The organism is Candidatus Regiella endosymbiont of Tuberolachnus salignus, from assembly GCF_964020115.1.
Taxonomy (GTDB): domain Bacteria; phylum Pseudomonadota; class Gammaproteobacteria; order Enterobacterales; family Enterobacteriaceae; genus Regiella; species Regiella insecticola.
This window is the reverse complement of the sequence record NZ_OZ026542.1, coordinates 1,727,481-1,842,823: the sequence shown is the minus strand read 5'-3', so window position 1 is coordinate 1,842,823 and position 115,343 is coordinate 1,727,481. Positions and strand designations below refer to the sequence as shown.

General features: G+C 43.5%; 118 protein-coding genes, 2 tRNA genes and 7 pseudogenes (2 of these 127 cut by a window edge). 44 read left to right on the top strand and 83 right to left on the bottom strand.

The window, feature by feature from the left end; genetic code table 11:
* A protein-coding gene (locus tag AACL30_RS09435; RefSeq protein ID WP_339056467.1) for a hypothetical protein crosses the window boundary here: on the bottom strand, window positions 1–466 show its beginning. It extends 686 nt beyond the left edge of the window; the window shows 466 of its 1,152 coding nt (coding positions 1–466); its start codon is at window positions 464–466; the stop codon falls past the left edge of the window.
* 190 nt (window positions 467–656) lie between these two features.
* Window positions 657–902: a hypothetical protein gene (locus AACL30_RS09430; protein ID WP_339056466.1), complete on the bottom strand. Its 246-nt coding sequence runs from the start codon at window positions 900–902 to the stop codon at window positions 657–659.
* Between the two features lie 235 nt (window positions 903–1,137).
* Here AACL30_RS09430 and AACL30_RS09425 point away from each other — a divergent pair, with 235 nt between their 5' ends.
* Both AACL30_RS09425 and AACL30_RS09420 read left to right on the top strand, forming a co-directional pair.
* Complete coding sequence (locus tag AACL30_RS09425) at window positions 1,138–2,043, top strand: TIGR01777 family oxidoreductase (protein ID WP_339056465.1); 906 nt, start codon at window positions 1,138–1,140, stop codon at window positions 2,041–2,043.
* Between the two features lie 412 nt (window positions 2,044–2,455).
* Window positions 2,456–6,349, top strand: coding sequence for an FG-GAP-like repeat-containing protein (locus AACL30_RS09420; protein WP_339056464.1), 3,894 nt, complete (start codon window positions 2,456–2,458; stop codon window positions 6,347–6,349).
* A gap of 205 nt (window positions 6,350–6,554) precedes the next feature.
* On the opposite strand, the gene AACL30_RS09415 is transcribed toward AACL30_RS09420, so the two are convergent.
* Window positions 6,555–6,743 (bottom strand): hypothetical protein, encoded by a 189-nt coding sequence (locus AACL30_RS09415; RefSeq protein ID WP_339056463.1) that lies wholly within the window; start codon window positions 6,741–6,743, stop codon window positions 6,555–6,557.
* A 50-nt stretch (window positions 6,744–6,793) separates the two neighbouring features.
* Here AACL30_RS09415 and adk point away from each other — a divergent pair, with 50 nt between their 5' ends.
* The 3 genes and pseudogenes from adk to AACL30_RS09400 all read left to right on the top strand — a co-directional run.
* Window positions 6,794–7,438: an adenylate kinase gene (gene adk, locus AACL30_RS09410; protein WP_339056462.1), complete on the top strand. Its 645-nt coding sequence runs from the start codon at window positions 6,794–6,796 to the stop codon at window positions 7,436–7,438.
* A 506-nt stretch (window positions 7,439–7,944) separates the two neighbouring features.
* Window positions 7,945–8,030 (top strand) — tRNA-Leu (locus tag AACL30_RS09405).
* Between the two features lie 212 nt (window positions 8,031–8,242).
* Window positions 8,243–8,830: pseudogene (locus AACL30_RS09400) on the top strand (tyrosine-type recombinase/integrase); the annotation flags it as partial.
* Between the two features lie 43 nt (window positions 8,831–8,873).
* Here AACL30_RS09400 and istB (AACL30_RS09395) read toward each other — a convergent pair.
* Window positions 8,874–9,671 carry an IS21-like element helper ATPase IstB gene (gene istB, locus AACL30_RS09395; protein WP_339058365.1) on the bottom strand — a complete coding sequence of 266 codons (798 nt, stop codon included), beginning with the start codon at window positions 9,669–9,671 and terminating at the stop codon, window positions 8,874–8,876.
* Window positions 9,668–10,846, bottom strand: coding sequence for an IS21 family transposase (gene istA, locus AACL30_RS09390; protein ID WP_339056344.1), 1,179 nt, complete (start codon window positions 10,844–10,846; stop codon window positions 9,668–9,670). The genes istB (AACL30_RS09395) and istA (AACL30_RS09390) overlap by 4 nt, the downstream gene beginning before the upstream one ends.
* On the opposite strand from istA (AACL30_RS09390), the gene AACL30_RS09385 reads away from it, so the two are divergent.
* From AACL30_RS09385 to AACL30_RS09370, 4 genes and pseudogenes are all read left to right on the top strand, one after another.
* Window positions 10,845–10,994, top strand: a complete 150-nt coding sequence (locus AACL30_RS09385; protein ID WP_339056461.1) for a hypothetical protein — start codon at window positions 10,845–10,847, stop codon at window positions 10,992–10,994. The genes istA (AACL30_RS09390) and AACL30_RS09385 overlap by 2 nt on opposite strands.
* Window positions 10,952–11,707, top strand: a pseudogene (locus AACL30_RS09380) (tyrosine-type recombinase/integrase); the annotation flags it as partial. The gene AACL30_RS09385 and the pseudogene AACL30_RS09380, both read left to right, overlap by 43 nt.
* Window positions 11,708–11,800: 93 nt before the next feature.
* Complete coding sequence (locus tag AACL30_RS09375; RefSeq protein ID WP_339056460.1) at window positions 11,801–12,748, top strand: hypothetical protein; 948 nt, start codon at window positions 11,801–11,803, stop codon at window positions 12,746–12,748.
* A 124-nt stretch (window positions 12,749–12,872) separates the two neighbouring features.
* Window positions 12,873–13,070 (top strand): helix-turn-helix transcriptional regulator, encoded by a 198-nt coding sequence (locus AACL30_RS09370; protein ID WP_176487135.1) that lies wholly within the window; start codon window positions 12,873–12,875, stop codon window positions 13,068–13,070.
* 259 nt (window positions 13,071–13,329) lie between these two features.
* Here the strand turns inward: AACL30_RS09370 and AACL30_RS09365 are convergent, their stop codons facing one another.
* Window positions 13,330–13,503 (bottom strand): hypothetical protein, encoded by a 174-nt coding sequence (locus tag AACL30_RS09365; RefSeq protein ID WP_176603445.1) that lies wholly within the window; start codon window positions 13,501–13,503, stop codon window positions 13,330–13,332.
* Window positions 13,504–13,635: 132 nt separating this feature from the next.
* Between AACL30_RS09365 and AACL30_RS09360 the strand changes: the two genes are divergently transcribed.
* From AACL30_RS09360 to AACL30_RS09350, 3 genes are read left to right on the top strand one after another with little or no spacing between them, the layout of a single operon-like run.
* Window positions 13,636–13,824 (top strand): host cell division inhibitor Icd-like protein, encoded by a 189-nt coding sequence (locus tag AACL30_RS09360; protein WP_339056459.1) that lies wholly within the window; start codon window positions 13,636–13,638, stop codon window positions 13,822–13,824.
* The gene (locus tag AACL30_RS09355) at window positions 13,808–13,984 is read left to right on the top strand and encodes a hypothetical protein (protein ID WP_339056458.1); all 177 of its coding nucleotides are present in this window, start codon (window positions 13,808–13,810) and stop codon (window positions 13,982–13,984) included. Before AACL30_RS09360 ends, AACL30_RS09355 begins: the two co-directional genes overlap by 17 nt.
* Window positions 13,981–16,353, top strand: coding sequence for a primase-helicase zinc-binding domain-containing protein (locus AACL30_RS09350; RefSeq protein ID WP_339056457.1), 2,373 nt, complete (start codon window positions 13,981–13,983; stop codon window positions 16,351–16,353). Before AACL30_RS09355 ends, AACL30_RS09350 begins: the two co-directional genes overlap by 4 nt.
* Window positions 16,354–17,176: 823 nt before the next feature.
* On the opposite strand, the gene vapC is transcribed toward AACL30_RS09350, so the two are convergent.
* Together vapC and vapB are read right to left on the bottom strand one after the other, a co-directional pair.
* The gene (gene vapC, locus AACL30_RS09345; RefSeq protein ID WP_006706795.1) at window positions 17,177–17,575 is read right to left on the bottom strand and encodes a type II toxin-antitoxin system tRNA(fMet)-specific endonuclease VapC; all 399 of its coding nucleotides are present in this window, start codon (window positions 17,573–17,575) and stop codon (window positions 17,177–17,179) included.
* Window positions 17,575–17,808, bottom strand: a complete 234-nt coding sequence (vapB, locus tag AACL30_RS09340) for a type II toxin-antitoxin system VapB family antitoxin (RefSeq protein WP_339056456.1) — start codon at window positions 17,806–17,808, stop codon at window positions 17,575–17,577. The genes vapC and vapB overlap by 1 nt, the downstream gene beginning before the upstream one ends.
* 386 nt (window positions 17,809–18,194) lie before the next feature.
* On the opposite strand from vapB, the gene AACL30_RS16485 reads away from it, so the two are divergent.
* Window positions 18,195–18,317, top strand: a complete 123-nt coding sequence (locus AACL30_RS16485; protein WP_422389541.1) for a type II toxin-antitoxin system RelE/ParE family toxin — start codon at window positions 18,195–18,197, stop codon at window positions 18,315–18,317.
* Window positions 18,318–19,042: 725 nt separating this feature from the next.
* Here the strand turns inward: AACL30_RS16485 and glnQ are convergent.
* From glnQ to glnH, 3 genes are all read right to left on the bottom strand, one after another.
* Entirely contained in the window at window positions 19,043–19,765 is a 723-nt protein-coding gene (glnQ, locus tag AACL30_RS09330; RefSeq protein WP_339056455.1) for a glutamine ABC transporter ATP-binding protein GlnQ, read from the bottom strand.
* Window positions 19,762–20,418: a glutamine ABC transporter permease GlnP gene (gene glnP, locus AACL30_RS09325; protein ID WP_176487315.1), complete on the bottom strand. Its 657-nt coding sequence runs from the start codon at window positions 20,416–20,418 to the stop codon at window positions 19,762–19,764. Before glnP ends, glnQ begins: the two co-directional genes overlap by 4 nt.
* A 156-nt stretch (window positions 20,419–20,574) precedes the next feature.
* The gene (gene glnH / locus AACL30_RS09320) at window positions 20,575–21,315 is read right to left on the bottom strand and encodes a glutamine ABC transporter substrate-binding protein GlnH (protein ID WP_339056454.1); all 741 of its coding nucleotides are present in this window, start codon (window positions 21,313–21,315) and stop codon (window positions 20,575–20,577) included.
* 1,015 nt (window positions 21,316–22,330) lie between these two features.
* Here glnH and queE point away from each other — a divergent pair.
* Both queE and yfbV read left to right on the top strand, forming a co-directional pair.
* The gene (gene queE / locus AACL30_RS09315; RefSeq protein ID WP_339056453.1) at window positions 22,331–23,011 is read left to right on the top strand and encodes a 7-carboxy-7-deazaguanine synthase QueE; all 681 of its coding nucleotides are present in this window, start codon (window positions 22,331–22,333) and stop codon (window positions 23,009–23,011) included.
* Between the two features lie 153 nt (window positions 23,012–23,164).
* Complete coding sequence (gene yfbV, locus AACL30_RS09310) at window positions 23,165–23,620, top strand: terminus macrodomain insulation protein YfbV (RefSeq protein ID WP_339056452.1); 456 nt, start codon at window positions 23,165–23,167, stop codon at window positions 23,618–23,620.
* Between the two features lie 63 nt (window positions 23,621–23,683).
* Here yfbV and yfbR read toward each other — a convergent pair whose 3' ends face one another.
* From yfbR to AACL30_RS09295, 3 genes are read right to left on the bottom strand one after another with little or no spacing between them, the layout of a single operon-like run.
* Window positions 23,684–24,328, bottom strand: coding sequence for a 5'-deoxynucleotidase (gene yfbR, locus AACL30_RS09305; RefSeq protein WP_339056451.1), 645 nt, complete (start codon window positions 24,326–24,328; stop codon window positions 23,684–23,686).
* Window positions 24,325–24,453 (bottom strand): hypothetical protein, encoded by a 129-nt coding sequence (locus AACL30_RS09300; RefSeq protein WP_339056450.1) that lies wholly within the window; start codon window positions 24,451–24,453, stop codon window positions 24,325–24,327. The genes yfbR and AACL30_RS09300 overlap by 4 nt, the downstream gene beginning before the upstream one ends.
* A gap of 55 nt (window positions 24,454–24,508) precedes the next feature.
* Window positions 24,509–25,723, bottom strand: a complete 1,215-nt coding sequence (locus AACL30_RS09295) for a pyridoxal phosphate-dependent aminotransferase (protein ID WP_339056449.1) — start codon at window positions 25,721–25,723, stop codon at window positions 24,509–24,511.
* Window positions 25,724–25,922: 199 nt separating this feature from the next.
* On the opposite strand from AACL30_RS09295, the gene argR reads away from it, so the two are divergent.
* The 4 genes from argR (at window position 25,923) to AACL30_RS09275 (ending at window position 32,450) form a co-directional block, all read left to right on the top strand.
* Window positions 25,923–26,414: a transcriptional regulator ArgR gene (argR, locus tag AACL30_RS09290; RefSeq protein WP_339056448.1), complete on the top strand. Its 492-nt coding sequence runs from the start codon at window positions 25,923–25,925 to the stop codon at window positions 26,412–26,414.
* A gap of 161 nt (window positions 26,415–26,575) precedes the next feature.
* Window positions 26,576–28,312, top strand: coding sequence for an autotransporter assembly complex family protein (locus tag AACL30_RS09285; RefSeq protein WP_339056447.1), 1,737 nt, complete (start codon window positions 26,576–26,578; stop codon window positions 28,310–28,312).
* Entirely contained in the window at window positions 28,309–32,070 is a 3,762-nt protein-coding gene (locus AACL30_RS09280) for a translocation/assembly module TamB domain-containing protein (protein ID WP_339056446.1), read from the top strand. Before AACL30_RS09285 ends, AACL30_RS09280 begins: the two co-directional genes overlap by 4 nt.
* A gap of 2 nt (window positions 32,071–32,072) precedes the next feature.
* Window positions 32,073–32,450, top strand: coding sequence for a gamma-glutamylcyclotransferase (locus AACL30_RS09275; RefSeq protein WP_339056445.1), 378 nt, complete (start codon window positions 32,073–32,075; stop codon window positions 32,448–32,450).
* 77 nt (window positions 32,451–32,527) lie between these two features.
* Here AACL30_RS09275 and ppa read toward each other — a convergent pair whose 3' ends face one another.
* A complete protein-coding gene (ppa, locus tag AACL30_RS09270; RefSeq protein WP_339056444.1) occupies window positions 32,528–33,073 on the bottom strand; it encodes an inorganic diphosphatase in 546 nt (181 codons plus the stop codon).
* Window positions 33,074–33,120: 47 nt separating this feature from the next.
* Window positions 33,121–34,170: a class 1 fructose-bisphosphatase gene (fbp, locus tag AACL30_RS09265; RefSeq protein WP_339056443.1), complete on the bottom strand. Its 1,050-nt coding sequence runs from the start codon at window positions 34,168–34,170 to the stop codon at window positions 33,121–33,123.
* 178 nt (window positions 34,171–34,348) lie between these two features.
* Here fbp and AACL30_RS09260 point away from each other — a divergent pair, with 178 nt between their 5' ends.
* Window positions 34,349–34,537 (top strand): hypothetical protein, encoded by a 189-nt coding sequence (locus AACL30_RS09260; RefSeq protein ID WP_339056442.1) that lies wholly within the window; start codon window positions 34,349–34,351, stop codon window positions 34,535–34,537.
* A gap of 38 nt (window positions 34,538–34,575) precedes the next feature.
* Entirely contained in the window at window positions 34,576–35,913 is a 1,338-nt protein-coding gene (locus AACL30_RS09255; protein ID WP_339056441.1) for a hemolysin family protein, read from the top strand.
* Between the two features lie 67 nt (window positions 35,914–35,980).
* On the opposite strand, the gene AACL30_RS09250 is transcribed toward AACL30_RS09255, so the two are convergent.
* The gene (locus AACL30_RS09250; protein ID WP_176487302.1) at window positions 35,981–36,187 is read right to left on the bottom strand and encodes a DUF1107 domain-containing protein; all 207 of its coding nucleotides are present in this window, start codon (window positions 36,185–36,187) and stop codon (window positions 35,981–35,983) included.
* 217 nt (window positions 36,188–36,404) lie between these two features.
* On the opposite strand from AACL30_RS09250, the gene AACL30_RS09245 reads away from it, so the two are divergent.
* A tRNA-Ile gene (locus AACL30_RS09245) sits at window positions 36,405–36,481 on the top strand.
* Between the two features lie 235 nt (window positions 36,482–36,716).
* Here the strand turns inward: AACL30_RS09245 and AACL30_RS09240 are convergent.
* The 4 genes from AACL30_RS09240 to AACL30_RS09225 all read right to left on the bottom strand — a co-directional run bounded on the left by AACL30_RS09240 (window position 36,717) and on the right by AACL30_RS09225 (window position 41,671).
* Window positions 36,717–38,312, bottom strand: coding sequence for a hydantoinase/oxoprolinase family protein (locus AACL30_RS09240; RefSeq protein ID WP_339056440.1), 1,596 nt, complete (start codon window positions 38,310–38,312; stop codon window positions 36,717–36,719).
* A 2-nt stretch (window positions 38,313–38,314) separates the two neighbouring features.
* On the bottom strand, window positions 38,315–39,424 hold the full coding sequence (locus AACL30_RS09235; protein WP_339056439.1) for a DUF917 domain-containing protein: 1,110 nt from the start codon (window positions 39,422–39,424) through the stop codon (window positions 38,315–38,317).
* A gap of 3 nt (window positions 39,425–39,427) precedes the next feature.
* Window positions 39,428–40,735, bottom strand: a complete 1,308-nt coding sequence (locus AACL30_RS09230; RefSeq protein WP_339056438.1) for a cytosine permease — start codon at window positions 40,733–40,735, stop codon at window positions 39,428–39,430.
* Window positions 40,736–40,921: 186 nt separating this feature from the next.
* Window positions 40,922–41,671, bottom strand: coding sequence for a helix-turn-helix transcriptional regulator (locus AACL30_RS09225; RefSeq protein ID WP_339056437.1), 750 nt, complete (start codon window positions 41,669–41,671; stop codon window positions 40,922–40,924).
* A gap of 265 nt (window positions 41,672–41,936) precedes the next feature.
* Here AACL30_RS09225 and AACL30_RS09220 point away from each other — a divergent pair, with 265 nt between their 5' ends.
* The gene (locus tag AACL30_RS09220; protein ID WP_339056436.1) at window positions 41,937–43,238 is read left to right on the top strand and encodes a citrate synthase; all 1,302 of its coding nucleotides are present in this window, start codon (window positions 41,937–41,939) and stop codon (window positions 43,236–43,238) included.
* Between the two features lie 70 nt (window positions 43,239–43,308).
* Here the strand turns inward: AACL30_RS09220 and guaA are convergent, their stop codons facing one another.
* Window positions 43,309–44,904: a glutamine-hydrolyzing GMP synthase gene (guaA, locus tag AACL30_RS09215; protein WP_339056435.1), complete on the bottom strand. Its 1,596-nt coding sequence runs from the start codon at window positions 44,902–44,904 to the stop codon at window positions 43,309–43,311.
* A 262-nt stretch (window positions 44,905–45,166) separates the two neighbouring features.
* Window positions 45,167–46,630 carry an IMP dehydrogenase gene (gene guaB / locus AACL30_RS09210; protein ID WP_339056434.1) on the bottom strand — a complete coding sequence of 488 codons (1,464 nt, stop codon included), beginning with the start codon at window positions 46,628–46,630 and terminating at the stop codon, window positions 45,167–45,169.
* 332 nt (window positions 46,631–46,962) lie between these two features.
* Here guaB and AACL30_RS09205 point away from each other — a divergent pair, with 332 nt between their 5' ends.
* Window positions 46,963–51,816 carry a hypothetical protein gene (locus tag AACL30_RS09205; RefSeq protein ID WP_339056433.1) on the top strand — a complete coding sequence of 1,618 codons (4,854 nt, stop codon included), beginning with the start codon at window positions 46,963–46,965 and terminating at the stop codon, window positions 51,814–51,816.
* Here the strand turns inward: AACL30_RS09205 and AACL30_RS09200 are convergent.
* Window positions 51,803–52,566 (bottom strand): IS5 family transposase gene (locus tag AACL30_RS09200; protein ID WP_422389587.1). Its coding sequence is split into 2 segments (ribosomal slippage): window positions 51,803–52,206 and window positions 52,206–52,566, totalling 765 coding nucleotides; the frame shifts between segments, so codons are not numbered across the junction. The two genes, AACL30_RS09205 and AACL30_RS09200, sit on opposite strands and share 14 nt — an antisense overlap.
* A 248-nt stretch (window positions 52,567–52,814) precedes the next feature.
* Between AACL30_RS09200 and AACL30_RS09195 the strand changes: the two genes are divergently transcribed.
* The 3 genes from AACL30_RS09195 (at window position 52,815) to eno (ending at window position 57,596) form a co-directional block, all read left to right on the top strand.
* Window positions 52,815–54,362, top strand: a complete 1,548-nt coding sequence (locus tag AACL30_RS09195) for a hypothetical protein (protein ID WP_339056432.1) — start codon at window positions 52,815–52,817, stop codon at window positions 54,360–54,362.
* Window positions 54,363–54,524: 162 nt separating this feature from the next.
* Window positions 54,525–56,171, top strand: coding sequence for a CTP synthase (locus AACL30_RS09190; protein ID WP_339056431.1), 1,647 nt, complete (start codon window positions 54,525–54,527; stop codon window positions 56,169–56,171).
* A gap of 114 nt (window positions 56,172–56,285) precedes the next feature.
* On the top strand, window positions 56,286–57,596 hold the full coding sequence (gene eno / locus AACL30_RS09185) for a phosphopyruvate hydratase (protein WP_339056430.1): 1,311 nt from the start codon (window positions 56,286–56,288) through the stop codon (window positions 57,594–57,596).
* A 65-nt stretch (window positions 57,597–57,661) separates the two neighbouring features.
* On the opposite strand, the gene sodA is transcribed toward eno, so the two are convergent.
* Window positions 57,662–58,282 carry a superoxide dismutase [Mn] gene (gene sodA, locus AACL30_RS09180; RefSeq protein WP_339056429.1) on the bottom strand — a complete coding sequence of 207 codons (621 nt, stop codon included), beginning with the start codon at window positions 58,280–58,282 and terminating at the stop codon, window positions 57,662–57,664.
* A 95-nt stretch (window positions 58,283–58,377) separates the two neighbouring features.
* Between sodA and AACL30_RS09175 the strand changes: the two genes are divergently transcribed.
* From AACL30_RS09175 to crp, 3 genes and pseudogenes are all read left to right on the top strand, one after another.
* Window positions 58,378–58,647: a YheU family protein gene (locus tag AACL30_RS09175; RefSeq protein WP_339058439.1), complete on the top strand. Its 270-nt coding sequence runs from the start codon at window positions 58,378–58,380 to the stop codon at window positions 58,645–58,647.
* 72 nt (window positions 58,648–58,719) lie between these two features.
* Window positions 58,720–59,588: pseudogene (locus AACL30_RS09170) on the top strand (phosphoribulokinase).
* Window positions 59,589–59,685: 97 nt separating this feature from the next.
* Window positions 59,686–60,318, top strand: coding sequence for a cAMP-activated global transcriptional regulator CRP (gene crp, locus AACL30_RS09165; RefSeq protein ID WP_339056428.1), 633 nt, complete (start codon window positions 59,686–59,688; stop codon window positions 60,316–60,318).
* 222 nt (window positions 60,319–60,540) lie between these two features.
* On the opposite strand, the gene AACL30_RS09160 is transcribed toward crp, so the two are convergent.
* Window positions 60,541–61,116 carry an aminodeoxychorismate synthase component II gene (locus AACL30_RS09160; RefSeq protein WP_339056427.1) on the bottom strand — a complete coding sequence of 192 codons (576 nt, stop codon included), beginning with the start codon at window positions 61,114–61,116 and terminating at the stop codon, window positions 60,541–60,543.
* 126 nt (window positions 61,117–61,242) lie between these two features.
* Here AACL30_RS09160 and istA (AACL30_RS09155) point away from each other — a divergent pair, with 126 nt between their 5' ends.
* Window positions 61,243–62,421 (top strand): IS21 family transposase, encoded by a 1,179-nt coding sequence (istA, locus tag AACL30_RS09155; RefSeq protein WP_339056344.1) that lies wholly within the window; start codon window positions 61,243–61,245, stop codon window positions 62,419–62,421.
* Window positions 62,418–63,215 carry an IS21-like element helper ATPase IstB gene (gene istB, locus AACL30_RS09150; RefSeq protein WP_339058365.1) on the top strand — a complete coding sequence of 266 codons (798 nt, stop codon included), beginning with the start codon at window positions 62,418–62,420 and terminating at the stop codon, window positions 63,213–63,215. The genes istA (AACL30_RS09155) and istB (AACL30_RS09150) overlap by 4 nt, the downstream gene beginning before the upstream one ends.
* 34 nt (window positions 63,216–63,249) lie before the next feature.
* Here istB (AACL30_RS09150) and AACL30_RS09145 read toward each other — a convergent pair whose 3' ends face one another.
* Complete coding sequence (locus AACL30_RS09145; RefSeq protein ID WP_339058438.1) at window positions 63,250–65,235, bottom strand: TonB-dependent copper receptor; 1,986 nt, start codon at window positions 65,233–65,235, stop codon at window positions 63,250–63,252.
* A gap of 170 nt (window positions 65,236–65,405) precedes the next feature.
* Here AACL30_RS09145 and ftsB point away from each other — a divergent pair, with 170 nt between their 5' ends.
* The 5 genes from ftsB to mutM all read left to right on the top strand — a co-directional run bounded on the left by ftsB (window position 65,406) and on the right by mutM (window position 68,505).
* The gene (gene ftsB, locus AACL30_RS09140) at window positions 65,406–65,705 is read left to right on the top strand and encodes a cell division protein FtsB (protein ID WP_339056426.1); all 300 of its coding nucleotides are present in this window, start codon (window positions 65,406–65,408) and stop codon (window positions 65,703–65,705) included.
* 90 nt (window positions 65,706–65,795) lie between these two features.
* Entirely contained in the window at window positions 65,796–66,503 is a 708-nt protein-coding gene (gene ispD / locus AACL30_RS09135; RefSeq protein WP_339056425.1) for a 2-C-methyl-D-erythritol 4-phosphate cytidylyltransferase, read from the top strand.
* A gap of 11 nt (window positions 66,504–66,514) precedes the next feature.
* Window positions 66,515–67,000, top strand: a complete 486-nt coding sequence (gene ispF / locus AACL30_RS09130) for a 2-C-methyl-D-erythritol 2,4-cyclodiphosphate synthase (protein ID WP_339058437.1) — start codon at window positions 66,515–66,517, stop codon at window positions 66,998–67,000.
* Window positions 66,997–67,623 carry a protein-L-isoaspartate(D-aspartate) O-methyltransferase gene (locus tag AACL30_RS09125; protein WP_339056424.1) on the top strand — a complete coding sequence of 209 codons (627 nt, stop codon included), beginning with the start codon at window positions 66,997–66,999 and terminating at the stop codon, window positions 67,621–67,623. Before ispF ends, AACL30_RS09125 begins: the two co-directional genes overlap by 4 nt.
* Before the next feature lie 72 nt (window positions 67,624–67,695).
* A complete protein-coding gene (gene mutM, locus AACL30_RS09120; RefSeq protein WP_339056423.1) occupies window positions 67,696–68,505 on the top strand; it encodes a bifunctional DNA-formamidopyrimidine glycosylase/DNA-(apurinic or apyrimidinic site) lyase in 810 nt (269 codons plus the stop codon).
* Here the strand turns inward: mutM and coaD are convergent.
* From coaD to AACL30_RS08915, 41 genes and pseudogenes are all read right to left on the bottom strand, one after another.
* Window positions 68,502–68,978, bottom strand: a complete 477-nt coding sequence (coaD, locus tag AACL30_RS09115; protein WP_422389540.1) for a pantetheine-phosphate adenylyltransferase — start codon at window positions 68,976–68,978, stop codon at window positions 68,502–68,504. The genes mutM and coaD overlap by 4 nt on opposite strands.
* 106 nt (window positions 68,979–69,084) lie before the next feature.
* The gene (locus tag AACL30_RS09110; protein WP_339056422.1) at window positions 69,085–69,867 is read right to left on the bottom strand and encodes a glycosyltransferase family 2 protein; all 783 of its coding nucleotides are present in this window, start codon (window positions 69,865–69,867) and stop codon (window positions 69,085–69,087) included.
* Between the two features lie 9 nt (window positions 69,868–69,876).
* Complete coding sequence (waaA, locus tag AACL30_RS09105) at window positions 69,877–71,151, bottom strand: lipid IV(A) 3-deoxy-D-manno-octulosonic acid transferase (protein WP_339056421.1); 1,275 nt, start codon at window positions 71,149–71,151, stop codon at window positions 69,877–69,879.
* A 73-nt stretch (window positions 71,152–71,224) separates the two neighbouring features.
* Window positions 71,225–71,539 (bottom strand): BON domain-containing protein, encoded by a 315-nt coding sequence (locus AACL30_RS09100; protein WP_006706787.1) that lies wholly within the window; start codon window positions 71,537–71,539, stop codon window positions 71,225–71,227.
* A gap of 556 nt (window positions 71,540–72,095) precedes the next feature.
* Window positions 72,096–72,476 carry a 50S ribosomal protein L17 gene (gene rplQ, locus AACL30_RS09095; protein WP_339056420.1) on the bottom strand — a complete coding sequence of 127 codons (381 nt, stop codon included), beginning with the start codon at window positions 72,474–72,476 and terminating at the stop codon, window positions 72,096–72,098.
* A 29-nt stretch (window positions 72,477–72,505) separates the two neighbouring features.
* Entirely contained in the window at window positions 72,506–73,516 is a 1,011-nt protein-coding gene (locus AACL30_RS09090) for a DNA-directed RNA polymerase subunit alpha (RefSeq protein WP_339056419.1), read from the bottom strand.
* Between the two features lie 25 nt (window positions 73,517–73,541).
* Window positions 73,542–74,162, bottom strand: a complete 621-nt coding sequence (gene rpsD / locus AACL30_RS09085; RefSeq protein ID WP_339056418.1) for a 30S ribosomal protein S4 — start codon at window positions 74,160–74,162, stop codon at window positions 73,542–73,544.
* Window positions 74,163–74,192: 30 nt separating this feature from the next.
* A complete protein-coding gene (rpsK, locus tag AACL30_RS09080; RefSeq protein WP_339056417.1) occupies window positions 74,193–74,582 on the bottom strand; it encodes a 30S ribosomal protein S11 in 390 nt (129 codons plus the stop codon).
* A 17-nt stretch (window positions 74,583–74,599) separates the two neighbouring features.
* Window positions 74,600–74,956 (bottom strand): 30S ribosomal protein S13, encoded by a 357-nt coding sequence (gene rpsM, locus AACL30_RS09075; RefSeq protein ID WP_339056416.1) that lies wholly within the window; start codon window positions 74,954–74,956, stop codon window positions 74,600–74,602.
* Between the two features lie 143 nt (window positions 74,957–75,099).
* The gene (gene rpmJ, locus AACL30_RS09070; RefSeq protein ID WP_339056415.1) at window positions 75,100–75,216 is read right to left on the bottom strand and encodes a 50S ribosomal protein L36; all 117 of its coding nucleotides are present in this window, start codon (window positions 75,214–75,216) and stop codon (window positions 75,100–75,102) included.
* A gap of 304 nt (window positions 75,217–75,520) precedes the next feature.
* Entirely contained in the window at window positions 75,521–76,852 is a 1,332-nt protein-coding gene (gene secY / locus AACL30_RS09065) for a preprotein translocase subunit SecY (protein ID WP_339056414.1), read from the bottom strand.
* 7 nt (window positions 76,853–76,859) lie between these two features.
* A pseudogene (locus AACL30_RS09060) lies at window positions 76,860–77,084 on the bottom strand (uL15 family ribosomal protein); the annotation flags it as partial.
* A gap of 6 nt (window positions 77,085–77,090) precedes the next feature.
* A pseudogene (gene rplO / locus AACL30_RS09055) lies at window positions 77,091–77,564 on the bottom strand (50S ribosomal protein L15); the annotation flags it as partial.
* 3 nt (window positions 77,565–77,567) lie between these two features.
* Window positions 77,568–77,753: a 50S ribosomal protein L30 gene (gene rpmD / locus AACL30_RS09050; RefSeq protein ID WP_339056413.1), complete on the bottom strand. Its 186-nt coding sequence runs from the start codon at window positions 77,751–77,753 to the stop codon at window positions 77,568–77,570.
* Between the two features lie 8 nt (window positions 77,754–77,761).
* Complete coding sequence (gene rpsE, locus AACL30_RS09045; RefSeq protein ID WP_339056412.1) at window positions 77,762–78,262, bottom strand: 30S ribosomal protein S5; 501 nt, start codon at window positions 78,260–78,262, stop codon at window positions 77,762–77,764.
* Window positions 78,263–78,274: 12 nt separating this feature from the next.
* On the bottom strand, window positions 78,275–78,628 hold the full coding sequence (gene rplR, locus AACL30_RS09040; RefSeq protein ID WP_339056411.1) for a 50S ribosomal protein L18: 354 nt from the start codon (window positions 78,626–78,628) through the stop codon (window positions 78,275–78,277).
* 9 nt (window positions 78,629–78,637) lie between these two features.
* The gene (gene rplF, locus AACL30_RS09035) at window positions 78,638–79,171 is read right to left on the bottom strand and encodes a 50S ribosomal protein L6 (protein WP_339056410.1); all 534 of its coding nucleotides are present in this window, start codon (window positions 79,169–79,171) and stop codon (window positions 78,638–78,640) included.
* A gap of 14 nt (window positions 79,172–79,185) precedes the next feature.
* Complete coding sequence (rpsH, locus tag AACL30_RS09030) at window positions 79,186–79,578, bottom strand: 30S ribosomal protein S8 (RefSeq protein WP_176487031.1); 393 nt, start codon at window positions 79,576–79,578, stop codon at window positions 79,186–79,188.
* Between the two features lie 32 nt (window positions 79,579–79,610).
* Window positions 79,611–79,937, bottom strand: coding sequence for a 30S ribosomal protein S14 (gene rpsN, locus AACL30_RS09025; protein WP_339056409.1), 327 nt, complete (start codon window positions 79,935–79,937; stop codon window positions 79,611–79,613).
* An 8-nt stretch (window positions 79,938–79,945) separates the two neighbouring features.
* Complete coding sequence (rplE, locus tag AACL30_RS09020; protein WP_339056408.1) at window positions 79,946–80,485, bottom strand: 50S ribosomal protein L5; 540 nt, start codon at window positions 80,483–80,485, stop codon at window positions 79,946–79,948.
* 15 nt (window positions 80,486–80,500) lie between these two features.
* Window positions 80,501–80,815 (bottom strand): 50S ribosomal protein L24, encoded by a 315-nt coding sequence (gene rplX, locus AACL30_RS09015; protein ID WP_339056407.1) that lies wholly within the window; start codon window positions 80,813–80,815, stop codon window positions 80,501–80,503.
* A 10-nt stretch (window positions 80,816–80,825) separates the two neighbouring features.
* A complete protein-coding gene (gene rplN, locus AACL30_RS09010; protein WP_339056406.1) occupies window positions 80,826–81,197 on the bottom strand; it encodes a 50S ribosomal protein L14 in 372 nt (123 codons plus the stop codon).
* Between the two features lie 167 nt (window positions 81,198–81,364).
* Window positions 81,365–81,619, bottom strand: coding sequence for a 30S ribosomal protein S17 (gene rpsQ / locus AACL30_RS09005; RefSeq protein ID WP_339056405.1), 255 nt, complete (start codon window positions 81,617–81,619; stop codon window positions 81,365–81,367).
* Window positions 81,616–81,810 carry a 50S ribosomal protein L29 gene (gene rpmC, locus AACL30_RS09000; RefSeq protein ID WP_339056404.1) on the bottom strand — a complete coding sequence of 65 codons (195 nt, stop codon included), beginning with the start codon at window positions 81,808–81,810 and terminating at the stop codon, window positions 81,616–81,618. The genes rpsQ and rpmC overlap by 4 nt, the downstream gene beginning before the upstream one ends.
* Window positions 81,810–82,220, bottom strand: a complete 411-nt coding sequence (gene rplP / locus AACL30_RS08995; RefSeq protein ID WP_339056403.1) for a 50S ribosomal protein L16 — start codon at window positions 82,218–82,220, stop codon at window positions 81,810–81,812. The genes rpmC and rplP overlap by 1 nt, the downstream gene beginning before the upstream one ends.
* Window positions 82,220–82,960 (bottom strand): 30S ribosomal protein S3, encoded by a 741-nt coding sequence (gene rpsC, locus AACL30_RS08990; RefSeq protein WP_339056402.1) that lies wholly within the window; start codon window positions 82,958–82,960, stop codon window positions 82,220–82,222. The genes rplP and rpsC overlap by 1 nt, the downstream gene beginning before the upstream one ends.
* On the bottom strand, window positions 82,938–83,315 hold the full coding sequence (rplV, locus tag AACL30_RS08985; protein WP_339056401.1) for a 50S ribosomal protein L22: 378 nt from the start codon (window positions 83,313–83,315) through the stop codon (window positions 82,938–82,940). Before rplV ends, rpsC begins: the two co-directional genes overlap by 23 nt.
* Before the next feature lie 14 nt (window positions 83,316–83,329).
* Window positions 83,330–83,608, bottom strand: coding sequence for a 30S ribosomal protein S19 (gene rpsS, locus AACL30_RS08980; protein ID WP_339056400.1), 279 nt, complete (start codon window positions 83,606–83,608; stop codon window positions 83,330–83,332).
* A 21-nt stretch (window positions 83,609–83,629) separates the two neighbouring features.
* Window positions 83,630–84,457: a 50S ribosomal protein L2 gene (gene rplB, locus AACL30_RS08975; protein ID WP_339056399.1), complete on the bottom strand. Its 828-nt coding sequence runs from the start codon at window positions 84,455–84,457 to the stop codon at window positions 83,630–83,632.
* An 18-nt stretch (window positions 84,458–84,475) separates the two neighbouring features.
* On the bottom strand, window positions 84,476–84,778 hold the full coding sequence (rplW, locus tag AACL30_RS08970) for a 50S ribosomal protein L23 (protein ID WP_339056398.1): 303 nt from the start codon (window positions 84,776–84,778) through the stop codon (window positions 84,476–84,478).
* Entirely contained in the window at window positions 84,775–85,380 is a 606-nt protein-coding gene (rplD, locus tag AACL30_RS08965; RefSeq protein WP_339056397.1) for a 50S ribosomal protein L4, read from the bottom strand. The genes rplW and rplD overlap by 4 nt, the downstream gene beginning before the upstream one ends.
* Before the next feature lie 15 nt (window positions 85,381–85,395).
* Window positions 85,396–86,181, bottom strand: coding sequence for a 50S ribosomal protein L3 (gene rplC, locus AACL30_RS08960; protein ID WP_422389539.1), 786 nt, complete (start codon window positions 86,179–86,181; stop codon window positions 85,396–85,398).
* A 31-nt stretch (window positions 86,182–86,212) separates the two neighbouring features.
* On the bottom strand, window positions 86,213–86,524 hold the full coding sequence (gene rpsJ, locus AACL30_RS08955) for a 30S ribosomal protein S10 (protein WP_339058434.1): 312 nt from the start codon (window positions 86,522–86,524) through the stop codon (window positions 86,213–86,215).
* 316 nt (window positions 86,525–86,840) lie between these two features.
* Window positions 86,841–88,028 carry an elongation factor Tu gene (gene tuf, locus AACL30_RS08950; RefSeq protein WP_339056396.1) on the bottom strand — a complete coding sequence of 396 codons (1,188 nt, stop codon included), beginning with the start codon at window positions 88,026–88,028 and terminating at the stop codon, window positions 86,841–86,843.
* A 71-nt stretch (window positions 88,029–88,099) separates the two neighbouring features.
* Complete coding sequence (gene fusA, locus AACL30_RS08945) at window positions 88,100–90,205, bottom strand: elongation factor G (RefSeq protein ID WP_339056395.1); 2,106 nt, start codon at window positions 90,203–90,205, stop codon at window positions 88,100–88,102.
* Window positions 90,206–90,301: 96 nt separating this feature from the next.
* Window positions 90,302–90,772 carry a 30S ribosomal protein S7 gene (gene rpsG, locus AACL30_RS08940; RefSeq protein WP_006704107.1) on the bottom strand — a complete coding sequence of 157 codons (471 nt, stop codon included), beginning with the start codon at window positions 90,770–90,772 and terminating at the stop codon, window positions 90,302–90,304.
* A 92-nt stretch (window positions 90,773–90,864) separates the two neighbouring features.
* Complete coding sequence (gene rpsL / locus AACL30_RS08935; protein ID WP_339056394.1) at window positions 90,865–91,239, bottom strand: 30S ribosomal protein S12; 375 nt, start codon at window positions 91,237–91,239, stop codon at window positions 90,865–90,867.
* Window positions 91,240–91,554: 315 nt separating this feature from the next.
* Window positions 91,555–91,704, bottom strand: coding sequence for a hypothetical protein (locus AACL30_RS08930; protein ID WP_339056393.1), 150 nt, complete (start codon window positions 91,702–91,704; stop codon window positions 91,555–91,557).
* Window positions 91,701–92,129 carry a sulfurtransferase complex subunit TusB gene (gene tusB, locus AACL30_RS08925; RefSeq protein ID WP_422389538.1) on the bottom strand — a complete coding sequence of 143 codons (429 nt, stop codon included), beginning with the start codon at window positions 92,127–92,129 and terminating at the stop codon, window positions 91,701–91,703. The genes AACL30_RS08930 and tusB overlap by 4 nt, the downstream gene beginning before the upstream one ends.
* Window positions 92,130–92,141: 12 nt before the next feature.
* Window positions 92,142–92,522: a sulfurtransferase complex subunit TusC gene (gene tusC, locus AACL30_RS08920; RefSeq protein ID WP_339056392.1), complete on the bottom strand. Its 381-nt coding sequence runs from the start codon at window positions 92,520–92,522 to the stop codon at window positions 92,142–92,144.
* Between the two features lie 4 nt (window positions 92,523–92,526).
* On the bottom strand, window positions 92,527–93,390 hold the full coding sequence (locus AACL30_RS08915; RefSeq protein ID WP_339056391.1) for a YicC/YloC family endoribonuclease: 864 nt from the start codon (window positions 93,388–93,390) through the stop codon (window positions 92,527–92,529).
* Window positions 93,391–93,510: 120 nt separating this feature from the next.
* On the opposite strand from AACL30_RS08915, the gene rph reads away from it, so the two are divergent.
* A complete protein-coding gene (gene rph, locus AACL30_RS08910; protein WP_339056390.1) occupies window positions 93,511–94,257 on the top strand; it encodes a ribonuclease PH in 747 nt (248 codons plus the stop codon).
* A gap of 176 nt (window positions 94,258–94,433) precedes the next feature.
* Complete coding sequence (pyrE, locus tag AACL30_RS08905; RefSeq protein WP_339056389.1) at window positions 94,434–95,093, top strand: orotate phosphoribosyltransferase; 660 nt, start codon at window positions 94,434–94,436, stop codon at window positions 95,091–95,093.
* Between the two features lie 78 nt (window positions 95,094–95,171).
* On the opposite strand, the gene glnA is transcribed toward pyrE, so the two are convergent.
* Window positions 95,172–96,581 (bottom strand): glutamate--ammonia ligase, encoded by a 1,410-nt coding sequence (gene glnA, locus AACL30_RS08900; RefSeq protein WP_039906863.1) that lies wholly within the window; start codon window positions 96,579–96,581, stop codon window positions 95,172–95,174.
* Window positions 96,582–96,641: 60 nt separating this feature from the next.
* A complete protein-coding gene (locus AACL30_RS08895; RefSeq protein ID WP_260200041.1) occupies window positions 96,642–96,770 on the bottom strand; it encodes a hypothetical protein in 129 nt (42 codons plus the stop codon).
* Window positions 96,771–96,874: 104 nt separating this feature from the next.
* Here AACL30_RS08895 and typA point away from each other — a divergent pair, with 104 nt between their 5' ends.
* From typA to zur, 3 genes are all read left to right on the top strand, one after another.
* Window positions 96,875–98,698 (top strand): ribosome-dependent GTPase TypA, encoded by a 1,824-nt coding sequence (gene typA / locus AACL30_RS08890; protein ID WP_339056388.1) that lies wholly within the window; start codon window positions 96,875–96,877, stop codon window positions 98,696–98,698.
* A gap of 193 nt (window positions 98,699–98,891) precedes the next feature.
* A complete protein-coding gene (fabY, locus tag AACL30_RS08885) occupies window positions 98,892–99,815 on the top strand; it encodes a fatty acid biosynthesis protein FabY (protein WP_339056387.1) in 924 nt (307 codons plus the stop codon).
* 27 nt (window positions 99,816–99,842) lie between these two features.
* On the top strand, window positions 99,843–100,328 hold the full coding sequence (gene zur, locus AACL30_RS08880) for a zinc uptake transcriptional repressor Zur (RefSeq protein WP_006704096.1): 486 nt from the start codon (window positions 99,843–99,845) through the stop codon (window positions 100,326–100,328).
* On the opposite strand, the gene gorA is transcribed toward zur, so the two are convergent.
* Entirely contained in the window at window positions 100,289–101,641 is a 1,353-nt protein-coding gene (gene gorA, locus AACL30_RS08875) for a glutathione-disulfide reductase (protein ID WP_339056386.1), read from the bottom strand. The genes zur and gorA overlap by 40 nt on opposite strands.
* Before the next feature lie 24 nt (window positions 101,642–101,665).
* Complete coding sequence (gene yejM, locus AACL30_RS08870) at window positions 101,666–103,408, bottom strand: LPS biosynthesis-modulating metalloenzyme YejM (protein ID WP_339056385.1); 1,743 nt, start codon at window positions 103,406–103,408, stop codon at window positions 101,666–101,668.
* Between the two features lie 172 nt (window positions 103,409–103,580).
* Between yejM and yejK the strand changes: the two genes are divergently transcribed.
* Window positions 103,581–104,582 (top strand): nucleoid-associated protein YejK, encoded by a 1,002-nt coding sequence (yejK, locus tag AACL30_RS08865; protein ID WP_339056384.1) that lies wholly within the window; start codon window positions 103,581–103,583, stop codon window positions 104,580–104,582.
* Between the two features lie 52 nt (window positions 104,583–104,634).
* Window positions 104,635–105,126 (top strand): transcription/translation regulatory transformer protein RfaH, encoded by a 492-nt coding sequence (rfaH, locus tag AACL30_RS08860; protein WP_339056383.1) that lies wholly within the window; start codon window positions 104,635–104,637, stop codon window positions 105,124–105,126.
* Window positions 105,127–105,159: 33 nt separating this feature from the next.
* Here the strand turns inward: rfaH and hemB are convergent, their stop codons facing one another.
* The 11 genes and pseudogenes from hemB to corC all read right to left on the bottom strand — a co-directional run.
* Window positions 105,160–106,185, bottom strand: coding sequence for a porphobilinogen synthase (gene hemB, locus AACL30_RS08855; protein ID WP_339056382.1), 1,026 nt, complete (start codon window positions 106,183–106,185; stop codon window positions 105,160–105,162).
* Window positions 106,186–106,265: 80 nt separating this feature from the next.
* A complete protein-coding gene (gene tatC / locus AACL30_RS08850; RefSeq protein WP_339056381.1) occupies window positions 106,266–107,009 on the bottom strand; it encodes a Sec-independent protein translocase subunit TatC in 744 nt (247 codons plus the stop codon).
* Between the two features lie 36 nt (window positions 107,010–107,045).
* A pseudogene (gene tatB, locus AACL30_RS08845) lies at window positions 107,046–107,459 on the bottom strand (Sec-independent protein translocase protein TatB); the annotation flags it as partial.
* Window positions 107,460–107,462: 3 nt separating this feature from the next.
* Window positions 107,463–107,741, bottom strand: coding sequence for a twin-arginine translocase TatA/TatE family subunit (tatA, locus tag AACL30_RS08840; RefSeq protein WP_339058432.1), 279 nt, complete (start codon window positions 107,739–107,741; stop codon window positions 107,463–107,465).
* Window positions 107,742–107,842: 101 nt separating this feature from the next.
* Window positions 107,843–109,465 (bottom strand): ubiquinone biosynthesis regulatory protein kinase UbiB, encoded by a 1,623-nt coding sequence (ubiB, locus tag AACL30_RS08835; RefSeq protein WP_339056380.1) that lies wholly within the window; start codon window positions 109,463–109,465, stop codon window positions 107,843–107,845.
* Complete coding sequence (locus tag AACL30_RS08830) at window positions 109,462–110,085, bottom strand: SCP2 domain-containing protein (protein WP_339056379.1); 624 nt, start codon at window positions 110,083–110,085, stop codon at window positions 109,462–109,464. Before AACL30_RS08830 ends, ubiB begins: the two co-directional genes overlap by 4 nt.
* 13 nt (window positions 110,086–110,098) lie before the next feature.
* Window positions 110,099–110,854: a bifunctional demethylmenaquinone methyltransferase/2-methoxy-6-polyprenyl-1,4-benzoquinol methylase UbiE gene (gene ubiE, locus AACL30_RS08825; protein ID WP_039906857.1), complete on the bottom strand. Its 756-nt coding sequence runs from the start codon at window positions 110,852–110,854 to the stop codon at window positions 110,099–110,101.
* 37 nt (window positions 110,855–110,891) lie between these two features.
* A pseudogene (gene rmuC / locus AACL30_RS08820) lies at window positions 110,892–112,154 on the bottom strand (DNA recombination protein RmuC); the annotation flags it as partial.
* A 136-nt stretch (window positions 112,155–112,290) separates the two neighbouring features.
* On the bottom strand, window positions 112,291–112,821 hold the full coding sequence (locus tag AACL30_RS08815; protein ID WP_339056378.1) for a DedA family protein: 531 nt from the start codon (window positions 112,819–112,821) through the stop codon (window positions 112,291–112,293).
* A 94-nt stretch (window positions 112,822–112,915) separates the two neighbouring features.
* Window positions 112,916–114,478 (bottom strand): apolipoprotein N-acyltransferase, encoded by a 1,563-nt coding sequence (gene lnt / locus AACL30_RS08810; RefSeq protein ID WP_339056377.1) that lies wholly within the window; start codon window positions 114,476–114,478, stop codon window positions 112,916–112,918.
* A protein-coding gene (gene corC, locus AACL30_RS08805; protein ID WP_339056376.1) for a CNNM family magnesium/cobalt transport protein CorC crosses the window boundary here: on the bottom strand, window positions 114,479–115,343 show its 3' portion. It continues 44 nt past the right edge of the window; the window shows 865 of its 909 coding nt (coding positions 45–909); the start codon falls outside the window, past its right edge; its stop codon occupies window positions 114,479–114,481. It lies immediately after the preceding gene.

Below are 115,343 nucleotides of genomic sequence, written 5' to 3'. Positions count from 1 at the left end.
ATGAACTTTTGATTGAGTTACCAGGATATAGCGTCATTAACCTAAAGATTAAATTAAAACTTTTATTTTCGACACAAGATCTTCCCCAGGCTTCTTTTAAAACAGAGCCTTCTTCTGTTTGTATATTTTTAATACCAATATTCTTTAATTCCTTTATTACTTCATCCCTTGCCTTTTTTAATGGAAGTTGATCTTGTTTAGATAATTTTAATTTTTTTATTTTTCCATCAAAAAGCTTATCATTTTTTATCAATTCTAATAACTTATCTAAAATAAAATTAAACTGATCAAGGCTAGTTCTGTTATTACCTTGATTAGTACTACCAAAAGGAAAAGCCACTTTATTATCTGCTAATAGTTTTTGAGCATATTGCTCTAATGGTTTTGCTGACGATGGGGCGGAGGCGGGTTCATCTACAATCGTCAAAGGCGCAACTGAAGGTAAAATGCTAGCGAGAGGTATCATGATTTTTCCCTTTTTTCTTAACAACTGAATAAATTTTCATCTAAAAGCGTAGAAGTGGAAATGTCACCGAGCAAGGAGTAATGAACACTTAGCGGTTAAAACAGCGGAATGGTGGGAGAGCAGACAGGGTTAAGTGGGCGCACTTGCTTTACAACCGCGCCCGTTATAAATGATTAATAAATTATATTATTTATGACCAGCCACAGTAACTGTGGTTACCACAATAGTCCGCTCGGAGACCAGGTTGGGAACGTTGTTCCCTACGGCTTGCTTTTTCTATAGTGGTATGCGGCTCTCGTGGATTATCTGGTTGTATTTGATGAGGCTTCAAAAGCTTTTCATAATCATGATAACGGCTAGGCGGTTCCGTTTGCGCTACAGCAGACAGAGGTAACAGTAAAAGAGGTAATAATGTTAAAAAATGATATTTTTTCATAAATTTACTCCTCGTATAGAGACAACATATTTTATGCTCCTTCAAGACTACTGCTCTGATTACAAGGCATCACCATCCTATTCTGATACCTTTTAATATTAAGTATTGTTTACTCTTGCTTTTAAATAAAGAATAGTTTTTAAGCTTTACACAGTCCTGAATCAAGGATCGATAGTAACCACTTTTTCTGCCAACAGATTTTGTATCCGACTGATCAATAAAACAGAGGTTCTTTATGCATATTTTGATAACCGGCGCAACCGGTTTAATTGGTCGTGCTGTTACCCAAAAGCTTCTGTCTCTTTCTCACCAAATAACCGTATTGAGCCGCTCTCCACGCAAAGCATTTGATCTACTTGGCCAGAAAGTCACTTGTTGGTCAACATTAAGCGATCAACAACATCTCAATAATGTGGATGCGGTCATCAATTTAGCGGGTGAGCCTATTGCTGATAAACGCTGGACGGCTCAACAAAAAGAGCGCTTATGTCAAAGCCGTTGGCAGATAACTGAACAATTAGCGACGCTGATCAATGCCAGCAGTCATCCCCCGAGCGTATTTATCTCTGGCTCGGCTGTCGGGTTCTACGGCGATAAAAAGCAGGAAATGGTCACTGAAGAAATATCGCCCCAGGATGAATTTACCCATCAACTGTGCGCGCGCTGGGAACAATTGGCATTAACGGCGGCAAGTGATCAAACTCGCGTCTGCCTGTTACGTACCGGTGTGGTATTGGCCGCAAAAGGGGGAGCATTGGCTAAAATGCTGCCTTTATTCCGTCTTGGTTTAGGTGGCTCGATGGGAGAAGGCTATCAATATTTTCCGTGGATCCATATTGATGACATGGTGAATGCAATTGATTATCTGCTGACGCATGACGCTCTACAGGGAGCCTACAATATGGTTTCCCCTTCACCCCTGCGTAACGAGCAATTCAGTGCCATACTGGCTAGCGTTTTGCGCCGTCCTGCCTTTTTACGCGCTCCTGCTAGTCTTATCCGCCTCTTGATGGGAGAATCTGCTGTGTTGGTGTTGGGAGGCCAGCGGGCTGTTCCCAAACGTTTGCAAGACGCCGGTTTTTGCTTTCGCTATGGTGATTTGGAAGACGCTTTGCGGGAATGTATAGCCAAATCAGTTTAATTTGATTTAAGTGTTGTCGTCACTTGCCGTACTGTTTGTACTGTCTGCGCTCCTCCGCCTTGAATCAAATTAAACTGATTCGGCTATATAACAGTGAGTATAAATCACGGTAAATAGCGATAATATTTTAAATATAATGAAATATAAAAAAGATAAAAATATTTATATATTCTCTTTTAAAATTTATATTTAAAAGAGTGGCCATTACTTTTATTATAAATAAAACTGAAATAAGAAAAAATAATAATAATTAATGAATTTATTTTATAAATTTATTAATTTTACGTTATTCTCGCTACATCTTTATATAAATCTTTTATTAGAAAAAGCGATCAATATATAGAGATGATTTAAATTATCGAAATTTAAAATAATGGAATTTTATATGACTTAATATATAAGGATGGGTGCTATGAAAGAAAAAAATGAAACAGAAGACGTTCCCCCGGCAATTTCATCCTCTAGTTATGCTAAAAAATTGTCTCTCTATCCACGCGGCGTAGGTTACACCAATCAAGATACAATACAACCGATTTTTTTTCTAAAACAATTAATCATCCTCCCTCAGGATGTAACAAATCGGTTAATACCTGATGAAAATTCAGCGCCAGCACCTGGTATTACTCCTCGGAGAAGGGCGAGACGTTCCGTTGTTATGCCTCGTTTTAACAGAGGTGTTGCCATGGTGGATACTGGGATAACTCGGTACGGGCGTACGAGCAAGGTTCGTAATGTGTCTCGAGATCAAAGAAGACACGAAAAGGCTTCATCAGAAGAAGAGCAAGAACAATTACGGGCTCAACAAAAATTGATGGCTACGCACCTAATGTCTGATGTGACTATTAGTGCGGCTAAAAACAAGCTAAATAAAATTGAAAAAAAACGCCGACCTTCCCGATCTAGCTCTCGTTTTCGCCAAGTTAGCCCTAATGTTAAGTCAATACGATTAACCGGCGCAGCATTGGGTGTGTTATCGGCTGGGTTTGATTTATACCATGCTGTTTCGGCATTTCGTGCGTTGTCTACCACCACTGATCCTAAAACTAGGCAGGACTTGATAGTGAAAGGTTCACTCTATACAGCGGCGACAAGCGTAGGCATTGGGATGGCCTATGTCGGCGCATTAGGTGGAACTGCAGCCGCTGTGGGGGGGCCAATCGCTGTGGCGTTAGTCGTTGGGATATACGCAACCGCAGAGATTTATACCATGGTACGCGCAATAGAAGAGGTTGAACGCTATGTGAAAAATTTGACCTGGGTAGAAAAACTAAAAATAGCCTGGCTTACATTTAGTGGGCAGATGCTAAGCCCCGATATAGAAAATCCGCTGGCGGCTGCTCACACTAAGCTCGAACTAGAACGCGCTCGCGATAGCGAGTTGGAAAGGCAAATGACAGCGTTACTGCTCTCTGATCGTTTTATTGATAGCCTTTATTTCAGTCGGCCTAATGTTACGATGATAGACCGCAATTTTCAGCAACTCTTTGGTAAGGATCACCGTGGTTATGAGCGCCTGGTACGGGATAATATTCCTCCATCGGAACATCTCGAGCTCGAAGAACTGCAAAGGTCTTTGACTTATGAAGATTATGCCGGATCGAGCCCTGATCCCTATGAGGTGAGAAGATATACTACTTATGTGGCAAGCAGACACGGAGCGATAAAAGTGACGAAAGCCATTTACCGTTACCAGTCGCTTCGCACCGCCCCTAATAGCTATAAAGCTTATAGCCAAGGGAATTTTCAAGAGATTGACGATACCATTGATAGTCATGGCAGATTATCTGCTGGTGTGATTAAACGGCAGTTTATTGGCACGCACGAGCTGGTGGGCAAATTGGTCGATCCACAAGGCAAATCACTCACGACTCGTCTTAACATGATTTACAATGATAATCACGCGATGATGGGTGATTTTAACGGTGATGGCCACCGTGATATTGGCTATTTTTCTCCACAGGGATTTTATTGGCTACGTGCGATGGGGAAAGGCGATTATGCTGCAGCTGAGCGGGTTAAAAATGTCGAAGCGCTTCATGCTCCTACAGTGCGCACGCTGGTGGCAGATATTAACAAAGATAATCTAGACGATATTGTAATTATCGGTAATAGCCGAGATCCTATTCGTATTTTGCTGGCAGAGCCAAATGGCACCTTTACTGACAAACCATTCACACTAACGCCAGGCGCCTTTTCACGAGACGCTATATTGATCGATATTGATAAAGATGGCCGGGCGGATTTAGTAACATTTACTATAAATAATATCAACATCTGCTATGGTAACGCGCATCGCACTTTCGATGCCCCGATTTCCTTTTCAGTGCCAGCATCAAAACGCCCCCCAACAAATCAAAGTACTTATCGTCTGGCCGGCGATATCAATGGTGATGGGTGTGGAGACGTCGTTTGGTTTACCGAAGACGGGTCAATGTCTATTCTGCTGGGCAACCCAAACCGGAAAACCCCTTTTACCGTGCTGAAAACAAAAAAGAGCGCTGCAATAGAAAAGCTAAATGGGGATTTTGATACGGCGCAAATACAGCTGTATGACATGAATGGTGATGGCCGTGCCGATTTTGTGGTGATCCAAGATGATGGCAGCTATACCGTCGCCTATGGGAAAAAGAATGGCGAATTTAGTCGGGAAAAACGGGATGCCGTAGGCGAAGAAGATGGAAAAACGGTGCGCTATCGTCCTAACATACTGGCGGTTCGTCGCCAGCAGCATATCCTTGGGATCAGCACAGGTACTGATGGTTACAAAGCGTTATTGTCTCTTAATCAGCAAGGGGAAGTAAACGCCCATAGCTTTCAGGCTACGCCGATAACAGAGAGAAAAGCGCTTTACAAATTAGGCGGGGCTAATGATACGCTGACTGGTGAGCAGGATAAGAAAAATGACTTTGAAGTTGCAGCAGGGAGAAAACAATTGACAGGCGGGCCGCTTTCAGACCGATTTTTGTTGATGGGCGCCGCTGTGCCGGATACACCAAGTATCCTGAAAGGAGGAATGGATGATAGCGCCCTCGATAATGCTGATACAGTGATCGCTGTCGCCAAACCAAGCGCAATATACAAGGGTTACTACATCGATCTTACCCAAGGTTTTGTCAAGTATCGTTACAAGGATAGCAGCAGCACAGAACCAATACATGTCGCTAACTTGCAGCATATCGAAAACGCCGTAGGGCACCGTGAAACTGATGATATATTGATAGGTAATGATCTGGCCAACATTCTCGATGGCGTGGGCGGCAATGATCGTATTTTTGCTAAAGGTGGTAATGACATTATCAGGTTGCAAGCCGGTGAAGCACACGGTGGGCAGGGGGTCGATATCTATCATATTTTGCAACATAACAGTCAACGACATCTATCGATAACATTGGTAGAAACCGCAAATCAGCAAGAAAACAGCAGCATCATACTGGACTATAAGGCAGAGCAAATTATCGCGATTAACCAGGTAGGTGGCGATGTTTTGCTGACGCTACGTAGCGATAGTGGTTCGTCCACGACTTTGACATTACGTGATATTTACAGTGCCCCTCAAGATAATAAAAGAACATTACAGCATGACTATCAGCTGCATACCCGTGATGGGTTCTTAATAGGATGGCCGCCTACCGTAGCGGCACGCCGAAATATGGGTCCGTTTGCTACTATTCTAGCCGCTCAATACAACCCAATAAATGATCGAAGCTGGAAAATGCGCACGCAAGGCTTAGAAACGGAAAGTATATCGGTTCGTTTACAATCACGTAATCAACAGGGACAGGGGCAAATCACTATTTCGGATCGTCATGGTTTGATAAAGAGTACCGCCGTATTACCTAGATTTATGCAATTGGTGATGGAAGTCCCCTTATTTAACGATATCAGGGAAGGAGAAAGCGGCGATGATACTTATTGGTATGCCACCGGGGACGGTCACGATAGCATTATTGAAAAAGGAGGTAATGACCGCTTAACGTTCATATCAGAAGAAATCACCAAAGAAAAACTATGGTTGAAAAAAGAAAACAATGATTTGATTGTCTTGGTGAATGGCTCAGATTCAGGTGATAGCCTGACGATAAAAGATTATTACGCTCTATCACAACGCTCAGGGGTTGAATCAAAGATAGAAAAAATAGAAGCAGGGAAGTATCAATTAGTAGGCAATAACATCGACAGAATGGTGATGGCGATGGCGGCTTTCTCAACTAGCGCTGATGAGTTGAACATGGGTGCACGGCTTGATGAAATACAGCAGCAAATCAACACACTATGGGTAGAAAGCACGATGAGGTTGACAGCCTAATTGATTAGTATATCACCGGTAAGTTTACGATATAGCCAAATCATTTTAACGTGATTTAAGTGTTGTCGTCGCTTGCCGTATTATTTTTACTGTCTGTGCTCTTCTGTCTTGAATCAAATTAGACTGATTCGGTTATACCAAATTGAAATTCAAGATAACTTGCCGGTGATATCAAAATGCCTTTCCACACCTAAGCTCGAATGAGTTATTGCTTTGACTTGCCAACACCTCGAACTTGAGCCACTCCCCTATGCAATGATATAGTTGCCCGCTTATTATACCCTTCGCCTTTCAAGTTACGGCGGCGTTGGCTGCGGTCGCTCGCCGAATCACGTAGTATGTCTACGCTCATCGGTCTTACCCCCTTGCCGCCTTGCCGTAACTCGAAATTCATTGGGTATATAACAACGACATATAAAATCATACAATAAAGGAATTTACGCAATGCGTATCATTCTGCTGGGCGCTCCGGGCGCTGGTAAAGGCACTCAAGCTCAATTCATTGTGGAAAAGTATTCTATTCCACAAATTTCAACCGGTGATATGTTACGCACTGTCATTCAAACAAATTCTGAGCTCGGTATAAAAGCAAAAAAAATCATGGAAGCAGGGAAGTTAGTTCCTGATGAACTGGCCATCACATTGGTAAAGCAACGTATTAGTCAAGACGACTGCCGAGATGGTTTCTTACTCGATGGATTTCCTCGTACGCTTTCCCAAGCCGATGCCATCGTTGAAGCTGGTATCAACATTGATTATGTATTGGAGTTTGATGTACCCGACCAAGTGATTATTGAACGTATCGCTGGGCGCCGTATTCATGCCCCTTCTGGCCGCATTTATCACCTACGATTCAATCCGCCTAAAATTGAAAATAAAGACGATGTCACTGGTGAGCCACTCACTCTACGTAAAGACGATCAAGAAGCAACGGTACGTCAACGCCTGATTGAGTATCACCAACAAACGGAACCATTACTTTCCTACTATCGTAAGCAGGCCGCCGCTGGTAATACGCATTATTTTAAACTTGATGGCACTCACAAAGTCAGTGAAATCAGAGACGAACTTACCACCATCCTTGGTTAATTACACATTGACTTAATCATCTTCCCGTTAACCAGAACAGGCTAAACATCCGTCCGGTTTGAAATGAGGGATGCAAGATTATTGATGCCTAATGCATTGCTCTTATTTAGCAAAACATTAGGCATTGACTTGAATTTATAAGCCAATTCAACGAAGAAAGCATAGTCTGTTGGCACGAATCTAACATTCTGAACGATGGTATCGTCACCCGCTGCTATTTACCCTTTGATTACCACAACAAGTAACCGTTATCGACTTCATTCCTAAAAACTTAGGTAAATACATTTTTCAGCGTTCCCACAGGTGATACCTGGTGTGGATCCTGGAGCCACTGCGCATCCACTCACTTTTACCCTATTACCAGCGCCATAACATAAATAAAATTCATTCTCTGCAGGTCAGAGTGCCATTTTTTAACAGTTAGATGGCAATGAATAGAATAATAGTTGCATACACGACAATGAACGGTATAATTCACCCCGCTTCAATCAATGTGATATTTAAGTGCCGAAGTGGCGAAATCGGTAGACGCAGTTGATTCAAAATCAACCGCCTTCTGGGCATGCCGGTTCGATTCCGGCCTTCGGCACCATTCAATAGTAAACAGACGTCTACCGACGTCTTTTTTTATGCCAAAAATCCAGTTATTACAAGGCTTATCACGCTTTTTCTGTCTTCCAACGTCTACTCAGTTCGACCCACATCAACAGACTCATGAGGGTACAAATGCGGGTATATACGGGTTCGATAAAATCATGTACCCTCAAATACACTGAAGGAGAAGAATATAAAGGAACCCCTATCATGGCGCTTACTGATGTGAAAGTACGTTCAGCCAAACCCGCAGAGAAAGCGTATAAGCTCACGGACGGTGAAGGCATGTTTCTTTTGATTCATCCTAATGGCTCAAAATATTGGCGCTTACGTTATCGTTTTGGCGGTAAAGAGAAGATGCTGGCTTTGGGCGTTTACCCTGAAATCACACTTTCTGATGCCAGACATAAACGCGACCAGGCCAGAAAGTTGGTCGCGGCAGGAGCCGATCCCAGTGAATACAAAAAGGCAGTCAAAGTCGAGCAACAAAGTGCAGCGAATAATTTTGAAACCGTAGCCAGAGCCTGGCACGGGAGTAACAAAAAATGGTCGGCTTCCCATAGCACCAGAGTCTTAAAAAGTTTGGTAGATCATGTGTTCCCTTCGATAGGCCATCGTAATATTGCTGATCTCAAAACACGCGATTTATTAACACCGATAAAAGTGGTTGAACATTCAGGGCGATTAGAGATTGCAGCACGCCTGCAACAACGCACTACCGCCATCATGCGTTACGCTGTTCAGAGTGGCATGATTGATTACAATCCGGCTCAGGATATGGCTGGTGTCAACGCTACTTTAGATTGACCACTTTTTGCTACTTTAAAATGTCCAGTTTTTGCTAATTTTCCTGTTGGGTTTCTATTCCAGGCGCCTGGATAATATCAGTCGTTTTTATAGGCAACATGCCTGCTTTGCGTTTATTTTTGAGTCGATAGCTTTCTCCTTTAATATTCAATGTGGTTGAATGATGTAAAAGCCTGTCTAAAATCGCAGTTGCTAAAATGTGATCACCGAATACGTCCCCCCAATCAGTAAAACTTTTATTTGATGTGAGAATGATGCTCGCCTTTTCATAACGACGGCTCAATAACCTGAAAAATAGGCTAGCTTCTTCGCGATTCATCGGTAAATACCCGATTTCATCCAGTATTAATACCCTGGCATAGCACAGTTGCTGAAGTTGGCGTTCCAGACGGTTTTCTTGCTTTGCCTTCATTAAGGTACAGCAGAGTCTATCCAGAGGCATAAACAATACCCGATGCCCAGCTGTAGCTGCCTTGACAGCCAGCGCTATCGCCAAATGCGTTTTCCCTACCCCAGGTGGGCCTAACAAAATGACGTTTTCATGATGTTCGACAAACCTCAGCCCCGCCAGCTCGCGGATAATTTTCCTGTCTATACTTGGTTGGAAAGTAAAGTCAAATTGCTCCAAGGTTTTTATCCACGGCAAACGTGCTTGTTTTAACCGCGATTCCAAGCCTTTTTGGTGACGCCCGTTCCATTCCTGGGCTAATGCCTGCTGGAGAAATTCACGGTAGTTCAGTGCTTTCTTGGTGGCTTCTTCACATAAACTCTCCAACGCATCGCCCAGGTAATCCATTTTTAACCGTATCAACAAGTTTTCCATTTCCATCAGAGTAGCTCCTCATACACACTGAGCGAACGAGACGCTACTCGATTGACCTGTTGCCAAAGGGCTTGATGATGTTCTGGCACCTTTTGCCAGCCCTGCGTTACCTCCTGCAAGAGATGCGTCGCGAGCAGTTGCTCATCGCCGTAAATACGTAGCGTATTATCTAAACCGATACGAATATTAACCGCACGACCACACCAGAATGAAGGCACGCTATAGCGATTACCTCTGACATCGATATAGCTGTCCCATGCCACTTGTCGTAGGTCGAAGTAGCTGGTATCGAAATCAGTCGCAGGGAGTGGCATCAAGGCTATTTTTTCCTCAGCAAAACGATTTTCCGGTGTCTGCTTGAATTGACGAAGATGACGCTGGTCTGCCACTTTCGCCAGCCACATCGCTAGCAGTTGATTAACATGAGCGAAACTCTCAAACTGACGGTAGCGAGTGAAAAAATTGTGTTTAACATAGCCCACCATCCGTTCGGTTTTGCCTTTCGTTTGCGGTCGATAAGGCTTACAGGCGCGAGGGCTAAACCCATAGTGATTAGCCAGTTGCAGGAAGCCCGCATTGAACTCGATGTGGCCATTTTGTCCATGTTTGATAACAGCGGCTTTTTGGTTATCTACCAAGACATTTTTTACGCTGCCACCGAAGTAATTGAAGCTGCGAACCAGCGATTCATACGTGTGCTCAGCATCTTGCTTAGGGGCAGCAAAGACATGAAAGCGACGCGAAAAACCGAGCGTATTAACGGCAAAATTAACCGTACAGGCAGAGCCTGCCACCTCAACGATGATTTCTCCCCAATCGTGTTGAAGTTGATAACCGGGGAGGGTTTCAAAGCGTACCGTGTTTTTCGAGGCCCTGAGCGGACGTTTGGGATGTATATAACGTCGGAGCATCGCACTCCCACCCCGGTAGCCTTTTTCACGGATTTCCTCAAAAATAACCGCCGCATTCCAAACCTGTTCACTCAACCTTGAATCGATGTAGTCTTTAAAGGGCTCGAGTTTAGCAACCTGTTTTTTACCGCGTTTTGCTGTTGGCGGCGCAGGATAGCTAATGTGCCGTCTCACCGTCTTTTCTGAACACCCTATCTGATGGGCAATATCAACAATAAATGCCCCCTGTTGATGGCGTTGTTTTATCATGTAGTGGTCCTCTCTTCTTAGCATGCTTATTTCCCTCATGGCTTTGTCACCACAAAGGAAACTGCATTCTGGCTTGAGTGGACAAATTAAATTAGCAATTTACGGTCTTTTATCATTAGCGCTGACACTGGCGCCATTGCTACCGGTAAATGTGTCCATCGCCCCGCGTTAGATTTTGTACGTATTCCTGAATTATTTGAACGAATAGAAAACTATAAAGGGCGTTTACTCACCCAGTTAGCGGTAAAATTGACGTTACTGGTTTTTATTCGTTCCAGCGAACTTCGGTTTGCTCGGTACAACGAAGTGGATTTCGAACGTGCACTGTGGACAATACCGGCAGAGAGGGAAGCACTTAAAGGCGTCAAATATTCATCTCGTGGTGCTAAAATGCGCACCCCTCACCTCGTCCCATTAAGTCGACAAGCCGTTGCTGTTTTAGAGCAAATAAAAGCGATCAGTGGTGAACACGAACTCATCTTTATTGGTGATCATTATTCACATAAACCTATGAGTGAAAATACGGTCAATAAAGCCCTTAGGATAATGGGTTATGACACAAAAACAGAAGTCTGTGGCCACGGTTTTCGTGCTATGGCGTGCGGTGCGCTCATTGAATCGGCACTGTGGTCAAGGGATGCGGTCGAACGCCAGATGAGCCATCAAGAAAGAAATAATGTCAGAGCTGCCTATATTCATAAAGCGGAGCATCTAGAAGAAAGACGTTTAATGGTGCAATGGTGGGCAGATTATCTGGATGCGAATAGAGACTGCGCCATCACCCCCTATGAATTTGCACGAACGAAAAATATGATGCAAAGTCCATTTAACAATGTCCGCCCAAGTCTGAATGAAGAGACAGGGCTAGTCCGAAATAGGCATTAAAAGCACAAGTTATGTCTAGGCTGATCCCCGAAAACCAGTACACCTCTACTGGCTGGCATAGCTCTTAACTAATAGAGGGCGTGAGGTGACGTAGTGACAAGTAAAGAGGATTATTTTTCACGGTTAAATGATAGAGTTTCATTATATTCTATAGAGGAACTGGGGAAAGTAGCTGATCGTGTCCATCTTTTTTTGAGAATGAAGAACAGGACAGATAAGCAAATTAAATATGTTCAGGATCTCATTTATCAGTTGATTGAAATATATTTCGAGCAAGAACAAGACAAGGAAATAAGCGAGCTTAAAGAAAATCTTCTCGATCACATAAGTTATTCAAGTGATCCTCATCCTGATCAACACCTTTTTGAATTTGATTATTGCAAAGACGGCCTAGCACTTTATTTCATTGGCTGTACGTCAGATTTGGATGCGCCCAACGAAGAGAATATGGATCCTATTGATGCTTTGGGAGAAATTGTTCATTGGTTAAAAGATGATGAAACAGAAGATGGATTCATTGATGCTGAACCTTGTGAGTATTTTTACGCGCTCAGCCTTTCATTGATTAACGATGCTGTTAGCTTTATAAAATTAATTGGTAAAAAGCCCGTAAGAAAAGGAAATATATCGTTGGGTGTGTCTCACCCTATAACTGAAGCTGCCATGAAAGCATATAAGGCAATGTGTTATGGCGATAAGATCAAAACCGAGGCTATGCATGAAAGCCAGTTAAATAAGCTATATAAAGAAAATAGTCTATTAAAAGAAAAAATTGATGAATTGAGTGGAATACATAAAAAAGAAGAAATAAAAAAAGTGGAAATGCTCAAAAAAGCTACTGACTCCAGGCATAAAAAGAATCGTGCGGCTAAAATGCTTGTATGTCAGGATTGGTTTGAAAAGAAATCTATTTATAAAACAGCAATGGAAGCCGCGGGGTATTATAAAACGTGGTTAGAGAGTAAAAGTTATGTTTACGAACTGATAACGATAAGAAATTGGATACTCCTGTACGCCAAGGAAAAAGGTGTAAGATGGTAGTTGTACTTAATAGAAAGAACCTTGTACACAGTAGACTGTATGCTCTACTTAATAGGGTTATGGATTGTTTTCTACGCTAGTCTAGAGTTCTCCCTTGTTATTTAAAAGTATATAGGGAGATTAGATGTCACAAACACTTATCCGTTTACCCGAAGTCCAGCGCCGTACTGGTTACAGTAAGGCATGGATTTACCGTCTTATCAGTCAACATCGTTTTCCTGTGCCGGTAAAGATTGGCACGCGCGCTATCGCTTTTATCGAAAGTGAAGTGGATGCATGGATTAATCAACGCATTATAGAATCACGTGGGGAGGTGGCGTGATGACTCGGGTATTCAATTCGATAGTACCAAAAGAATTTTGCTTTCAAGAAGATGAAGAGCTTTATAATTGTCTATGCCACGATAAGAAGCGTTTGCAAATTACTTCTCTTTCTACATGTCTTTCATCTATCCAATTTGTACCGCTCACCACGGGTACACAAAAAGGAAAGAGTAATACAGTAAATATTACTCTTTGGAATAGCTGCCGCTTCAATGATAAAAAAAATCATATTCAGCCAATGACTGTATTAAGAGTAAATCAACTTTTTGGCTCAATGCCTCGCCTATTTAGCTCGCGTTGCAGTAATCTTTTAATCCATCCTGACTTATTGTCGTCACCGTCTTCTTTCATGGCGATAACAAGACGTTTAAATAAGTCATTATCCAGTCGTAGTTGGACAACATGGCGTTCTTTATTTTCTGTTGTTGACATTGTCAACTCCTGTGGGTTAATCTGCAATAGAGTTGACAATGTACAGTTTTGCATGACTCAAAGTAAAGCGAAGCCCGGTAGTGTACCAGCACTAACCGGGCTTCTAACCACCTCGTTAGAAGGACTAACGCTATGGCTACGTCAAAGTGTACCTATATCTTTGCGGCGATCAACCGCAGTCAGAAAAAAATTAAGCCTATCATGCTGTACGCTACGGCAATTGATGAAAAATCAGCCCGTCAGCGCTACGTTGCCGATTATATTCTTTTGTTTGCCGGTCGCCTTCCTGTTACAGGAGGATGCCATGTCCAAACGCATTGATAAAACCCCGATCACGGCTGAAGATTTAGCCTTTCAGTGCTTAGCGCTGACTCATGCCGCTGTTTCTGTCATGGAAGCGGATGCCAGGGAAACACTGCTGTTTATTCTGCTGGAAAAAACTGAGGCGCTTTATAGCATGCTGACAGAGGGGGCATTATGACAGCGAAGCCTGCCGACAGGCTAAAAGATAATTTTATTGATGAGGTACGAACACAGGCTAACGGTCATTGGGAGGCGATTTTGCGACAATTGGCGATCCCAACCCATCGGCAGGAAGGTCAATGCCCAAACTGTGGGGGTAAAACCCGTTATCGTTTTGACGACAAGGAAGGCAGAGGCACTTATTTCTGTTCTCATTGTGGTGCCGGTACCGGGTTGGATTTGGTGATGAAAGTTAACCAATGTAACGCCCGTCAAGCGGCCAAGCTGGTAGCTAATGTGCTGGCTATGCCCTTGCCAGAAAAAAGGATGAAACCTGCCCCCGCCAAAGAGGTGCCTTCAACGGACAAACCCATTGCTGAGCAGGTAGCGGCATTGATGGCAAAAACGGTATTGGGTGAATCTCATTATCTGATGAATAAGGGGCTTCACTGCCCCGGTCTGCCTATCCTGCCGAACGGTGCCTTGCTGCTTGCACTGCAAACAATAGACGGCGAGATCACGGGTGCACAGCGTATTTACCCGAATGGTGATAAACCTTATCTGACGGGCACCCGTAAGAAAGGGGCATTGATTCCCGTAGGTGAACTGCCGGAACGGGCTGAAACAGTGCTGATCACCGAAGGTTATGCGACTGCGGTTACGGTGTCATTATTGGCTTCAGGCATCGCCATTGCGGCATTGGATGCGGGCAATTTAATCGAAGTAGCAAAAATATGCCGTGAACGCTGGTCAGAAGCAAAAATTATCATTGCCGCTGATAACGACTGCGATCAAGCCAATCAATGCGATGAAAAAGGCCAATTTAAGCAGAATATTGGCGCTATCGCCGCCGAAAAAGCCGCTATTGCGGTTTCTGGGTGGGTTGCTTTACCGCCTACCCAGCATAAAGCCGACTGGGACGATTACCGGCAGCAATACGGCATAGAAGCCGCTATACAGGCTTTCAGCGGAGCACTGTATCAACCTGCTGATGCGATAAATCATGATAAGCCTACCCGTCCGACATTGAGCCAGATGGGCGCCAGTCAACGCGGCGAGGTCTTGTTAGCACGCTATAATGGTGATTTGGCGTTGGAGCCTTTGTCTGATTCTGTACACCACTACGACGGTATCGCCTGGCGTGCCATCAGTGATCGCGATTTAATGCGGGAAATGGTGGCTATCTTTATCGGATCAGATGTGCCTTATACGTCAATCGGCATCCGTTCTGCCGTTGACGCACTAAAACTTCAACTGCCGTTAATGAAAAGCACGGCTCGTCACTTAATCGGCTTCCGTAATGGCGTCTTTGATCTGCAAAAAAAGCAGTTCAGACCACATAATAAGGAAGATGGGTTATTGATCGTCAATGAAATCGACTTCACCTCGCCGGAACCGGGTGAAACACTGGTCGATAATGCGCCTCATTTTTGGCAGTGGATACGCAGGGCAACAGCAAACCATGATCGCAAAACAGACAGAGTACTCGCAGCGCTGTTTATGGTGCTGGCTAACCGCTATGACTGGCAATTATTTCTTGAGGTCACAGGCGCAGGCGGCAGTGGTAAAAGCCTTCTGGCGGAAATTTGTACCCTGCTGGCGGGAAAAAATAACAGGGTATCAGCCAGTATGACAGCACTGGAGAACCCGCGCGAACGTGCGTTAATCATCGGCTACTCACTGATCATCATGCCCGACCAGATCCGCTATGTGGGAGAAGGCTCAGGGATCAAGGCGATTACCGGGGGTGATGAAGTTTCTGTCGATCCCAAACATAAACAGCCTTATTCGACACGTATCCCTGCGGTAATATTGGCGGTGAATAACAACGCCATGAGTTTCAGTGACCGAAGTGGCGGTGTGTCTCGTCGGCGCGTCATTTTTAACTTCTCAGAAGTCATCCCTGAAAATGAACGTGATACCTTACTGTGCGATAAAATCGCCCGAGAATTACCGGTGATTATTCGCCACCTGCTGACCCGTTTTGTTGAGCCTGCCGAAGCCAAATGCTTATTGCTGGAGCAGCAAAAATCAGCCGAAGCGCTTAATGTCAAACGGAGTACTGATTCGCTGGTAGATTTTTGCGGCTATCTGTTAGCCTCGGCTGAGGCGGATGGGATGTTGGTAGGCAATGCGGAGATTATCCCGTTTAACCCGCGTAAATATCTGTATCACGCTTATCTTGCGTACATGAGAGGTAACAATCTGGCTAAACCGGTATCAGTAACACGTTTTGGCAGTGATATGCCGGGCTCCTTAGCGGAATTTGGCTTACAGTATCTACGTAAGAAAAGCAGGCAGGGGATCCGTAGCAACCTGAATTTGAATGTAGACAGTGCGGATGAATGGCTACCACGAGCGACAGGCACCGCTGATTTAAACCACTAATCCGGTGGTGATAGGGGGGGTACTAAAAATAATAGGAAAAAGTGTTCACCCCTGTTCACACTGTGCTAAAAGCCTTGCTATATAAGGATTAATAGGGTGAACAGTTATTTTTTAAGTGTTCACAAGTATTCACACTGTTCACCTTTCTTCCCTGGTTTGATGTGAACACAGGGTGAAGAGTGGTGATGAGTTGAGTTTCATCTGTTCACCCTTTATCTCATTGAAAATAAAAATAAAAAAACAAGTGTGAACAGTGTGAATAGTTTTACCCCTAAACTTTTATCAGGGGGGGGGTAGTTCATTATGGCTTGGATAAAAACGTAAATAGCTAAAAATCCCACCTACCTTGTCATGGTACAGAAGAGGTGAAAATATTATTTTTTGGCGGGCGGAAAAATGTGCGCAGTGTTGTGCGCACCTCCTGTGCGCAAAATACCAGTGCGCATAGACGATGATATTATTGAACCTGTCTCGCTCTTAAGCGTGATTTAGAAAATGGAATAACGGGAGAATATTTAACAGGTCGACTACTTTAAAGGCATTGCATAATCATGGTTTTGTTAATTTGGATAAAGTTAGACGTTCAGTAAAAACTAGTGCTCTGTTTACTGATTTTGAAATTACCGTTGATCAGTAAATGAATACACGTTTCTTTGTTGCATAAGCGCCCATTTTTCGTAGAGAAGTGGCTAATATTTGATTGTCGGGGTAGCCGTGCTGGTATTTTTCACGGCACGGAAGAGCAATAATGACGATTACAATGAATACAGTGATGTTCGTTAAATAAATGCGTAGGTCAGAACAAATAAAACATCAATCAAATTTACAGCCAATTTTGCACTATTAATCCCTCAACACGATCAAATTCTTTCCTATTATTCGTCACAAGGACAAGTCCTGCACTGCGAGCATGAGCAGCTATATGCACATCGTTAACACCGATAGGCGTGCCTTTACACTCTAAATTAGCTCTGATGTTCCCGTAATGCCAAGCTGCTTTATCGTTATAATCTAAAACGGCTAAACGTGAAACAAAATTCTCTACCGTGTCCATATTACGCTTTCGTGCAGCGCTTTTTTCGACACCGTGTAATAATTCAGCAAAGGTGATTGATGAAATCACCATGCTGCCGGTATTCTCATTAAATTTATTAAGCAATTCCAATGGACGACGTTTAATAATGTAAATAACGATATTGGTATCAAGCATAAACTTGTGCATCAAAGTGCCTCACGATCAGGCTGGTATTGATCGGCACGTTCTGACATAAAATCATCAGTGACTTGTGATTGACCTAAAAAGAAGTTATCCCACGAATTTTCAGCGGGTGACAAAATGATTTCGTTTCCTACGGCTCTAACATTCACATGTTTGATAGTCTTAGGAAAATGCATACCGGCGGGGAGCCGAACATTTTGTGTTCGATTATTTATAAAAATGGTGCCTCGAAACATAACTACCTCCAATGATTAGCAACGTCTAAATTATACACTGACATTGCTATAGTGCAATGCTATATAGCATTTCTTATCATCACCATAGCCATGCAGGGATAAGCTAATGATATTTTGACTAGTTCAAAATAGGAAGATCAGTAAAAAACTGATTATAAAGATAATTTTTGCAGTTTTTGAAGGGTTTAATGAAGAATAGCTATGATAATGGAAACACAAGACTCAGGGTAATGATATTACAATTAGTAGTTAATGTGTTGGTTCGCATCATAAGTTCACACTCGACTCATGATAAAATCATTTCAGCATAAAGGACTCAGGGTCTTTTTTAAGACTGGTTCGACCAAGAGTATTCGTGCTAACCATGCTAAAAAGCTGAGCCGCTTATGCATCCGCTTAAAGGCGAGCTTACAGGCTTCTGGTCAGTCGCAGTCAACGGTAATTGGCGAGTCATTTTTCGTTTCGACCGATGTCATGTTGAGCTTATAGAGGATCTTGATTATCACTGAAGAGAGGTTTCCTATGAGAATGTACAATACAACCTGACCTCATTTTATTGAAGAGTACTTTGATGATTTGAGGGTACAAATGCGGGTACAAATTTATTTAATAAAAATAAATTACTTAATTATCATTAAGATATCATCAGTGTTCGATTCCGGCCTTCGCACCATTAACAAGTTTACAGCGGTCTACTCAAGTCTATTTTTCCCCGTAAATCATTAATATATCGAACAAAACCAGTCTACCAAGGTCAACCGTCGTCCATTGCATTCTTCCTTCAAGTGGGGGCATCATCCGATTCGATAAATAATGTGCCCCCAATAATGGGACGTTGTATAGGCTTCCATCGCAATGAGTGTTCCTTCAGGAAATTGGCGACAGCATCCAACAATAGGTAGACAAATTAACCCACCTGCTCAAAAGGATGCAGGCTCCACCAAATAAACTATCGGCAGTATCGGTAAACCAAGAAAAACCCGCACTCCAATTAGGTTTGCGGGTCTTTTATTGCCTGTTGTCTTTCGATGTGGCAGGGCTATACTCTGTTTTTTAGGGACTAGATTTGGGACGCCATAGCCAAATCAGTTTAATTTGATTCTGTGTTGTCGTCGTTTACCGTACTATTTGTACTGTCCGCACTCCTCCGCCTTGAATCAAATTAAGCTGATTCGGCTATCTTTTAGTGCCCAAAGTAGGTAGTCCCATAGTGCTTAAAGGGGTAACTCATGATTTAGGCAACGTGCTGTAAAAATTCACGCAACCTTTCACAGGGGGGATTAGCCATTAAACTATCAGGGGCACCATCTTGTGCAATGCGTCCCTGATCTATGAATATGAGGCGTGATGCGACCTGATGGGCAAAACCCACTTCATGCGTGACAATGACCATGGTCATTCCCTCTTCGGCTAGATCTTTCATTACCGTTAAGACTTCATGACGTAGCTCTGGATCAAGTGCAGACGTCGGCTCATCAAACAGCATTAATTTTGGCTTCACTGCAAGCGCTCGGGCGATTGCAACTCGCTGCTGTTGCCCGCCCGATAGCTCCCCTGGGTAATGATGAGCACGTTCTGACAACCCTACTTTTGCGAGCAGGTCAAGAGAGAGCTTTTTTGCTTCTGTTTTTTGAATGCCGCGAACACGGATAGGACCAAAAGCCACATTTTCAAGTGCGGTTAAATGTGGAAATAGATAAAATTGTTGGAAAACCATGCCTGCTTCTCGGCGGATCAGACGTTCATCAATGTTAGGATCGTTAATATCTAATCCATCAACGATTAATTGCCCTTCAGTGATCACTTCCAATTTATTAATACAGCGTAATAATGTTGATTTACCCGAACCAGAGGGACCGATGATGACAACCACTTCTCCTTTGGTGATATTTAAATTAATGTCATGGAGCACCTGGGTTTTTCCAAAATGTTTGGAAACGTTTTTTAATTTAATCATATTATTTTCAGCTTTTTTTCTACCTTACGCAGCACAAAACTAAGTGCTAGCGTGATAATGAGATAAATTACCGCTACTGCAGACCATATTTCCATTGCTCGAAAATTACCAGCAATAATTTCCTGCCCTTGGCGCGTCAATTCAGCAACACCAATCACCATAAACAGTGAGGTATCTTTGATGCTAACAATCCATTGATTTCCTAAAGGGGGTAACATGCGACGCAGTGCTAAAGGGGCGATGACATAACGCAGAGTATCACGTTTAGATAGACCTAAAGCCAGACCCGCTTCGCGAAAACCCTTGTGAATGGACAGTACAGCGCCACGGGTGATCTCAGCAATATAGGCACCAGAGTTAATCATAATGGTTACCACTGCTGCGGTGAAAGGATCGATACGGATGGGCATCATGATCGGCATGGCAAAATAAATAAACATGACCTGTACAATAATAGGGGTGCCACGAATAAGCTCGATAAATACCAAGGCAATATTGCTGCTAATTTTACCACCATAAGCACGAGCAAAACCGGCAACAACCCCAATAATCAAACCGCCAAGTAATCCAAGGATTGAAATCCATAACGTTAACTTAGCACCTTCAAGCAGGATTGGGAGGGCGGGCCAAATAGCACTCCATTCAAACTGCATGGATATTCTCCTGATTTAGATAATGATCAACATAAACACGCATTAATTAGGTTCTATAACCCTTCGCCTTTCAAGTTACGGCGGCGTTGGCTCAGTCATGTACTACCTGTGCACTCCTGTGATTCGATTGATTGCCGCCTTGCCGTAACTCGAAATTTATTGGGTATCACCGAACCATTTTTTATAGATTTCAGCATAAATGCCTTTTTCATGTAATACCTGTAGCGCCTGATTAACTTTTTCTCGTAATTCACTGCCTTTTAGAAAAGCAATACCATATTGTTGCGCTTTAATAGGGGCACCAACCGCCTTAAATCGGTCATTGCCGGCAGTTTTGATGAAGTACAGTATATTGGGCGCATCATGCAATACCGCATCGGCTCTGCCTGTAGCGAGTTCTAGGTAGGCGTTATCAATGTTAGGGAATTGACGCAGATTTTTGGTTTTAATGTTTGTTTTTGCATAGTCTACTGAGCCTGTGCCCATTTTTACCGCAACCACTTTTCCTTGTAGATCCTGCTCACCTTTGATGTCGTTATTATTATTTTTGACCATAATCAGCAGGCCACTGTCATAATAACCATCAGAAAAATCTATGACTTTCTTGCGTTCATCAGTAATAGTAATACCCGCTAGTGCCACATCGACATTTTTGGTTTGTAAGGCAGGAATAATGCCACTGAAATCCATCGGTTTTAGTTGGTAGTCGACATGAAGTTGTTCAGCGATAGCTTGCCAGAGGTCGATATCAAAACCAACATAGTTATCTCCTTCTTTGAATTCGAAAGGAACAAATGCGGTATCGGTGGCGACAATCAGTTTTTTTTGTTCACAGTAAGCACTAACGGCAAAGGCTAAGGTTAATCCAGCCAATAAAATTTTCACAAGCAACTTCATAGGAGGACGTTCCTTATTTTAGATGGAAGAGATCGATTTTTATCATTTTGTGGTATTTTTATTGAATTTTAATCAATATTTCAATTAGTTAAGTTAAATTAATGTCGTAGATTAAGTTGCCAAGAAACATGAGGAATAGATTTACGTCTTAGTTAAGAGCCTATTCGAAACCTTCTTTGAGCTGAGCTCAATTGAGAAAAAAATGAGCGAAAAAGCGCGTTGACATAGTATAAATGAGCACCCTCGCTTTACGCCGGGGGAGTATAACAGAATTGACATCCTCCACGCCATAAATGGCGAGGATCCCTACCGCGTTCAGACCGAAGCCTGACTCACCTCAGTGGATTCCTGCTTCATCGAGCGGCCTAACTGCGTCGACTCTCCACAGGCTTGAAATCCCGCATGTACTGCGGTACTGGTTGCCGTCATAGCTATGGCACTGTTAACAAATTTAAACTATTGAATAACAAAGAATTTATAAAAATATTTAGGACGCATAAAATAATGATGAGATAAAAATAATACTTTTTGTGATCGGCTTCATCATTGAAAGAATTCGCCGATCGCTGCCATAAAAAATCGGTTCATCTGTTTTTTTAAAGAGGAACCGTTTACTTTAAATGTATTTAAATTATAATTATTTCAACAAGTTAGATGAATACACTTTGTTAACAGTGCCATAGCCAAATCATTTTAATTTGATTTAAGTGTTGTCGTCGCTTGCCGTACTATTTGTACTGTCTGCGCTCCTCCGCCTTGAATCAAATTAAACTGATTCGGCCATATGCTGAAGCTTTCGCTGTTAGCCGCGGCATTTTAACACAGGTTAGTTGGAAAACCATGCCTTATATCCCCGGCCTTCAGGCCGGGGATATAAGGCTCACCGGATAATTCGTCATGCCGATTGAGAGATTTTGGTGACAAAGGCGTTTCACAGAACACAAGAGGGTAGTTTGGTGAAAAGATAACAATCTGCAATAATCACCCGTCATTCCTTTTATTATTAGAGATACTGATGCTGTACCCGATTAATGAGATTTTTCAGTCGTTGCAAGGAGAAGGGTATTTCACCAACGTACCGGCAATTTTCATACGATTACAAGGCTGCCCAGTCGCTTGTAGTTGGTGTGATACTAAACATACCTGGGATATAAAAAAAGATAAAGAAATTGATATACAAGGTATTACGGTAAAAACCGTCGCCAAGGATACATGGAGTAATGCCAATGAGCAGCAATTGGTTGCTATCTGTAAAGAAAAATACCAGGCGCGTCACGTTGTTATAACCGGTGGAGAGCCTTGCCTTTACGATTTACAGCCCTTAACTTCTTTGTTGGAAGAAAACGGTTATCGTTGTCAAATTGAAACCAGCGGCACCCATCCAGTGCGCTGTTCTACAGCCAGTTGGGTGACTGTATCGCCGAAAATAGGGATGAAAGGGGGGTTAAAATTACTTGATCAGGCATTACAACGGGCTGATGAAATAAAACATCCGGTGGCGCGAGAGCGAGATATTGAGCGATTAAATAATTTATTATATAAGCTGAATGACGGTAAAAAACCTGTTATTGCTCTACAGCCGATCAGAAAAACAGAGAAGGAGTCAGAAGAGGCAACCAAGCTTTGTATAGAAACGTGCATTAAACACAACTGGAGGTTATCTGTGCAAATGCATAAATACCTTAAGATCCGTTGAATTATCCGATATACCGTTCTGCCTTTGAAGTTGCCTTCGGCTGCCAGGGGCGACCGACCGATGAGCGTAGACATACCATGAGGCGAGCACCCGCAGCCAACATCAAAGGCGAACGGTATAAAACCATTCACTTCAAGTTGATGAACATAAATGATGACACACTCCCCTGATCCGATAGCAAGTTGGTTTCAAGTGCTCAAATGTGGCCAAAAATACATGAAGACGTGGCCGTTAGACAAACGCCTGGCGCCTATTTTTTTGGAGCATCATGTTATCAAAGTCACCCGGTTTGGCATCCGCTTTATGCCGCCCCTCGCTATCTTTATGTTGACTTGGCAGATAGCGCTGGGAGGGTCGTTAGGGCTTGCTGCTACTGGTGCACTCTTTGCCTGTAGTTTGCCGTTACAAGGATTATGGTGGTTAGGTAAGCGGTCGATGATGCCGTTACCGCCGCGACTCGTGCGTTGGTTTCATGATATACATCAAAAATTAGCTCAAGCCGGCAAGGTCGTGGTAGTGGCTGAACAATGCCTCACTTATCAATCGCTGGCCGAGTTACTTAAAGGGGCGTTTAAGCAATTGGATAAAACATTTTTTGACGGTTTGTGATGATTTAACCGAATCAAATTAAAATGATTTGGCGATACAGGTAATACCACACCACTATGCTGATTATATCGCGGGTGAATCATCGCTAATTTCATGTAATGATAATTTGAAACTGGGAACAAACACTTTCATAAAATAGTCGACTGCTGGACTGCCATATTTTTCCAAAACGTCTCTTAAGCGCTTTTCAGCACAAATAAATTCATTATTGTGCGCGGCCAATTCTTCTAAGCATTTTAGATAAGCACATAAAGTATCAGCTTGTTTCACTATTAATTTTTCCTCTTTATTGCAACTGCAATCATCCGATTTACTGCAATCACAGTCATCCGAGATGAAACGAAAATCCTTTTGTAATGCTGCTGGTAGCATGGCAATCAATTTTTTTTGAGCTGATTTTTCAATTTGTTTGTATTCACGGGTGATTTGTGGATTGTGGTACTTGACGGGTGTTGCCATATCACCGGTGAGCACTTCACTGACATCGTGGTACATCGCCAATAATGCAATGCGCTCGGCGTTAAAGTTAGCCTCGAACAGGCGATTTTGAATAATGGCTAACGCATGAGCAACAAAAGCCACTTGCAAACTGTGCTCTGAAACATTTTCGCTCCGCACAGTGCGCATCAACGGCCAGCGGTTAATCAAGGAAAGCCGAGACAGATGGGCAAAAAAGTGGCTTTTATTTTCAGGTTTAGAACAAGTCATAATGAAGACTCTCTTTTTGTTGTAGGGACGCCGCTATTTTTTATCGGTTTAAACCCTTCGCCTTTGAAGCCGCCGCGTTGTTGGCTGCGGGTGCTCACCGAATCACGTAGTCTATCTACGCTCATCGGTCTCACACTCTGGCAGCCGAAGGCAACTTCAAAGGCGAAGGGTTTAACGTGGTCATTGTTTATAATTTTCCAAAAATTGCCCTAACTTAGCGATAGCCCCCTTTAACTCATCAACGCAAGGTAAGATGACAATACGCACATGATCAGGGTGAGGCCAGTTAAAGGCTCTGCCTTGCACCAATAATACTTTTTGCTGCAATAATAAATCCAACACCATTTTTTCATCGTTATGTACATTAAAACCTTTGCGATCGATGCGTGGAAACATATAGAGCGCACCCATAGGTTTAACACAAGAAACACCGGGGATCTGAGTCAGTAACTCCCAGGCTAGGTTGCGTTGTTCATATAAACGTCCCCCAGGCTGAATAAATTCATTGATACTCTGATAACCGCCTAAAGCGGTTTGAATAGCGTGTTGCATGGGTACATTGGCACAAAGACGCATTGAGGCCAATATATCTAGCCCTTCAATGTAACTTTCTGCGTTTTTTTTAGGGCCATTGAGTACCATCCAGCCTTGGCGAAAACCGGCAACTCGATAGGTTTTGGATAAACCGCTAAAGGTTACGGTTAATAGATCTGGCGCTAACGCGGCGATAGAATAATGTTTGGCATCGTCATAAAGAATTTTATCGTAGATTTCATCGGCGAAAATAATCAGGTTATGTTCTCGGGCGAGGGTAACGATTTCTTTTAATATCGCCTCGCTATAAACGGCTCCGGTTGGATTGTTTGGATTAATGATCACGATACCACGGGTGCGTGGGGTGATGTTTCTTTTTATATCTTCAATATCAGGAAACCAATTGGCGGCTTCATCACAGCGGTAATGCACTGCTTTCCCACCAGAGAGTGATACCGCTGCGGTCCACAGTGGGTAGTCAGGCGCTGGGATCAGCATTTCATCACCGGTATTGAGTAAAGCTTGCATGGATTGCAGGATCAGCTCAGAGACGCCATTACCGATATAAATATCTTCTACCGTTAGATCACAGATCCCTCTTGCTTGATAATGCTGCATAATCGCTTTACGTGCTGAATAAAGCCCTTTCGAATCACAATAGCCTTGCGCTGTAGGTAAATTACGAATGACATCGACCAAAATTTCATCGGGCGCTTCAAAGCCAAAAGGCGCAGGATTGCCGATGTTAAGTTTCAATACTTTGTGGCCTTCTTCTTCAAGACGTTTTGCCTCTTTTAAAACTGCGCCACGGATATCGTAACAAACGTTGTCTAATTTATTGGATTTTTCAATCTGTGACATAAAAAATACGCCTTGGTTGGTAAAAACGCATCATGATAATTTCGTAAGTTATATAAAAAGTCTATTATTTGTTTTGTGGAAATATTATTTTTATGTCTATACCCTTACTCGCTACGGTTTCCAAAGAGATCTAATGTTGAAGAATAGTTGATCAATATCCATAATAACCATTGTTATTTTTCTAAGAGCAGCTAAAAAAATGGGTAATTCTGTTAAACAAGCAAACCTTAATAAACGGTTCAAAGAACTTTTAACAGAGGAAAAATGTCGCTCTCACAACGAGATTGTGTTGCTGTTACAGGATGAAGGATTTGAAAATATCAATCAATCAAAAGTATCACGCATGTTGACAAAATTTGGCGCTGTTAGAGTACGTAATGCCAAAATGGAAATGGTTTATCGCCTGCCCACCGAACCATTATTGCCTACTGTCAGTAGTCAATTAAAAAATTTAGTATTAGATGTTAAACATAACCATTCTCTGGTCGTCATTCACACTAGCCCTGGTGCCGCACAATTGATTGCGCGCTTGCTCGATTCTTTAAGGGAAACAGAGGGTATTTTAGGCAATATTGCTGGCGACGATACTATTTTTACTACGCCAATCAAAGAGGTTAGCACTGAGAATTTATATAAATCGATGCGAGCATTGTTTGGTATTAAGCAGGCACAAGAGATTTCAAATATATAGCCAAATCATTTTAATTTGATTTAAGTGTTGTCGTCGCTTGCCGACTATTCGGCCAGGATGTGAGATCGATGAGTGTGGACATACCATGAAGACGAGAGCTGGCAGCCAACAACGCGGCAGCTATAGCCTCTAAAATTACGCTGACTAAAGGGAGTAAGCAGGTGTCGCGATACCCTATTTTTTATTTTTTATGCGTTGTCTTTTTTGTTATCCCCTTTGCTCATGCCACTCATATCCAATTTCAGGTTAAAGGTCTTAGCGGAGAATTAGAAAAAAATGTGAATGCACGTTTATCAACCATAAAAGGTGATAACGTCAACTTTGATGGCCGTTTTCAAGCGCAGGTGAATGTTGCCGTTCGTCAGGGATTGCGTGCATTAGGTTATTACCATCCTATTATTCATTTCAATTTGCAACCCGGATCGGCTGACCGCTCGACACTGATTATCAATGTGATAGCCGGTAAAGCGGTATTGATTGCTGGCACAGATATCAAATTACAGGGTGCCGCTAAAGATGATCAGGAGTATCAAACGTTAATCATTAAAGAGACACCAAAAATCGGTTCAGTATTACATCATGGCAAATTTGATGATTTTACCGGCTCCCTTTCTGCTCTGGCATTACGTAAAGGTTATTTCGACGCTGATATGATTAAAAAACAACTGGGGGTTGCTGACAAATTACATCAAGCTTTTTGGGATATTGATTTCGACAGTGGCCAACGTTACCGCTTTGGTAAGGTTGTATTCCAGGGAGCGCAAATTCGCGAAGATTACCTACAAAACTTAATCCCCTTTGAGGTTGGAAATTATTATCATTCTGACGATCTTGCTGAGTTAAATCGTCGGTTAGCGGCGACCAATTGGTTTAATTCAGCGGTGGTATCTCCTAATTTTGAAGACGCCAAGATCAGTAAAATTCTGCCTTTGGATGCAATAATCACCCCTCGAACGAAAAATACAGTTGAACTCGGTGGTGGATATGCAACTGATACTGGGCCGCGGCTAAAAGCGAGCTGGCGTAAGCCTTGGCTCAACAATCGTGGCCATAGCTTTACCAGCAATGCCAATATTTCTGCTCCGGAACAAAGTCTTGATTTCAGTTATCGTATTCCATTATTAGAAAATCCACTCGATCACTATTATCTACTGCAAAGCGGATTGAAACGTAAGCGGGTAAATGATACTAGATCAAATACCAGTACTTTGAACGTGGCGCGTTTTTGGAAAATGCCCAGTGGATGGCAGCCGTCTGTTAATCTGCGCTGGAGTTTAGATCACTATACTCAAGGACAAGTCACAAACACGACGATGCTGCTTTATCCTGGTGTTAGCATCAATCGTACACGTCAACGGGGAGGAATGATGCCAACCTGGGGCGATAGTCAGCGGTATTCGTTTGATGTATCAAATACGCGCTGGGGATCAAATGTTGATTTTGGCATCATACAAGCACAGCAGGTTTGGATCCGCTCATTCGGTGAAAAAAATCGAGTGATATTACGTGGGCATCTCGGTTGGATAGAAACCAATGATTTCGACCGTGTGCCCCCTTTATTGCGTTTTTTTGCCGGGGGAGACCGTAGTATCCGTGGCTATAAATACCAAAGTATTTCACCCCTTGACAGTGAAGGTAAACTCAGTGGTGCGTCAAAATTAATCACCGGCTCTCTTGAATATCAATATAAGGTCGCTAATCGATGGTGGGGGGCTATTTTTGTCGACGGAGGAGAAGCGGTAAATGATATCCGCCGTAGCAATTTTAAAACAGGAGCCGGGATGGGTATACGTTGGGAATCACCACTGGGTCCATTAAAGTTCGATATCGCGTTACCGGTTGGCGATAAAAAAGAAAATTCTGTCCAATTTTATATTGGATTAGGACCTGAATTATGAGTTGGATAAAAAAACTGAGTCTTGCCCTGTTGCTCATTGTTTTATCGCTTGTGGGGACTACTGTCACTTTACTGAGTACCGAGGGTGGGTTACATTTTTTGCTTAACCGTGCTGTCGGTTGGGTGCCTGGGTTACAAATGGCCAGTGTTAGCGGTGGTTGGCAAGATCTGAGGCTGAAAGGGATCGAATATCAGATGCCTGGCATGATAGTAAAAACGGGTCAGTTAGATCTTTCACTGCAATTTTCATGTCTAAAAAATAAAGAAATCTGTATCAATGCGCTGACAGCACAAGATGTTGTTGTCATGATTAATAGTAAAGTGCTTCCTGTTAGCGAGCCTGATCCTGCTGATAAGCCACTAACTGACCTACGTACGCCTTATCCAATCATATTAAAATTATTAGCCCTTAATCGAGTTAAAATAACGGTAGATAACCAAACGATTTCTTTAGAGGCGTTACGCACTGCTGCTCGTTGGCAACAACGTCGCTTATCACTGATGCCAACTCAAATTAATGGATTGCTGGTTTCCTCAACCTTACCGCCAATAGAAAAACCGGTTAGCCCAAAAAAGCACGAAGCAACCTTGCCTGAAATCTCGTTAGTTGAGCATCTGCAGACATTTTTTGCTACCCCCTTATTGCCAAAGCTCCCCGATTTTTCTTTGCCGCTAGACATTCAGATAAAAGAAATTTTGGCTCAACAAATACGGATTAAGGGTGATCAGGATATCCTGATCACTCATTTTTTATTAAAAGGCTCTACTCAGGATCAACAGGTTCAGTTGGATGATTTGCAGATTAAATCACCACAGGGTGAATTATCTGCCAAGGGAAACCTGACATTAGCGGGTAAATGGCCGTTAGATATTGTGGCTAACAGCACGCTCAATATTGCGTCGCTAAAAGAGGAAAAGATTAAACTCAAGTTGGCGGGTGATCTGCGGGGACAATTAGCGCTAGCGTTAAATCTTTCCGGCTCAGTTAGTGCGCAATTAACGGCAAAAACCCGGCTGTCAGAAATCGGATTACCGCTATCGGCCACTTTGCAAAGTCAGCAATTACGTTGGCCGTTGACCGGTGATAAGCAATATCAACTTAATAATTTCAATATGCGTTTTGATGGCAAAATGACGGATTATGCATTGTCATTACGCTCTGATTTTCAAGGTTTGGATTTACCTTCGGCTCAGTTCACCCTCGAGGGTAAAGGTGATCTAGCGCAATTTGATCTGACCGCTTTAAACTTAGCGGCTTTACAAGGTAATGCTCATCTGACTGGCAGGGTGGATTGGCACAATGCTATCAACTGGCATCAGATATTGACCGTAAGCGGTATTAATACGGAAAAACAATGGCCAGCATGGCCAGCAAAACTTGATGGTAAAATTACCACTCAGGGCAGTGTCAGTCGTGATGGTCACTGGCAAATGCAAATTCCAGAATTAACATTAAATGGCAATATCAAACAAAAACAGCTAACAGCCCGGGGTGCGATCAGCGGAAATTCTGCTGGACAATGGCATGTCCCCGCTATCAACCTGGCGCTGGGTCGTAATACCCTCAATATTAAAGGTGATCTCGATAAAAATTGGGCATTGGACGCTAGCCTTGATGCGCCTGAATTGAATGGTGCTCTGCCGGGATTAGGCGGCGTGGCGAAAGGGATGCTTAAATTGCGCGGGAGTTTAAAGACGCCACAAGTGTTGGCCGATCTTAGTGCGCACCGATTACAGTGGCAAAAACTGAATATTAAAAGTGTAAAGATTGAGGGTAATTTGCATTTAGAGGAACGAATGCAAAGCCAGCTAATGATACAGATTGAGCAATTGAAACAGGAAAATTTTTCGATCAATGGATTAACGCTCACGGCCAAAGGCAGCGAAAAGCAGCATCAGCTACATTTGAAATTAGCCGGTCATCCCATGGCGGGTCAATTAGTGTTAAATGGCCGTTTTGATAGACAGCAACAACGCTGGTGGGGCAATTTGAGTGACACCTATGTTGATACCCCGGTGGGTGAGTGGCGTTTAAATCGCGCGGCCACACTTGAGTATTTCAATATGCCACAAAAATTGACCATTGGATCACATTGTTGGCAACATGCTAATGCAGAACTTTGTGCGCCCGGTCGCATTGAGATAGGTGAAAGTGGGCAGGCGCATGTGCTCCTCAAACGCTTTGATTTAGCAATGATGAAACCATTGCTGGGTTCAGATACGCTCTTGAGCGGAATTTTTACTGGGTGGGGCGATATCAGTTGGCAAGCTGATGATACCTTGCCCCAGTTTGATATGGCGCTGGTGGGACGTGGCGTAAAAGTACAACAAAGAATACAAAATAACCTAGTGCCTATTGCTTTTGATACGTTAAACTTAAACGCGGGGCTGAAAAAAGGCAATGCGCAGATGGATTGGCTGATTAAGCTAACTGACAATGGGCAATTTAATGGTCAGCTAAAAATCGAGCAACCACAAGGGCAGCGTAATTTATCAGGCAATATTACGATCAGTGATGTTTCACTGGCGATGCTCAATCCTATCTTAAGTTATGGCGAAACCGCTTCCGGCGTGCTGAACAGCAAACTACGTTTGGCAGGGAATGCAAACAATCCTCTGCTGTATGGGCAACTGGCATTAGATAAGATAGGTTTTGATGGTAGCTGGATGCCATTTAAGATCAACGAAGGCCGTTTGTTGATGAACTTTAATGGTATGACATCGACATTAGAAGGCTTGATTCGTACTGCTCAGGGGCAGCTTAATTTGATAGGTGAAGCTGACTGGCGCACTCCTGATGCTTGGCATGCTAAAATTGCGGCTAAAGGAGATAAACTGCGGGTGACGATGCCACCCATGTTGCAAGCCGATGTTTCTCCCGATTTAGCATTTGTAGCCTCGCCTCAATCGTTTAAATTAGAGGGACAGGTTGATATCCCCTGGGCGCGGATTTTGATAGAAAAAATACCGGAAGATGTGGTGGCGGTCTCTTCAGATGAAGTGATGCTGAATAATCAGTTACAACCGATAGCTCCACGGAATACGGCTATGGCCATTCAGAGTAATTTGAATATTCTTTTAGGCTCCGATGTACATATTGATGCTTTTGGCCTGCAAGCTCAATTACAGGGTGCATTAAAAGTGGTACAAGATAAACGCGGTTTGGGATTACATGGCCAGATAACCATCCCGCAGGGTAATTTTCATGCTTACGGGCAAGATCTCATTGTGAAAAAGGGAGAACTCTTGTTTTCTGGGCCTGCTGATCAACCCTTATTGAATATTGATGCGATACGTAATCCGGAGACGACAGAAAATAAAGTTACCGCGGGTGTGCTAGTAACCGGTATGGCTAATGCGCCACGGGTAGATGTGTATTCTGATCCCGCTATGTCACAACAAGAAGCTTTGTCTTATTTGTTACGGGGGCAAGGTTTAACCAGCTCGGGCGCTGATGGTGGTGTGATGACTTCAATGTTGATTGGTATTGGCGTAGCAAAAAGTGGTAAATTGGTGGGCAAAATCGGCGAAGCATTTGGCGTCAGTAATTTGACGCTGGATACTGAAGGCGTAGGGAATAGCTCTAAAGTTGTCGTCAGTGGTAATGTGACAAAAAACCTGCAAGTGAAATATGGTGTTGGTATATTTGATTCATTAGCGGCCTTAACGTTACGTTATCAATTGATGCCTAAATTATATTTAGAAGCGGTATCTGGTATTAATCAAACGCTAGATATGCTTTACCAGTTTGAGTTTTAACTATGAAAGTGATTGTCTACGGTAGTTTACGACGCAAACAAGGCAATAGCCGTTGGATGACGGCGGCTCAGCTATTGGGAAAATATGATTTAGAAGGCTACGAAATGTATAATTTAGGCTATTATCCCGCCGTTATTCCTGGCAAAGGTCTGATACATTGTGAAGTTTATCGTATTGACTCTGCTACGCTAACTGAATTAGATGAGCTCAAAAACAGCCCAGGGGCTTACCGACGTAAGTTGCTTAAAACGCCCTTTGGCAGAGCTTGGATTTATCTTTACTGTCTTAACGTCGTCGGTTTACCTCGTATCCATAGTGGTGATTGGTTAAAACGTAATGAAGAAGTAGATCAGATAATAAAGAAAGGTATACCGCCTTGAGCCTTATTATTACCCTTCTCCTTTGAGAGCTAATGACAAAGATATAAGGCTCTTAAGCGGTGTTTAAGAACTGAAGATTATTCTTTTTTCTCTTTCTCTTTTGCGGCTCGCTTAGCAGATTCTATAATTTCTCGTTTAGCCGCCTCTGCGCTTTCCCAACCACCAATTTTCACCCATTTCCCTTTTTCTAACCCTTTATAATGCTCAAAAAAATGTACGATTTGATTTTTGAGTAATTTGGGTAGATCCTCTACTTCTTCAATTTTGTCATATTCTGTGGTTAATTTACTGTGTGGAACCGCCACTACTTTGGCATCTTCTCCTCCGTCGTCGGTCATTTTTAACATGCCGATGGGACGACAACGGATCACCGAACCGGGTTGTAATGGATACGGGGTTGGTACCAACACGTCAATCGGATCACCATCTAACGACAGTGTGTGGTTGATATAACCGTAATTACAGGGATAAAACATCGGAGAAGAAATAAAACGGTCAACAAATAATGCGCCGCTTGCTTTATTGACTTCGTATTTGATTGGATCGGCGTTAGCTGGAATTTCAATTATCACATAAATATCATTTGGTAACTCTTCACCTGCGGATACCAGGTTTAAACTCATATCGTTTTCCTATTATTTTAACAACATTGGATGAGGGGCTCTCAGCATCAGAAAGTGTTTTTAGAAGATTCGGCTATTAATTGCTCTACCTTTTCAACCATAGACTGGGAGCCAATAAAAAGTGGCGAGCGTTGATGGAGCAGTTTTTTTGGATCAATCTTCGGGTTTTGACGAAGCTCGTTTGGATAAGGATCAATATCTAAAATAAGGCGCGTTCCATCTGTTGCTTTGCCTCCGGCTTCTTTGGCTAAAAATGCCATTGGATTACATTCGTATAACAAGCGCAATTTACCCTGTGGATAGCTAGCGGTTCCTGGATACATATAGATACCGCCTTTGAGTAAATTGCGGTGAAAATCTGCCACTAACGAGCCGATATAACGAGAGCTGTAAGGACGCCCCGTTGCTTCGTCTTCTTGCTGACAATATTTAATATATTCTTTTATTCCCAACGGAAATTTAATGTAGTTACCTTCGTTAATGGAATAAATATGACCCTGAGTAGGGTAACGTACTTTTTCGTGAGAGAGACAAAATTCACCTAATGAGGGATCATAAGTAAAAGCGTGAACACCACAACCTGTGGTGTAAACCAGCATGGTTGATGAACCATAGACGATATAACCTGCGGCAATTTGAGCGCGGCCAGGTTGCAAAAAATCGGCTTCAGTAATGGGTAAGCCGATTGCTGTCGTTCGTCGGTAGATAGAAAAGATAGTGCCAACGGAGACATTAACGTCAATATTAGAAGAGCCATCCAATGGATCCATTAGTACGACATATTTAGCGTTTTTTTCTTTTTCACCTTTGAAAATAACAATACCTTCTTCTTCTGATGCGATGCCAGCGACTTCTGTGCGGGCTTCCAATGCTGCTTTTAATGCGTCATTAGCGAATTTATCTAACTTCGTCTGTGCTTCACCTTGAGCATTGGTAACACCATTGGCACCAAGAATATCGAGCAACCCGGCTTTGTTAATATCACGGTTGATGATTTTAGCGCCCAGTTTGATGGCAGAAAGTAACGCTGTTAACTCACCGGTGGCATGGGGAAAATCATGTTCTTTCTTTACGATAAATTCGCCTAATGTTTGCATGTCATAGCCCCAATTATGGTCGATTGCCGGTGTATTGTTAGACTTCTTGCAAAACCGTCGCCAGTGGTGTGAATTTCTGCGTTGCGTGGTGCGCGCAATCCTCATGTACTCTTGGCTTGTAGTCTTCTCACGCCAACAATTATACTTTGGCCTATGATAAAAGAAAACGCTATACCCAATGAATTTCGAGTCACGGCAAGGCGGCCAGGGCGACCGACCGATGAGCGTAGATAGACTAAGTGATTCGGTGAGCACTCGCAGCCAACGCCGCCGTAACTTGAAAGGCGAAGGGTATATTGAAAGGCTGCTGCTATTAATCCTTATAGCCTCAACGTACACTCCAGTTGCCGCACCCCTTGTTCCTTAATTTCATATTAATGATTGGCAGTTTCCTCAAGAGGTTTTATGTTAAACAGTATACTATTGATTCTTTTTCTCATTGCAGTCAGTGCTTTTTTTTCTTTATCGGAGATTTCACTTGCCGCATCACGCAAAATAAAATTGAAAATTATGGCGGATGAAGGCGATGTTAATGCTACACATGTTCTAAAAATGCAAGCAACACCAGGAGCCTTCTTCACTGTAGTGCAAATTGGCCTTAATGCTGTAGCGATTCTCGCAGGGATTGTCGGTGATGCTGCTTTTTCACCTTCATTTACCGTGTTTCTTGAAGAGATTATCCCCTCTATCCCTTCTGAATTGGCGGTACAAATCAGCTCTATCTTCTCATTTGTTTTGGTAACCAGCCTATTCATTTTATTCGCCGATCTTACCCCAAAGCGCATTGGCATGATTGCACCTGAGGCGATTGCCGTCCGTGTTGTTAATCCCATGCGTTTCTGTTTAATGGTTTTTCGTCCATTGGTTTGGTTTTTTAATGGGATGGCGAACCTCATTTTTCGTATTTTCAAACTTCCTATGGTTCGCAATGATGATATCACTTCTGATGATATTTACGCGGTAGTAGAGGCTGGCGCACTGGCGGGGGTTTTGCGAAAACAAGAGCATGAATTGATTGAAAATGTGTTTGAGATGGAATCACGCACTGTGCCTTCTTCGATGACATCGCGTGAGAACGTGATTTATTTTGATCTTGGTGAGAGTGAAGACAAGATCAAAGAAAAAATTTCTGTCCATCCTCATTCTAAATTTTTAGTTTGTGATAGTAATATTGATAAAATAGTGGGTTATGTTGATTCGAAAGATTTACTTAATCGGGTGCTCAGTAAGCAAAGCTTAGTATTAAGCAGTGGTTTACAAATTCGTGCGGCTCTTTTTATACCAGATACTTTAACATTATCAGAAGCGTTGGAAAGCTTCAAAACGGCAGGTGAAGATTTTGCCGTTATTATCAATGAATACGCACTGGTTGTAGGTATTATCACACTAAATGATGTTATGACGACACTGATGGGTGATTTAGTAGGACAAGGTCAAGAAGAGCAGATTGTTGCTCGTGATGAAAATTCATGGTTGATTGAAGGAGGCACACCTATCGATGATGTAATGCGGGTCTTGCATATCGATGATTTTCCTCAATCGGGTAATTATGAAACTATTGGGGGCTTTATGATGTGTATGCTGCGTAAAATTCCCAAACGCACTGACTTTTTTAAACATGCAGGCTATAAATTTGAAGTGATTGATATTGATAGCTATAAAATTGATCAGCTACTAGTGACTAAGTTAACTGATAAATCTACCTCCATGGTGTCAATATCAAAGAAAGAAAAAAATTTATAATGTTAAAAATAATTTTACAACAATAAATTTTTCTAAAAAACCGCCGTTAAATTCATTTTTTTGTTAATTAACTTATTTCTGTTTGCAAACGTTGCACTTGTCGATTGATTTCTGACATGACAACAAAATGGCGTTTATCACGGATTTTAGGGAGTAAAATTTTACCTTTATCGAATTCAAAAATACCCATATTCCTGATATATAAACGGCCTCGGAAAAGCGTTTTGACATACATTGCAACTTTAATAGGATTGTAACGCGGGAAAATTCTCATGGTATTACTTCCCTTTTACGATACTCGACACCCAGATAAGAAAAAAGAGGTGAGAAAGTACAGTTTACATAGAATTTTCGAGGGATCAACCTGATGGTTTAATAATCATAAAAAAAGAATTATTATAACATTTCACTAAATCTGTATAAAAAGAACTCAGTTGATTTCCCAATGCTAGATCTATGACTTAAAAATACCGTATACTCCTCCACAGTTTGGCCCCTTAGCTCAGTTGGTTAGAGCACACGACTCATAATCGTTTGGTCGCTGGTTCAAGTCCAGCAGGGGCCACCACTCTTACTATCCCCATTATCTTTTTTTTAGAGCCTGTTCGAAATCTCTTTTACTCTCTGACACTTTAGATTGCTTGTATAATCTACTGCGTGGTGTGAATTATTAACTATTCATTAGATCTCTTTCCAAACCTACTACGTGACGCGAATCCTGCGTTGCCCGGCGCTCGCAATCCTCATTACTGTATGGCAACGAAGGTTGCTGTGCGCCGGGCGCCTTGACTTAGCATAACGAACTACGGTTTGGAAAGAGGTCTATTATTTTGCTGGCGTGGTGCACCAAGAATACCTGCTACTTTCGCTCGAATACGAACGGTGTTGCCGGGCATGTAAGCCAATGGTATTGCTTCGAGTTCTATGGTTTCGATGGAATCGGGTTGGGCGCCTATCGCGATGGCTTGTGCAATAGCTTGATTTTGAGCCTCTTTCAATCCTGCATTAAGATCATTATGTTTATCAAGTGCAACTAAAATATCGACCTCACCACTGGCTTGCGCGACAGAAATACCAATGGCATTAGCGACCCCTGCATTCTCTGGTCTAATAACCTGCGATGCTCCCTGTAATGTAGTAGGAAGTAGGATAGCCCCACCGCCGACTAACACGACAGGAGTAGGGTCATTATTGGTCTTCATTTTATCAATAACTTTTTCTACCATTGTGACGTAATGCGCAAAGACTTTTTCAACCCACTCTGCTGATAAGTGCTGAACAAGCGTAATATCACCAAGATGTAATAATCCTTTGGCGACAGCAATATCAGTAACAGTAATGATATCGCCACCAAATACCAACGCTTGCTCAACCAGTTTATATCCGATGCTTTCTGGGCCTATTTTAAATGCGCCATTGGCTAAAGGTGTCACGATGGTACCGCCGCCTAAACCAATAGATGCAATATCTGGCATCCGAAAATTGGTACGCACTCCGCCGATTTCAGCTGCAATGAGTGATTCGCGTGGAAATCCGTTGGTCAGTACACCCATATCGGTGGTGGTTCCCCCCACGTCGACGATTAATGCATTTTTTAAACCGGTAAGGTATGAAGCACCGCGAATACTGTTGGTGGGTCCAGAAGCAATGGTGAGGATAGGAAATGATAGCGCGTGTTTGAGAGGCATCAATGTGCCGTCGTTTTGACCAAAAAAAATCTCTGCATTGATATGATGAGCCTGTAATGCTTGACTAAATCCGTTGGCAATATTTTGTGCGGTGCTGAAAAGCACCGCATTTAAAATAGATGCATTTTCACGCTCTAATAAGCCAATCGACCCTATTTTATGTGATAAGGACACGGGTATTTTTGAGCCTAGTTCTTCATGGACTAATTCAGCAACCCTGAGCTCTTGTACGTTGGAAACAGGAGAAAAAACACCACAAACAGAGACCACATCAACTTTACCTTTCACTGCTCGTAGATGTTGACGAATCTTTTCTTCATCAAGTGGGGATAATATTTTGCCGTTATAATCAAATCCCCCTTCAACAATAAATAAATACGTTGTCAAATGATTGCGAAAATCATCCGGCACATCAGTCAGTGGCGGGATTGCCAGCGTGGCAGGTGCTGCGAGGCGAAAATGCGCCACGGAATTTAATCCCTTGCGCTCAACAATCGCATTAGTACAGTGGGTCGTGCCAAGCATGGCCTGTGTAATGGTTGATTTATCAATATCAGCTTCATTGAGTAAAGAGGCAATAGCTTTCTCGATACCGGTGATCACATCGCCTGTCGTTGATTGCTTAGTTCGCGCTATCACCCTCTTATCGTTGTTTAAAAGTACAGCGTCAGTATTGGTTCCACCGACATCTATGCCAATACGGTGCGTCATTTTTATTCTCTTCTATTCGCTGCCACTAATTCTTCAACAGGTGTGAAATTAACGTCATAGTTAAAATACTGTGGTCCAGTGACCTCAAGTCCTTGAGGAGTGCACAGTTTTTTATCAGCCGGCACGCCCAATGCAACAACACGGCTGCCATATCGCAAACGCTCCGCCAGAATAGGAACACCCGTATCTTCATCCAATAAGATGATAAGATCAGGCGTACTACATAGCAGAAGGTCATCACATTGTGCTAATAAATATTCATTTTGAAAGGATACGTTGAATGTTTTCCCTTTATCTGTGTCAACGCCATCAAAACAGGCAAGGCCACACGTGAATCCCCCTGTTACACGTAGATCTATTTTATTTGCTCGGCCGCGAAACAATACAAAGCCCTTCAATAGTTTGGTCAATACTTGCACAATGTCAGCTTTTTCATTTCTTGCTTTTTCTAGTGTTTCACCAATCTCCTGTGCACGGCTAATGGTTCCTAAAATGCCTGATGCTTTGGCTACAGCAGGTGTTATCGGGTAGGCGGCAAAAAAAGCTAATCCCCCCATTGCGACACAGAGGGCGCGGCTTTGTTTTTCTGTTTCATAACTATCTTTTGCTTGGACTAAGCCGATATTTGCTTTTGAATCGACTAAAACGAATGGAAAAGAATTAATCCCATCAAGATAAAATGTTGTCATATGAAATTCGGGGAAGGCTCTACCCATGGCGTCAACGTCGATCAGGGGCACACCGAGATGCGCTGCGGTTGCTAAGGGCAATAATGAGTTAACACCTCCTATTTCAATGGGATAAATGGCGTCAATTTTTTTGCCTAAATATCTTTCAATAAACCGACAGGCTTCTATCGATTCACTACCATTGGGGAGTTTTTCTATCATCACACTGGGTGCGCCAATCATACCGGTAGCAACGATTAAGGCATCTGGATCTAATTCATCCATATCCATCTCGAGATTGAGCAGTTTTATGGCTCGCCCGTGTTGTTCTATTGCGTTGAGCGCCATGATTTTGCCGATGTGAGGATCGCCGCCCCCTCCACTGGCAAGAACAGAGGCACCTGCCGCGATATGATGAATTTGTGTTTTATCCAATAACCTCATTTGTTAAACTCTTGAACCACGCAACGAGGTATTGATTTTAGCCAATCCACCATAAACCAGGCCGGCAACCAATATTGAATTTAATGATGCAATACCAAATTGAATGCCTAAGCCGGCTAATGTGCCAACGACACAAGAAAAGACGGCAAGCCAACCTATTTGTGGTGTTGATGCTTCTGTCGGCAGTTTTTGTTCAGCCCGGGCAGCATCGAATAATTGACGGCTGGTGCGTAAAATATAATAGTCGACTAACATAACGCCAGCGATAGGAGGAAAAACAACACCGAGTATAATGAGAAAGCGAGTGAACTCCTCTAAAATTCCCATGATTGACAAAGTCGTGCCTATGATACCTAATCCCAGCGTTAGCCAAGTATGGCGCCATTTTTTTCCAGTCGCTCCTTCCACTGTGTTAGCGAAAGCCAAAGATGAAGAGTATAAATTCACATCATTAATTTTAACGGCGGAAAGAATGACTGACAGTAGTCCAAGCCACCCGGCAGTCTGCGTCATAATAGAAACAACGTCATCGGTATTAAGTGCATGTGCAATTAATATTGCGATACTATTGACGATAAATTCACCGACAATGATAGACCAAGTTACCATCCAAAAGACGTGGCGTTCATTTTGGCAATAACGACTGATATCAGCTGTTGTTAATGAAGTGACGATATATCCGCCGGCGACTGCCGTTGCTGCTGCCCCGAGTGTTAACGGCGTCCCAGCGGGAATAGAGGTAATAAGAGCAACGATATTATGACCTTCTAATAGAATTAATGAGATCCAAGCAATGACGAAGAAAAATAAAGGAACGGCAATTTTTGCCGTCCAGCTCAAAGCTCGAAATCCAAAGGCCACTAGTACGGTAATCACCATACCGGAAATCGCCGCCGACCACGCAAATCCGAGTTGACCACCAAAGGCGTAATTTAAGCCATTAGCAAAAACGGCGTTTTGTACCCCAAACCAGCCTAATAAACTGACGGCGATCACCAGTCCAATCAGCACTGATCCTAAACGTCCAAATCCACACCAACGCGCCAACAAACTGGTTGATAGGCCTTCACGTGCACCGGCGATCCCGAGTCCCAGGCTAACAAACTCTAAAATCAAGCTGCCAAGAAAAGTAGCCAGTAATGCTTCACCGAATGTCATGGCATGACCCAACATCGCCCCTAGCATAAACTGTGCTAGTGCGGTCATGATGCCTATGCGAATTAAAGTGACCGTGAATAGATTCGAACGTGAATTAAGTGGGACAGGTTTAAAGGCATAATCCTCTTCACCAGTAACATTGTTTTTATTCATCGTATATTTTTTTAGATCTAAAATAGGTGACTGAGTATCATCAGGCATCAAGTACAAAATGACAATACTATAAAATAAATATCTTACTTCGAGTGCTTGTTTTTACGCCAGATAATCAGATGTTGGTGATAATGAAAATTAATAGCGTTACTATCTTACTTGATGCATTTTCTATAATCGGAACCATTATGCTTCGGAATCATTATAATCGTTGGCACAATTTATCATATGACTACCACACCGCAGGAATTTTGGCGGGATGTATTTATCTAATTCCTTTTCCCGACAATAGTCTTTTAAACCCTTTAATGAACAGACAGTGGCTTTTCTATATATTTCTTGCATTTTATTTTCTATTGTTCTGTGAGAGAGATTTAATTCTCTCGCTATTTCTTTAGCACTAAGAGATTGTAATGCATAAAATATAACATCAAGTTCTTTTATGGTAAAAGTTTTGCATGGGGGAGAGAAAAGCAGTGAACTTGGTAGTTGATCATGAACACAATTCATTGGTGAGTAAAATTGAAGTTTTTTTGCATGAAAAATAGATCCTATGCAATTGCCATCTGAATCGTAAAAAGGAAGTTTGTCAAAAATATAAGGTTGGATTATTTTTTCTCTCCCATAAGGATGAATATCAAGTGATGATATCTTTTTTCGTGATTCCTGCACTTGACGATCTTGTTGCTTAAAATCAGTAGCAAACTCACTGATGGGGTGAGGTATTTCACGATCCAATCGACCTTCAATATTAAAATGTAAAGGCAGATTTAATAGCTCAAGATAGGCTTTATTGCCATACATGTAGCATGAATCGACATCTTTAATTCCCCAAGGATCCGTACTACTTTCACATAAAGATAAAAGTTGTTGCGAAATCGGTGAAGTGGCGGATTTCAATGGGTCAGTAAAATCTTTTTGCTTGATTTTAGCCATGTTAGCTCCTCGTTAAAAGTTAAAAGCCCACCATACTTAACCAAGGTAAATCTTGCAATAGATCGTATAAAAAGAAATTTGAACATAGTTAAAGAGATCATGCTAAAAAATCGATGGATATGCGTCTTCTTTCTCTTTAGCATAAGTTATACGAGAAGAACCATTATGAACTCATCATTTTATTTTTTTATCCAAAAATAAAATTTTCTATCATTATTGGAGCGCAAAAAAATTTCAAAGAGCGTCTCACTTAAGGAGAACACCAATGACGATGAAAAAAGTAAGCTTAGAGATAAAAGAAGGGCAAGATCATGAAAAACGGATGACAGTAGAATTCGATGTTCTCCACCCAACGCAGGGTACTGATGTGATAGATGTACGAGCCTTAGGTGAAAAAGGTTATTTTACCTTTGATCCCGGTTTTACTTCTACCGCTTCGTGCGAGTCAAAAATTACTTTTATCGATGGTGATAAGGGGATACTGCTCCATCGTGGTTTTCCCATTGAACAATTGGCTAGAGAATCAACTTATTTAGAAGTTTGCTATATTTTGCTCTACGGCGAAAAACCCACAGAAGAAGCATTAAAAACCTTCAAAACAACAGTGACAATGCATACTATGATCCACGATCAAATTTGGCATCTTTTTCGTGGTTTTCGCCGTGATTCACATCCAATGGCGGTGCTCTGTGGTGTCACTGGTGCGTTGGCTGCTTTTTACCATGATGCGCTTGATGTAAATAATGAGCAACATCGAGAAACGACTGCCTTTCGTTTATTATCTAAAATGCCGACAGTCGCTGCGATGTGTTACAAATATTCAATAGGTCAACCTTTTGTTTATCCTCGTAACGATCTTTCCTACGCCGCTAATTTTTTGCATATGATGTTTTCCACTCCCTGTGAAAAGTATACGGTGAATAAAGTGTTAGAGCAGGCGATGGATCAGATATTGATCCTGCATGCTGATCATGAGCAAAATGCATCAACCTCTACTGTCCGTACTGCTGGCTCTTCTGGCGCTAATCCTTTTGCCTGTATCGCCGCCGGGATTGCTTCACTCTGGGGACCTGCCCATGGTGGCGCTAATGAAGCCTGTCTAAAAATGTTAGAAGAAATCAAAACGGTAGAGCGTATTCCTGAATTTATTAAGCGAGCCAAAGATAAAAATGACCCTTTTCGTTTGATGGGATTTGGTCATCGTGTCTACAAAAACTATGATCCTCGTTCCAAAGTGATGCGTGAAATGTGTCATAAAGTATTGGAAGAACTCAATATAAAAGATGATTTATTGGACGTAGCGATAGAGTTGGAAAAAATTGCATTGGAGGATCCGTATTTTCTTGAGAAAAAACTGTACCCAAACGTCGATTTTTATTCTGGGATCATCCTAAAAGCCATGGGCATTCCTTCCTCAATGTTTACTGTATTATTTGCGATGGCTCGAACTATTGGTTGGATAGCACATTGGAAAGAAATGCATGATCAAGGTATTAAAATCGCTCGCCCGCGCCAACTTTACACGGGCTATTCAAAACGCGATTTTACTAAAAGTGTTGATCGATGATGATAAGCAATAGATTTCCTCTCTCTGCACACAGCCACGAAGAGAGGAAAATATCAGCATCTGATGGTCATCATTCCCACTCAATAGTCGCGGGAGGTTTTCCGCTGATATCATAAACGACTCTGGATATCCCTTCTATTTCATTGATGATCTGATTAGACACCCGCGCCAAAAAATCATAAGGCAGATGTGCCCAACGCGCAGTCATAAAATCGACAGTCTCTACTGCGCGCAAAGCCACTACCCATTGATATTGACGTCCATCCCCCATAACGCCGACGGATTTTATCGGCAAGAAAACGGCAAATGCCTGGCTGACAGTTTGGTATAGATTCGCGTTACGTAATGCTGTGATAAAAATATCATCAGCGCGACGTAATAAATCACAATATTCTTTTTTTACTTCACCCAATACACGCACCCCAAGGCCAGGGCCTGGGAAGGGGTGACGGGATAACATATCCTCAGGTAAACCTAACGCTAAACCGATTCGACGTACTTCATCTTTAAACAGTTCTTTTAATGGTTCAACCAGACCTAGTTTCATGTCTTTCGGTAAGCCACCGACATTGTGATGTGATTTAATGGCGTGGGCTTTGCCGGTTACAGCCGCAGCAGATTCAATCACATCAGGGTAGATGGTGCCTTGTGCTAGCCATTTGGCATTGGATAGTTTTTTCGCTTCTTCATCAAAAATTTCGACAAACACCCGTCCGATAATCTTGCGTTTAGCTTCAGGCTCTTCAACTCCAGCCAATTCGTTTAGGAAACGATCTGCTGCCTCGACATGAATAATCTTTAAACCCAAATTGTCACGAAACATCTTTAGCACTTCAGTTGCTTCGTTTAAACGCAATAAACCGTTATCAACAAAGACACAAGTCAGCTTGTCTCCAATGACTTTTTGTAATAACAGTGCCGTGACGGAAGAATCAACCCCCCCCGATAGACCGAGGATCACTTCATCCTTCCCAATTTTTTCACGCAGCTGTTCCAGCGTATCTTTAATAATATTGCTGGGCGTCCAATATTGTTCACAATGACAAATATCTTTCACAAAACGTGTTAATAAAGCTGTTCCCTGGATGGTGTGAGTCACTTCTGGATGAAATTGTACGCCATAAAAACGTTTTTTTTCATTGGCGATAATGGCAAATGGACAGCTATGAGTGCTGGCTATAGCGACAAAATCGGGGGGCATCACCGTCACTTTATCGTTATGGCTCATCCAAACATCTAATAGTGCCGCACCGTCTGGGCTGTAGGCATCTTTAATGTCAGTGATCAAATCACATTGCGTTTTTATTTCGACCTGAGCGTGACCAAATTCACCTTCGCCGGCTTTTTCTACTTTGCCCCCTAGTTGCATCGCCATTGTTTGCATACCATAGCAAACACCTAATACAGGAATACCCGCAGTAAAAACATAATCAGGCGCACGTGGACTACCCGCCGCAGTGGTGCTCATTGGGCCGCCGGAAAGAATAATGCCTGTGGGTTTAAATTCACGGATTTGCGCTTCGGTGACATCTGGCACCCATAGTTCACAGTAAACACCAATTTCACGTACTCTACGTGCTATCAGTTGAGTATATTGTGAGCCAAAATCGAGGATCAAGATGCGGTGCTGATGCAAGGTGCGGTGCTGATGAATGTTCTCTTTCATGTATGACGTATTCCAGAATGAAAAATAAAATTGTCGAGATGAAAATATACCCACAGTCCTTCAAGTTGCCGCTAGGCGAACACTCGCGGCTAGCAACGCAGCGGCTTGAAAGGCGAGGGGTATTATAGACCCAAGAATTTCGAGTTACGGCAAGGCGGCAATCAACCGAATCCCAGGAGTGTACAGATAGTACATGACTGGGATGAGAGCGAGCAGCCAACGCCGCCGTAACTTGAAAGGCGAAGGGTATATAAACCGTTTTTCATCCCATCCGATAGTTAGGGGATTCTTTGGTAATAATCACATCATGCACGTGGCTTTCTTTAATACCGGCTCCACTAATACGAACAAATTCAGTGTTAGTGCGTAGCTCATCAATGGTTGAACAACCGGTTAATCCCATGCATGAACGTAAGCCGCCCATTTGTTGATGAACAATTTCTTTCAATAATCCCTTGTAGGCAACACGCCCTTCAATACCTTCCGGTACCAGCTTATCTGCCGCATTATCGGTTTGAAAATAACGATCTGAAGAGCCTCTAGACATGGCATCGAGTGATCCCATCCCTCGGTATGATTTGAATGAACGCCCTTGATAGAATTCGATTTCACCGGGCGATTCTTCAGTGCCAGCCAGCATAGACCCCACCATCACACAGGAAGCCCCCGCTGCAATGGCTTTGGCGATATCACCTGAAAAACGAATGCCTCCATCGGCGATAATCGGTATATTGGTGCCCTTGAGTGCCTCGACTGTATCGAAAATTGCCGTCAATTGTGGTACGCCAACACCGGTTACGATACGTGTGGTACAAATTGAGCCCGGACCAATCCCCACTTTCACTGCATTAACGCCGGCATTAACCAGCGCCATGGCACCCTTACCTGTTGCAACATTTCCGCCAATAATTTGCAAATCAGGGTATTTGGCACGTGTATCACGAATACGCCGTAGCACCCCTTCTGAATGGCCGTGTGATGAGTCGATCAGTAGAACATCGATACCGGCGGCAACCAACTCATCAATTCGTTGGTCGTTATTACCGCCCGCGCCCACGGCTGCCCCTACACGTAAGCGCCCCTGCTGATCTTTACAAGCATTTGGTTTACGTTCTGCTTTTTGAAAATCTTTAACGGTGATAAGCCCTTGCAGATGAAAATCGTCACTGACAACCAAGGCCTTTTCTATCCGTTTTTCATGCATTTTTTGCAGAACCACTTCAGGGGCTTCACCTTCTTTTACCGTGACCAGGTGTTTTTTGGCTGTCATAACGGCGGAGACAGGCTGGTCTAAATCGGTGACAAAACGAACATCCCTTCCGGTGATAATGCCTACCAACTCGCGATCTTCAGTGACCACCGGATAACCGGCAAAGCCATTACGCGCAGTCAGCTCTTTTACTTCGCGTAAAGTGGTGTTTGGGGTCACGGTTTGAGGATCAGAAACAACGCCACTTTCATGTCTTTTCACGCGGAGGACGGCATCAGCCTGTTCTTTAATCGACATATTTTTATGGATAAAGCCTATACCCCCCTCTTGTGCCAAGGCAATGGCCAGACGAGCTTCGGTTACCGTATCCATTGCGGCCGATAATACCGGGATATTTAATTGGATAGTGGCGGTGAGTTGAGTATTGAGTTTTGCAGTGTTAGGCAGAACTTCAGAATGAGCTGGAATCAAGAGGACATCATCGAAGGTTAGGGCTTCTTTTATAATACGGGGCATGGGCAATATCTCACCAGAGTGGATGTGGTAAAAAAGGACAAAATATTGCCGTGGCATTATACAGAGCCTCATCAATTGCCTCCAGCACTTTGTATAAATTTTTTACGAAATTTTAGTCAAGAAGATTTGGAACAGGCGCTAAGCCTCATCATCATTTATTGACCTTCCTTGGGAGAATTATGTTAACTATTTATATTTATTTAGATTTACATTTGATCACCAATAGGTCAATAATGCGCCATCCCATTTTTTAATTTGTCGGGAATGCAGATCGGTAGATCCATTGGCTAATACATTCAGCACCCTTTTCATTTGGAGTCGCCATTATGTCCATGATAAATAATTCTTTAAGTAATACCCTAGAAAGAATGCCCGTCACCTTTCCCACGATTTCCAATAGCACTACCAGTCCTGCTACTTCCACTATAACGCCGCTGGCCAGGCTAGCGCAGATGTATGATCAGCCCCTGCTGGTGACGATTAACACCGCCATTCCCGCTGAAATATCCACTGAAGACCTCGTAGAAAAATACGATATTCAAACCAATGAAGTTTACACGCAGTATGATCCCAAGGAGCAACAAATTGTCACCGCTTGGCGGCTGCTGACCTATTTGCTCGGCAGTGATATCAGTTTTCCAGTGCCTACTGATATGGCCGAACTGTACAGCGCGTCGGCGACACAGGAAAATAAGCTGCTCACCCTGTATCACAGTGACCTGACGAAAGCCTTGATAGCTAAGGTGCTTGGCTGCTCGCCTAATGCGGTCAATTCAGAAGTCGCTCATGCTTTCTTTGGACGCTTGGCCTGGCTCGACACCGCCACTATCACCAGCGATAAAGCCAAAGCCCAGCTGGAAAAATACCTGTATGGGCCACAACCGTTTTGGGATCCGGCGATTCAACTGGGCAGCGGTGACTATTCTGAATTGGGACAGCTATTAAGCTCTATTCCCGACGAGCTACGTTGGTGGATGGTGCAATTTAAACGGGGTGAACGGCTGTATCTGCTCACGGAATGGTTGCCCTTGGCCTCACAGAAAACCCTGTATGACGGTTTTGTGAAACAAACTCAACAACAGGGCGATGACCCATTACTGGTGTTTGCTGGCGTTATCGACCGAGAGTTAAAATCAGTTAAACAGCAATACCGAGATGACGTGCTAGCACCCGCACTCAATACCGCGCTGGCCTCAAAGAATACCGCCGTGTTGGTGATGCTGTATTTTAATTGGAATGCGGTTCAGGAAGGCGCTACCCGCGAACAAGATCTGCCGCCGATTGATTGGTCTGAGCCGATTTCCCTCGCTACCCGTCGGGATTGCTACCAAAGAATGGCTACTTATTTACTCAATAGCAGCAACGCCCCGGGCGATGAGGACTGGCTGAGTGATGCCATCGAACAGGCGCAACAAGCTAATGGCATGCAAGTGCTGTCTCTGGCAACGGCGCTTCGTCAGGCGCGCCCCCAACTTGAACGCGATCAGGCGTTGAAATTGGCCGCCCTGCTGTTACTTCCCCTGCCAACCCAAACAACCCTGATAAAACCGCGGCCTGAAAATGCGCCTGATCCGCTGGCGTTAATGGATTCGGTGCCTGAAATCACAAATTTATTACCGGCAGCGGGCAGCGCCGCACCGGCTGACGCGCTGTTGGATCACTTTGGTCTCGATCTGATTTGTCAGGGCAGTGGCGCAGACAGAAAGTTGTCTCAATCAGCGCGTGACAGCTGGCAACTATTGATGCAAACCGCGCAGTTTGAAGCCTTTTCCGCCAAGCTGTTGCAACAACTTAACTGGTACGGTGGCCATAAAAATGAACAGACCTCTGTTCGTGTCAGCCAGGCGTTGGTGGGACGCGCCATGGTCGATCACTTTACCGGATCAGGGGCTAGCCAGGCGATTGAACGAAATTTTCAGAAAAATTGGGTCAGTGAATACCGTTATGCTGAGCTGATGACAAAATTGCGCGAGGAGATCAAAACCCGTAATCCTGCGCTTTCTCACGCCAGCCTCGATATTCTCAGTTATCTGCTGTTTCGCAGCATCGCCCCTGAATTATTGCTCAGCGGCGTACCCGATCACTTAAGTTATGGCCGTGGCTTACAAAGTGTGGCGCTGCTGCATGGGGCGGCGCTACTGGAAGCCATGTCGCCCGGTGCCTGCCAGGGTGCAAAGTTTGATGATGTGGTCAACTTATCAGCACAGCTGGCAGCTAACACCGATCCAAAAATACAAACCCTTTGGACGAACACTCGGGTACGACCCGCGCTGCGCTATGCGCTGGCGCACGGGGCGATCAGTGGTCTCGATGATATCCGCAACGCCACGGCGGCGCAGATCACCCCGGCTATCCATTACCTTGATGCGCAGCAAAAATTGCATGCCGAGGCACTGAACCGCTTAAACAGCAAAGCGCCCGATCGCCGCGCGTTAGCGGAACAACAATTAACCAGCGCGGGGGTAGCAAGAGAATATTGGTCTAGTGACCCCAACCCGAACCAAGCTGAGTTAGATAAACATCATATTGCCACTGCCAGCGAAGAATCATGGGATAGATTCAGAGCTAACATCGCTACCCGCAATAATTGGGGCGCCGGCCCTCATGAGCGCGGCGGCTATGTTCCCCCTCCCCCAGTACCTTATCCTCCCTTGGTTGATCTAATGATGATAGGTGACCGCTATGTTAACGGCACCGATACGGTACCCACCGTTTACCATCGAAAATTTACTGCCTTCAGTGACACCCTCACTGCGGCAGAAAGCACGGTAATTCAACGCTTATTAGCCGAATTACCCGCCGCCGATCGCACCCTGCTCGCCACCTCCACCCTTGAAATCAGTCGGCTGACATTCGGTGATCAAGCCGCCTACCAGGGTATTTTTATCCGCTGTCAGCCCGGTGATCATCGCGATGATTTTAACCAGCATCTCGCCAGCGCGCAGGAGGTGTATTTTGAGCTGATCCCCGCTGCCGGTGTCGCCAGAAGAACGCCTCAACAATTTACTTACTTACACAGTCGCGAACGACGATACATCCCGATGGAAACCATGGACAATGCGGTTGAAGCGCGTCGAGAACATGAGCGTGAACAGATCGCGCGGGCTCGCATTACCCCGCTGTTGCCCTTTGACAGCAGCGCCTACATCAATGGCACGGTGGCGCGTTCCGCTCAGACTATCCCCCAGCCTCTTAATGCGACCTTAGTGCCCGCTGCGCCGCTGTTATTTAATACCGCGGCGAATGAGACGGCGACGCTGCAAGCTATCGCCGATGCCGCGGCAAAACATCTGCTAACCGACCCCATCGCCGCAATGAAAAAAGAGCACAACCATGAAACCAGCTGGGAGCAGGTGTTCAAAGCGGAGAAAGAAATCGCCGATTTTGCTGTTCGCACCTTGGTTCCTTTCTATGGTTGTATCAAAGATTTAGCCGAGGGTAATGATTCCGCTGGCGTGGTTGCCGGTTGTGCGATGGATACGGTGTTTGCCCTGATCCCTTTCGGCCAGTTTGTCGGCTCAACCGCCAGGATCGTATTGAAAGCCGGTGAAATGACCGTACTGTCAGTCGCTGAAGCCATGGGGGAAGCCACCGCCAAATTACTGGGCGGCTTAGCCAGACAAAGCACGGTGCTTGCTTGGACGGATATGGTGAAAGGGGCACGCTGGCTGGTGAAAGGCACCTGGCAGACATTATTGGAAGAGGTGCCGAGCCTCACTCAATTGAAGCCCCTCATGAACAGTGGGCTGAGAGCGGAAGGCATTAGTTTGCAGGGGGGCTACTATCATGCTGAGGCCGCCCCTGTAGCGGATGGCAAGATCCTCACTGGCAGCCTGGCGCACGAAACCGATGTACTGACCCGTTCCACCTGGCCAGGCAAGGTAAATGCGGTGGATATGGCCAATAATCTGCCCTACGGTGCTGAGCTGTCGACTCCCGGTTATGCAGGGAAGCATATCGCGCCCGATTTTTATCCGAAAAAAATTGACTTGCAGCACAAATTCTACGACGGCGGCTTTACCACCAGTATCACCTTAGACGGCAGTGCACTTATTGCTGATCGCGGTACTGAGATTGATTTTGCTGTCGGCAACCGTGTTTATCGGTTAACGTCCGGCCAAACGGCATTGCATGATCTGAGCACGGTTCGTTCGTCACAGGCCGATGCGTTGCGCAGTGCTGCCAATAGGCAAAGTGGCGATCTCAGTCTGGAAACGCCCCTGGCGTCCTTCGATGACAGCGAGCAGTTACGCCAGCAGGCGTTTAACTATCGCCGCTATCAGCCCACTCCAGCTACGACAGCGGGCAGCGCTTCCCCTCAGGGTGGATTGCTGACCCTGGATCGGCGCATTTATCGCTACGACGCCGCCAGTGCTTCGCCGTTGATCCATGAACAGAGCGTACTGCGTTATCAAAACACCGTGAGCGCACGGGTAAAAATCGACCCGCTATTTGGTAAACCCCAGGCTTTCACTGATGAAGTGCTTGATACCGGTACCTGTGTGATTGAGCTGGATGGCATTAATGAGGGCGTAGCCGATAAACGCACGCTGCGGGCGATTATTATGGATAATCCGCAAGCAACAGGAAAAATACTGGTACTGGAAGCGGATCCGCTGATTTTCTACGGTGCCCCCATCACTGACGCCAATAGCCTACAAAATGGCCAAGTGCTACAGTTTACTCGCTACAGTGATAACACTGGCGGCGGCAGCGCGGTGATTGACAGTTATTTGTCGGCGCGGCAAGCCTATCTTCCTGCCGACACCTCCCTGCTACCGACGCGCGCTGCCGGCATTCTGGAGCTGCCACAAACTCGATTTAACCGTTACCTGCCGTTTCCCGCGCGGGATATGCAACCGCTCGAACTCGATGGTGAAACCTTTTACGCTTGGAAAAAACCCAACATCATGGGGCACTATGAATTGTATCGCATCAACCCAAGCCAGCCGACTCAATTGACCTCTGCCAATCAATTTGCTGTGCTGAAAGAGGGAGAATGGCAACGTTTGGGACTAAAGGGAGGCATGCCAACAGCCAAAAAAACTATCGCAGAATTAGCAGCAGCAAAAAAACAGCGCGAAGCTGAGCAAGCAATAGAAGAAGAACAGCTCGAGGCTAAGCATCAAGAATATGTCAAAAAACAACCCCAGATGCTGTTATATAGTGTCGTCATGAGATCTTGAGCCATAGAGCAAGGCATCGTATTTGTACAGCAGCGAGAAAAGAGGAGGTATTTTTTGCATAACGAGTAGCAATACCTCGCCAGCGCTTTAGGTGCAGAAAAGCATTTTCCACGAGATGTCGATGCTTGTAGAGCGCTTTATCGTACTCACGTTGAATTTTACGATTCTTTTTAGGTGGTATTACGATTTGCATGCCGGCTTCTTCTGCTTTTTTAATGATGTTATCACTGTCATAGCCCTTGTCAGCCAACAGATATTCTGCTGCAATACCTTTGGTTAAATTCGTTGCTTGCTGACAATCTGCTGTGGTACCTGATGTAATAAAAATTCTGACCGGCATACCATGCGCATCCACGGCCAGATGTATCTTACTGTTGAGCCCCCTTTTGTGCGCTCCATATCCTGATTACCGCCTTTTGCGCCTGCTGCATGAGGGTGAACTTTGCTATGAGTGGCATCAATCATCAGCCATTCAAAATCTGGCTCCACAATCAGCGCTTCGAGCAGAGACTCCCATAGCCCCTTGTCACGCCAGCGGCAAAACCGGCGATGAGTATTTTTCCAACCGCCATAATCAGGCGGTAAATCACGCCAGGGAGCGCCGGTTCTCAATATCCAGAAAACAGCATTAATAAACTGCCTGTTATCTCTGGCTATGCCACCCCAAGTGCCTTTTCTCCCCGGGAGATGAGCTTCCAATAGGCTCCAAACATGATCGGATATATCGTGGCGGCGATGGGCTAAATTCATTCCCGAATCATCTTTCATTATTGAATCATCTCAACAGTTGTCGTTATTTGTTACATGATAATATATTTTTTATTACGTGACGACACTACTTAAAAATAAACAAGGCGAAAGAACTTTACCAAAGCAATCCGGCAGGTTTCTACCAGGCTTTCGAAAAAACCATCCAGGAACGTATCTATTTTTTTCAGGAGTTTTTTGAGATAACTAAAAAATTACGCACTACTACAACCTCTGCTGAATACAATGAAATGGCCAGTACGATCATAAATCGTATCGTGGAGGCGCAAAGAAAGCTGAAAGAACTGTACCATGGAGCCTTGGAAAAAGAGTGGGCTCCGTTTTTAGCGTCAGAGCAGAACCCACAGCATGTTGATAAGATCGTAAAGAACAGCATTGGTATATCCGACAAACGTATTAAGCTACAGCTTGATGAAGAAGAATATTTAGATGAATTAAAGATCCTCGGTCGTCAGGGAAGAGAAGATCTGGATAAATTAAGGGAAGGGGCAGGCGATTCTTCTACTGTAATGAAAATAAACCAAATGCCTATGTTATCTAAATGGATCATCAAGCCTGAACATATCAGTGAAATCGGCGTTACTGATTTACTTGAAGACCTGAATAGCCAATCTGACGCGATTGAAACGACGATTTGTACACATATAGATGCGATGAATGACGAAGAGCAATTATTTTCATCTGCCCGTCGCAAAGAAGTGCTGCAAAGTGTCATCGAACAATATGAAAAAATAGAAATGAACTATCAGAGCGTTCAGAGCGTTCAGAGTGTTTTTGCCGTCTCTCCCTACATTCATACAGAACATTTAGAGCGCCTTCTTGAGCGGATCAGAGAGGCCAAAACGTCCGCTAAGGAAGCGTTGCGAAACATAATCGATCAAGACACTCCGCTTCTCGCAATAACATCGGCAAACCGAGATAAAGCTATTTTCAAAACAAAAAATCGGGGTCTTTTGATAGGTAAACTCAAGAAAGATAAAAATGTTGCTGGAAACCGAGTGATGGAGACATTTAACCCCTCATCCAAACAGACCAAGACATTTGAAGAAGTCTCAAAAGACGAATGGGCACCCGTGGTAGCTCAGCAGAGTGCCAAACCCGTCAGAGCCTGGAAGCCATTGATGAAAGATGCAAAAGAAAAGCTGGATAACGCTGAACTTCTTATTAAAAATGCTCACTTACAGTCCCAAATGAGCGTTTTACCCAGTGAGGTAGAGCATATCTTGGTTTACCATGCTGAGCGTATGCAACAGCGTGCTCGGGAGCTCGGTGAAGTGGCGGCACCTGATGGAACAGTGCCAAAATCAGCAAAAGCAGAAAAGGTTGAGAGGATTAAAGCAAAAATGATTGCTGAGTTGGAGGACAAAGCCCGAGAAATGATCGCGGAAGGGCGAAAGATTCGCATTATGATGAGCAAGCAGCAGGATCCTGATGTAAACCGACTGAACTATTTACTAAGTCAAGGAGAAGTATCGATACATAAAATAGAGCGTCGCCAAAGGTTGGCTGCGGAGGACTGGATGCAAGAATATGAAATCAGGGACAGTAAGCCGGAAACAGCGCGCAATCAACTTCCTTGGTACGCCCACTTCCACTACAAACAAGAAGCCGATCCTTTTGAACGTTTTTCCCAAGCACATCTCAAACGTGGATCGCAGCGTAGGAAGGGAGCCAGGACACAGGCAACACAGGAACAACAAGGCACGCAGATCGAACCGATACTCCGCAACGCAATACCCCCCGTTTTGGCACAGGATATTTTCAGAAACATTCAATGACGGCGTAAACACTGCCCGGCGCGCAAACTAGGTACATCTTGTACGACCTAGTTTGCGCTACTACAGCTAACGAGATGATTTGTAGCACAACTCAGCTTCAGGTATACTGCTTTCCCGTCTTAGTTCTTCAATCGCCTTTAAATCTCAACGCTCGGATCCAGCATGACAACTAACTATATTTTTGTAACTGGTGGGGTTGTATCCTCTCTGGGTAAAGGTATTGCTGCGGCTTCCTTAGCCGCTATACTCGAAGCCCGAGGCCTTAAAGTTACCATCATGAAACTGGATCCCTATATTAATGTGGATCCAGGAACCATGAGCCCGACACAACATGGAGAAGTTTTTGTCACCGAAGATGGTGCAGAAACTGATCTCGATTTAGGGCACTACGAGCGTTTTATTAATACTAAAATGACAGGTCGTAATAACTTCACCGCAGGTCGTATTTATTCTGAAGTTCTGCGTAAAGAGCGGCGCGGTGATTATTTAGGCGCGACCATTCAAGTGATCCCCCATATTACTAATGCAATTAAAGAACGTATTGTTGATGTGGGTGCCGACTATGATGTAGTACTGGTTGAAATTGGTGGTACCGTCGGTGATATTGAATCTTTGCCATTTTTAGAGGCCATTCGCCAAATGGCGGTTGATGTGGGTCGTGAACACACACTTTATATGCATCTGACTTTGGTACCTTATTTAGCCGCAGCAGGGGAAGTGAAAACCAAGCCGACACAACATTCAGTTAAAGAACTTCTTTCTATTGGTATTCAGCCTGATGTGTTGATTTGTCGTTCTGATTGTGAAGTTTCGGCCAGTGAACGCGCCAAGATCGCATTATTTTGTAATGTGCAAGAAAACGCGGTCATTTCACTGCAAGATGTTAATTCTATTTATGAAATACCAGGATTATTAAAATTACAAGGCCTTGATGATTATATTTGTCAACGCTTTAAATTAAGCTGTTCTGAAGCAAATTTAGCGAAATGGCAAGAAGTGTTATACCAAGTCTCTAATCCTATCGGTGAAGTGACCATCGGCATGATCGGTAAATACGTGAAATTACCTGATGCTTATAAATCTGTTATCGAAGCATTAAAACACGGTGGTTTGAAAAATAGCGTTACTGTCAATATAAAGCTGATCGATTCGCAACATATCGAAAACGCGGGCTTCGATATACTGAAAGGGGTGGATGCCATCTTGATCCCGGGTGGTTTTGGTGATCGTGGTATAGAAGGCATGATTAGCACGGCACAGTACGCACGGGTCAATAATATCCCTTATTTAGGTATTTGTTTAGGAATGCAAGTTGCCCTAATAGAATTTGCTCGTCATGTTGCCGGTATGGAGGATGCGAATTCGACAGAATTCGTTTCAGACTGTAAGCATCCAGTAGTGGCATTAATCACCGAATGGCGTGATACAGAGGGTGCCGTTGAGATACGTACGGCAAGCAGTGATTTAGGCGGTACCATGCGAGTGGGTGGGCAAAAATGCCTGTTGACTGAAGGCAGTTTGGTGCGAAAAATGTATGCTGAATCGACCATCACTGAGCGCCATCGCCATCGTTATGAAGTCAATAATAGATTATTGGAGCAGATTGAAAAGGCTGGGCTTGTTGTTGCTGGGCGTTCTGCGGATAAAAAATTGGTAGAAATTATTGAGTTGCCCAATCACCCTTGGTTTGTGGCTTGTCAATTCCATCCTGAATTTACTTCGACTCCGCGTGATGGTCATCCTTTGTTTACCAGCTTTATCAACGCAGCGAAAGAATATAAGCAGTCTATTGGCGATTTTGATGTTTAACATGAGATTTTTTGCATAACTTATTGCGGGGCGTGCAGGATGTCTTGATTTCACGCCATGCACGATGGTTTTCAAAAAGTCTATTCTCACTTATTTGGCAACAAGGAAAATCTAATGTCGAAAATCTTAAAAGTGGTTGGTCGTGAGATCATCGACTCGCGCGGTAATCCAACCGTAGAAGCAGAAGTCCATTTAGAAGGGGGGTTTATTGGCTTGGCGGCCGCGCCTTCAGGTGCTTCTACTGGTTCGCGTGAAGCCCTTGAATTGCGTGATGGCGATAAATCGCGTTTCTTAGGAAAAGGAGTCACCAAAGCCGTTGCCGCGGTTAATGGCCCTATTGCAGAAGCCCTTAAAAATAAAGAGGCGATAGATCAAGCTGAGATCGATAAAACTATGATCGAACTGGACGGGACTGAAAATAAATCTAAATTCGGTGCCAATGCCATCTTGGCGGTCTCTTTAGCGGCAGCGAAGGCAGCGGCGGCGTCGAAAGGGATGCCTTTATATGCACATATTGCTGACCTCAACGATACCTCAGGTAAATTTTCTATGCCATTACCGATGATGAATATCATTAATGGTGGTGAGCATGCTGATAACAATCTCGATATTCAAGAATTTATGATCCAGCCGGTAGGGGCTAAAACCTTTAAAGAAGCGCTGTGTATTGGCTCTGAAGTGTTCCATACCTTGGCCAAAATTTTAAAAGAGAAAGGGTTAAGTACCGCTGTCGGTGATGAAGGCGGTTATGCGCCCAATTTAGGGTCTAACGCTGAGGCGTTGACTATCATCAAAGAAGCGGTAGAAAAAGCGGGTTATGTACTGGGCAAAGATGTTACTTTGGCGCTCGATTGTGCGGCCTCGGAGTTTTACAACAAAGAAACAGGTCGCTATGAATTGAAAGGCGAAGATAAAACTTTCACTTCAGAAGAATTTACGCATTATCTGGAGCAGTTAACCAAGGATTATCCTATCGTCTCTATTGAAGATGGTCTGGATGAATCAGATTGGGCAGGGTTTGCTTATCAAACTAAAGTGCTTGGCGATAAAATCCAATTGGTGGGTGATGATCTGTTTGTTACTAATACCAAGATCCTAAAAGAAGGGATTGATAAAGGCATTGCGAATTCTATCCTGATTAAATTCAATCAAATTGGTTCTCTGACTGAAACCTTAGCCGCTATCAAAATGGCGAAAGAGGCGGGTTATACGGCGATTATTTCTCATCGTTCGGGCGAAACAGAAGATGCCACCATTGCCGATTTGGCGGTAGGCACCGCTGCCGGTCAAATTAAAACTGGCTCGATGAGCCGCTCTGATCGCGTCGCTAAATACAATCAGCTGCTGCGTATTGAAGAAGCATTAGGTAATAAAGCCGAATTCAACGGTTTGAAAGAAGTGAAAGGAAAAGGGCAACAAGCCTAAGGATTTTTTGTTACCAATACTCACTCGGCTTAATCAGGTGAGTATTGGGTTGCCACTATGGCTGATTATTTATTCGCGGCATACCGTTCGCTTGCTTTGTCCCAATTCACTACCTTCCAGAATGCTTTGATATAATCCGGGCGCTTATTTTGATATTTAAGATAATAAGCATGCTCCCACACATCTAAACCGATAATCGGATAACCGGAAACACCGGCAACTGGTTCTCCCATCAACGGATTGTCTTGGTTAGCGGTGGACACCACCGCTAACTTACCGTCTTTTAACACCAGCCAAGCCCAGCCTGAGCCGAATCGCGTGGCGGCGGCTTTTTCAAACGCTTCTTGAAATTTTTCAACACTGCTAAAATCATGCTCGATAGCGGCCTTTAGATCACCTGTCAGCGTGGTGCCGATTTTCAAGCCCTGCCAAAATAAACTATGGTTAGCGTGGCCACCGGCGTTGTTACGCATAAAAGTGCGTTTGTCAGCCGGGACTTTATCCAAATTTTTTATCAATTCTTCAACTGAATATTGCGCTAATTCTGGATAAGCTTCTAACACCGTATTGGCATTGGTAACATAAGTTTGATGATGTTTGGTGTAATGGATCTCCATAGTTTGTTTATCAAAATGCGGCTCCAATGCATCATAAGCGTAGGGTAGAGAGGGTAATGTGTAGCTCATATTGATGGTCTCCGTAAAAAAAAGTGACAGTAGGTAAAGATCTTGTATGCTTGGCCAGTAAGCGTAGCAGCATTAGACTTCGTGGAACAGTAATGATGATAATCCCCTGGCAACAGATCAATAGTGAAACGTTAAATAATTTAATTGAATCCTTTGTATTACGTGAAGGTACCGATTATGGTGAACAAGAATTTTTATTAGCGCAAAAAGTGGCTGATGTTCGTCATCAATTAAGCAATGGAGAGGCGGTTTTGATTTGGTCAGAATTACATGAAACCATCAACATTATGCCACGAACAAAAATAAAGAGGAGCACAGGCAGTACAAATAGTACAGCCAGCGACGACAACACAGAATCAAGTTAAAATGATTTGGCTATACCCATAGTCCTTCAAGTTGTCGCTAGGCAATCCCAACCCTATAAAGAGAAGTACTTTATGTCAGCTAAACATCCGATTATCGCTGTTACCGGTTCAAGTGGTGCAGGGACGACAACCACCAGCGAGGCTTTTCGTAAAATATTTCAACAACTCAATATTCGTGCTGCTGAGTTAGAAGGTGATAGTTTTCATTACTATACGCGCCCTGAAATGGATCAAAAGATCCGTGAAAGCTATGAGCAAGGTCGCCATATTAGTTATTTTGGTCCCGAAGCGAATAATTTTGGTTTGCTGGAAAAAAATTTTGCCGATTATGGCGAAAAAGGTAATGGCCAATTTCGTAAATATCTACACACTTACGATGAAGCGATGCCTTATAATCAAGCGCCAGGCACTTTCACTCCATGGGAAGCGCTACCAGAAGACACACAGCTCTTATTTTATGAAGGATTACATGGTGGGGTCATTACTAAAGACTATGATGTCGCTAAACATGTCGATCTGCTCGTCGGGGTAGTGCCGATTGTTAACTTAGAATGGATCCAAAAATTAAGACGTGATATCAATGAACGTGGTCATTCTCGTGAAGCCGTCATGGACTCTGTCGTTCGCTCGATGGATGATTACATCAATTATATTACGCCCCAATTTTCCCGAACTCATATCAATTTCCAACGAGTCCCTACCGTCGATACTTCAAATCCTTTTGCTGCTAAAGCGATCCCATCATTGGATGAAAGTTTTGTGGTTATTCATTTTCAGGGGTTGAATGACATTAATTTTCCGCATTTATTAGCGATGTTACAGGGTCATTTATTTCAAACATGAATACACTGGTTATTCCCGGTGGAAAAATGGGGTTAGCTATGGAATTGATAATAACACCACTGATAAAGCGTCTTTTGGAAAGAAAAAAAATAGTTTGATCGATGATTTTTCATATGTTCTAACTAATGAGTATTTTGCGACACTTTCAGGCACATAAACAGCTCTGATAGTTGCCACAATAGAGGATAACAGCCCATGGTTTTAGGCAAGCCACAAACGGATCCTACTCTTGAATGGTTCCTGTCCCATTGTCATATTCGCAAATATCCTTCGAAGAGTACCTTGATTCATCAAGGCGAAAAAGCGGAGATCCTTTATTACATTGTAAAAGGTTCGGTGGCTGTTCTTATCAAGGATGAAGAAGGCAAAGAAATGATCCTCTCTTATTTAAATCAAGGAGATTTTATTGGTGAACTTGGATTATTTAAAGAAGGACAAGAGCGCAGCGCGTGGGTTAGAGCAAAAAGATCCTGTGAAGTTGCCGAAATCTCTTATAAAAAATTTCGGCAACTTATTCAAGTGGATCCAGAAATTCTCATCCGCTTGTCGGGACAAATGGCTCGACGTCTACAAGTTACTTCAGAAAAAGTGGGTAATCTCGCTTTTTTAGATGTTACCGGGCGGATTGCACAAACTTTACTCAATCTAGCCAAAGAGCCTGATGCGATGACGCATCCTGATGGCATGCAAATTAAAATGACACGCCAAGAAATTGGCCAAATTGTTGGCTGTTCACGTGAGACTGTAGGCAGAATTCTTAAAATGTTAGAAGATCAAAACTTGATCTCCGCTCGCGGCAAAACGATTGTTGTTTACGGTACCCGATAATTAATGAATGAGGGGAGGTTCATCATTGAATTGTTTTTGCCGGAGACGGGTTAGACTTTTTTCGAAACCTACTGCGTGACGCGGATCCTGTGTTACCCGGTGCGCACAATCCTCATGTACTTATGGCCAAATCATTTTAACTTGATTCTGCGTTATCTTCGCTGGCCGTACTATTTGTACTGTCTGTGCTCCTTCGCCTTGAATTAAATTAAACTGATTCGGCTATATGTTTAAAAAATTATTTAATAACGCATGGCCTTGTTCACTTAGAATGCTCTCTGGATGAAATTGCACCCCATGCAGAGGCAAACTTCGGTGCTGGATGCCCATAATCTCATCTATTATTCCATTTTGTTCTGTCCACGAGGTCAACTCAAAACAATCCGGCAATGAATATTTGTCGATCACCAATGAATGATAACGTGTCACCACTAACGGTTGATTGAGCCCATAAAACACGCCGCTGTTGTTATGCCGGATCGTACTTGTCTTTCCGTGCATCGCCTGTCGTGCCCGTATCACTTTAGCCCCGAACGCTTGCCCCAGCGCCTGGTGACCAAGACAAACACCCAGGATTGGCAGTGTATTGGCAAAATGACGGATCACAGCAAGAGAAATACCCGCCTCATTGGGGCTACAAGGACCCGGTGAAATCACCAGATGCGACGGTGCTAATCGTTCAATATCATCCAATTGCAGTTCATCGTTGCGTTTTACCAATACCTGTGTCCCTAATTCACAAAAATATTGGTACAAATTGTAGGTAAAAGAGTCGTAATTATCGATCAGTAACAGCATAGTAAACTCAGTTTTTAAAAGGTTGTCAGCGCTAATGATAAAAGACCGTAAATTGCTAATTTAATTTGTCCACTCAAGCCAGAATGCAGTTTCCTTTGTGGTGACAAAGCCATGAGGGAAATAAGCATGCTAAGAAGAGAGGACCACTACATGATAAAACAACGCCATCAACAGGGGGCATTTATTGTTGATATTGCCCATCAGATAGGGTGTTCAGAAAAAACGGTGAGACGGCACATTAGCTATCCTGCGCCGCCAACAGCAAAACGCGGTAAAAAACAGGTTGCTAAACTCGAGCCCTTTAAAGACTACATCGATTCAAGGTTGAGTGAACAGGTTTGGAATGCGGCGGTTATTTTTGAGGAAATCCGTGAAAAAGGCTACCGGGGTGGGAGTGCGATGCTCCGACGTTATATACATCCCAAACGTCCGCTCAGGGCCTCGAAAAACACGGTACGCTTTGAAACCCTCCCCGGTTATCAACTTCAACACGATTGGGGAGAAATCATCGTTGAGGTGGCAGGCTCTGCCTGTACGGTTAATTTTGCCGTTAATACGCTCGGTTTTTCGCGTCGCTTTCATGTCTTTGCTGCCCCTAAGCAAGATGCTGAGCACACGTATGAATCGCTGGTTCGCAGCTTCAATTACTTCGGTGGCAGCGTAAAAAATGTCTTGGTAGATAACCAAAAAGCCGCTGTTATCAAACATGGACAAAATGGCCACATCGAGTTCAATGCGGGCTTCCTGCAACTGGCTAATCACTATGGGTTTAGCCCTCGCGCCTGTAAGCCTTATCGACCGCAAACGAAAGGCAAAACCGAACGGATGGTGGGCTATGTTAAACACAATTTTTTCACTCGCTACCGTCAGTTTGAGAGTTTCGCTCATGTTAATCAACTGCTAGCGATGTGGCTGGCGAAAGTGGCAGACCAGCGTCATCTTCGTCAATTCAAGCAGACACCGGAAAATCGTTTTGCTGAGGAAAAAATAGCCTTGATGCCACTCCCTGCGACTGATTTCGATACCAGCTACTTCGACCTACGACAAGTGGCATGGGACAGCTATATCGATGTCAGAGGTAATCGCTATAGCGTGCCTTCATTCTGGTGTGGTCGTGCGGTTAATATTCGTATCGGTTTAGATAATACGCTACGTATTTACGGCGATGAGCAACTGCTCGCGACGCATCTCTTGCAGGAGGTAACGCAGGGCTGGCAAAAGGTGCCAGAACATCATCAAGCCCTTTGGCAACAGGTCAATCGAGTAGCGTCTCGTTCGCTCAGTGTGTATGAGGAGCTACTCTGATGGAAATGGAAAACTTGTTGATACGGTTAAAAATGGATTACCTGGGCGATGCGTTGGAGAGTTTATGTGAAGAAGCCACCAAGAAAGCACTGAACTACCGTGAATTTCTCCAGCAGGCATTAGCCCAGGAATGGAACGGGCGTCACCAAAAAGGCTTGGAATCGCGGTTAAAACAAGCACGTTTGCCGTGGATAAAAACCTTGGAGCAATTTGACTTTACTTTCCAACCAAGTATAGACAGGAAAATTATCCGCGAGCTGGCGGGGCTGAGGTTTGTCGAACATCATGAAAACGTCATTTTGTTAGGCCCACCTGGGGTAGGGAAAACGCATTTGGCGATAGCGCTGGCTGTCAAGGCAGCTACAGCTGGGCATCGGGTATTGTTTATGCCTCTGGATAGACTCTGCTGTACCTTAATGAAGGCAAAGCAAGAAAACCGTCTGGAACGCCAACTTCAGCAACTGTGCTATGCCAGGGTATTAATACTGGATGAAATCGGGTATTTACCGATGAATCGCGAAGAAGCTAGCCTATTTTTCAGGTTATTGAGCCGTCGTTATGAAAAGGCGAGCATCATTCTCACATCAAATAAAAGTTTTACTGATTGGGGGGACGTATTCGGTGATCACATTTTAGCAACTGCGATTTTAGACAGGCTTTTACATCATTCAACCACATTGAATATTAAAGGAGAAAGCTATCGACTCAAAAATAAACGCAAAGCAGGCATGTTGCCTATAAAAACGACTGATATTATCCAGGCGCCTGGAATAGAAACCCAACAGGAAAATTAGCAAAAACTGGACATTTTAAAGTAGCAAAAAGTGGTCAATCTAAAGTAGCGTTGACAAAGGTAACATCTAACTTGATCCATGCCGTCCGCCCTGGTTCGTTTATTGCCGTTTTTGCAGCATAACCAAAGCCCCCACTGCCTGCTAAATTGAGATGTTCGCTATAATTTTTATTCAATAAATTATCAATACCCGCACTGATTTTTATTTGTTTATCCCACCGGTAAGCCACATTGGCCGATAGTACAGCAAAACCCGCACTGGGGCTAAAGTCTTTACCCGCTGCATTCCCTTCATCTATTGCAACTCGATGTTGATGACTCACTACTCGCCATAAAGCGGTATTGCTCCAATTTCCTTGCTCATAAGTTAAACCAAAACGGGCTTCAAGAGGCGGGATCTGTGGTAATGGTCGTTGATCACGGTTATTTTTTCCCCATGAGTAAGCGAGGCTACTTTCTGCTTTCCAATGTGCATTAAAAGCATAGCCAATCCCCATCTCACCTCCGAAGACAGTTGCGTCAACATTATTAATCTCGATGCTGCGTGCATACTTCGGATCATATTTAAATAAAATAAAATCACTTACCTGGCCAAGATAGCTAGAAACCCAAGCATGGGTCGATACACCATTATATTGGGCGCCGATATCAAGCTGTGTTGTTTTTTCGCTTTTAACACTAACAAAAGCACTAGGGGCTTTCTTTGCGGCATTATAGGAAAATAATTCCCAATAATCAGGGAAACGCTCACTGTATCCTAGTCCTGCGTACAACAATACCGGCATATCTAATACATCATGTTCGAAACGGATAAAACCACTGGGTGAGTTATCTGAACGTTGTTTATTATCAGCATAACGCTCTACAGAATTATGATCTAAACGTGCACCGGTAATTAATCTGCTCTGTGGGGTGGCAAACCAACTTAATTCACTAAATAATCCATAGTTATAAAAGCGCGCATTGTTTTTCCAATGATTATTTTTTTTCATTCGGTGCGTATTGGTTTGCCAATCTGCCCCACCGATGAGTTTAAAATCTTGCCATAATCCGGTTGCCATGGCTCGGCTGCCAAGCGTTTGTCGATCTAAATTCGTGCTCGATTTCTCCCCCCCGATAGGTAGTGAACGCAGTGTTGTGTTGTCCATGATGTGATTGACGTAATTATAATAAATTTTGGCTTCAACTTTATCCCATACTTCACTAAGATTATGTTTTTCAAAACGTAGCCCCAGGCTATCACGTTGTAACTGTGCGCCATCACGCCCTCTACCAGCATAGCGGGCAGTTCCGTCACCTTGGCCGGCGGTTAATTCGAGCAACATATCTTGATCAAGGGGAGTCAAACCCAGTGCTATATCGGCATTCCATTTGTTCCATTTAGAGGGAACAGTAACATCGTTACCATCTTTGTAATCGTCTGCGCGTGCGTGATTTCCTACTAAACGTAGATAACCTTGCTGATTTCCTAGACTGACAGCAAGATTGCCATCTTGGCGATTACGGGATCCGATAAGTCCGCTAATGTGACCTTTTGCCCCTGCTCGATCAAAGATAGGGGGTTGCCGTTCAAATAAAATAGTTCCTGCGGAAGCGCCTGATCCCCAAAGCACAGATTGTGGTCCTTTAATCAGGGTTAAGACATCATAGCTTTCCGGTGTAATATAAGAGGTAGGCGGATCCATACGTGATGGGCAAGTACCTAATGTTTCCGCACCATCGGTAAGAATACGGAGACGTGAACCAAACATGCCACGAAATACCGGATCGCCATTGGCACCCCCATTACGGATTTGGGAAAAACCGGGGATAGTTTTTAAATAATCGGAACCATCACTCGCTGGAACCGGTTGGCGTGGTGTTTTGAGTGAACTAACAACCACTAAGGGGGAGTGTTGTGGGGCAGTAACAATAATGACGTCGGTGTCATTTAACTGATTTTTTTGTTTTTCTTCAACTTTAGGAGCTGATGCTGATTGAGCAGCAAGATTCATTGTCATTGACACAATAATAGCCGTCATGGTGTTTCGTAATAATGGTGTTTTTTGGTTTAAGTTATTCGGACTGGGCACAATTGATTCCTTGACAACAAAAAGCTTAATTAAAATAATTAGCTTATTGTATTACCAGCATAAACAAAAACCTATAGAGTAAGTACAAGAGATTTCGAACAGGCTCTTAGGGAGCAGAGATGAAAAAAATTACGCTACTGCTATTAATTTTGCTTGGTTGGTTACAATACTCACTTTGGTTCGGCAAAAATGGTATTCATGATTTTATCCGTGTTAAAAATGATCTTACCTCACAGGAAGCGCATAATCTTACACTTAAAGTACGGAATGATAAATTATTTGCTGAGATTGATGATTTAAATGTGGGCCAAGAAGCAATTGAAGAACGTGTGCGTAATGAACTCGGTATGATTAAACCAGGAGAGACCTTCTATCGGCTCGTTCCTGATAATTCCAAAAACAAAAAAAATAGCCCTTAATTTCTTGGTTTTTAGCAAAATTCGCCGTAAACCCTCGCCCAATACGGACGGGGAGCAGTCACAGCATGTTTTCACAAAAGGCTAATAAGAATGAATGCACTTCCTGAAGTAATTGCCGTATTGCCTGCTGCGGGTATTGGCAAGCGGATGCAAACTGATTGCCCGAAACAATATTTAACTATTGGCCAGAAAACGATACTTGAATATGCGGTCGATTCCTTACTGCACCACCCACGTATTAAACAGATTATTGTCGTCATTGACTTACAAGATGATCGATTTCAATCTTTAGCGCTGGCTCATCATGCAAAAATTCAAGTGGTTTATGGTGGTGAACAGCGAGCTGATTCGGTGATGGCAGGTTTACAACAGGCTGAGCAATATATCAATCAATCATCCTGGGTGCTGATCCATGATGCTGCTCGCCCTTGTTTGCATCCTGAGGATCTGGATAAGTTGTTAGAGGTTACAGAGCACAGCAAAATTGGTGGCATATTAGCAACACCGGTTCGAGATACCATGAAACGGGGAGGAGTCAGTACAGCGGTTATCAATCAGACGTTAGAACGACAACAGCTATGGCACGCGCTCACCCCTCAGATTTTTCCGTTTGCATTATTGAAAGATTGCTTATCAGGTGGCATCGAGAAAGGGATAGAGATCACTGACGAAGCTTCTGCGTTAGAATATTACGGTTATCAACCATTATTGATCAAAGGTCGATCTGACAATATTAAAATAACCTATCCAGAAGATCTGGCCTTAGCGGAATTTTATTTAACTCGTAGAAATGATTAGGAATAAAAATGATACGGATAGGACAAGGTTTTGATGTGCATGAATTGGGTGGTGAGGGGCCGTTGATCATGGGTGGTGTTACTATCCCTTATCCACAAAGATTGTTAGCACATTCTGATGGTGATGTATTGCTACACGCGGTTATTGATGCTTTACTCGGTGCTGCTGCCTTAAGGGATATTGGTCAATTATTTCCTGATACGGATCCCGCTTTTAAAAATGTAGATAGCCGATTTTTATTGCGCCAAGCTTATTCACTTATTCAACAAAAAGGTTATCAGCTAGGTAATCTGGATGCGACCATTATTGCGCAAGAACCCAAAATGGGAGCCCATATTTTGCAAATGCGGATTAATCTGGCTGAAGATCTTCAATGTGATAAGGATCAGATCAACGTTAAAGCAACCACCACAGAAAAACTCGGTTTTACTGGTCGTGGTGAAGGTATCGCTTGTGAAGCCGTCGTCCTGTTGATCAAGGGACAACAGATGGAATGATAAATAAAAATAAACAAATTTTGTTAACACAATTACGTCAACATGGTATCTGTGATGAACGCTTATTACATGCCATTGAGTCTGTACCTCGTGAATTTTTTGTTGATGAAGCCTTAGAACACAAGGCTTATGAAAATACTGCGTTACCGATAGGATCAGGGCAAACTATCTCACAGCCTTACATAGTCGCGCGGATGACAGAGCTACTGCAATTGAAAAAAATGTCACGGGTGCTAGAAATCGGTACGGGTTCGGGTTACCAAACCGCCGTTCTGGCGCATCTGGTAGAACAAGTCTACTCTGTTGAACGCATCAAAGGATTACAATGGCAAGCAAAACGTCGGTTGAAAACGCTAGATTTGCATAATGTTTTTACTCGCCATAGCGATGGTTGGCAAGGATGGCCATCACGCTGCCCCTTTGATGCGATTATTGTCACTGCTGCTCCACCAAGGATCCCTCCCGCATTATTGGAACAACTAGATGAAGGGGGAATATTAGTCCTCCCGGTTGGTGAAAAAACGCAAATGTTAAAAAAAGTGCAACGACGAAACCATGAATGTTGTATTGAAGATGTAGAAGAAGTTCGTTTTGTTCCATTAATCGAAGGTGAATTGGCTTGATAGGAGCCGATCTGGCTAATCGATTTTGCAAAAAGTCTAAGAGCCTATTCAAAAAACAGAGTAAAAATTTTCATGCCTGAATTACCCGAAGTAGAAACTAGTCGCCGTGGGATAGCGCCCTATCTTGTTGGTCAAACTCTTCTGTACGTGGTGGTCAGAAATCCTCGCCTACGTTGGCCGGTTTCCGAAGAGATATCATCACTGCGTGATCAACCTGTTTTCAGTGTACAACGCCGTGCTAAATATCTTTTGCTCGAGCTGGCAGCAGGTTGGATCATCATTCACCTTGGCATGTCAGGCCGCTTGCACATATTACCCAAAGACAGGATAGCCGAAAAACATGATCACATTGATTTAGTCATGAGTAACGGAAAAATATTGCGTTACACGGATCCTCGTCGCTTCGGCGCTTGGCTGTGGGCAAAAGATTTTACTGCCAGCACTGTACTGGCTCATTTAGGGCCAGAGCCTTTGGGAGCAGAATTTACCGAGCAATATTTATTTGAAAAATCCAGACACAAGCGTACATTGATTAAGCCTTGGTTGATGGACAATAAAATTGTTGTAGGAATAGGCAATATTTACGCCAGTGAGTGCTTATTTGTTGCTGGTATTTTGCCAACGGAGCCCGCAGGATCATTAACACAAAATGAATGCAAATTATTAGTCAGTGCTATTAAAACAGTGTTATTAGATGCCATTGAGCAAGGTGGTACCACGCTACGAGATTTTTTACAATCGGATGGTAAGCCGGGCTATTTTGCTCAACGATTACAGGTTTATGGTCGAGCCGGTGCGCCTTGTTATCGGTGCACACATCTTATTGAAACGGTGAAACAGGGGCAACGGAGTACGTTTTTTTGCCGCCACTGTCAACGTTAACACCTCATCTTGGCTAACAAAGCTTCTGTAACCGCAGCGGGGAGAAATGAAGCGATATCGCCCCCGAGCAATGCCACTTCTTTTACTAATGCTGAAGAGAGAAACGAATATTTCTCTGAGGGGAGTAAGAACAGGGTTTCTAATTCTGGCATCAAATGACGATTCATTTTTGCTAGCTGGGATTCATACTCAAAATCAGCAACAGAGCGTAGTCCACGAATTAAGATATTGGCGCCTTTTTCTCGAGCGCAATTAACCATCAATCCATCAAAAGTGATCACTTTGACATTTTTAAAAGTAGCAGTGACCTTTTCTGCTAGCACAACCCGTTCTTCTAAAGTAAACAGCGGTTGTTTACCCGCACTCTGTGCAATTGCCACAATAATCTGCTCGAACATAGTGGCGGCTCGCGTTATTACATCTAGATGTCCATTGGTGATGGGATCAAAGGTCCCCGGGTAAATAGCTCGCATATCTATGGTTGTTCACTTTTTGGTTGCTGAGATTAGAACTCTTCGGAAACCTACTGCGTGACGCGGATCCTGCGTTGCCCGGTGCGTCGGGTGTCTTGACTTCGCATCACTGGTTACGGTTTCGAAAGCGGTCTATTTGATTTAATGACCATAAAGCTGTGTATTTAGTAAAAGTGTATTGGGCGTTAACACAGGCCAGTAATAAACCTTGTTTACCATCCAAAAAACCGGCGCGTAATAAACCTGTTTTACAAAAAGCCCACAGGCTATGAGCGAAAATAGCCAGGTAATGACAACTTTTGCCTTGCTGATGACGCTGAATGGCCCAAATTTTGGCGTAATTAAGTTGTTTTTGCTGAAAATCACTAAAATCACGACAAGTCAGGTGAAGTAAATCTCCTTTTAGGGGGATAATCTTTGCCGAGCCACACATCAGAGACTCATGTACATAATCTTCTTTATATTGATATTGAGGAGGGTATAAACGGACAACACGGTCAGGATACCAACCACTGTGGCGCATAAATCGACCTAAAAATAGGTTGCGCCGCGAACAACTATAAACTGCGTTATCATCAGGTGCCATCAGTACCGCTTCGATAGAATTTTTTAGTAGCGGCGAGATACGTTCATCAGCATCAACCATTAATAGATACTCACCCTTAGCATACTGCTGTGCTATGTTTCGTTGTTTGCCGAAACCTTGCCAATCAGTATGCGTATAAATTTTGGCGCCATAACGCTGAGCGATGCTAAGTGTTTCATCCTCACTACCGGAATCTAATATGATAATTTCATCAGCCCAAGCCACTGAAAGTAGGCAGTCAGCAAGCAATGGGGCTTCGTTTTTAGTCAAAATAATGACGGATAAACTTTTTTTTGTGCTCATTTAATGATGTTATGACGATAAATAAGGGGCAAGCAATCGCAATAAACGTTGTAACGCTCCTTGGTTTTCACGCAAAACGTCGAACGCATGATGGCCATGCTCAAAACGTCGTTTTTCATCTCTGAGCAAAAAATTGGCCTGTTGCACCAAGGATAATACATCTGCATCAGTGACATTAATCAGTCCTTTGGCTTTAGTTAATTTGGCACAAATGTCTTTAAAATTAAAAGTATGGGGTCCCATAAGAATCGGGATGGCATGTGCAGCGGCTTCTAACGGATTATGCCCCCCGTGTTTTATCAGACTGCCGCCAACAAAAGCAATATCAGCAACGCCATATAACAACATCAGTTCACCCATGGTATCGCCGATAACTACCTGCGTTGTGTCAGAAGGCCTGTTGTTTTCACTGCGTAGCCTATAACTGAAACCGGCTTTCTGCACCATTTTTATTACATCAGAGAAACGTTCTGGATGCCGAGGCACTAAAATAAGTAGTAACGTTGGATAATTTTGCAATAATTTGCGATGCGCTGCTAATAACAATACTTCTTCGCCAGCGTGTGTACTGGCGGCTATCCATATGAGACGACGCGGAGCCCACTGACGGCGTAAAGTAACAGTACGTGCGGCTAATTCAGGCGTAACAGCAATATCAAATTTTAGGTTACCCATCACGCTCACCTGAGAACGCGCTGATCCTAAAGAGATAAACCGTTCAGCATCTTCTTGATTTTGCGCTGCAATTAAGCTAATACGCGGTAACGTAGTACGCATAAAATGATTTATTTTCTTATAACCTGCTGCAGAACGAGCAGAAAGGCGCGCATTGGCAATGATTAAGGGAATCGAACGACGATACAACGCATTAATCAGCGTTGGCCATAATTCGGTTTCCATGATGATCACTAAACGAGGATTGAGCTGATTAAGAAAACGATTTATGGCACAGGGGAGATCATAGGGTAAATAAACGTGATGAACTTTGTTACTGAAAGCGGATTTTACTCGCTCTGATCCGGTGGGGGTCATGGTGGTGACGGTGATCGGTAAATCGGGGTAACGATGCAGTAAGGCTTTGATAAGTGGAATAGCGGCTAATGTTTCGCCTACTGAAACGGAATGTAGCAAAATGCCATTGGCAGCTACCTTACCTGCGCAAAAACCATAACGCTCACCCCAGCGCTGACGGTAAGCGCTGGATTTGCGGCTACGCCACAGCAAGCGTAACCAGATTAAGGGTTGGATAAGATAAAAAAGCAGCTGATATAAACGCAGTAACATTCTATTAAAGTCATCTCTGTGAGTTACTAAGAACGGCACTATACCTAATAGCCTGTTCGAACTCCTCTACAGTTTATTTAATTTGCATTTTATTGGAAACCGATCTTACTCCGGGCACACGGCGAGTAACTTCTATTGCTTGGTTTATCGCTTGTTTTGAGGTAACAAATCCACTCAATTGCACGCGTCCTTTAAAAGTTTCCACTTTAATCTCAGTAGATTTAAAATTTTTTGTGCCGAATAGGGCTGATTTCACTTTAGTTGTGATCACCGTATCGTCGATATAACCACCCGTTCCTTCTGATTTATAGGTCGGTGCACAAGAAGCAATAGTAAAGGTTAAAGTAGTTGTAACACACAATACAGCTAGAATTTTAAAAAGCTTCATAAATTCTCCATTCATGGCGAAGTTAGCAAATTAAGCTTTGAGATGACCTTATAATTTTAGACTGATGTCTGAGAAATGAAAGAGAGAATTCATATGATTAAATGTGAGGATCAAGAGACTACTTGTTAAGAAAACTATCGGTTAACTAGATCACTGTGGTTACTGGTTGAGGTGATATGGCCAAATCAGTTTAATTTGATTTAAGTGTTGTCGTCGCTTGCCGTACTATCTGTATTGTCTGTGCTCCTCTGCCTAGGCAAAATGAGCAGAAACCTGGTGCAGAATAGCGTTACTGCATCGCAGGAGATTTTACTCTCCATACTTAGCGAAAGGTGATGGTTGAACTGGTATTTTTAGTATTAAGGTACATTCAGCGATTCAGGTGAAAAACAATACGATTTTTACTCACAGTAGCAGAGAAGCTTTGGTCTTTTTCGGCAGACTTCTTAGAGCCTATTCGGAATTTTTTATGCTCGCTGACACTTTAAATTTCTTGCATAAAAAAACCGGGTAAACCCGGTTTTTTTATTTACTCATAGAGCAGGTCACTTACAGATTACTCCACAAATTCTTCTGCTGGACGATCAACTAATTCAATATAAGCCATAGGAGCGTTATCACCTGCCCGGAAGCCACACTTTAAAATACGAGTATAGCCACCAGTCCGATTTGAAAAGCGTGGAGCAAGCTCAGTGAATAGCTTGGCCACTACCTCATTATCACGAGTACGAGCGAACGCCAAACGACGATTAGCTACACTGTCGCTTTTTTTAGCAAGAGTCACTAACGGCTCCACCACACGACGTAATTCTTTCGCTTTTGCCAAAGTCGTTTTGATGATTTCATGACGCACCAAAGAACCTGACATGTTAAGAAACATAGCTTTTCGATGACTACTGTTACGATTTAGTTGACGACCACTTTTACGATGGCGCATAACCTTATCCTTTTAAGTAAAACTTTAACCTACTGTTTATTCTGGCTACCCTGATCAGCAATACTAGCTGGTGGCCAATTTTCCAAACGCATACCTAGCGACAAACCATGCGCAGCCAGCACATCTTTAATCTCCGTAAGCGACTTTTTACCTAGATTAGGGGTTTTTAGTAACTCGACTTCTGTACGTTGTACTAGATCACCGATGAGTGTGATGGCTTCTGCTTTAAGACAATTAGCAGAACGAACAGTTAACTCTAAATCATCAACAGGACGCAGCAAGATTGGTGGAAATTCGGGCGTCTCTATTGAAGTTTTAGAAGTATTAACATTATGACTCATGTCGACAAAAGCGGTCAGTTGTTCAGAAAGAATAGTCGAGGCGTGGCGAATAGCTTCTTCAGGATCAATCGTGCCATTGGTTTCCATTTCAATAATCAGCTTATCAAGATCAGTGCGATCTTGGTAGCGCGTTGCTTCGACATTATAGGCAATCCGCTCTATAGGGCTGTAACATGCGTCTACTAACAAACGACCAATTGGACGCTCATCCTCTTCTCCATGAACACGGGTAGAGGTTGGCACATAACCCCGACCACGCTGAACTTTAATCCGCATATTAATAGATGCACATTTATCGGTTAAGTGGCAGATCACATGCTCAGGTTTAATGATTTCAATCTTAGAATCAGAGGTTATATCCGCGGCAGTCACAGAGCCAATGCCAGACTTTTGTAGCTTCAGAATAACTTCATCTTCTTTGTCCTGGACTTGCACTGCCAGCTTTTTCAGATTCAATAATATGCTTAGGATATCTTCCTTTACACCTTCTTTTGTGCTGTATTCATGCAACACGCCTTCAATTTCAACTTCAGTCACTGCGCAACCCGGCATCGATGAAAGCAAAATGCGTCGCAGTGCATTGCCAAGGGTATGACCAAAGCCCCGCTCTAATGGCTCAAGGATCACTTTAGCGTGCGTTTGACTGATTTTTTCGCTTATCAGGCTTGGTTTTAGAAACTCTTTCACAGAACCCTGCATTGTGTCCTCTCTTTGGTACTAAACTTTACTTCGAGTAAAGCTCGACGATCAGGTGCTCATTAATGTCCGCAGGCAGATCAGTACGTTCAGGCAGACGCTTGTACACACCTTCCATCTTAGCAGCATCGACTTCCAGCCAAACAGGCTTTTCTCGTTGTTCAAATAGCTCCAAAGCAGCTCTGATACGAGATTGTTTTTTCGCTTTCTCACGGATGCTGATTATAGCATTCGGTAATACCTGGTAAGAGGCGATATTAACAACCCGTCCATTTACCAAAACACCTTTATGGCTTACCAGTTGGCGTGATTCAGCACGAGTGGCACCAAACCCCATACGGTAAACTACATTGTCTAGACGCCCTTCCAGCAATCCCAACAAATTCTCACCGGTATTACCTTTTAAGCGTGCTGCTTCTTTGTAATAGTTACGAAATTGACGTTCAAGGACACCGTACATCCGGCGCACTTTTTGTTTTTCACGTAATTGCACGCCGTAGTCAGATAGACGTGGTTTATGTGCACCATGCTGACCAGGTGGTTGATCAATTTTACACTTACTATCAATCGCACGAACACCTGACTTTAAAAATAAATCCGTGCCCTCACGACGGCTCAGCTTGAGCTTAGACCCTAAATATCTTGCCATTTTCTTTCTCCAACAAACCTGAAAACAGCGTCATACACGACGCTTTTTGGGCGGACGACAACCATTGTGGGGGATCGGAGTCACATCAGTAATATTCGTGATGCGAAAACCCGCTGCGTTTAAGGCACGGATAGTGGATTCACGACCAGGACCAGGTCCTTTGACCATAACTTCCAGATTCTTGATACCACACTCTTTGACACTATCAGCACAGCGTTCTGCTGCCACTTGAGCCGCAAACGGAGTAGACTTACGAGAACCACGGAAACCAGATCCTCCAGCCGTTGCCCAAGCCAAAGCATTACCTTGACGATCTGTTATGGTCACTACAGTGTTGTTGAAAGAAGCGTGGATATGCGCCACACCGTCGGATATTTGTTTTTTTACACGTTTACGTGTACGAGCAGCTGGTTTTGCCATTTATTTAATTACCCCGATTATTTCTTGATCGCTTTACGCGGACCCTTGCGGGTACGGGCGTTAGTCTTCGTGCGCTGCCCACGAACTGGCAAACCACGACGATGACGTGAGCCACGATAACATCCAAGATCCATCAAACGCTTGATGTTCAGGGTAACTTGGCGACGCAAATCACCTTCTATCGAGTATTTGGCAACTTCGTCACGTAGCTTGTTAATTTCTTCCTCAGACAGTTCACTGATCTTCACACTTTCAGCAACACCTGCGGCAACACAAATCTTTTGTGCACCAGTCCTACCGATACCGTAAATCGCAGTTAACGCGATAACAGCGTGCTTTTGATCAGGAATGTTAATGCCTGCTATACGGGCCACTATGCACTCCTATTGTTTAATTTATACCACAATGCCATGCTGAAAAGCCCGTTTTCAGGATACTCAAACGACACCGTAGTTACAGATAAAAGATTGTCTGGCCAATCTTCTAGCCAGCTGAACCAACGTTCAATAAAATTATTTCAGCCTTGACGTTGTTTATGCTTAGGCTCCGTACTGCAGATTACGTGCACGACGCCGTGACGCTTAACAATTTTACAGTTACGACATAATTTCTTGACGGAAGCACGAACTTTCATTTTTCTCTCCGTGTTAACTTCTTAACTAACTTGACATCCTCCCCGCCAGAAATAACGAGGATTCCTACAGTGCTCAGACGAGATCTGATTCGTTTAGCGATCAGGCGACTTAACTGCGCTGGCTTTCCACAGGATTAAAATCCCGCATGCCCTGCATTACTTAATTTTCCGTTATAGCTATGCAGAAGCTTTCGCCGTTAGTCGCCGCATTTTAACACAGGTTAGTTAGAAAATACTGCCTTATATCTTCGATCCCCTGAAAGCCGAAATTTTACGGCATACTGGATAATACTAATACCCCTGACTAACGTTTATGACCTTTCAGGTTTGCTTTCTTTAACGCAGACTCATATTGATTCGACATCATCAGAGTTTGCACTTGTGCCATAAAGTCCATAATGACAACGACGACAATTAGCAGTGATGTACCACCAAAATAGAAAGGAACTTTCATGGCATCACGCATAAATTCCGGGATAAGGCAGATAAAGGTAATATAAATCGCACCAATTAAAGTAAGACGCGTCATTACTTTATCAATGTATTTTGCCGTTTGTTCTCCTGGACGAATTCCTGGCACAAATGCTCCTGATTTTTTCAAATTATCCGCTGTCTCACGAGGGTTAAATACCAACGCAGTGTAAAAGAAACAGAAGAAAATAATGGCAGACGCATAAAGCAGCACATACAGAGGTTGTCCGGGTTGTAAATACATCGAAATCGTTGTCAACCAGTTCCAGCCTGTACCGCCACCAAACCAGGAGGCAATTGTCGCTGGGAACAAAATAATACTAGAAGCAAAAATAGCAGGGATAACACCAGCCATATTTACTTTCAACGGTAAGTGAGTACTTTGAGCCGCATAAACACGACGACCTTGCTGACGTTTCGCATAATTGACCACAATACGTCGTTGACCACGTTCAATGAAAACAACAAGAAAAGTGACTGCAGATACTAATGCTGCGACCAACAGTAGCAATAGAAAATGTAGATCTCCTTGCCTTGCAAGCTCAATAGTATGCCCCACGGCAGACGGCAGCCCCGCTATAATGCCAGCAAAGATGATGATCGAAATACCATTGCCGATACCTCGTTCAGTAATCTGCTCACCCAGCCACATAAGGAACATCGTCCCAGTCACTAAGCTAACAACGGCGGTAAAATAGAAGGCAAAATTGGGATCTAACACCAAACCTTGCATACCTGGCATATTCGGTAGTCCAGTAGCAATCCCAATTGATTGGAATATCGCTAATACTAAAGTACCATAGCGAGTATACTGGTTAATTTTTCGACGACCCGCTTCGCCCTCTTTTTTTATCTCAGCCAATGTTGGATGAACCAGCGTCAACAACTGGATAACAATTGATGCCGAAATATAGGGCATAATTCCTAATGCAAAGATAGAAGCGCGACTGAGTGCACCACCAGAGAACATGTTAAACATTTCAATGATAGTGCCTCTCTGTTGTTCAAGCAATTTAGCGAGCACAGTAGCATCGATACCAGGAATCGGAATAAAAGAGCCGATACGGAAAACAATAAGCACACCGATAACAAACAACAATCTGCGTTTCAGTTCACCCAATCCGCCCTTAGCACTTTGAAAATCTAATTCCGGTTGCTTGGCCATCTGCTACTTATCCCTCAATTGTGCCGCCAGCGGCTTCAATAACAGTACGAGCACTGTGGCTGATACGCAGGCCATGAATAGTTATTGCACGATTGATTTCACCAGGAAGCACAACTTTCACAAACTCAGCTTCGGTATCAACAACGTTAGCTGCTTTCAGTGTGCTCAAATCAATAACGTCGCTTTCCATTTTAGCCAGCCTGGATAAACGAACCTCTGTGATCATTATTTTCTCGATTTTCTCGATTTTACCGCCAGCAGCTTCGATGGCAGCTTGAGCGCCTTTAGTAACACGTAGATCACCTAAGGTTGCTTCATGAGCGCCTTTGTCAACATGCAGACTACGTAAAGTTATCGCTCGATCAATTTCACCAGACAGAATGATTTTTACAAATTTAATTTGGCTGTCAATAATATTGGCAGCTTTTAGTGCATTCAGGTCGATTAGGTCAACTTTCATTGATGCTAGTTCAGAAAGACGAACTTCCGCTACAAACTCCATTTTACGAGAAACAAAACCAAACTTTGGTAAACGACGGTACAAAGGCATCTGACCACCTTCAAAACCGCGACGCACACCCCCTCCAGACCGCGAATTTTGACCTTTGTGACCACGCCCACAGGTTTTCCCTAGGCCAGAACCAATACCACGACCTACACGCTTCGGTGCATGTTTGGCACCTTTCGCTGGAGACAGAGTATTTAAATACATAGACTACTCCCCCTCAATTTTAACCATATAGGAAACCAAATTGACCATACCACGTATAGCAGCAGTATCCTCACGCTCTACAGTATGACCAATACGACGCAAACCTAAACCACGGAGGGTCGCTTTATGCTTAGGCAAACGACCGATAGCGCTGCGAGTCTGAGTTATCTTAAAAATAGTCTTTTCCATGGTTTATTTTACCCTAGAATTTCTTCGACGGACTTACCACGCTTTGCAGCGACCATTTCTGGCGATTTCATATTTGCCAGAGCATTAACAGTTGCACGAACCACATTAATTGGGTTAGTAGAACCGTAGGTTTTGGCTAATACGTTGTGAATACCAGCCACATCCAAAACAGCCCGCATGGCACCGCCGGCAATAATACCGGTACCTTCAGAAGCCGGTTGCATAAACACACGAGAGCCTGTGTGAGCACCTTTAACGGGATGCTGTAGCGTCCCATTATGCAATGCAATATCTACCATGTTACGCCGTGCTTTTTCCATTGCCTTTTGGATTGCTGCAGGTACTTCACGAGCTTTACCATAGCCAAAGCCAACACGTCCCTGACCATCCCCTACTACTGTAAGAGCGGTAAAGCTGAAAATACGACCACCTTTTACCGTCTTAGATACCCGATTTACCGCAATTAGTTTTTCTTGCAGTTCACCAGCTTGTTTTTCGATGTTCGCCATCTTGCCTCTACCTTAGAACTGAAGGCCAGCGTCACGGGCAGCTTCTGCCAGTGCCTTGACTCGACCATGATATTTGAAACCGGAACGGTCAAAGGAGATTTTTTCAATTCCTTTTCCCAATGCACGTAGTGCAATAGCTTTACCTACTGCTTCTGCGGCATCTTTGTTAGCGGTAGATTTCAATTGCCCATTGATAGCCTTTTCTAATGTAGAAGCGGCTGCCAAAGTTTCAGAACCGTTTGGAGCGATAACCTGCGCATAAATATGGCGCGGAGTACGGTGTACCACTAAACGGGTCGCCGCCAGTTCTTTTAGCTTACGTCGTGCGCGGGTCGCACGACGGATACGAGCTGTTTTCTTATCCATAGTGTTACCTTACTTTTTCTTAGCTTCTTTTATACGCACAACTTCATCAGCGTAACGGACACCTTTGCCTTTATAAGGCTCCGGACGTCGGTAGGCACGCAGATCTGCCGCAACCTGACCAACAACTTGTTTATTTGCCCCTTTCAGCACAATTTCAGTTTGGCTAGGGCATTCAGCAGTAATGCCTTGTGGCAGCTGATGTTTAATAGGATGAGAAAAACCTAAAGCCAATTCTACCCAATTATTTTTAACTGATGCACGGTAACCTACACCTACCAGTACCAGTTTTTTCGTAAAACCTTCAGTAACACCGATAATCATTGCATTAATCAATGAACGAGTGGTACCCGCTTGAGCCCAATTGTCAGCACCTTGGTGTAACTCAAAAATCAATGTATTTTTTTCTGTTACTTCTACTTTAACGGCGGGATGAACAGTATAAGTCAGCTCGCCATTCTTACCCTTAATCGAAATTACCTGATCGTTGAGTTTTACCTCTACACCGGCAGGAATGACGACGGGTGCTTTTGCAACACGAGACATGCTTTCCTCCGAAATTAAGCTACGTAGCAGATAATCTCGCCACCAAGACCAGCTTTGCGAGCTGCACGATCAGTCATAACACCCTTAGAGGTAGAAACAACAGCGATACCCAAGCCACCCATCACTTTTGGCAACTCATCCTTTTTCTTATAGATACGTAAACCTGGGCGGCTAATACGTTGAATTGTTTCGACCACTGCCTTCCCTTCGAAATATTTAAGTTTTAATTCCAAAACGGGTTTAGTGTTGCCTTCAATTTTAACATCTTCAATATAACCTTCTTCTTTTAGCAAATTGGAAATTGCCACTTTCAAATTGGAAGAAGGCATGGTGACCGCGATTTTTTTCGAGGATTGTCCATTACGAATGCGGGTCAGCATATCCGCAACCGGATCTTGCATGCTCATCTGTTTTTACTCCCGTGATTAATTGGTAACCTTTACCAGCTAGCCTTTCTAAGACCCGGTATTTCACCGCGCATAGCGGCTTCACGGACTTTCATACGGCTCAAACCAAACTTTCGCAAGACGGCGTGCGGGCGACCAGTTTGACGACAGCGATTACGTTGGCGACACGGGCTGGAATCACGCGGTAGCTGCTGCAGTTTAAGAACAGCATCCCAAACTGCATTACCAGATGATTTTTCATCAGTAGATATAGTCATACCCGCAGAGATAATTTTTTTTAATGCTTCGCGTTTTTCTCGATATTTGTTAGCCATTTTTACACGCACAACTTCGCGTGCTTTACATGATTGCTTAGCCATAAGTAACCCTACTTGCGAAATGGAAAGTTAAACGCCGCTAACAATAAGCGACCTTCATCATCAGATTTTGCAGTGGTAGCAATAGTAATATCCAAACCCCGTATGCGATCAACTTTATCATAGTCAATTTCTGGGAAGATGATTTGCTCTCGAACACCCATGCTATAGTTGCCACGTCCATCAAATGATTCAGGAGATAAACCACGAAAATCACGAATACGAGGGACAGCAATAGCAATTAAACGTTCAAAAAATTGCCACATACGTTTGCCACGTAAAGTCACTTTACAGCCTATCGGATAGCCCTGACGGATTTTAAAGCCTGCAACAGATTTACGTGCTTTGGTGATAAGCGGTTTTTGGCCAGAGATTGCAGTCAAATCAGCGGCGGCGTTATCCAATAATTTTTTATCAGCTATTGTCTCACCAACTCCCATGTTCAGGACGATCTTCTCGATCCGAGGGACTTGCATGACAGAACTGTAACCACATTGCTCCATCAGTTGTTTTACTACTTCATCTTTGTAGTAATCATGCAGTTTCGCCATCGTACTACTCCAAGTTTATTTTATAGTTTCTTTATTAGATTTGAAATAACGTACTTTTTTATTATCTTCAAACCTAAAACCTACGCGGTCAGCCTTGCCGGTTGTTGCATTAAATAATGCAACGTTAGAAACTTCAATAGCCGCTTCTTTCGTAACAATGCCACCAGGCTTATTCAAAGAGGCAACTGGTTTTTGGTGTTTTTTAACCAGGTTAATGCCTTCAACAATAACTTTACCCTTAGGCAAAACACTCTTTATTTTCCCGCGTTTACCTTTATCTTTTCCGGTTAACACGATAATTTCGTCATTATGACGGATTTTCGCTGCCATAGTTCGCTCCTTAGAGTACTTCTGGTGCCAGAGAAATAATTTTCATGAACTTTTCATTGCGCAGTTCACGAGTCACAGGCCCAAAAACACGGGTACCGATTGGTTGCTCATTGTTATTATTTAAAATAACACAAGCATTACTATCGAAGCGAATCATAGAACCATCTGGGCGACGTACACCCCTTCTAGTGCGCACCACTACCGCTTTCAGTACATCGCCTTTTTTCACCTTGCCACGAGGAATTGCTTCTTTGATGGTGATTTTGATGATGTCGCCGATGCCTGCGTAACGACGGTGCGAACCACCTAGAACCTTGATACACATTACGCGACGTGCACCGGAGTTGTCGGCTACGTTCAGCATAGTCTGTCCTTGGATCATGTTAGTGCTCCGCTAATATTAATAACTGTTATCTAAAACCCAAATTGGTATCTAAAATCCAAAATAGGCCGCTTGAACAAGGGCATCGCATTGTAACACTGCTGTTAACTTATAGGTAGAAAAACAAACATCCTGTTGTTGAGCAGCTTACTCGATTCATTATTCACTTATGAGATCGCTTTTTTTATGATCGCAACAAGAGTCCAAGATTTAGTCTTTGACAGTGGACGGCATTCACGGATCGTTACTATATCACCGATACTACATTGATTTTCTTCGTCATGTGCATGCAGCTTCGTCGTACGTTTTATGAATTTACCATAAATTGGATGTTTCACTATTCGCTCTATGGTAACAACAATGGATTTCTCCATTTTGTTACTGACTACGTGCCCTTGCATAGTACGGATTTTTTTACTCATTTACACACCTGCTTTTCTGTCAGTAAAGTCTTAACGCGTGCAACCTCTCGACGGACTTTTTTAAACAAATCAGATCGTTGGTGCTGACCTGTAGCCGCATGCATGCGCATGTTAAATTGCTCACGTAGCAGGTCGAGCAGTTTAGCTTTCAGCTCTTCAACGTTTTTTTCACGCAGCTCTTGTGCTCTCATTACATCACCGTTTTAGTTACAAAGGTGGTTTTTACCGGTAGCTTGGCTTTCGCTAAATCAAATGCTGCCCGGGCGGTTTCTTCGGAAACACCATTCATTTCAAACAACATTTTTCCTGGTTGAATTAGGGCAACCCAATATTCTACGTTGCCTTTACCTTTACCCATTCGTACTTCTAGTGGTTTTTGGGTGATAGGCTTGTCTGGAAATACACAAGTCCAAATTTGACCTTGACGCTTAATTCCACGTGCCAGCGCCCGACGGGCTGCTTCAATTTGACGAGCAGTCAAACGACCGCGCTCATAAGCTTTCAAGCCAAAATCACCAAAGTTAACTTTTGCACCTATGGTTACACCACGATTGCGGCCTTTCTGCATTTTACGAAACTTTGTACGCTTTGGCTGTAACATCAGCGAGTCTCCTTTTTATTGCTTTTACGCTGCTGCCGTTTTTCTTGTTGCCGCTCTTCTTTAGGTCGAGAAGTATTCAAATCTGCCGTTTTTTTTACTTCGTGCATTAAACCTAGAATCTCGCCTTTAAAGATCCATACCTTAACACCAATAACGCCGTACGTGGTATGTGCTTCAGAGAGGCTGTAATCAATATCCGCACGCAAAGTATGCAAGGGGACACGACCTTCACGATACCATTCAGTACGTGCAATTTCAGCACCACCAAGGCGGCCACTGACGTTAATTCTGATACCTTTAGCGCCAGATCGCATAGCGTTTTGTACGGCACGTTTCATTGCACGACGGAACATGACACGACGCTCTAATTGTGAAGCGACACTATCAGCGACTAATTTTGCGTCGAGTTCAGGCTTACGAATTTCTTGAATATTAATCTGTGAAGGTACAGCAGCAATATCAGCTACTTTCTTCCGTAACTCTTCTACGTCTTCACCTCTTTTCCCGATAACGATGCCAGGTCGAGCGGTATAAATAGTTACACGGATGCTCTTTGCTGGGCGCTCGATAACGATACGAGAAACAGATGCCTTGTCTAACTTCTCCATCAAAACCTGACGAATTTTCTTATCGCCGGCTAAATTGTCAGCAAATTCTTTGTCATTAACAGCATACCAGGTAGAGTCCCAATCTTTAACAATACCTAGCCTAAAGCCGTTAGGATTTACTTTTTGACCCATTGCTAGTCTCCAGAGTCTCAGCTATTTTATCAGACACGATCACAGTAATGTGGCTGGTACGCTTTAGGATACGATCAGCGCGGCCTTTTGCACGAGGCATAGTCCTTTTCATGCTAGGACCCGCGTCTACGAAAATTTTTGCAACTTTCAAATCATCTATGTCAGAGCCATCGTTGTGTTCTGCATTAGCAATAGCAGACTGCAGCACTTTCTTAACCAAAGCACTTGCCTTTTTATTGGTATAAGTCAGAATATTCAGAGCTTGCGCTACTGGTTTACCACGAACCAGATCTGCCACAAGACGCACCTTCTGAGCAGAAGAATGAGCGTGGCGATGTTGAGCGATAGTTTCCATCTCTTCCTCCTACCTTAACGTTTTTTAACCTTTTTATCGGCCACATGGCCACGATAAGTACGGGTCGATGCAAATTCTCCTAATTTGTGACCGATCATTTCTTCGGAAACAAACACGGGAACATGCTGGCGACCATTATGGATAGCGATAGTCAAATTTTCCATTTGTGGAATGATCATTGAACGACGGGACCAAGTTTTAATTGGCTTTTTATCTCCGCTTTCCAACGCCTTCTCTACCTTCTTCAGCAAGTGATGGTCTATAAAAGGACCTTTCTTGAGAGAACGTGGCATGGCTTATCCTCTAATATATAGTTATTTTTTACTACGGTGACGTACGATGAATTTATCAGTACGTTTGTTATTCCGCGTTTTTTTACCTTTGGTTTGAACTCCCCAAGGTGTTACTGGGTGTTTACCAAAATTACGACCTTCACCACCACCGTGAGGGTGATCGACTGGGTTCATCGCCGTACCACGGACAGTGGGACGGATACCGCGCCAACGACTCGCACCTGCTTTTCCCAAAACACGTAACATATGTTCGGCATTTCCTATTTCACCTATAGTAGCGCGACAATCAGCCAAAATTTTACGCATTTCACCAGAACGTAGACGCAGGGTAACATAGGCATCTTCACGAGCAACAATTTGAACGTAAGCACCAGCAGAACGTGCCAATTGGCCACCTTTACCTGGTTTCATCTCTATGTTGTGTACTGTTGTACCCACTGGTATGTGGATCATCGGTAGACAGTTTCCATTTTTTATAGGAGCGTCAACACCTGATTGGATGGAATCACCTGACTTTAGCCCTTTTGGCGCTAATATATAACGGCGTTCACCATCTCGATATAAAATTAACGCAATATTGGCAGAACGGTTTGGATCGTACTCCAGGCGTTCAACCACAGCTGGGATATCGTCTTTACTACGTTTAAAATCCACTAGACGATAATGTTGTTTATGTCCACCACCGATATGACGGGTAGTAATACGACCGTTATTGTTACGGCCACCGCTTTTGCTTAATTTTTTAAGCAGCGGGGCATATGGCTTACCCTTGTGTAGCTCAGAGTTCACCACTTTAACAACGTGACGACGACCCGGAGATGTAGGTTTACATTTAACAAGTAGTACCATTGTTTGCTCTCCTTCGACTTACTCTGTGCTGCCGCTGAGATCCAGCGTATGGCCTTCTTCCAAGGTAATGTAAGCTTTTTTCCAGTCACTACGACGACCAACATGCTTACCATGACGCGTCGCCTTACCTTTTACTAGCAAGGTGTTTACGTTTTTGACTTTGACTTCGAATAATTTACTCACCGCGTCTTTAATTTCTGCTTTAGTCGCATCTTTCATGACTTTAAACACGCAAGTGTTGTGCTTCTCCATCACTAGAGTCGCTTTTTCCGATACCTGTGGTTTACACAGTACTTTTAGCAGACGTTCTTCACGGATCATGTCAACATCTCCTCAATTTGCTGTACTGCATCAGTAGTCATAACCACTTTGTCAAAAGCGATCAGGCTGACGGGATCGATACCTGCAACATCAAGAACGTCAACTTTATACAAATTACGAGCGGCTAAGAACAGATTATCAGCGACTTCTTTAGTTACGATCAACACATCTTCCAGAGCCATTTCTTTCAGTTTCTGCAGTAATAGCTTAGTCTTAGGTGCTTCTACAGAAAAATCTTTGACGACGATTAGACGATCCTGGCGTACCAACTCAGACAGAATACTTTTTAATGCACCACGGTACATCTTTTTATTAACTTTTTGACTGTGATCCTGAGGCTTAGCGGCAAAAGTTACACCACCGGAACGCCAGATTGGACTCTTTACAGAACCAGCCCGTGCACGGCCAGTACCTTTTTGACGCCAAGGTTTTTTACCGGAGCCTGTCACCTCAGCACGCGTTTTTTGAGCACGAGTACCTTGACGAGCGCCTGCTGCGTAAGCAACAACCACCTGATGTACTAGCGCCTCATTGAACACACGCCCGAAGGTAGTTTCAGAAACCGTCAGCACACCTTGCGTGTCTTTTATTGCCAATTCCATTCTATCTCCTCGACGCTACGCCTTGACAGCAGGTTTAACGATCAGGTTACCACCGGTTGCTCCCGGTACAGCACCTTTGACCAGCAGTAAGTTGCGCTCAGCATCAACACGCACTACATCTAAACTTTGAACGGTTACACGTTCATCACCCAGGTGACCTGCCATTTTTTTGCCTTTAAATACTTTTCCCGGCGTCTGATTCTGACCGATAGAACCCGGTGCACGGTGAGACAAAGAGTTACCGTGGGTGGCATCTTGAGTACGGAAGTTCCAGCGCTTTACTACCCCTGCAAAACCTTTACCTTTCGATGTTCCAGTAACGTCAACTTTTTTAACATCGGCGAAAATTTCAACGGTTATTTCTTCGCCACGCGAAAATTTTTGGGCTTCTGCTATCCGAAATTCCCACAACCCACGGCCAGCCATTACCGGTGTTTTATTTTGTAATATTTTCTTTTCTATATTTATTTTTTCAGGATTATCCCGGTCTGGTTTTTGTTCACGGGTAGTCTTAGTTCCCAAAAAATGGCCTGCTGAGGCTTTATTAATTGCGTGTCTGTTAAAAACTTTAACTTCAACTTCTTCCTTTTTGTTTTTCCGGATATCCTTACACCTGATTTTTTTAGTACCAGTAGTGACTTGAATAGCAGAATAACCATCTGTATCCAAGGTCTTAACCTCAGTCACTCTGTTTGCTTCAATTTCGATAACAGTGACTGGGATTGAAACACCTTCTTCTGTGAAGATACGTGTCATACCCAATTTTTTACCGATTAAACCCATTTCATTTTTACTAGTCATTGTTTCAACCCCTAATCGTTCAATGACCTGATTAACCCAGGCTGATCTGCACATCGACACCGGCAGCCAGATCCAGACGCATCAGAGCATCAACGGTTTTCTCGGTTGGCTCAACGATGTCAATCAGACGCTTATGAGTAAGAATTTCATACTGATCACGGGCGTCTTTATTGACGTGTGGAGAAATCAGGATGGTAAAACGCTCTTTGCGGGTCGGCAGCGGAATAGGACCCCGAACTTGCGCACCAGTACCCTTTGCCGTTCGGACAATTTCATCGGTGGATCGATCAATCAAGAGATGATCAAACGCTTTTAGACGAATACGGATTCTTTGCTTCTGCATTAGACCAGAGCTCCAATTATTTATAAAAGCAACAGACTGCTGCTTAATCCATTTCAACCAATGGGAGTAAGTACAGTCGTTCAACATATAACTCCCCTATTGGGAGTGTTGTTTCGGCACCTAAAATAGCGTACCCGCTGACAGGCTAGCCTTATAACCTGACCTACAGATATTCGGCAGGCCAGCGGGATTATACGTAAATCAAGGTAGGAAGCAAGACAGTGTTAAGGATCTACTAAGAAACTTGCTAAAATAAATTAGAATAGGCGTTAAAAATGGCAAAAAGGGCGTTATGCTTGCCCTTTTTGTTTATGCCTTACTCGATAATTTTAGTCACTACACCTGCGCCCACAGTCTTGCCACCTTCACGAATGGAAAACTTTAAGCTTTCGTCCATCGCGATGGGGGAAATTAAGGTAACCGTTAGTTTTATTTTGTCACCTGGCATGACCATTTCAATCCCTTCTGGCAACTTGATGCTACCGGTTACATCCGTGGTGCGGAAGTAAAACTGAGGGCGGTAATTACTAAAGAAAGCTGTATGACGACCACCTTCGTCTTTGGTTAAAATATAAACCTCTGCTTCAAATTTAGTGTGAGGGGTAATACTTTTTGGCTTACATAAAACCTGACCGCGTTCGATCTCTTCACGTTTGGTTCCACGGAGCAAAATACCTACGTTTTCACCAGCACGGCCTTCATCTAGTAGTTTGCGGAACATTTCAACACCGGTACAGGTAGTCTTAGTTGTAGATTTAATACCGACAATTTCCACTTCTTCACCGACTTTGATAATCCCCTTTTCTACACGACCGGTTACTACAGTGCCACGGCCAGAAATAGAGAAGACATCTTCAATAGGTAACAAAAATGGCTGATCAATAGCACGCTCTGGTTCAGGGATGTAGTTATCTAAGGCTTCAGCAAGTTCGATGATTTTCTCTTCCCACTCTGCTTCTTTACCTTCTAGTGCTCTTAGCGCTGAGCCTTTAATCACCGGGGTATCATCACCAGGAAAACCATACTCAGTCAGCAAATCACGAACTTCCATTTCAACCAATTCTAACAATTCTTGATCGTCAACCATGTCGCATTTATTCATAAATACGATCATGTAAGGAACGCCGACTTGACGGCCTAACAAGATGTGTTCACGTGTTTGCGGCATGGGACCATCAGTTGCGGCAACAACCAAAATTGCCCCATCCATTTGAGCGGCACCGGTGATCATGTTTTTCACGTAATCGGCATGCCCTGGGCAGTCAACATGTGCATAATGGCGTTTTTCCGTGTCATATTCAACATGAGAGGTATTGATAGTAATTCCGCGTGCTTTTTCTTCCGGCGCGTTATCTATCTGATCAAATGCCTTTGCACTACCGCCATACTTTTTGGCCAATACGGTAGTAATGGCAGCGGTTAAGGTTGTTTTACCATGATCAACGTGACCAATGGTACCTACATTAATATGCGGTTTTGTACGTTCAAATTTTTCTTTAGACACAATTATATTCCTCAGTCTGATGCTTTTTGTAAATTCAAAGAAGCACTAATCTAAATTTTAGCTCCGTAAATTTATTTTTTACGAGCTTCGATAACGACCTGAGCGACGTTAGGCGGCGCTTCTTGGTACTTCAGAAATTCCATAGAATAAGAGGCACGCCCCTGACTCTGAGAACGCAGATCTGTAGCATAACCGAACATTTCAGACAACGGAACCTGAGCACGAATCGTTTTACCGGTCGCGGTATCTTCCATACCTTCGATCATACCACGACGACGGTTCAAATCACCGATAACATCACCCATATACTCTTCTGGTGTTTCAACTTCAACTTGCATGATGGGTTCTAACAATGCGGGCTTGGCTTTCATGAAGGCTTCTTTGAAGGCTACAGAACCCGCAATTTTAAACGCCAGTTCAGAGGAGTCAACGTCATGAAAGGATCCGTCAAATAAGGTAACTTTTATATCAACAATCGGATATCCCGCCAAAACACCATTTTTCAGTTGTTCTTGGATACCTTTATCTACCGCGGGGATGTATTCTTTCGGAATAACACCACCTTTGATTGCATCAACAAATTCATAACCCGCCCCACCAGGCTCCAAAGGTTCAATACGTAACCATACATGACCAAATTGACCACGGCCACCAGACTGTTTAACGTGTTTGCCTTCTTGTTCGACAGTGGATCGAATCGTTTCACGGTAAGCAACCTGAGGTTTACCTACATTAGCTTCTACATTAAATTCACGGCGCATCCGATCACATAAGATATCGAGGTGCAGTTCACCCATACCTGCCATGATGGTTTGACCGGATTCTTCGTCAGTGGAAACACGAAATGAAGGGTCTTCTTTTGCCAGGCGACTCAAAGCAATACTCATTTTTTCTTGATCAGCTTTGGTTTTAGGCTCTACAGCAACAGAGATGACGGGTTCCGGAAATTCCATCCGTTCTAAGATTATCTGCTTATTTTTATCGCAAAGTGTTTCGCCGGTGGTGACATCTTTCAAGCCAACAGCCGCAGCAATATCACCCGCATAAACTTCTTTAATTTCTTCCCGCTTGTTAGCATGCATTTGTACAATGCGACCAAGGCGTTCCTTTTTTCCTTTTACTGGATTAAATATCTCCTCACCAGACTTAACCTTCCCAGAATAAACACGGAAGAAAGTCAGGCTGCCAACAAAAGGATCATTGGCAATCTTGAAGGCCAGCGCAGAAAAGGGCTCGTCATCGTTGGCATGACGTTCGGCAGGGGTATCCTTCCCATCATTCAAGATACCATTAATGGCGGCCACATCCGTTGGTGCTGGAAGATATTCAACTACGGCATCCAACATGGCCTGCACGCCTTTATTTTTAAAGGCAGAACCACAGGTTACTAGGATGATTTCATTGTTTAAGACCCGCTGACGTAAACCCTGCTTGATTTCTTTTTCAGTTAGCTCTTCACCATTGAGATATTTGTTCATTAACTCTTCTGATGCTTCAGCCGCTTCTTCGATCACATGGAGGCGACGATCATTGGCCTGTTCACTCATATTCGTCGGGATATCTTCGTATTCGAACGTCACCCCTTGATCTGTTTCATTCCATTTAATTGCCTTCATTTTGACAAGATCGATCACACCGGTGAAGTTTTCTTCCTTGCCGATTGGCAACTGAATTTCTACAGGGCGTGCCGCTAGGCGTGATTCGAGTTGTTTAACGACTTTTTGGAAATCTGCCCCCATACGATCCATCTTGTTTACAAACGCGATGCGGGGCACTTTATATTTGTTCGCTTGACGCCATACGGTTTCAGATTGTGGTTGAACACCACCCACCGCGCAGTAAACCATTACTGCACCATCAAGAACACGCATAGAACGTTCTACTTCGATAGTAAAATCAACGTGTCCTGGGGTGTCAATGATATTGATACGATGGGGTTGAAACTGTTTAGCCATACCAGACCAAAAACAGGTTGTCGCAGCAGAAGTAATAGTGATACCTCGTTCCTGCTCCTGTTCCATCCAGTCCATAGTTGCTGCGCCTTCGTGAACCTCACCAATTTTATGGTTAACACCGGTGTAGAATAAAACACGTTCAGTGGTGGTGGTTTTACCGGCGTCGATATGAGCACTGATACCGATGTTACGATAGCGCTCAATGGGTGTTTGACGAGCCATTTTGTTTATCTCCTAGAGCGTTCAATTTATCCCATGCGAGGGCTGTTTTCTGCCTGCTGCATGGGGAAATATCATAAATGACACTGCTCTTAATCATTACCAGCGGTAGTGAGCGAACGCTTTGTTAGCTTCCGCCATACGATGAACATCTTCACGTTTTTTAACAGCAGAGCCTTTGTTTTCTAGCGCGTCAAACAATTCATGCGCCAAGCGTACAGCCATTGATTTATCACTGCGTTTACGAGCAGCATCAACGAGCCAACGCATTGCCAGTGCATTACGGCGAACCGGACGAACTTCAACGGGCACCTGATAAGTGGAACCACCTACCCGCCGGGATTTAACTTCTACCGTCGGACGTACGTTGTTAAGTGAGATTTCGAAAGCGTCCAAAGGCGCTTTAGCAGAGCGCTTGGCTAATTCTTCCAAGGCACTGTAGACAATAGCTTCGGCAGTAGATTTTTTACCGTCTACCATTAAAATATTAACAAATTTGGCCAGTAGCTCAGATCCAAATTTAGGATCGGGCAAAATTTTACGTTGACCAATAACACGACGACGTGGCATGGAAATAACTCCGTTGTTAATTCAGGGGTGTCCAAAACTCGATGAGTTTATTTTGACATTAAATAGTTTGGCCTTACTTAACGAAGTAATCATTAAGCCTTTGGCTTCTTCACACCATATTTGGAGCGAGCTTGTTTACGATCTTTAACGCCAGAGCAGTCGAGCGCTCCACGGACAGTGTGGTAACGTACACCGGGTAAATCTTTAACACGACCTCCGCGGATCAAAATCACCGAGTGCTCTTGCAAGTTATGTCCTTCACCACCAATATAAGAGGTGACTTCAAAACCGTTAGTTAAACGTACCCGGCATACTTTACGTAGTGCCGAGTTGGGTTTTTTCGGTGTAGTAGTGTATACCCTGGTACAGACACCACGTTTTTGCGGGCAAGAAGCCAACGCAGGAACGTTGCTTTTTGCAGCCCTCTTGCGGCGAGGCTTACGAACCAGCTGGTTAATCGTTGTCATTATAAAAAACTCCTAGCTCTTTGCTATGTAAACGGTGATAAATCTGTCCAATATTAAACTATTTGTATAACTTACTGCGTGGCATCAATTCTACGTTATGCGGTGCTTAGCATCTTCATTCAAGAAGATTTGGGACAGGCTCTAAGCGGTTGCTGCGCGCCGGGTGCCTTAACTTTACGCCCCGCCCTACGGTTTTGCAGGCAGTCTTTCGTACCGCTAGTAAAATATAGGGACGCGGAATTCTATGGCTGACTATACAAGGAGTCAAGAAATATACAACAATAGAACCGTTGACAGAAGTATTAAAGAGCCATGTTAAAGCGTTATATACCCTTCGCCTTTGAGGCCGCCGCGTTGTTGGCTGTGGGTATTCGCCTCATCAGGTAGTCTATCTACGCTCATCGGCCTCACAGCCTGGCCGCCTAGCGGTAACTTCAAGGACGAAGGGTATAGCGTCGGGATCACCAGGCAAAGTGTTGATGATGCTTTACAGTTAAGTCAACAAAACCAGCATAGTCGATTACGGTAACAATTTCTGATATTTTTTCGTTCAAACCCCGTGCCGATAAGTCATCTTTTAACGCAAATAGATTTTTCGATTGACTCAATAGGTTGTTAAATATCTCACTGTCTTTTATTACTGCCGTTACGCCATCTTGTAAAAATAAGATGTCATCTTTTGGGGTCACTAATGCTAATAAATAAGATAAATCGCTTTGGTAAGGAGAGCGGCTAACAGTGTATAACATGTTGATATCCCAGATACCTTGGTTATACCCTTCGCCTTTCAAGTTACGGCGGCGTTGTCTGCGGGTGCTCGCCGAATCACGTAGTATGTCTACGCTCATCGGTCGGTCGCCCTTGCCGCCTTGCCGTAACTCGAAATTCATTGGGTATAGACCTCAAAATGTCAGTACCGTATCGTATTGCTTTAAGTTATCGCGTACATCGGCTAAAGGAAGTATTTCTACGGTAAGGAGCCAGTTATTAGTTTTGCTTAATCCACGCTGTTGGAGTGACCTTTCACATAGATAACATTTTTTTACCTCATACAAAGTCAGAAGATTAAAGGTGGCAATATAATTTCGCGCCAAAATTTTTTCTGGCTGTTGCTGAGATAAAAGCTGTAATACACCGTCTGCAATAAAAAAAACGCCAATATTTTCATTTTTAGTAAAGGCCAAGGTGGCAAGCAAAGCGTCTAATCCCTCTCTGCCCGCTGCAGAGCCATGTGGAGCTTGAGTAAAAACAAAAGCTACAGATTTACTGGCGTTTTTTATCATGGGTTTACTCAATATTTTGGATCTGTTCACGCATCTGCTCAATTAACACTTTAAGTTGAATGGCAGCGTTAGTGACATCAGTGTTGATTGATTTCGAGGCCAAGGTGTTTGACTCACGATTAAATTCTTGCATCATAAAATCAAGCTGCCGGCCCACAGCTTCCTTTTTGTTTAAAATATGGCGTGTTTCTTTTATGTGGGAGTCTAAACGCTCCAGCTCTTCGGCAACATCAATGCGTTGAGCAATGAGTAAAAGTTCTTGTTCCAGGCGCGTATTTTCCAGTTGGATTTTTGCTTCGTCTAATTTGCTTAATAATCGTTCACGTTGCCATTGTAAAATAGCAGGCATATGAATCCGTATGTTAGCGATTTCTTTATTCATGCCTTCAAGACGATGTTCAATCATTTTTTTCAATGCCTCGCCTTCTATTTTACGAGACTGGATAAAATCATCTAATACGAGCTCTAAAGCTGGCATCAACTCATCACTAATAACGTCTAGATCTTGCTCTTCTGCTACCATCACGCCAGGCCAACGTAAGATATCAAGCGGATTGATTTCACCTTCATCACTTTTCCTTTTGACCCATCTAGCGGCCTCTACTAGCTGTTCGGCTAATTTTTCGTTGAGGATAAGCGGTTTTTGCGCATTGCCATCCGATTGAAAATGCAAATTACATTCTACTTTTCCGCGCGTCAAACGGCTTCGAAGGTGCGTTCGGATACGTGGCTCTAGGCCACGAAAGGGTTCTGGCAAACGAAGAGAGGTATCTAAATAGCGGTGATTAACGGAACGAAGTTCCCAGAAAGCGCTGCCCCATTCGCCTTTAATATCGCGCCTAGCGTACGCTGTCATGCTGCGGATCATGATTATGTTGACCTATCCTAAAAGAGAAAGATTATAGTCTTACTGCTTCGGTGAGGATAGGTATATCATCACTTAGGCTCTATAATGCCTCTCCATATCGATTGAAACTGGAGAAAATCCATGCGTTTAGCAGGCCGAGCAGCTGAGCAAGTCCGCCCTTTAACCCTAACCCGTCATTATACAAAGTACGCTGAAGGTTCAGTGTTGGTTGAATTTGGTGACACTAAGGTCTTGTGTACCGCGACGATAGAAGAAGGGATCCCGCGTTTTCTCAAAGGTAAAGGGCAAGGCTGGATCACCGCTGAATATGGCATGCTCCCTCGTTCTACTCATAGCCGTAATGCCCGGGAGGCGGCGAAGGGGAAACAAGGGGGGCGTACATTAGAAATTCAGCGTTTGATCGCGCGTTCGCTCAGGGCGGCTGTTGATCTGCAAAAACTCGGTGAGCACACTATCACTATTGATTGTGATGTGTTGCAAGCTGATGGGGGCACCCGTACTGCCGCGATCAGCGGTGCCAGTGTGGCATTGGCTGATGCGTTGGAAAAAGCGGTGCTCAAAAAGAAGTTGAAAAAAAATCCGATGAAAGGATTGGTTGCGGCGATTTCGGTCGGTATCGTCAAAAATGAAGCCTTAGGTGATCTGGAATATTTGTGTGATCTGGAATATACCGAGGACGCTAATGCTGAAACTGATATGAATGTCGTGATGATGGAAGATTATCAGATGATTGAAGTACAGGGAACCGCAGAAGGCAAACCATTCAGTCATGAACAATTGTTAACATTATTGGCATTGGCACGTGGCGGTATAGGGACTATTTTTCAAGCCCAAAAAGCCGCTTTAGCGATAAATTCCTGTCTTTAATATACCCAATGAATTTCGAGTTACGGCAAGGCGGCAATCAATCGAATCCCAGGAGTGTACAAGTAGTACATGACAGAGGATGAGAGATCGCTGCCAACGCCGCCGTAGCTTGAAAGGCGAAGGGTATAGAGCCTATTCAAATCTCCTTGAGCGATGCTCAATTGAGGAAAAAACCGATGAAAGATTATCAACGTGATTTTATTAAATTTGCCATCGATAAACAGGTTTTAACCTTTGGCGAGTTCACATTAAAGTCTGGGCGAGTGAGCCCCTATTTTTTTAATGCCGGGCGGTTTAATACAGGTAGAGATCTCGCAAAATTAGGCCGTTTCTATGCCGCCGCATTAATGGCGGCTGGTATTGAATTTGACCTCTTATTCGGTCCTGCTTACAAAGGCATTCCTATTGTTACCACCACCGCTGTCGCTTTGGCTAATCATCATGATAAAGACATTCCTTACTGTTTTAATCGTAAGGAGGCTAAAAATCATGGTGAAAAAGGCATGTTAGTCGGCAGCCCGTTACAAGGGCGCGTTATATTGGTCGATGATGTCATCACTGCGGGGACAGCCATTCGTGAATCGATGGGCATCATTAATGCGCAAGGCGCCTCATTAGCCGGTGTGATGATTGCATTAGACCGACAAGAACGCGGCGATCAGGCAATTTCTGCGGTTCAAGAAGTTGAGCAATGCTATCAGTGTAAAGTCTTTTCTATTGTGACGCTTAGTGACGTAATCACTTATTTAACAAATTTGGAAGAAGAAGAGCCTAAGTGGGTTAAACAATTGAACGCGATGAATGAATATCACAGAGATTATGGTATTAAATTTTAACTCGATTTCCTCTTTAATAGGCATAGAAATAGCCTATCGGTGAGATAGGCTTTTTCTACAGTAAAACGAGTGATTAAATTAAACGCTGTAGTACATCTCAAATTCAAGCGGATGAGGCGTCATGCGAATACGTTCCACTTCTACTTGATGCAAAGCAATATAAGCATCGATAGTCTCATCGTCTAAAATATTACCGCGCTTCAAGAACTGACGATCTCCATCTAATGCCATGAGCGCTTCTTCTAGAGAACTGGCTACCTTTGGAATTTTCTGTGTTTCTTCAAACGGCAAATGATATAAATCTTTGTCCATCGCCACACCGGGATCAATTTTATTGATAATGCCATCCAACCCTGCCATCAGCTGAGCGGTAAAAGCCAAATACGGATTGGCGGCTGGATCGGGAAAACGAACTTCAATGCGACGAGCCTTTGGATTAGAGACGAGCGGAATACGAATAGAAGCAGAGCGATTAGCCGTCGAATAAGCCAACATGACCGGCGCTTCGTAACCAGGTACCAGACGTTTATAAGAATTGGTCGTTGGATTCGTAAATGCGTTGATGGCTTTAGCATGTTTGATAATACCGCCAATATAAAATAGCGCTATTTCGGACAGACCGCCGTATTTATCGCCGGAGAATAAATTTTCGCCATTTTTTAACAAAGACATATGGCAGTGCATGCCTGACCCATTATCACCAAACATAGGCTTTGGCATGAAAGTGGCCGTTTTACCAAAATTATGAGCAACATTGTGCACGACATATTTATAAATTTGGATTTCATCGGCTTTTTTCGTCAGGGTATTAAAGCGAGTGGCTACCTCATTCTGACCTGCCGTCGCGACTTCGTGGTGATGCGCTTCAATGATTAGCCCCATGTCTTCCATCGTTAAGCACATGGTAGAACGTAAATCTTGTGAAGAATCAATGGGAGGAACGGGAAAATAACCCCCTTTTACCGCAGGGCGATGACCTTTGTTGCCGCCTTCATATTTCGTACTCGAATTCCATGCCCCCTCAATATCGTCTATGGAAACGTGACAACCTGAAATGCTGCTGCCAAAGCGAACATCATCAAAAAGAAAAAATTCAGGCTCGGGTCCGAAGAATACCTGGTCAGCGACGCCGGATGCTTTTAAATAAGCTTCGGCCTGTTTAGCAATAGAACGTGGATCACGCGCATAACCTTGTCGAGTATCGGGTTCGAGGACATCACAACGAATCAGTAAAGTGGTGTCTTCGAAAAAGGGATCCAGTACTGCTGTGTCGGTGTCTGGCATTAGCAGCATGTCAGATTGGTTGATTGGCTTCCAGCCAGCAATAGAAGAGCCATCAAACATTTTGCCTTCTTTAAAGAAATCAGCATTGATCTGACTAGAAGGAAGAGTGACGTGCTGTTCTTTTCCTTTGGTATCAGTGAAACGTAAATCGACAAACTTCACTTCATGATTTTTCAGCATCGTCATAACGTCTTCAACGGACATACTTATCATCTCCTGGGGTTATCATCGTATTTCTCCTCGACCAGCCTGTAATATTCAGTCTTAAAATATACTATACCCTTCGTCTTTCAAGTTACGGCTTTGTTGTCTGCGGGTGCTCGCCGAATCACGCAGTATGTCTACGCTCATCGGTCGGTCGCCCTTGCCGCCTTGCCGTAACTCGAAATTCATTGGGTATAACGCGTAATTAACTGATTAAAAGGTTTAACCACTTGTTTAGTCCCTAGCTTAATGCGTGTACAATGCGCTATTTGTAAATGCTTGAGGCAAAAGCTGTGACTGAAAATTTACGTAACATCGCCATTATCGCACACGTTGACCATGGAAAAACCACCCTGGTTGATAAATTGCTACAACAGTCTGGTACCTTTGATGCGCGCGTTGAAGCAACAGAGCGTGTCATGGATTCCAACGATCTGGAAAAAGAACGCGGGATCACTATTCTGGCAAAAAATACGGCCATTAAGTGGAAAGATTACCGTATTAACATTGTCGATACCCCGGGGCATGCCGATTTTGGCGGCGAAGTTGAGCGTGTATTGTCGATGGTTGACTCGGTGCTGCTGGTGGTCGATGCGCTGGATGGCCCAATGCCACAGACACGTTTTGTGACGCAAAAGGCGTTTTCGCATGGTTTGAATCCCATCGTGGTGATCAATAAAGTGGATCGCCCTGGGGCGCGACCGGATTGGGTGCTTGATCAGGTATTTGATTTGTTTGACAAGTTAGGTGCTACTGATAAACAACTCGAGTTTCCGGTTATTTATGCATCGGCATTGCTAGGGATCGCAGGTATTGAACATGAAAAAATGGCGACTGATATGACGCCATTGTATCAAACTATTGTTGATAAGGTCGCAGCCCCACAGGTTGAAGCTAATGGCACATTACAGATGCAGATCTCCCAGTTGGATTACAATAGCTATGTTGGTGTTATCGGTATCGGGCGCATCAAACGCGGTACGGTTAAACCTAATCAACAAGTGAGTATTATTGATAGTGAAGGTAAAACCCGTAATGGCAAAGTGGGTAAAGTATTCAGCCATCTGGGCTTGGAACGTATTGAAACCACCTTGGCGGAAGCCGGTGATATCATTGCTATTACGGGTCTTGACGAATTGCATATCTCAGATACCATTTGTGATGTTAATGCGGTTGAAGCGCTCCCCGCCCTTTCTGTTGATGAACCTACTGTTAACATGTACTTCTGTGTTAATACTTCGCCATTTTGTGGTAAAGAAGGTAAATATGTTACCTCACGTCAGATATTAGAGCGCCTGAAAAAAGAATTGGTACATAATGTCGCGTTGCGGGTAGAAGAGACGGAGGATGCTGATGCCTTCCGTGTCTCCGGTCGTGGTGAACTTCATTTGTCAGTATTGATTGAAAATATGCGCCGTGAAGGGTTTGAACTGGCGGTATCGCGCCCTAAAGTGATCTATCGTGAAGTGGACGGCCGCGTTCAAGAGCCTGTTGAAAACGTCACCTTGGATATTGAAGAACAACATCAAGGTGCGGTTATGCAAGCCTTGGGTGGGCGTAAAGGCGATGTTAAGGATATGGCTCCTGACGGCAAAGGGCGTGTCCGTTTAGATTATGAGATCCCAAGCCGAGGCCTGATTGGTTTTCGGACTGAATTTATGACCCTGACATCAGGTACCGGGTTACTTTACTCAACCTTCAGCCATTATGATGATGTAAAGCCGGGGGAAATCGGTCAGCGTCAGAATGGTGTGCTAATTTCTAACGGTCAGGGTAAAGCGGTTGCTTTTGCCTTATTTAGTTTACAAGATCGAGGAAAACTGTGTTTAGGTCACGGAGCAGAAGTCTATGAAGGCCAAATAATCGGTATTCATTCTCGTTCTAATGATTTGACTGTTAACTGTTTGACCGGTAAAAAATTAACCAATATGCGTGCATCAGGTACGGATGAAGCGACTACGCTGGTTCCCCCCATCAAAATGTCGTTGGAACAAGCATTAGAGTTTATCGATGATGACGAATTGGTAGAAATAACGCCACTCTCTATCCGCATTCGTAAACGCCATCTCACAGAAAATGATCGTAAGCGTGCTACTCGAGGTCGCAAAGAGATATAATTTTTTATTAGACTTTTTGCAAAACCGTCGTTCACGTTATACCCACATCCCTTGAAGTTGCTGCTAGGCGGCCAAGGCGTGAGACCGATGAGCGTAGACGTACTACGTGATTCGGCGAACGCCCGCAGCCAACACGCGGCGGCTTCAAAGGCGAAGGTTATACAAGAGATTTCGAGACTGGGAGATGGGTTTTATGTACCACCTACGTGTACCCACAACAGAACAAGAAATAAAAGATTATTACCAATTTCGTTGGGAAATGTTGCGTAAACCATTACATCAACCTAAGGGATCGGAAAAAGATGCTTATGATGCCTTTGCCCATCATCAGATGGTGGTCGATAGGCGAGGTAAACCCGTTGCTATAGGGCGGCTTTATATTAATGCTGATAATGAAGCCTCTATCCGTTTTCTGGCAGTAGATCCCACCCTGCGCGCTAAAGGGTTCGGTACCTTAGTGGCGATGACGTTAGAATCGGTTGCCCGCCAAGAGGGCGTAAAACGTGTTGTTTGCAGTGCTCGTGAAGACACTGTGGGATTTTTTGCTAAATTAGGTTTTGTCAGTCAAGGAGAGATGACGGCGTCTCAAACAACCCCAATACGTCATTTTTTGATGATTAAACCGGTGGCGACGATGGACGATATTCTGCATCGCCCTGATTGGTGTACTCAACTTCAGCAAGCTTGGTATGACAATATTCCTCTGAGTGAAAAAATGGGGATACGTATCAGCCAATATACCGGACAGAGTTTTGTTACCACCATGCCTGAAGCAGGAAACCAAAATCCACATCAGATCTTGTTTGCCGGAAGCTTATTTTCACTCGCCACACTGACCGGCTGGGGATTGATTTGGTTATTGTTGCGGGAACGTAATCTAGGGGGAGCTATTATTCTTGCCGATTCTCATGTGCGTTATAGCAAGCCGATTACCGGCAGACCAAAAGCGGTTGCGGATTTAAGCTCTTTTTGTGGTGATCTTGATCGTTTAGCACGGGGATGTAAGGCTAGAGTGCAGTTAGAGGTTAATTTGTTCAGTGATAATAAAGAAAATCTAAATAATAAAGGGGCTTTATTCTCAGGAACCTATATGGTTACAGCAGGATCTAAGAATTAAAGAGTGTGAGGATTAAAAGGTGTTTTAATGAACAGCACAACCCAACAAAAATCGTTACTCACACAGGCCATGAATTTGTGTAAACAACGAAAAGCCAACCTAACCCCACAGCGATTAGAAGTGTTGCGTTTAATAGTACAACAACAAAGGGCGATCAGCGCCTATGACTTGTTGGATAAACTACGGATCGCAAAGCCGCAAGCTAAACCCCCTACCGTTTATCGTGCGTTAGATTTTTTGCTAGCACAGGGCTTGATCCACCGTGTCGAATCCACTAACAGTTACGTGCTTTGCCACCATTTTTTAGAGCCTGCTCACACCTCGGTATTATTTATTTGTGATTGCTGTGGTTCAGTTATCGAACACCCCACCACTGACATTAAGCAGATACTGCTCGAGCTAGCTAAACAGGACGGATTTGTATTGCGTCATAGTGTGGTTGAGGTGGATGGATTATGTTCTAGCTGTGCCGATCATCGCATGGTGACGAATTCTTCAGCAGCGGTGGGGTGAATAGCCACAGTATTATCGAAATCCTTTTTAGTTGCTCCCATTTTTATCGCCACGGCAAACCCTTGTAAGATTTCATCCATCCCGTAGCCAATACCGTGCAGCCCGACGATTTTTTCATCATTTCCTATGCAAACCAGTTTCATGCAACAGGGTTGACGATGCTGAGTCACCGCACTGTACATCGCAGTAAAAGAAGATTGATAAACCTTAACCATCTCCTCACCAAATTTTTCTTTCGCTTCGGGTTCAGTCAAACCTAGGGTACCAATCGGTGGGTGGCTAAAGACGACGGTGGGAATATGGGTGTAATCGAGATGTTCGTTGGGTTTATTGTTGAATAAACGTTCAGAAAGACGGCGACCTGCCGCAACGGCAACGGGGGTTAATTCCACTGCGCCGGTATTATCCCCCACGGCGTAAATGCCTTTAACGTTAGTATTTTGGTATTGATCAACCTCGATATAGCCTTTGTCGTTTGTTTTTACGCCACAGGCCGATAAGTTGAGATTATCTGTCATGGGCTTGCGGCCGATGGCCCAAATCAGTTGATCAACAGTGACGTCTTGGCCATTTGTTAACTGTAGCGTTAAACTCCCATCGGCATTTTTAATCACCGCTTTGGCTGTCGATTCTGTGTGCAGTTGAGGTCCTTCGCTTTTCATTACTTGTATTAAGGTTTCAACAATGAGTGGATCAAAATGCCGCAAAGGGGCGTTTTGACGTACCAACAGATGGGTTTCAACACCTAATGCATTTAATACGCCGGCGATTTCTACCGCAATATAGCCAGCACCGACTACGGCTACCCGTTTGGGCATTTGATCCAATGCAAAAAAACCATCAGAATCGATGCCATATTCAGCACCAACAATATCAGGACGATGGGGATAGCCACCCGTAGCGATCAAAATATGGTCGGCGGTAATTTGTTCACCATTCACGGCAATCGTATGTGTATCAACAAAATGCGCCGAACCTTTAATCACATCCACATGATTTTTGCTTAAAACTTTGTCATAAGATTGATGAATACGATCAATATAAGCACTTCGGTTTTCGATCAATGTTTGCCAATTAAACGCATTATTTGTCATGGTAAAACCGTAATCAGGCGCATATAAGCGAACAGCATCAGCAATTTGAGCGGCATGCCACATGATTTTTTTTGGCACGCAGCCAACATTGACGCAGGTTCCTCCCAACTGTTTGGCTTCAATCAATGCGCATTTTTTGCCATAGCTGGCGGCTCGATTTATAGAAGCGATACCACCACTGCCGCCACCAATAGCTAAGTAATCATAATGTTTGTTCATTCGCATAGGCTCTTAGTTAAATAGTTAATTAGCAATAAAACGTTTTGTATCCGTCAACACTTGCAGTAAAAGTGATAGTGATGGTTTATTGTCTTTTATCTCATGCCCCTGTTGATCGTAAATACAGTGTTTCCCTTCTTGATATAATATCGTTTGAGTGGGAGTAATAACGACCAGCAGATCACTATCGCCGGTTACCAGCCAATTTTTTGTGCGTTGAGCAACGAACAGATCCTCGCCCTGAGAATAATCTTGAGCAGCGGTTTTGACCGACAACAGCTGTTGCATCAGCGTAGTCATAATATCTTCATGATAAGTGAGTTTATTGATCTGTCGAGCGGGCATCCCTGGCCAATGGATAATCAGCGGTACTTGAAATTGTTCACGATTAAATTGACTCCCCTCGCGCCAAGTCACATCAGTACTCTCATTCAGCTCAACGCCATGAGAGGCGGTGATAATGACGACGGTTTTATCAAGTTGTCCTTGCTGTTTTAATGTTTCAATAATAGTTGTAATTTGTTGATCGGTATTTTTTTCATCAGATGGATTAGATACGGTAGCAGCATCGTTCAAATGAAGGTAAGAAAACCATTTCCCTTTAGGGCTGTAATGTGTCAACCAATGTTGCCATTGCATCGTTGTTTCACTATCGCGCTGTGGCACGGGGAGGGGTAATGAAAAATCCGTCAGTAGTGCTTGACGATATAAAGAGGATTTAAAACCATCGGAAGAAAATAATCCAAATTGGTAACCCTGTGTGTCTAATGCGGTGATAAAAGCAGAGGGTTTTCGAGCAGCAAGAATACCATCTAAATAACTTGCTGAGATGCCGTAAAATAAACCCAATAACCCCGTGTTTTCGCGATTACCTGAGCTGTAATGCTGATTAAACTGAATATTAGCCTGAGCAAACTGCGCTAAAGCAGGCATCTCTGTTGCCATGCTATTGGTGTGAATGTTATCCACGACGATCAGTAATAAATTGTAGTGATCTCCCAGATGATCGCCGAAGCTAATTTGATTGAGAGGGTATTCAACTACCAGCGCGGAGGGGTTACCTTGTTCAGCCAAACGACGCTGATATTCTTGTTGATTGAGCAGGCCCTGTTTTTCTAAAAAATTACGCGCGGTCATAGGGTAAGATAAAGGAAGATTTGCCCGTTGCATGGTGATGGGGCGGTAAAAATTAGCATCAGCCCAACTATAAATCAGGTGTGAGGCAAAAAACGCACAGATAAAGAGTGCCACCAGGGGCTTAACAAAATGTTTTCGATCCAGGCTGCGTAATTTTTTCCAACACCAACGCGCCAAAAACAGCTCAAGAAAGAAAATGATCAATACATAGATAGAAACCAGCAGCCAATGAGCAGTAAATTTTCCTAGCTCTAGACTTAACATTAATTTCCATGTCACGGGATTAAGGTGTAAATGGAAACGGGTAAACACTTCAGTGTCGAGTGATAACAACATCAGCCCTGCAGTGGCAAGAACAGTAGCAATAAAACGCAAACAGCGTGGTGACATTATTACAAACGTCAAGGGAAATATTATCAGCAGATAAACCACAAAGATGATAAAACTGAAATGTCCCAGCCAGCTGGCGAGAGCATAAATTCTACCGAGCAGTGAGGCCGGCCAATTAGAGACAAACAGATAGCGGCTACCTATGGTTAGGCCGAGCAGTATATTAAACAGGGTAAACCAGTGCCCCCAACTGATCATGTGGGACACTTTTTCACGGTAGCTCTGACGATTTATCACCATAGTAAAATTACGTTAGTTGATTAATGAACATTATCTTCAAGGGTCAAGGCGCTTAAAAACTGACATCTTATCCTATGATTTTCTTTTCTACTATTTTATCCCCTGTTTTTTTAAGTTGCAGCAAGGATGCATCAGTGTTTGAATATGACCCTGGCCAAACGGAGTATTTATCATGAATTTGGATATCAACCAAATTGCCCTACATCAGTTAGTCAAATCCGATGATAGCGTGCTTGATATGGTTTTACGCGACTCGTTGTTACCATCGAATAATAGAGTTGTGCAAGAGATGATGGTTGAATTACATCGTGTCTATAGTGCAAAAAATAAAGCTTATGGCCAGTTTAATGAAGACAGTGAATTTGCCAACGCATTTAAACGCTGCCGTAAGGGGAATGACGATTTTTTGAGTTTTACCCGTCGCGCGACAGCACGTCTGCGTGATGAATTGATTAAATACCCGTTTGCTGAAAGTGGCGTGTTGTTATTTTGCCAGTATCGCCATCTCGCAACGGAGTATTTATTGATCGCCTTTCTCAATAGTTGTAACAGTATGCGCGTTGATGAACAGCTTGATCTTAGTATCACGCATCATTTGGATATTAACCACGTTGATATTGTTGCTCGTGTTGATGTGACCGAATGGGAAACCAATAATGAATCAAAACGTTATTTAACTTTCTTGAAAGGGCGAGTAGGCCGAAAAGTCTCTGATTTTTTTATGGATTTTTTAGTAGCCTCGGAAGGGGGTGATACTAAAAAACAAAATCGCGATTTATTACAAGCGGTGGATGATTATTGTGCAGAGGCTAATTTAGATAAAGAGCAAAAACAAGCCTATCGACAACAAGTTTACAGCTACTGTAATGAACAACAACAAGCGGACGAATGCATTGAATTAAAGCAGTTATCAGAAGCGCTGCCTGTTTTCAATGAAAAAAATTTGCAACAATTTTCTACTGAACAAGGCTACGATATTGCCGACAGTTTCCCGGCAGATCGGCCGACATTGCGTCAATTAACGAAATTTTCGGGTAGTGGGGGCGGCCTGACTATCAATTTTGATGCTTTGTTACTAGAAAAGCGTATTTTTTGGGATGCTGCTACTGATACGTTAACTATCAAGGGCACACCACCAAATTTACGCGATCAGTTAAAACGATGTCTTGGATAATTTTTTAAGTTGTTGCTGCTTAAACTGGTTTGGCTATAGGAAGGAGGCTGTCGTGAAGGCGTGGTATTTATTGTATTGCAAACGCGCTCAACTTTTACGCGCTCAAGAGCATTTAGAACGGCAAGGTGTGGTTTGCTTAACCCCCATAGTGACAATCAAAAGAATGTGGCGAGGGAGGCGGGTAACCTTTCATGAACCGCTCTTTCCTAATTATCTGTTTACTGAATTTAATCCTGAAAATATTCATACCACTACGATAAAAGCCACTCGAGGTGTCAGCCATTTTGTCCGTTTTGGCCTGTATCCGGTGATTATTCCCCAAATGGTGATTGATGACATAAAGTCGCACACGATTAAAACGATATCTGATTCTACTGTAGCAGTATCCGGCGATACAGTACGTGTTACCGAAGGCATATTTTCTGGATTGCAAGCCATTTATACGGAGCCCGATGGTGAAAGACGTTCAATGATTTTGCTGAATATACTCAATAGCCAGGTTAGTAAAAGTCTAGACAATCGTCATTTTGAAAAAGTGTTGTGAATTCGACGTTACGCAATAGGTGATGCAAGTAGTCTACTGATTAACCACAAACTGATCTTCAGATAACCATTGCGCGACTTTTTTTGCAAAATAAGTTAACACCCCATCGGCACCTGCTCGTTTAAAACACAAGAGCGATTCCATGATTGCGGATTTTTCCGGCAACCAACGGTTGTTAATCGCCGCCATATGCATGGCATATTCGCCAGAAACCTGATAGGCAAAAGTGGGCACGTGAAAAGTGTCTTTAACCCGACGTACGATATCAAGATAGGGCATTCCTGGTTTTATCATCACCATATCAGCACCTTCTTGTAGATCTTGTGCAATTTCTTGCAGTGCTTCATCACTGTTAGCAGGATCCATCTGATAATTTTTTTTATCAATACTTTTTAGGTTCACACGCGAGCCGATGGCATCACGAAAAGGGCCATAATAACAAGAAGCATATTTTGCGGAGTACGCCATAATTTGCGTATTAACCTGTTTTTTATTTTCTAATGCATCACGAATCGCGCCAATCCGCCCATCCATCATATCGCTCGGCGCAATAATATCCGCCCCGGCCTCGGCATGGGAGAGTGCTTGACGCACCAAAATACCGTTGGTGGTATCGTTAATGACATAACTGTTATCAACGATACCATCGTGTCCATGTAGGGTGTAAGGATCAAGCGCCACATCGGTCAACACACCTAATTCAGGTACGGCTTTTTTTAGCGCTCTAACCGCGCGTTGTACTAATCCATTTGGGTTATAAGCTTCTTCGGCATTGATCGATTTTATCGAAGAATCAATCACTGGAAATAAAGCGATAACCGGAATACCCAATTTGGCAACGACGTCAGCTTCTTTTAATAGTAGATCGATGCTCATACGTGAGATGCCTGGCATAGAAGCAATGGCTTCTTGACGATGCTCTCCTTCGATAACAAAGAGCGGGTAAATTAAATCATTTACCGTCAGTTGATTTTCTGCCGTCAGGCGACGACTAAAATCATAACGGCGTAGACGGCGTAGACGGCGAGCAGGAAAGGTGCCAGGAAAGAGATAACTCATATTGTCCTCACTCAAATGAAACCTACTGCGTGATCACTCGCTACGGTTTCGAAAGGGGTATAGTAGATTTTTTGTAGAATCTACTGATTTACCTGTTTTGTAGGTGGTTTTTTTGCATAAAAATGAGCGCTCAATATACCCACTTCAAACAAAAGATACATAGGGATTGCCAATAATGTTTGTGAAAAAATATCAGGGGGGGTGAGCAACATACCAATAATAAAGACCCCGACTAACACGTAGGGGCGTTTTTTCTTTAAATCATCCGGCGTGGTGATGCCACACCAACAGAGTAAAATAATAGCAACGGGAATTTCAAAAGAAACGCCAAAAGCAATAAATAATGCCATAACGAAATCAAGATAATGATTAATGTCTGTTGCTATCAATACCCCTGCTGGTGCGGTTTGGGTGAAAAAACCAAATGCCAGTGGAAATACAATAAAATAGGCAAAGGCCATCCCCATATAAAACAACAGACTGCTTGAAGCCAACAATGGCAGCATTAAACGGCGTTCATGTTGATATAGCGCCGGTGCGATAAATGCCCAAATTTGATACAGAATCAGAGGGGCAGATAAAAGCAGCGATACCATGATAGTCAGCTTGATGGGAGTGAGAAAAGGCGATGCCACATCAGTCGCAATCATGCTGGCGCCAGCGGGTAATTGTTTTATTAACGGCGCAGAAACTAACTGATAAATATCATTGGCGAAATAAACTAAGGCTAAAAAAACGATCAATAGGGTAATAAGGCAATACAATAGCCGCTTGCGGAGTTCTATTAAATGGCTGATAAAAGGCTTGGCAGGATCAATAGACATCACTCAGCGATCTCCCTTGGTGGGATGAGCAGCGGTTGCTGTTGATACCTCTTTCGCTGCCGCTGGTGGTTTAGCAGATATCATTTCATCATGAATAGCTTCATCATCAATAGGTAATGAATGATTTATAGTATGCTCATCATTTGCCGTGACTTCTGTATGATGAGAATGTAGCAGTGCTTCAGTCGCATTTTTTAGTTCATCGATAGAGGCTTTTAGTTCTGGCGTCATATGTTGTAGCCCGGCTTGTTCAGCTTTTTTTAAACTTTCTTGTAGCTCCTGAAGCTTTAATTCTCGTGATACTTCATGTTGCACGGTGGTGGCCACGGAGCGTAATGCCCGTATCCAACCTGTCACTGTCTTTACCGCCACCGGTAAACGTTCTGGCCCAAGAACAATTAAGCCGATCACTATCACCAACAGCAGTTCGCCAAAGCCAATATCAAACACGGTCTATACCTGTTCTTTGTTATTTTTGGTTTTTTCCGTTTTGGTGTCTAACGGCTCGTCAGTCACTATTTTTTTCAAAAAATCAGCGTCATCACTCTTTTGATCCACCTTGGTGGGCGAGGTATCAGTGGAAGAGGGGGTTGCATCATCACCGATTGCCTTTTTAAAACCTTTGAGTGATGCACCCAGATCGGATCCTAAACTTCGCAGTTTATTCGTACCAAATATCAGCGCTACGATCACCGCAATGATAATTAATTGCCAAATACTTATGCCACCCATGTTGTTTACCTCGCAGATTTTCTCATGATCAATATACCCTTCGTCTTTGAAGCTGCCGCATTGTTGGCTGCGGACATTTGCCCGAATCACGCACTAGGGTTTCAAACACGCTTCCAAGCGACGATCCACACCCACACCCCAACAACAATCAACCCTATCGACAATGCTTCATGCTGGCCTATAAGTTGTAAAAGCGTCCCACTCACCAGTAGTGTCACACCGACATTCAATAAATAACGTGCTTTTCCCTGCCGTTGTTGCTTTTTAAGTTGCAGTGACAAGTGATCTAGGCTGTACCGTAATTTTTTATGCTGTTGCAAGCTGTCGTAAACCAGTTCAGGCAGTTCGGGGAATTTTTCTGCCCACAACGGGATTTTTTGTTTTAACGTCTGTAGCAGCGCATAGGGTCCTGATTGATCACGCAACCAGTTTTCTAAAAAAGGTTTCGCGGTCGCCCATAAATCCAGTTTAGGATAAAGTTGGCGTCCTAGCCCCTCTATATACAATAATGTTTTTTGTAGTAGCACCAGCTGAGGTTGTATCTCCATATTAAAACGACGGGCGGTATTAAATAAATTCAGTAACAAATGACTAAATGATATTTCAGCTAACGGTTTTGCAAAGATAGGCTCACACAGGGTGCGGATGGCAAATTCAAAATCTTCTACATTAGTATCATCCGGTACCCAGCCTGAATGAAGATGTAATTCGGCCACTCTTTGATAATCACGGTTAAAAAAAGCCACAAAATTTTCGGCGAGATAGCGTTTGTCAGCCTTATTTAACGCGCCTACGATGCCAAAATCAATGCCGATATACAGGGGATCTTGTGGATGTTGATAACTGACAAAAATATTGCCCGGATGCATATCAGCATGGAAAAAATTATCGCGAAATACTTGAGTGAAAAATACCTGAACTCCGCGTTCGGCCAGCAGTTTCATATTGGTGCCATTCTGCTCTAACGCGCTAATATCTGATACTGGAATACCGTAAATACGCTCCATGACTAACACATTTTCTCGACAGAGATCCGAATACACTTTCGGAATGTAGAGCATCGAACTATTTTTAAAATTACGACGTAGCTGGATCGCATTGGCTGCTTCTCGTAACAAATTCAACTCATCAAATAAGGTTTTTTCGTATTCTTTCACCACTTCATAGGGACGTAATCTGCGGCTATCGGGCAGTAATTTGGGGATCCATTTCGCTAAACGATACATTAAACGAATATCTGCTTTGATAATCGGGCGAATGTTCGGGCGGATAACTTTTAACACCACTTCCTGACCATTTGATTTCAAACGAGCCTGATGCACTTGAGCTATTGATGCTGAGGCTAGTGCTTGCTGATCAAAATCATCAAACCAAGTTGCTAAAGGTGCCCCCATTGCCGATTCAATACATTGACGCGCCAGGCTACCCTCAAAAGGCGCGACGCGATCTTGTAATAATGTCAATTGATCAGCAATCTCAGTTGAGAACAGATCGCGACGGGTTGACATCATTTGACCAAATTTGATCCAAACGGGCCCCAATTGTTGTAATGCTAGCCGTAAACGTTCGCCTAATGGTTTGTCTTTATGACGATTTGGTAACCAAAAAAATAACCGGCAGACAATGCGCAATACAGCAACATTGGGGACTAATTCACCCAAGCCGTAATTAAAAAATACGCGAATAATTAAACAGAGACGTCGAAATTCTCCCAGTAGTGTCATCGTTCCTCCAGCTGCTCTAATCTCGCACTGAGTCGGTCTATTTTTTGCGAGACAGCATCAACCTCTTTACTAAACCAAGCCACTTCTAATGGAGGGGGGGCTATTTTCCATTCCTCGGTTATTGCCTCAGCCCAATAACGCTGCTGTTGTTTCCACTGAGTGGTGAGGAAACGATGACTTTTAGCTAGCATTTGCGCCACTGTTTCCGCCGCAATATCGCCGATATAAGGCACCAGGTATTCAGTGGGATCCCATTGCGCAAAATCCAATAGCGTCACCAGTTGCTGTGCAATTTGAATGTTGCCTTCGACGATGAGCTGACCATCGCGTATTAATGAGGATAATTGTTGTGGATCGCTGAGCTTAGTGAGCGCACTGAGACCTGTTTTAATCGTGCAATCGATAGGGTCTTCCCAGTGAGTTAAAACATCAACGTGATACGGAGAAAATAATAATAACAGAGGGATTTTTAGTTCTTTTATTTCAATACCTAGCACGTTATTGGCCAGACTAGCACGTATTGCTTTCATGCTTGGATCACGAAATAGCAGCTTATTTAGCAATAGCTCTAGCATCGTGGCAACGGCAGTAGAGGCTAAAAATTCTCGTTTCAAAGACATCATATTCTCCACTTCAAAACTTAAAGCCACGGTGTAACGCCACAATGCCGCCGGTTAAATTAAAGTAGGTCACATTTTCAAATCCAGCGTCAGTTATCATCCCTTTCAGCGTTTCCTGATCGGGATGCATACGAATCGATTCAGCTAAATAACGATAACTTTCGGCATCTTGAGCCACTATTTTTCCCATTTTGGGCAAAATATGGAACGAATAAGCATCATAGATTTTACTTATCGGTTCACACTCTGGCTTTGAGAATTCGAGGATCAATAAACGTCCTCCCGGTTTGAGCACGCGAAACATCGAGTTTAATGCCTGCTGTTTTTCGGTGACATTTCTTAAGCCAAAAGCGATAGTAATACAGTCAAAATAATTATCGGGAAAAGGCAAGGCTTCGGCGTTGGCCTGAACATAATACACATTGGCTATGATGCCATTGTTACGTAGTTTTTCGCGTCCTACCTGCAACATCGATTGATTAATATCGGCCAACACCACTTGACCCTGATCGCCAATTAATCGCGAAAATTTAGCGGTTAAATCGCCGGTTCCTCCCGCCAGATCCAGTATTTTTTGGCCACGTCTAACGCCGCTACAATTAATGGTAAAGCGTTTCCAGATACGATGAATGCCAAATGACATCACATCATTCATCAAATCGTACTTAGCGGCGACAGAATGAAAAACGGCGGCGACCATGTCTTCTTTCGCTTCTTTGGCTACGGTACGGAAACCAAAATGCGTAGTCTCTTTTTCTTGCCCTGTCATTGTTTTTGCCTGCCTGCTTTTGATCAATAAACTTCGATTACTCTGTTACTACACAAGGCAATTCATCTTCGTGCGATACCGAATGACGTTCCTCTTTTGTCTTACTTTTTTCTACTAACACGGGACTAATGGGCTTTTTAATTTCAACCCCTAAGGTGCGAAAACTTTCTGCTTGTTTGATCAGATTACCTCGGCCTTCAATCAGTTTATTCATCGCTTGGCTATAGCTGATCTGTACTTTATTTAAACTTTGTCCCAAGCATTCCATATCATCGACAAATAAACGTAATTTGTCATAAAGTTTACTGGCACGTTCGGCGATTTTCTGTGCATTTTCGCTTTGATGTTCATAACGCCATAAGTTGTTAATGGTACGTAAAGCCACCAGCAATGTGGTGGGACTAACTAACATAATATTGTGCTGTAGTGCTTCGTTGATCAATTCAGGTTGTCGATCCAGTGCCACCAAAAATGCAGGCTCAATGGGAATAAACATCAAAACATAATCCAGCGAGCGTAAACCAGGGAGCTGTTGGTAGTCTTTTTTACCTAACATTTTAATGTGGTTACGTAATGAAAGAATATGTTCATTCAGTGCACTTTCTCGTTTGGCTTCTTCTTCGCTGTTAAAATAGCGCTCATAAGCCACTAATGACATTTTAGCGTCAATAATCACATCTTTATCCTGCGGTAAACGCACAATAACATCAGGTTGCATACGACTATTGTGATCAACTTTCACACTGACCTGGGTGTGGTATTCATGACCTTCTCGTAAACCAGAAGCTTGCAACACCTTACTCAGAACCACTTCACCCCAGTTGCCTTGTATTTTATTATCGCCTTTCAGGGCGTTGGTGAGATTAATGGTTTCACTGGCCATTTTACTGTTTAATTGTTGAAGGCAACGAATTTCATGTGTTAGCGTGTGACGTTCACGTGCTTCCTGGCCATAACTCTCTTGAATTTGCCGTCGAAAATTTTCTAATTGTTCGCGCAAGGGTAACAACAGGTGATCCAAACTTTGTTGGTTCTGTTCATTCACTTGGCGACCTGTTTGCTCAAAGATACGATTTGCTAGGTTTTCAAATTGACTGGTCAAACGTTGTTCACTGTTTAACAATAAACGTTGTTTTTCTTCCGCGGCGGCTCGTGTCTCTTCTAAGCGAACCTTCATTTCGCGCAGCTCCGTTTTTTGCGCACTATTTTCTTCACGCTGAAGTTGTAATGCGGTATCAAGTTTATGACACTGATCACGCCAATAGGCCAGCTGTTTTAGTTTCTCAATGCTAGCAGCAACCAACCATCCCAATAAGACACTGAGTAAACAACCCGCTCCGATCAGGATGTACCTTACATTTATCTCCACGGTTTCTCCTATTTAGATTTGTTGCAAAACCTACTGCGTAACGCAGAATTCATACCACGCAAGAAATCTAATCCATCCATTCATGGAGCCACTGCATACCAAACGCTCCTGGCGCTAATATGCCAAAAGCCCAAAAAAAGGCAGAAATGAGGTTGGCTAATTGGAAATAACCTTGTGGCATATGACAAACACCGGCAATTAAAGGAACAACCGCGCGTAACGGCCCGAAAAAACGGCCGATAAATACACCAAAAATCCCCCAACGTTCGAAAAATGTACGCCCCCGCGTGAGTAGGTGTGGATGACGAGATAATGGCCATAATGTATTCACGCGGTCTTTATAGTGAAATCCTATCCAATATGAAAGCCAATCACCGAAAAATGCGCCAATTGCGGCGGCAATCCATATCGGCCAAAAAGTAATCCCACTTTCGCCAATAAGGACACCGAATGCCAATAAAATAATGGTAGCGGGTAACAATAAAGAAATAAAAGCCAATGATTCACCCAATGCGAGGAAAAAGACCAGCGGAATCGCCCAAATTTCATGTGCTCGGGCAAAATCTGTCGTGTAAGTAACAATGTCGTTTAAGGTCACAGCGTAGTATTTCCTGTCGGTGAGTTAATGAATATACCCTTCGCCTTTGAAGCCGCCGCGTTGTTGGCTGCGGGTGTTCACCTCATCAGGTAGTTTATCTACACTCATCGGTCTCACTCCCTGGCTGCCTAGCAGCAGCTTTAAAGACGAAGGGGATAACCGCGAGTATCAAGCTAATCAACCATAATGGCCAGCTGCCAAAACGGGCGTAAGGTGTCACACCAGAAGTGGGTGTGACTGCAACATTAAGTACTTGACGTGTAAAGGGGGGGATAGCCGCCAGCACGTCGCCATTCGCTGCTACTACGGCGGTAATACCATTATTAGTGCTACGTAGCAATGGTCGCCCCATTTCCAGCGCACGCATACGTGCCATTTGGAAATGTTGCCATGGCCCAATAGAATGTCCAAACCAAGCGTCGTTAGAGACCGTCAACAGAAAATCAGTATCGGGGCGAAAATTGTTACGGATTTGCTGACCCAACACGATTTCATAGCAAATAGCGGCTGTTACATTGAAACCTGCCACTTTGAGCTGGGGTTGTATCTCGTTGCCACGGCTAAAAGAAGACATCGGCAGATCAAAAAAAGGGGCTAACGGGCGCAGTAAGTGCTCTAGCGGTACAAACTCGCCAAAAGGCACCAAATGATGTTTTTGATAGCGCTGAGTCGTAGGGTATAGATAGTGTTCTTTGTCTCCCAACACAATAACGTTATTAAAAAAATGCGTTCCGGTTTCCGTCTGGCGGGCATCGACAATACCTGTGATCAAGCTGCTATGATGAGTGCGCATTGTTTCGTCTATCATCGATAAAAAAGGATATTGATTCACTTCAATATCAGGGATCGCGGTTTCCGGCCAGATAATAATCGGCGCCCTGCCTAGGTAGGGTAGGGTGGCATCCAGATAGATTTGGCGTGTATCGGCTAAGGTGCTTGGATCCCATTTCATTGATTGCGCGATATTACCTTGCACCATGGCAATATTGACGGTTCTATCAGGATTAAGGGTAAACCAGTTTGCTGTCCCTCCATTCAGTTGACGTAACGACCAGGGTAACAATAAAAGTAATAGCGCCATCATCCCCAACATAATGCGTCGCTGGTGGCAGGCGTACACCAACAGGCCACTGATAGCAACTAAGGTAAAAGTGATGCCATCAACGCCTAAAATAGGCGCAATATCTCGCAGTGGGCCACTGATTTGACTATAACCAAATTGTAACCAAGGAAATCCAGTTAACACCCATCCACGTAAAAATTCGCTCAATTGCCATAGCACCGGCGCACCTATAGCGAATTTATACCAGGTTGTTTTTGGATACAGGCAAGTGAGTGCCACCGCAAAGAGCAGTGGGTAGCAAGATAAGTAGGCAGATAATAATAAGACAAGAAAAATATTGGTTACTGTTGGCATCCCACCAAATTCAGCAATGCTGACATAAACCCAATTAATGCCAGTGCCAAATAAGCCCATCCCCCAAGCAAAGCCGATAATGGCCGCCTGTTTACGCGAGCGATTTAAGATTGAGAGCAGTAACCCAGCAAGAGAAAGAATCGCCGCCGGCCAAAAATCAAACGGAGAAAAGGCCGATGTACCGCAAGCACCAAACGAGAAGGCGAGTAAAATACGAATCCATTGACGATTAAGTAACATTTAGTTTTCCAATGTTGGAAATAGCCCATTTGGAGGAACTTTAACATGAACTTGAATAATGCGACGGCTATCTGTCATCGCCGTTTTAAATGAGTAACCTTTAATTTCAATAACTTCACCACGTGTAGGCAAGTGACCAAAGGCTTGCATGACGAAACCGCCGATGGTATCGACTTCGTCATCGCTAAAATCGGTGTTGAATATTTGATTAAAGTATTCAATTTTGGTTAATGCACGTACGGCATAGGTATCATTGCTAAGTGGGCGAACGGCCCAATCTTCTTCGTCATCATCATATTCATCTTCTATTTCGCCTACGATAAGCTCCAGGATATCTTCGATGGTCACTAACCCGGATACTCCGCCAAACTCATCGATGACGATAGCCATATGATAGCGCTGTAGACGGAATTCTTTTAGCATCCGATCAACCCGTTTACTTTCGGGCACCACCACCGCGGGTCGCAACACTTTATCGAGACTAAAAGCAGTAGAATCCGTGAGTATAAAAGGTAATAAATCCTTTGCTAACAACATGCCTTCAATATGATCTTTATCTTCGCTGATAACAGGAAAGCGGGAGTGAGCCGATTCAGTGATCACATCTAAGCATTCATCCAAGGTTTGATTGTATTTAAGTATGACCATTTGAGAGCGCGGGATCATAATATCTCGTACACGCTGTTCAGCAATATTCATCACCCCTTCCAGCATGTCTTTTGTATCGTGATCGATCAGATCTTTTTGTTCAGAATCACGGATAAATGCGACTAAATCAGTACGATTTTTAATCTTGCACTGGAAAAAATAACGCAAGACGATATTTAAAAATTTTTGACTAATAGCAGAAAAAAATCCGTTTTTG

Bases quoted from the DNA above. Each gene is read 5' to 3' on its own strand.
- AACL30_RS09430 (WP_339056466.1), bottom strand. From the start codon at position 902: ATGAAAAAATATCATTTTTTAACATTATTACCTCTTTTACTGTTACCT.
- AACL30_RS09425 (WP_339056465.1), top strand. From the start codon at position 1,138: ATGCATATTTTGATAACCGGCGCAACCGGTTTAATTGGTCGTGCTGTT.
- AACL30_RS09420 (WP_339056464.1), top strand. From the start codon at position 2,456: ATGAAAGAAAAAAATGAAACAGAAGACGTTCCCCCGGCAATTTCATCC.
- AACL30_RS09415 (WP_339056463.1), bottom strand. From the start codon at position 6,743: ATGAATTTCGAGTTACGGCAAGGCGGCAAGGGGGTAAGACCGATGAGC.
- adk (WP_339056462.1), top strand. From the start codon at position 6,794: ATGCGTATCATTCTGCTGGGCGCTCCGGGCGCTGGTAAAGGCACTCAA.
- AACL30_RS09385 (WP_339056461.1), top strand. From the start codon at position 10,845: ATGCTTATTTCCCTCATGGCTTTGTCACCACAAAGGAAACTGCATTCT.
- istA (WP_339056344.1), bottom strand. From the start codon at position 10,846: ATGCTAAGAAGAGAGGACCACTACATGATAAAACAACGCCATCAACAG.
- AACL30_RS09370 (WP_176487135.1), top strand. From the start codon at position 12,873: ATGTCACAAACACTTATCCGTTTACCCGAAGTCCAGCGCCGTACTGGT.
- AACL30_RS09365 (WP_176603445.1), bottom strand. From the start codon at position 13,503: ATGTCAACAACAGAAAATAAAGAACGCCATGTTGTCCAACTACGACTG.
- AACL30_RS09360 (WP_339056459.1), top strand. From the start codon at position 13,636: ATGGCTACGTCAAAGTGTACCTATATCTTTGCGGCGATCAACCGCAGT.
- AACL30_RS09355 (WP_339056458.1), top strand. From the start codon at position 13,808: ATGTCCAAACGCATTGATAAAACCCCGATCACGGCTGAAGATTTAGCC.
- AACL30_RS09350 (WP_339056457.1), top strand. From the start codon at position 13,981: ATGACAGCGAAGCCTGCCGACAGGCTAAAAGATAATTTTATTGATGAG.
- vapC (WP_006706795.1), bottom strand. From the start codon at position 17,575: ATGCACAAGTTTATGCTTGATACCAATATCGTTATTTACATTATTAAA.
- vapB (WP_339056456.1), bottom strand. From the start codon at position 17,808: ATGTTTCGAGGCACCATTTTTATAAATAATCGAACACAAAATGTTCGG.
- AACL30_RS16485 (WP_422389541.1), top strand. From the start codon at position 18,195: ATGCATCCGCTTAAAGGCGAGCTTACAGGCTTCTGGTCAGTCGCAGTC.
- glnQ (WP_339056455.1), bottom strand. From the start codon at position 19,765: ATGATTAAATTAAAAAACGTTTCCAAACATTTTGGAAAAACCCAGGTG.
- glnP (WP_176487315.1), bottom strand. From the start codon at position 20,418: ATGCAGTTTGAATGGAGTGCTATTTGGCCCGCCCTCCCAATCCTGCTT.
- glnH (WP_339056454.1), bottom strand. From the start codon at position 21,315: ATGAAGTTGCTTGTGAAAATTTTATTGGCTGGATTAACCTTAGCCTTT.
- queE (WP_339056453.1), top strand. From the start codon at position 22,331: ATGCTGTACCCGATTAATGAGATTTTTCAGTCGTTGCAAGGAGAAGGG.
- yfbV (WP_339056452.1), top strand. From the start codon at position 23,165: ATGACACACTCCCCTGATCCGATAGCAAGTTGGTTTCAAGTGCTCAAA.
- yfbR (WP_339056451.1), bottom strand. From the start codon at position 24,328: ATGACTTGTTCTAAACCTGAAAATAAAAGCCACTTTTTTGCCCATCTG.
- AACL30_RS09300 (WP_339056450.1), bottom strand. From the start codon at position 24,453: ATGAGCGTAGATAGACTACGTGATTCGGTGAGCACCCGCAGCCAACAA.
- AACL30_RS09295 (WP_339056449.1), bottom strand. From the start codon at position 25,723: ATGTCACAGATTGAAAAATCCAATAAATTAGACAACGTTTGTTACGAT.
- argR (WP_339056448.1), top strand. From the start codon at position 25,923: ATGGGTAATTCTGTTAAACAAGCAAACCTTAATAAACGGTTCAAAGAA.
- AACL30_RS09280 (WP_339056446.1), top strand. From the start codon at position 28,309: ATGAGTTGGATAAAAAAACTGAGTCTTGCCCTGTTGCTCATTGTTTTA.
- AACL30_RS09275 (WP_339056445.1), top strand. From the start codon at position 32,073: ATGAAAGTGATTGTCTACGGTAGTTTACGACGCAAACAAGGCAATAGC.
- ppa (WP_339056444.1), bottom strand. From the start codon at position 33,073: ATGAGTTTAAACCTGGTATCCGCAGGTGAAGAGTTACCAAATGATATT.
- fbp (WP_339056443.1), bottom strand. From the start codon at position 34,170: ATGCAAACATTAGGCGAATTTATCGTAAAGAAAGAACATGATTTTCCC.
- AACL30_RS09260 (WP_339056442.1), top strand. From the start codon at position 34,349: ATGAATTTCGAGTCACGGCAAGGCGGCCAGGGCGACCGACCGATGAGC.
- AACL30_RS09255 (WP_339056441.1), top strand. From the start codon at position 34,576: ATGTTAAACAGTATACTATTGATTCTTTTTCTCATTGCAGTCAGTGCT.
- AACL30_RS09250 (WP_176487302.1), bottom strand. From the start codon at position 36,187: ATGAGAATTTTCCCGCGTTACAATCCTATTAAAGTTGCAATGTATGTC.
- AACL30_RS09240 (WP_339056440.1), bottom strand. From the start codon at position 38,312: ATGACGCACCGTATTGGCATAGATGTCGGTGGAACCAATACTGACGCT.
- AACL30_RS09235 (WP_339056439.1), bottom strand. From the start codon at position 39,424: ATGAGGTTATTGGATAAAACACAAATTCATCATATCGCGGCAGGTGCC.
- AACL30_RS09230 (WP_339056438.1), bottom strand. From the start codon at position 40,735: ATGAATAAAAACAATGTTACTGGTGAAGAGGATTATGCCTTTAAACCT.
- AACL30_RS09225 (WP_339056437.1), bottom strand. From the start codon at position 41,671: ATGGCTAAAATCAAGCAAAAAGATTTTACTGACCCATTGAAATCCGCC.
- AACL30_RS09220 (WP_339056436.1), top strand. From the start codon at position 41,937: ATGACGATGAAAAAAGTAAGCTTAGAGATAAAAGAAGGGCAAGATCAT.
- guaA (WP_339056435.1), bottom strand. From the start codon at position 44,904: ATGAAAGAGAACATTCATCAGCACCGCACCTTGCATCAGCACCGCATC.
- guaB (WP_339056434.1), bottom strand. From the start codon at position 46,630: ATGCCCCGTATTATAAAAGAAGCCCTAACCTTCGATGATGTCCTCTTG.
- AACL30_RS09205 (WP_339056433.1), top strand. From the start codon at position 46,963: ATGATAAATAATTCTTTAAGTAATACCCTAGAAAGAATGCCCGTCACC.
- AACL30_RS09195 (WP_339056432.1), top strand. From the start codon at position 52,815: ATGGCCAGTACGATCATAAATCGTATCGTGGAGGCGCAAAGAAAGCTG.
- AACL30_RS09190 (WP_339056431.1), top strand. From the start codon at position 54,525: ATGACAACTAACTATATTTTTGTAACTGGTGGGGTTGTATCCTCTCTG.
- eno (WP_339056430.1), top strand. From the start codon at position 56,286: ATGTCGAAAATCTTAAAAGTGGTTGGTCGTGAGATCATCGACTCGCGC.
- sodA (WP_339056429.1), bottom strand. From the start codon at position 58,282: ATGAGCTACACATTACCCTCTCTACCCTACGCTTATGATGCATTGGAG.
- AACL30_RS09175 (WP_339058439.1), top strand. From the start codon at position 58,378: ATGATAATCCCCTGGCAACAGATCAATAGTGAAACGTTAAATAATTTA.
- crp (WP_339056428.1), top strand. From the start codon at position 59,686: ATGGTTTTAGGCAAGCCACAAACGGATCCTACTCTTGAATGGTTCCTG.
- AACL30_RS09160 (WP_339056427.1), bottom strand. From the start codon at position 61,116: ATGCTGTTACTGATCGATAATTACGACTCTTTTACCTACAATTTGTAC.
- istA (WP_339056344.1), top strand. From the start codon at position 61,243: ATGCTAAGAAGAGAGGACCACTACATGATAAAACAACGCCATCAACAG.
- AACL30_RS09145 (WP_339058438.1), bottom strand. From the start codon at position 65,235: ATGACGGCTATTATTGTGTCAATGACAATGAATCTTGCTGCTCAATCA.
- ftsB (WP_339056426.1), top strand. From the start codon at position 65,406: ATGAAAAAAATTACGCTACTGCTATTAATTTTGCTTGGTTGGTTACAA.
- ispD (WP_339056425.1), top strand. From the start codon at position 65,796: ATGAATGCACTTCCTGAAGTAATTGCCGTATTGCCTGCTGCGGGTATT.
- AACL30_RS09125 (WP_339056424.1), top strand. From the start codon at position 66,997: ATGATAAATAAAAATAAACAAATTTTGTTAACACAATTACGTCAACAT.
- mutM (WP_339056423.1), top strand. From the start codon at position 67,696: ATGCCTGAATTACCCGAAGTAGAAACTAGTCGCCGTGGGATAGCGCCC.
- coaD (WP_422389540.1), bottom strand. From the start codon at position 68,978: ATGCGAGCTATTTACCCGGGGACCTTTGATCCCATCACCAATGGACAT.
- AACL30_RS09110 (WP_339056422.1), bottom strand. From the start codon at position 69,867: ATGAGCACAAAAAAAAGTTTATCCGTCATTATTTTGACTAAAAACGAA.
- waaA (WP_339056421.1), bottom strand. From the start codon at position 71,151: ATGTTACTGCGTTTATATCAGCTGCTTTTTTATCTTATCCAACCCTTA.
- AACL30_RS09100 (WP_006706787.1), bottom strand. From the start codon at position 71,539: ATGAAGCTTTTTAAAATTCTAGCTGTATTGTGTGTTACAACTACTTTA.
- rplQ (WP_339056420.1), bottom strand. From the start codon at position 72,476: ATGCGCCATCGTAAAAGTGGTCGTCAACTAAATCGTAACAGTAGTCAT.
- AACL30_RS09090 (WP_339056419.1), bottom strand. From the start codon at position 73,516: ATGCAGGGTTCTGTGAAAGAGTTTCTAAAACCAAGCCTGATAAGCGAA.
- rpsD (WP_339056418.1), bottom strand. From the start codon at position 74,162: ATGGCAAGATATTTAGGGTCTAAGCTCAAGCTGAGCCGTCGTGAGGGC.
- rpsK (WP_339056417.1), bottom strand. From the start codon at position 74,582: ATGGCAAAACCAGCTGCTCGTACACGTAAACGTGTAAAAAAACAAATA.
- rpmJ (WP_339056415.1), bottom strand. From the start codon at position 75,216: ATGAAAGTTCGTGCTTCCGTCAAGAAATTATGTCGTAACTGTAAAATT.
- secY (WP_339056414.1), bottom strand. From the start codon at position 76,852: ATGGCCAAGCAACCGGAATTAGATTTTCAAAGTGCTAAGGGCGGATTG.
- rpmD (WP_339056413.1), bottom strand. From the start codon at position 77,753: ATGGAAAAGACTATTTTTAAGATAACTCAGACTCGCAGCGCTATCGGT.
- rpsE (WP_339056412.1), bottom strand. From the start codon at position 78,262: ATGGCGAACATCGAAAAACAAGCTGGTGAACTGCAAGAAAAACTAATT.
- rplR (WP_339056411.1), bottom strand. From the start codon at position 78,628: ATGGATAAGAAAACAGCTCGTATCCGTCGTGCGACCCGCGCACGACGT.
- rplF (WP_339056410.1), bottom strand. From the start codon at position 79,171: ATGTCTCGTGTTGCAAAAGCACCCGTCGTCATTCCTGCCGGTGTAGAG.
- rpsH (WP_176487031.1), bottom strand. From the start codon at position 79,578: ATGAGCATGCAAGATCCGGTTGCGGATATGCTGACCCGCATTCGTAAT.
- rpsN (WP_339056409.1), bottom strand. From the start codon at position 79,937: ATGGCTAAGCAATCATGTAAAGCACGCGAAGTTGTGCGTGTAAAAATG.
- rplE (WP_339056408.1), bottom strand. From the start codon at position 80,485: ATGGCGAAACTGCATGATTACTACAAAGATGAAGTAGTAAAACAACTG.
- rplX (WP_339056407.1), bottom strand. From the start codon at position 80,815: ATGGCAGCGAAAATCCGTCATAATGACGAAATTATCGTGTTAACCGGA.
- rplN (WP_339056406.1), bottom strand. From the start codon at position 81,197: ATGATCCAAGGACAGACTATGCTGAACGTAGCCGACAACTCCGGTGCA.
- rpsQ (WP_339056405.1), bottom strand. From the start codon at position 81,619: ATGAGTAAAAAAATCCGTACTATGCAAGGGCACGTAGTCAGTAACAAA.
- rpmC (WP_339056404.1), bottom strand. From the start codon at position 81,810: ATGAGAGCACAAGAGCTGCGTGAAAAAAACGTTGAAGAGCTGAAAGCT.
- rplP (WP_339056403.1), bottom strand. From the start codon at position 82,220: ATGTTACAGCCAAAGCGTACAAAGTTTCGTAAAATGCAGAAAGGCCGC.
- rpsC (WP_339056402.1), bottom strand. From the start codon at position 82,960: ATGGGTCAAAAAGTAAATCCTAACGGCTTTAGGCTAGGTATTGTTAAA.
- rplV (WP_339056401.1), bottom strand. From the start codon at position 83,315: ATGGAAACTATCGCTCAACATCGCCACGCTCATTCTTCTGCTCAGAAG.
- rpsS (WP_339056400.1), bottom strand. From the start codon at position 83,608: ATGCCACGTTCTCTCAAGAAAGGTCCTTTTATAGACCATCACTTGCTG.
- rplB (WP_339056399.1), bottom strand. From the start codon at position 84,457: ATGGTACTACTTGTTAAATGTAAACCTACATCTCCGGGTCGTCGTCAC.
- rplW (WP_339056398.1), bottom strand. From the start codon at position 84,778: ATGATCCGTGAAGAACGTCTGCTAAAAGTACTGTGTAAACCACAGGTA.
- rplD (WP_339056397.1), bottom strand. From the start codon at position 85,380: ATGGAATTGGCAATAAAAGACACGCAAGGTGTGCTGACGGTTTCTGAA.
- rplC (WP_422389539.1), bottom strand. From the start codon at position 86,181: ATGACTAGTAAAAATGAAATGGGTTTAATCGGTAAAAAATTGGGTATG.
- rpsJ (WP_339058434.1), bottom strand. From the start codon at position 86,524: ATGCAGAAGCAAAGAATCCGTATTCGTCTAAAAGCGTTTGATCATCTC.
- fusA (WP_339056395.1), bottom strand. From the start codon at position 90,205: ATGGCTCGTCAAACACCCATTGAGCGCTATCGTAACATCGGTATCAGT.
- rpsG (WP_006704107.1), bottom strand. From the start codon at position 90,772: ATGCCACGTCGTCGTGTTATTGGTCAACGTAAAATTTTGCCCGATCCT.
- rpsL (WP_339056394.1), bottom strand. From the start codon at position 91,239: ATGACAACGATTAACCAGCTGGTTCGTAAGCCTCGCCGCAAGAGGGCT.
- tusB (WP_422389538.1), bottom strand. From the start codon at position 92,129: ATGAATTTCGAGTTACGGCAAGGCGGCAAGGGCGACCGACCGATGAGC.
- tusC (WP_339056392.1), bottom strand. From the start codon at position 92,522: ATGATAAAAAACGCCAGTAAATCTGTAGCTTTTGTTTTTACTCAAGCT.
- AACL30_RS08915 (WP_339056391.1), bottom strand. From the start codon at position 93,390: ATGATCCGCAGCATGACAGCGTACGCTAGGCGCGATATTAAAGGCGAA.
- rph (WP_339056390.1), top strand. From the start codon at position 93,511: ATGCGTTTAGCAGGCCGAGCAGCTGAGCAAGTCCGCCCTTTAACCCTA.
- pyrE (WP_339056389.1), top strand. From the start codon at position 94,434: ATGAAAGATTATCAACGTGATTTTATTAAATTTGCCATCGATAAACAG.
- glnA (WP_039906863.1), bottom strand. From the start codon at position 96,581: ATGTCCGTTGAAGACGTTATGACGATGCTGAAAAATCATGAAGTGAAG.
- AACL30_RS08895 (WP_260200041.1), bottom strand. From the start codon at position 96,770: ATGAATTTCGAGTTACGGCAAGGCGGCAAGGGCGACCGACCGATGAGC.
- fabY (WP_339056387.1), top strand. From the start codon at position 98,892: ATGTACCACCTACGTGTACCCACAACAGAACAAGAAATAAAAGATTAT.
- zur (WP_006704096.1), top strand. From the start codon at position 99,843: ATGAACAGCACAACCCAACAAAAATCGTTACTCACACAGGCCATGAAT.
- gorA (WP_339056386.1), bottom strand. From the start codon at position 101,641: ATGAACAAACATTATGATTACTTAGCTATTGGTGGCGGCAGTGGTGGT.
- yejM (WP_339056385.1), bottom strand. From the start codon at position 103,408: ATGGTGATAAATCGTCAGAGCTACCGTGAAAAAGTGTCCCACATGATC.
- yejK (WP_339056384.1), top strand. From the start codon at position 103,581: ATGAATTTGGATATCAACCAAATTGCCCTACATCAGTTAGTCAAATCC.
- hemB (WP_339056382.1), bottom strand. From the start codon at position 106,185: ATGAGTTATCTCTTTCCTGGCACCTTTCCTGCTCGCCGTCTACGCCGT.
- tatC (WP_339056381.1), bottom strand. From the start codon at position 107,009: ATGTCTATTGATCCTGCCAAGCCTTTTATCAGCCATTTAATAGAACTC.
- tatA (WP_339058432.1), bottom strand. From the start codon at position 107,741: ATGGGTGGCATAAGTATTTGGCAATTAATTATCATTGCGGTGATCGTA.
- ubiB (WP_339056380.1), bottom strand. From the start codon at position 109,465: ATGACACTACTGGGAGAATTTCGACGTCTCTGTTTAATTATTCGCGTA.
- AACL30_RS08830 (WP_339056379.1), bottom strand. From the start codon at position 110,085: ATGTCTTTGAAACGAGAATTTTTAGCCTCTACTGCCGTTGCCACGATG.
- ubiE (WP_039906857.1), bottom strand. From the start codon at position 110,854: ATGACAGGGCAAGAAAAAGAGACTACGCATTTTGGTTTCCGTACCGTA.
- lnt (WP_339056377.1), bottom strand. From the start codon at position 114,478: ATGTTACTTAATCGTCAATGGATTCGTATTTTACTCGCCTTCTCGTTT.